The sequence below is a fragment of the Dactylosporangium sp. NPDC049742 genome (assembly GCF_040674675.1).
GTDB classification, from domain to species: domain Bacteria; phylum Actinomycetota; class Actinomycetes; order Mycobacteriales; family Micromonosporaceae; genus Dactylosporangium; species Dactylosporangium maewongense.
The window spans coordinates 55,625-157,352 of sequence record NZ_JBFANF010000014.1; the positions used below are offsets into that span (position 1 = coordinate 55,625).

At 70.4% G+C, this 101,728-nt stretch carries 99 protein-coding genes, 4 tRNA genes, 1 other RNA gene and 1 pseudogene (1 of these 105 only partly in view); 44 read left to right on the plus strand and 61 right to left on the minus strand.

All coding sequences use genetic code 11. The annotated features are described in order from the left end of the window. Together AB0J72_RS19530 and pdxH are read right to left on the minus strand one after the other, a co-directional pair. Positions 1-480 carry the beginning of an MFS transporter gene (locus AB0J72_RS19530; RefSeq protein ID WP_363400562.1) on the minus strand. The gene continues 756 nt to the left of window position 1, outside the view, so only the first 480 of its 1,236 coding nucleotides appear in the window; the start codon lies at positions 478-480; the stop codon falls past the left edge of the window. Continuing rightward, positions 477-1,076, minus strand: coding sequence for a pyridoxamine 5'-phosphate oxidase (gene pdxH, locus AB0J72_RS19535; RefSeq protein WP_363400564.1), 600 nt, complete (start codon positions 1,074-1,076; stop codon positions 477-479). The genes AB0J72_RS19530 and pdxH overlap by 4 nt, the downstream gene beginning before the upstream one ends. Before the next feature lie 204 nt (positions 1,077-1,280). Here pdxH and AB0J72_RS19540 point away from each other — a divergent pair, with 204 nt between their 5' ends. The 4 genes from AB0J72_RS19540 (at position 1,281) to AB0J72_RS19555 (ending at position 5,922) form a co-directional block, all read left to right on the plus strand. Next, positions 1,281-2,378 carry a citrate synthase 2 gene (locus AB0J72_RS19540; RefSeq protein WP_363400566.1) on the plus strand — a complete coding sequence of 366 codons (1,098 nt, stop codon included), beginning with the start codon at positions 1,281-1,283 and terminating at the stop codon, positions 2,376-2,378. Positions 2,379-2,507: 129 nt separating this feature from the next. Next, entirely contained in the window at positions 2,508-3,626 is a 1,119-nt protein-coding gene (gene serC, locus AB0J72_RS19545) for a phosphoserine transaminase (protein ID WP_363400568.1), read from the plus strand. 160 nt (positions 3,627-3,786) lie between these two features. After that, a complete protein-coding gene (gene sepH / locus AB0J72_RS19550) occupies positions 3,787-4,911 on the plus strand; it encodes a septation protein SepH (RefSeq protein ID WP_363400570.1) in 1,125 nt (374 codons plus the stop codon). A gap of 24 nt (positions 4,912-4,935) precedes the next feature. Next, positions 4,936-5,922 carry an aldo/keto reductase gene (locus AB0J72_RS19555; RefSeq protein ID WP_363400572.1) on the plus strand — a complete coding sequence of 329 codons (987 nt, stop codon included), beginning with the start codon at positions 4,936-4,938 and terminating at the stop codon, positions 5,920-5,922. Positions 5,923-5,926: 4 nt separating this feature from the next. Here the strand turns inward: AB0J72_RS19555 and thpR are convergent, their stop codons facing one another. From thpR to AB0J72_RS19580, 5 genes are all read right to left on the minus strand, one after another. Then, complete coding sequence (gene thpR / locus AB0J72_RS19560; RefSeq protein ID WP_363400574.1) at positions 5,927-6,484, minus strand: RNA 2',3'-cyclic phosphodiesterase; 558 nt, start codon at positions 6,482-6,484, stop codon at positions 5,927-5,929. After that, positions 6,481-7,017, minus strand: coding sequence for a hypothetical protein (locus AB0J72_RS19565; protein ID WP_363400576.1), 537 nt, complete (start codon positions 7,015-7,017; stop codon positions 6,481-6,483). The genes thpR and AB0J72_RS19565 overlap by 4 nt, the downstream gene beginning before the upstream one ends. A 1,063-nt stretch (positions 7,018-8,080) precedes the next feature. After that, positions 8,081-8,857, minus strand: a complete 777-nt coding sequence (locus AB0J72_RS19570) for a maleylpyruvate isomerase family mycothiol-dependent enzyme (RefSeq protein WP_363400578.1) — start codon at positions 8,855-8,857, stop codon at positions 8,081-8,083. A 34-nt stretch (positions 8,858-8,891) separates the two neighbouring features. Beyond that, entirely contained in the window at positions 8,892-10,220 is a 1,329-nt protein-coding gene (locus AB0J72_RS19575; RefSeq protein WP_363400807.1) for an MFS transporter, read from the minus strand. Further along, positions 10,202-10,642 carry a MarR family transcriptional regulator gene (locus tag AB0J72_RS19580; RefSeq protein ID WP_363400809.1) on the minus strand — a complete coding sequence of 147 codons (441 nt, stop codon included), beginning with the start codon at positions 10,640-10,642 and terminating at the stop codon, positions 10,202-10,204. The genes AB0J72_RS19575 and AB0J72_RS19580 overlap by 19 nt, the downstream gene beginning before the upstream one ends. A 105-nt stretch (positions 10,643-10,747) precedes the next feature. Here AB0J72_RS19580 and AB0J72_RS19585 point away from each other — a divergent pair, with 105 nt between their 5' ends. Beyond that, positions 10,748-10,981: a DUF2530 domain-containing protein gene (locus AB0J72_RS19585; RefSeq protein ID WP_363400811.1), complete on the plus strand. Its 234-nt coding sequence runs from the start codon at positions 10,748-10,750 to the stop codon at positions 10,979-10,981. 10 nt (positions 10,982-10,991) lie between these two features. Continuing rightward, positions 10,992-11,384: a VOC family protein gene (locus AB0J72_RS19590; protein WP_363400580.1), complete on the plus strand. Its 393-nt coding sequence runs from the start codon at positions 10,992-10,994 to the stop codon at positions 11,382-11,384. Here the strand turns inward: AB0J72_RS19590 and AB0J72_RS19595 are convergent. Next, positions 11,374-12,093: a DUF6597 domain-containing transcriptional factor gene (locus AB0J72_RS19595; protein ID WP_363400582.1), complete on the minus strand. Its 720-nt coding sequence runs from the start codon at positions 12,091-12,093 to the stop codon at positions 11,374-11,376. The genes AB0J72_RS19590 and AB0J72_RS19595 overlap by 11 nt on opposite strands. Beyond that, positions 12,080-12,931 (minus strand): DUF3027 domain-containing protein, encoded by an 852-nt coding sequence (locus tag AB0J72_RS19600; RefSeq protein ID WP_363400584.1) that lies wholly within the window; start codon positions 12,929-12,931, stop codon positions 12,080-12,082. The genes AB0J72_RS19595 and AB0J72_RS19600 overlap by 14 nt, the downstream gene beginning before the upstream one ends. Positions 12,932-13,002: 71 nt before the next feature. On the opposite strand from AB0J72_RS19600, the pseudogene AB0J72_RS19605 reads away from it, so the two are divergent. From AB0J72_RS19605 to AB0J72_RS19615, 3 genes and pseudogenes are all read left to right on the plus strand, one after another. Beyond that, positions 13,003-14,367, plus strand: a pseudogene (locus AB0J72_RS19605) (MFS transporter); the annotation flags it as partial. A gap of 620 nt (positions 14,368-14,987) precedes the next feature. Beyond that, complete coding sequence (locus AB0J72_RS19610; protein WP_363400586.1) at positions 14,988-15,680, plus strand: futalosine hydrolase; 693 nt, start codon at positions 14,988-14,990, stop codon at positions 15,678-15,680. A gap of 666 nt (positions 15,681-16,346) precedes the next feature. Beyond that, on the plus strand, positions 16,347-17,165 hold the full coding sequence (locus tag AB0J72_RS19615; protein WP_363400588.1) for a 1,4-dihydroxy-6-naphthoate synthase: 819 nt from the start codon (positions 16,347-16,349) through the stop codon (positions 17,163-17,165). A gap of 62 nt (positions 17,166-17,227) precedes the next feature. Here the strand turns inward: AB0J72_RS19615 and AB0J72_RS19620 are convergent, their stop codons facing one another. Next, complete coding sequence (locus AB0J72_RS19620) at positions 17,228-17,626, minus strand: cold-shock protein (protein WP_363400590.1); 399 nt, start codon at positions 17,624-17,626, stop codon at positions 17,228-17,230. Positions 17,627-17,676: 50 nt separating this feature from the next. Beyond that, positions 17,677-18,276, minus strand: coding sequence for a haloacid dehalogenase-like hydrolase (locus tag AB0J72_RS19625; protein ID WP_363400592.1), 600 nt, complete (start codon positions 18,274-18,276; stop codon positions 17,677-17,679). 174 nt (positions 18,277-18,450) lie between these two features. On the opposite strand from AB0J72_RS19625, the gene AB0J72_RS19630 reads away from it, so the two are divergent. Beyond that, entirely contained in the window at positions 18,451-20,082 is a 1,632-nt protein-coding gene (locus AB0J72_RS19630) for a glycosyl hydrolase family 18 protein (protein WP_363400594.1), read from the plus strand. A gap of 77 nt (positions 20,083-20,159) precedes the next feature. After that, on the plus strand, positions 20,160-22,529 hold the full coding sequence (locus AB0J72_RS19635; RefSeq protein ID WP_363400596.1) for a helicase-associated domain-containing protein: 2,370 nt from the start codon (positions 20,160-20,162) through the stop codon (positions 22,527-22,529). Positions 22,530-22,973: 444 nt separating this feature from the next. On the opposite strand, the gene AB0J72_RS19640 is transcribed toward AB0J72_RS19635, so the two are convergent. Both AB0J72_RS19640 and AB0J72_RS19645 read right to left on the minus strand, forming a co-directional pair. After that, positions 22,974-23,225 carry a hypothetical protein gene (locus AB0J72_RS19640; RefSeq protein ID WP_363400598.1) on the minus strand — a complete coding sequence of 84 codons (252 nt, stop codon included), beginning with the start codon at positions 23,223-23,225 and terminating at the stop codon, positions 22,974-22,976. A 43-nt stretch (positions 23,226-23,268) separates the two neighbouring features. Further along, positions 23,269-23,463, minus strand: a complete 195-nt coding sequence (locus AB0J72_RS19645; RefSeq protein WP_363400600.1) for a hypothetical protein — start codon at positions 23,461-23,463, stop codon at positions 23,269-23,271. Between the two features lie 292 nt (positions 23,464-23,755). On the opposite strand from AB0J72_RS19645, the gene AB0J72_RS19650 reads away from it, so the two are divergent. Next, positions 23,756-25,399 (plus strand): DNA repair helicase XPB, encoded by a 1,644-nt coding sequence (locus AB0J72_RS19650; RefSeq protein WP_344501316.1) that lies wholly within the window; start codon positions 23,756-23,758, stop codon positions 25,397-25,399. A 746-nt stretch (positions 25,400-26,145) separates the two neighbouring features. Here AB0J72_RS19650 and AB0J72_RS19655 read toward each other — a convergent pair. Further along, positions 26,146-27,207, minus strand: coding sequence for an aspartate-semialdehyde dehydrogenase (locus AB0J72_RS19655; protein WP_363400602.1), 1,062 nt, complete (start codon positions 27,205-27,207; stop codon positions 26,146-26,148). An 11-nt stretch (positions 27,208-27,218) separates the two neighbouring features. Beyond that, positions 27,219-28,484 (minus strand): aspartate kinase, encoded by a 1,266-nt coding sequence (locus tag AB0J72_RS19660; protein ID WP_354779709.1) that lies wholly within the window; start codon positions 28,482-28,484, stop codon positions 27,219-27,221. 120 nt (positions 28,485-28,604) lie between these two features. Between AB0J72_RS19660 and AB0J72_RS19665 the strand changes: the two genes are divergently transcribed. The 4 genes from AB0J72_RS19665 to AB0J72_RS19680 all read left to right on the plus strand — a co-directional run bounded on the left by AB0J72_RS19665 (position 28,605) and on the right by AB0J72_RS19680 (position 32,904). Continuing rightward, positions 28,605-29,408: a hypothetical protein gene (locus tag AB0J72_RS19665; protein WP_363400604.1), complete on the plus strand. Its 804-nt coding sequence runs from the start codon at positions 28,605-28,607 to the stop codon at positions 29,406-29,408. A 158-nt stretch (positions 29,409-29,566) separates the two neighbouring features. Further along, the gene (leuA, locus tag AB0J72_RS19670; protein ID WP_363400606.1) at positions 29,567-31,273 is read left to right on the plus strand and encodes a 2-isopropylmalate synthase; all 1,707 of its coding nucleotides are present in this window, start codon (positions 29,567-29,569) and stop codon (positions 31,271-31,273) included. Positions 31,274-31,557: 284 nt separating this feature from the next. Beyond that, positions 31,558-32,259, plus strand: coding sequence for an HNH endonuclease family protein (locus tag AB0J72_RS19675; protein ID WP_363400608.1), 702 nt, complete (start codon positions 31,558-31,560; stop codon positions 32,257-32,259). Between the two features lie 123 nt (positions 32,260-32,382). Further along, positions 32,383-32,904, plus strand: a complete 522-nt coding sequence (locus AB0J72_RS19680) for a hypothetical protein (protein WP_363400813.1) — start codon at positions 32,383-32,385, stop codon at positions 32,902-32,904. 6 nt (positions 32,905-32,910) lie between these two features. Here AB0J72_RS19680 and recR read toward each other — a convergent pair whose 3' ends face one another. From recR to ffs, 4 genes are all read right to left on the minus strand, one after another. Then, positions 32,911-33,504, minus strand: coding sequence for a recombination mediator RecR (recR, locus tag AB0J72_RS19685; RefSeq protein WP_033364926.1), 594 nt, complete (start codon positions 33,502-33,504; stop codon positions 32,911-32,913). Between the two features lie 9 nt (positions 33,505-33,513). Beyond that, positions 33,514-33,834 carry a YbaB/EbfC family nucleoid-associated protein gene (locus AB0J72_RS19690; RefSeq protein ID WP_344501458.1) on the minus strand — a complete coding sequence of 107 codons (321 nt, stop codon included), beginning with the start codon at positions 33,832-33,834 and terminating at the stop codon, positions 33,514-33,516. Positions 33,835-34,109: 275 nt separating this feature from the next. Further along, the gene (locus AB0J72_RS19695; protein WP_363400611.1) at positions 34,110-37,124 is read right to left on the minus strand and encodes a DNA polymerase III subunit gamma and tau; all 3,015 of its coding nucleotides are present in this window, start codon (positions 37,122-37,124) and stop codon (positions 34,110-34,112) included. Positions 37,125-37,222: 98 nt separating this feature from the next. After that, positions 37,223-37,316, minus strand: an RNA gene (ffs, locus tag AB0J72_RS19700) — signal recognition particle sRNA small type. Between the two features lie 55 nt (positions 37,317-37,371). Between ffs and AB0J72_RS19705 the strand changes: the two genes are divergently transcribed. The 3 genes from AB0J72_RS19705 (at position 37,372) to AB0J72_RS19715 (ending at position 39,657) form a co-directional block, all read left to right on the plus strand. Continuing rightward, positions 37,372-37,456: transfer RNA gene (locus AB0J72_RS19705), tRNA-Ser, on the plus strand. A gap of 1,024 nt (positions 37,457-38,480) precedes the next feature. Continuing rightward, positions 38,481-39,401: a helix-turn-helix transcriptional regulator gene (locus AB0J72_RS19710; protein WP_363400612.1), complete on the plus strand. Its 921-nt coding sequence runs from the start codon at positions 38,481-38,483 to the stop codon at positions 39,399-39,401. A gap of 64 nt (positions 39,402-39,465) precedes the next feature. Further along, on the plus strand, positions 39,466-39,657 hold the full coding sequence (locus tag AB0J72_RS19715; protein ID WP_363400614.1) for a DUF397 domain-containing protein: 192 nt from the start codon (positions 39,466-39,468) through the stop codon (positions 39,655-39,657). A gap of 65 nt (positions 39,658-39,722) precedes the next feature. On the opposite strand, the gene AB0J72_RS19720 is transcribed toward AB0J72_RS19715, so the two are convergent. The 3 genes from AB0J72_RS19720 to AB0J72_RS19730 all read right to left on the minus strand — a co-directional run bounded on the left by AB0J72_RS19720 (position 39,723) and on the right by AB0J72_RS19730 (position 41,896). Continuing rightward, on the minus strand, positions 39,723-39,917 hold the full coding sequence (locus AB0J72_RS19720; protein ID WP_344501306.1) for a DUF397 domain-containing protein: 195 nt from the start codon (positions 39,915-39,917) through the stop codon (positions 39,723-39,725). A gap of 187 nt (positions 39,918-40,104) precedes the next feature. Continuing rightward, complete coding sequence (locus AB0J72_RS19725) at positions 40,105-40,659, minus strand: DUF6232 family protein (protein WP_363400616.1); 555 nt, start codon at positions 40,657-40,659, stop codon at positions 40,105-40,107. Between the two features lie 229 nt (positions 40,660-40,888). Continuing rightward, on the minus strand, positions 40,889-41,896 hold the full coding sequence (locus tag AB0J72_RS19730; RefSeq protein WP_363400618.1) for a prephenate dehydrogenase/arogenate dehydrogenase family protein: 1,008 nt from the start codon (positions 41,894-41,896) through the stop codon (positions 40,889-40,891). A gap of 114 nt (positions 41,897-42,010) precedes the next feature. On the opposite strand from AB0J72_RS19730, the gene AB0J72_RS19735 reads away from it, so the two are divergent. The 5 genes from AB0J72_RS19735 (at position 42,011) to AB0J72_RS19755 (ending at position 45,270) form a co-directional block, all read left to right on the plus strand. Further along, positions 42,011-43,168 carry a hypothetical protein gene (locus tag AB0J72_RS19735; protein ID WP_363400620.1) on the plus strand — a complete coding sequence of 386 codons (1,158 nt, stop codon included), beginning with the start codon at positions 42,011-42,013 and terminating at the stop codon, positions 43,166-43,168. Positions 43,169-43,246: 78 nt separating this feature from the next. After that, on the plus strand, positions 43,247-43,954 hold the full coding sequence (locus tag AB0J72_RS19740) for a hypothetical protein (RefSeq protein WP_363400622.1): 708 nt from the start codon (positions 43,247-43,249) through the stop codon (positions 43,952-43,954). 65 nt (positions 43,955-44,019) lie between these two features. Further along, entirely contained in the window at positions 44,020-44,229 is a 210-nt protein-coding gene (locus AB0J72_RS19745) for a hypothetical protein (RefSeq protein ID WP_360571832.1), read from the plus strand. Between the two features lie 68 nt (positions 44,230-44,297). Next, a complete protein-coding gene (locus AB0J72_RS19750) occupies positions 44,298-44,816 on the plus strand; it encodes a tRNA adenosine deaminase-associated protein (protein WP_360571834.1) in 519 nt (172 codons plus the stop codon). Positions 44,817-44,844: 28 nt separating this feature from the next. Then, positions 44,845-45,270 carry a nucleoside deaminase gene (locus tag AB0J72_RS19755; protein WP_363400624.1) on the plus strand — a complete coding sequence of 142 codons (426 nt, stop codon included), beginning with the start codon at positions 44,845-44,847 and terminating at the stop codon, positions 45,268-45,270. Positions 45,271-45,420: 150 nt separating this feature from the next. Here AB0J72_RS19755 and AB0J72_RS19760 read toward each other — a convergent pair whose 3' ends face one another. From AB0J72_RS19760 to AB0J72_RS19780, 5 genes are all read right to left on the minus strand, one after another. Continuing rightward, positions 45,421-46,578 (minus strand): methyl-accepting chemotaxis protein, encoded by a 1,158-nt coding sequence (locus AB0J72_RS19760; protein WP_363400626.1) that lies wholly within the window; start codon positions 46,576-46,578, stop codon positions 45,421-45,423. A 303-nt stretch (positions 46,579-46,881) separates the two neighbouring features. Further along, a complete protein-coding gene (locus AB0J72_RS19765; RefSeq protein WP_363400628.1) occupies positions 46,882-47,316 on the minus strand; it encodes a thioesterase family protein in 435 nt (144 codons plus the stop codon). Continuing rightward, entirely contained in the window at positions 47,313-47,948 is a 636-nt protein-coding gene (locus tag AB0J72_RS19770) for a TetR family transcriptional regulator (RefSeq protein WP_363400630.1), read from the minus strand. The genes AB0J72_RS19765 and AB0J72_RS19770 overlap by 4 nt, the downstream gene beginning before the upstream one ends. Positions 47,949-47,965: 17 nt before the next feature. Then, complete coding sequence (locus tag AB0J72_RS19775; protein WP_363400632.1) at positions 47,966-49,096, minus strand: ATP-binding protein; 1,131 nt, start codon at positions 49,094-49,096, stop codon at positions 47,966-47,968. An 82-nt stretch (positions 49,097-49,178) separates the two neighbouring features. Next, complete coding sequence (locus AB0J72_RS19780; protein WP_363400634.1) at positions 49,179-49,835, minus strand: response regulator transcription factor; 657 nt, start codon at positions 49,833-49,835, stop codon at positions 49,179-49,181. Positions 49,836-49,923: 88 nt separating this feature from the next. Here AB0J72_RS19780 and AB0J72_RS19785 point away from each other — a divergent pair, with 88 nt between their 5' ends. From AB0J72_RS19785 to AB0J72_RS19800, 4 genes are read left to right on the plus strand one after another with little or no spacing between them, the layout of a single operon-like run. Then, the gene (locus AB0J72_RS19785) at positions 49,924-50,388 is read left to right on the plus strand and encodes a hypothetical protein (protein ID WP_363400636.1); all 465 of its coding nucleotides are present in this window, start codon (positions 49,924-49,926) and stop codon (positions 50,386-50,388) included. Beyond that, entirely contained in the window at positions 50,385-51,413 is a 1,029-nt protein-coding gene (locus tag AB0J72_RS19790) for a peptidoglycan-binding domain-containing protein (protein WP_363400638.1), read from the plus strand. Before AB0J72_RS19785 ends, AB0J72_RS19790 begins: the two co-directional genes overlap by 4 nt. After that, complete coding sequence (locus tag AB0J72_RS19795; RefSeq protein WP_363400640.1) at positions 51,410-52,060, plus strand: ABC transporter ATP-binding protein; 651 nt, start codon at positions 51,410-51,412, stop codon at positions 52,058-52,060. The genes AB0J72_RS19790 and AB0J72_RS19795 overlap by 4 nt, the downstream gene beginning before the upstream one ends. Beyond that, positions 52,057-53,226, plus strand: a complete 1,170-nt coding sequence (locus AB0J72_RS19800; RefSeq protein WP_363400642.1) for an FtsX-like permease family protein — start codon at positions 52,057-52,059, stop codon at positions 53,224-53,226. Before AB0J72_RS19795 ends, AB0J72_RS19800 begins: the two co-directional genes overlap by 4 nt. On the opposite strand, the gene deoD is transcribed toward AB0J72_RS19800, so the two are convergent. Next, the gene (deoD, locus tag AB0J72_RS19805; RefSeq protein ID WP_363400644.1) at positions 53,219-53,926 is read right to left on the minus strand and encodes a purine-nucleoside phosphorylase; all 708 of its coding nucleotides are present in this window, start codon (positions 53,924-53,926) and stop codon (positions 53,219-53,221) included. The two genes, AB0J72_RS19800 and deoD, sit on opposite strands and share 8 nt — an antisense overlap. Before the next feature lie 67 nt (positions 53,927-53,993). Here deoD and AB0J72_RS19810 point away from each other — a divergent pair. Continuing rightward, a tRNA-Ser gene (locus tag AB0J72_RS19810) sits at positions 53,994-54,080 on the plus strand. A 75-nt stretch (positions 54,081-54,155) separates the two neighbouring features. Here the strand turns inward: AB0J72_RS19810 and AB0J72_RS19815 are convergent. From AB0J72_RS19815 to AB0J72_RS19880, 14 genes are all read right to left on the minus strand, one after another. Further along, entirely contained in the window at positions 54,156-55,427 is a 1,272-nt protein-coding gene (locus tag AB0J72_RS19815; RefSeq protein ID WP_363400646.1) for a tyrosine-type recombinase/integrase, read from the minus strand. Positions 55,428-55,441: 14 nt separating this feature from the next. Continuing rightward, positions 55,442-55,654, minus strand: a complete 213-nt coding sequence (locus AB0J72_RS19820) for a helix-turn-helix domain-containing protein (RefSeq protein WP_363400815.1) — start codon at positions 55,652-55,654, stop codon at positions 55,442-55,444. 439 nt (positions 55,655-56,093) lie between these two features. Continuing rightward, positions 56,094-57,689 carry a YfjI family protein gene (locus tag AB0J72_RS19825; protein WP_363400648.1) on the minus strand — a complete coding sequence of 532 codons (1,596 nt, stop codon included), beginning with the start codon at positions 57,687-57,689 and terminating at the stop codon, positions 56,094-56,096. A 4-nt stretch (positions 57,690-57,693) separates the two neighbouring features. Continuing rightward, positions 57,694-58,437: a DNA cytosine methyltransferase gene (locus AB0J72_RS19830; RefSeq protein WP_363400650.1), complete on the minus strand. Its 744-nt coding sequence runs from the start codon at positions 58,435-58,437 to the stop codon at positions 57,694-57,696. Next, a complete protein-coding gene (locus AB0J72_RS19835; RefSeq protein ID WP_363400817.1) occupies positions 58,434-59,324 on the minus strand; it encodes a bifunctional DNA primase/polymerase in 891 nt (296 codons plus the stop codon). Before AB0J72_RS19835 ends, AB0J72_RS19830 begins: the two co-directional genes overlap by 4 nt. A 222-nt stretch (positions 59,325-59,546) precedes the next feature. Then, entirely contained in the window at positions 59,547-59,855 is a 309-nt protein-coding gene (locus AB0J72_RS19840) for a hypothetical protein (RefSeq protein ID WP_363400652.1), read from the minus strand. Beyond that, the gene (locus AB0J72_RS19845) at positions 59,852-60,085 is read right to left on the minus strand and encodes a hypothetical protein (protein ID WP_363400654.1); all 234 of its coding nucleotides are present in this window, start codon (positions 60,083-60,085) and stop codon (positions 59,852-59,854) included. The genes AB0J72_RS19840 and AB0J72_RS19845 overlap by 4 nt, the downstream gene beginning before the upstream one ends. A 149-nt stretch (positions 60,086-60,234) precedes the next feature. Beyond that, positions 60,235-62,367: an AAA family ATPase gene (locus tag AB0J72_RS19850; RefSeq protein WP_363400656.1), complete on the minus strand. Its 2,133-nt coding sequence runs from the start codon at positions 62,365-62,367 to the stop codon at positions 60,235-60,237. Next, positions 62,364-62,618: a hypothetical protein gene (locus tag AB0J72_RS19855; RefSeq protein ID WP_363400658.1), complete on the minus strand. Its 255-nt coding sequence runs from the start codon at positions 62,616-62,618 to the stop codon at positions 62,364-62,366. Before AB0J72_RS19855 ends, AB0J72_RS19850 begins: the two co-directional genes overlap by 4 nt. After that, positions 62,615-62,998: a hypothetical protein gene (locus tag AB0J72_RS19860; protein WP_363400660.1), complete on the minus strand. Its 384-nt coding sequence runs from the start codon at positions 62,996-62,998 to the stop codon at positions 62,615-62,617. The genes AB0J72_RS19855 and AB0J72_RS19860 overlap by 4 nt, the downstream gene beginning before the upstream one ends. 92 nt (positions 62,999-63,090) lie before the next feature. Further along, complete coding sequence (locus AB0J72_RS19865; RefSeq protein WP_363400662.1) at positions 63,091-63,213, minus strand: hypothetical protein; 123 nt, start codon at positions 63,211-63,213, stop codon at positions 63,091-63,093. Between the two features lie 233 nt (positions 63,214-63,446). Continuing rightward, a complete protein-coding gene (locus AB0J72_RS19870; protein ID WP_363400819.1) occupies positions 63,447-64,220 on the minus strand; it encodes an ABC transporter permease in 774 nt (257 codons plus the stop codon). Between the two features lie 47 nt (positions 64,221-64,267). Next, positions 64,268-64,639, minus strand: coding sequence for an RRQRL motif-containing zinc-binding protein (locus tag AB0J72_RS19875; RefSeq protein WP_363400664.1), 372 nt, complete (start codon positions 64,637-64,639; stop codon positions 64,268-64,270). Positions 64,640-64,649: 10 nt separating this feature from the next. Continuing rightward, complete coding sequence (locus AB0J72_RS19880) at positions 64,650-64,895, minus strand: DUF6284 family protein (protein WP_363400821.1); 246 nt, start codon at positions 64,893-64,895, stop codon at positions 64,650-64,652. A gap of 352 nt (positions 64,896-65,247) precedes the next feature. Here AB0J72_RS19880 and AB0J72_RS19885 point away from each other — a divergent pair, with 352 nt between their 5' ends. After that, positions 65,248-66,114, plus strand: coding sequence for a winged helix-turn-helix domain-containing protein (locus AB0J72_RS19885; protein WP_363400666.1), 867 nt, complete (start codon positions 65,248-65,250; stop codon positions 66,112-66,114). After that, the gene (locus AB0J72_RS19890) at positions 66,111-66,767 is read left to right on the plus strand and encodes an HAD family phosphatase (RefSeq protein ID WP_363400668.1); all 657 of its coding nucleotides are present in this window, start codon (positions 66,111-66,113) and stop codon (positions 66,765-66,767) included. Before AB0J72_RS19885 ends, AB0J72_RS19890 begins: the two co-directional genes overlap by 4 nt. A gap of 144 nt (positions 66,768-66,911) precedes the next feature. On the opposite strand, the gene AB0J72_RS19895 is transcribed toward AB0J72_RS19890, so the two are convergent. The 3 genes from AB0J72_RS19895 to AB0J72_RS19905 form a co-directional block, all read right to left on the minus strand. Next, the gene (locus AB0J72_RS19895) at positions 66,912-67,343 is read right to left on the minus strand and encodes a very short patch repair endonuclease (protein WP_363400670.1); all 432 of its coding nucleotides are present in this window, start codon (positions 67,341-67,343) and stop codon (positions 66,912-66,914) included. Positions 67,344-67,408: 65 nt separating this feature from the next. Continuing rightward, complete coding sequence (locus AB0J72_RS19900; protein ID WP_363400672.1) at positions 67,409-68,311, minus strand: O-methyltransferase; 903 nt, start codon at positions 68,309-68,311, stop codon at positions 67,409-67,411. Then, positions 68,311-69,717, minus strand: a complete 1,407-nt coding sequence (locus AB0J72_RS19905) for an ATP-binding protein (RefSeq protein ID WP_363400674.1) — start codon at positions 69,715-69,717, stop codon at positions 68,311-68,313. The genes AB0J72_RS19900 and AB0J72_RS19905 overlap by 1 nt, the downstream gene beginning before the upstream one ends. Before the next feature lie 12 nt (positions 69,718-69,729). On the opposite strand from AB0J72_RS19905, the gene AB0J72_RS19910 reads away from it, so the two are divergent. The 4 genes from AB0J72_RS19910 (at position 69,730) to AB0J72_RS19925 (ending at position 73,293) form a co-directional block, all read left to right on the plus strand. Next, positions 69,730-71,250, plus strand: coding sequence for a DNA cytosine methyltransferase (locus tag AB0J72_RS19910; RefSeq protein WP_363400676.1), 1,521 nt, complete (start codon positions 69,730-69,732; stop codon positions 71,248-71,250). A gap of 453 nt (positions 71,251-71,703) precedes the next feature. Beyond that, positions 71,704-71,792 (plus strand) — tRNA-Ser (locus AB0J72_RS19915). Between the two features lie 262 nt (positions 71,793-72,054). Continuing rightward, positions 72,055-72,150: transfer RNA gene (locus AB0J72_RS19920), tRNA-Phe, on the plus strand. 204 nt (positions 72,151-72,354) lie between these two features. Beyond that, entirely contained in the window at positions 72,355-73,293 is a 939-nt protein-coding gene (locus AB0J72_RS19925; RefSeq protein ID WP_363400678.1) for a hypothetical protein, read from the plus strand. Between the two features lie 157 nt (positions 73,294-73,450). Here AB0J72_RS19925 and AB0J72_RS19930 read toward each other — a convergent pair whose 3' ends face one another. The 5 genes from AB0J72_RS19930 to mtnA form a co-directional block, all read right to left on the minus strand. Beyond that, on the minus strand, positions 73,451-74,068 hold the full coding sequence (locus tag AB0J72_RS19930; RefSeq protein WP_363400680.1) for an MAE_28990/MAE_18760 family HEPN-like nuclease: 618 nt from the start codon (positions 74,066-74,068) through the stop codon (positions 73,451-73,453). A gap of 20 nt (positions 74,069-74,088) precedes the next feature. After that, positions 74,089-75,192 (minus strand): DUF262 domain-containing protein, encoded by a 1,104-nt coding sequence (locus tag AB0J72_RS19935; RefSeq protein WP_363400682.1) that lies wholly within the window; start codon positions 75,190-75,192, stop codon positions 74,089-74,091. 410 nt (positions 75,193-75,602) lie between these two features. Next, positions 75,603-75,725, minus strand: coding sequence for a hypothetical protein (locus AB0J72_RS19940; protein ID WP_363400684.1), 123 nt, complete (start codon positions 75,723-75,725; stop codon positions 75,603-75,605). Positions 75,726-75,788: 63 nt separating this feature from the next. Next, a complete protein-coding gene (locus AB0J72_RS19945; RefSeq protein ID WP_363400685.1) occupies positions 75,789-76,169 on the minus strand; it encodes a hypothetical protein in 381 nt (126 codons plus the stop codon). Between the two features lie 51 nt (positions 76,170-76,220). Continuing rightward, positions 76,221-77,267 (minus strand): S-methyl-5-thioribose-1-phosphate isomerase, encoded by a 1,047-nt coding sequence (gene mtnA, locus AB0J72_RS19950; protein WP_363400687.1) that lies wholly within the window; start codon positions 77,265-77,267, stop codon positions 76,221-76,223. A gap of 133 nt (positions 77,268-77,400) precedes the next feature. Here mtnA and AB0J72_RS19955 point away from each other — a divergent pair, with 133 nt between their 5' ends. Together AB0J72_RS19955 and AB0J72_RS19960 are read left to right on the plus strand one after the other, a co-directional pair. Next, positions 77,401-77,790, plus strand: a complete 390-nt coding sequence (locus AB0J72_RS19955; protein WP_344501285.1) for a hypothetical protein — start codon at positions 77,401-77,403, stop codon at positions 77,788-77,790. Positions 77,791-77,793: 3 nt separating this feature from the next. Then, on the plus strand, positions 77,794-78,828 hold the full coding sequence (locus AB0J72_RS19960; protein WP_363400689.1) for a PHP domain-containing protein: 1,035 nt from the start codon (positions 77,794-77,796) through the stop codon (positions 78,826-78,828). Here AB0J72_RS19960 and AB0J72_RS19965 read toward each other — a convergent pair. Then, positions 78,724-79,716, minus strand: a complete 993-nt coding sequence (locus tag AB0J72_RS19965) for a DMT family transporter (RefSeq protein WP_363400691.1) — start codon at positions 79,714-79,716, stop codon at positions 78,724-78,726. The two genes, AB0J72_RS19960 and AB0J72_RS19965, sit on opposite strands and share 105 nt — an antisense overlap. Before the next feature lie 133 nt (positions 79,717-79,849). On the opposite strand from AB0J72_RS19965, the gene AB0J72_RS19970 reads away from it, so the two are divergent. Together AB0J72_RS19970 and AB0J72_RS19975 are read left to right on the plus strand one after the other, a co-directional pair. Next, the gene (locus tag AB0J72_RS19970) at positions 79,850-81,523 is read left to right on the plus strand and encodes a DUF885 domain-containing protein (RefSeq protein ID WP_363400693.1); all 1,674 of its coding nucleotides are present in this window, start codon (positions 79,850-79,852) and stop codon (positions 81,521-81,523) included. A gap of 3 nt (positions 81,524-81,526) precedes the next feature. Continuing rightward, positions 81,527-82,618, plus strand: coding sequence for a CoA transferase (locus AB0J72_RS19975; RefSeq protein ID WP_363400695.1), 1,092 nt, complete (start codon positions 81,527-81,529; stop codon positions 82,616-82,618). Here AB0J72_RS19975 and AB0J72_RS19980 read toward each other — a convergent pair. Continuing rightward, positions 82,606-84,249 (minus strand): DUF6114 domain-containing protein, encoded by a 1,644-nt coding sequence (locus AB0J72_RS19980; RefSeq protein WP_363400697.1) that lies wholly within the window; start codon positions 84,247-84,249, stop codon positions 82,606-82,608. The genes AB0J72_RS19975 and AB0J72_RS19980 overlap by 13 nt on opposite strands. Further along, the gene (locus AB0J72_RS19985; protein ID WP_344501279.1) at positions 84,224-84,868 is read right to left on the minus strand and encodes a DUF6230 family protein; all 645 of its coding nucleotides are present in this window, start codon (positions 84,866-84,868) and stop codon (positions 84,224-84,226) included. Before AB0J72_RS19985 ends, AB0J72_RS19980 begins: the two co-directional genes overlap by 26 nt. A gap of 637 nt (positions 84,869-85,505) precedes the next feature. Here AB0J72_RS19985 and AB0J72_RS19990 point away from each other — a divergent pair. Both AB0J72_RS19990 and AB0J72_RS19995 read left to right on the plus strand, forming a co-directional pair. Continuing rightward, a complete protein-coding gene (locus AB0J72_RS19990; protein ID WP_363400699.1) occupies positions 85,506-88,346 on the plus strand; it encodes a PQQ-dependent sugar dehydrogenase in 2,841 nt (946 codons plus the stop codon). Between the two features lie 175 nt (positions 88,347-88,521). After that, on the plus strand, positions 88,522-90,837 hold the full coding sequence (locus AB0J72_RS19995; RefSeq protein WP_363400701.1) for an AbfB domain-containing protein: 2,316 nt from the start codon (positions 88,522-88,524) through the stop codon (positions 90,835-90,837). A 49-nt stretch (positions 90,838-90,886) separates the two neighbouring features. On the opposite strand, the gene AB0J72_RS20000 is transcribed toward AB0J72_RS19995, so the two are convergent. From AB0J72_RS20000 to AB0J72_RS20015, 4 genes are all read right to left on the minus strand, one after another. Next, complete coding sequence (locus tag AB0J72_RS20000) at positions 90,887-92,206, minus strand: FtsX-like permease family protein (protein ID WP_363400703.1); 1,320 nt, start codon at positions 92,204-92,206, stop codon at positions 90,887-90,889. Then, positions 92,203-92,943, minus strand: coding sequence for an ABC transporter ATP-binding protein (locus AB0J72_RS20005; RefSeq protein ID WP_363400705.1), 741 nt, complete (start codon positions 92,941-92,943; stop codon positions 92,203-92,205). The genes AB0J72_RS20000 and AB0J72_RS20005 overlap by 4 nt, the downstream gene beginning before the upstream one ends. Further along, entirely contained in the window at positions 92,940-93,920 is a 981-nt protein-coding gene (locus tag AB0J72_RS20010; protein WP_363400707.1) for an efflux RND transporter periplasmic adaptor subunit, read from the minus strand. Before AB0J72_RS20010 ends, AB0J72_RS20005 begins: the two co-directional genes overlap by 4 nt. Before the next feature lie 194 nt (positions 93,921-94,114). Beyond that, positions 94,115-96,028 (minus strand): IPT/TIG domain-containing protein, encoded by a 1,914-nt coding sequence (locus AB0J72_RS20015; protein ID WP_363400709.1) that lies wholly within the window; start codon positions 96,026-96,028, stop codon positions 94,115-94,117. A 106-nt stretch (positions 96,029-96,134) separates the two neighbouring features. Here AB0J72_RS20015 and AB0J72_RS20020 point away from each other — a divergent pair, with 106 nt between their 5' ends. After that, on the plus strand, positions 96,135-96,797 hold the full coding sequence (locus AB0J72_RS20020) for a hypothetical protein (RefSeq protein WP_363400711.1): 663 nt from the start codon (positions 96,135-96,137) through the stop codon (positions 96,795-96,797). Here AB0J72_RS20020 and AB0J72_RS20025 read toward each other — a convergent pair. The 3 genes from AB0J72_RS20025 to AB0J72_RS20035 are packed head-to-tail and all read right to left on the minus strand — an operon-like array spanning position 96,794 to position 99,265. Then, positions 96,794-97,882 carry a hypothetical protein gene (locus AB0J72_RS20025; protein ID WP_363400713.1) on the minus strand — a complete coding sequence of 363 codons (1,089 nt, stop codon included), beginning with the start codon at positions 97,880-97,882 and terminating at the stop codon, positions 96,794-96,796. The two genes, AB0J72_RS20020 and AB0J72_RS20025, sit on opposite strands and share 4 nt — an antisense overlap. Next, the gene (locus tag AB0J72_RS20030; RefSeq protein WP_363400715.1) at positions 97,879-98,373 is read right to left on the minus strand and encodes a SigE family RNA polymerase sigma factor; all 495 of its coding nucleotides are present in this window, start codon (positions 98,371-98,373) and stop codon (positions 97,879-97,881) included. The genes AB0J72_RS20025 and AB0J72_RS20030 overlap by 4 nt, the downstream gene beginning before the upstream one ends. Positions 98,374-98,422: 49 nt before the next feature. After that, positions 98,423-99,265, minus strand: coding sequence for an SDR family oxidoreductase (locus AB0J72_RS20035; protein ID WP_363400717.1), 843 nt, complete (start codon positions 99,263-99,265; stop codon positions 98,423-98,425). 80 nt (positions 99,266-99,345) lie between these two features. Between AB0J72_RS20035 and AB0J72_RS20040 the strand changes: the two genes are divergently transcribed. Continuing rightward, complete coding sequence (locus AB0J72_RS20040; protein ID WP_344501268.1) at positions 99,346-99,714, plus strand: helix-turn-helix domain-containing protein; 369 nt, start codon at positions 99,346-99,348, stop codon at positions 99,712-99,714. Here the strand turns inward: AB0J72_RS20040 and AB0J72_RS20045 are convergent. Continuing rightward, positions 99,711-100,400: a hypothetical protein gene (locus tag AB0J72_RS20045; protein ID WP_363400719.1), complete on the minus strand. Its 690-nt coding sequence runs from the start codon at positions 100,398-100,400 to the stop codon at positions 99,711-99,713. The genes AB0J72_RS20040 and AB0J72_RS20045 overlap by 4 nt on opposite strands. 92 nt (positions 100,401-100,492) lie before the next feature. Between AB0J72_RS20045 and AB0J72_RS20050 the strand changes: the two genes are divergently transcribed. After that, positions 100,493-101,512, plus strand: a complete 1,020-nt coding sequence (locus AB0J72_RS20050) for a DUF1963 domain-containing protein (RefSeq protein ID WP_363400721.1) — start codon at positions 100,493-100,495, stop codon at positions 101,510-101,512. Positions 101,513-101,728: the final 216 nt, after the last annotated feature.

Consider the following 101,728-nt stretch of genomic DNA (forward strand, 5'->3'; position numbering starts at 1 on the left):
GACGCTGGAGGCGGTGAAGCTCAGCGTGTTGGCCGAGGCGACCTCGCCCTCGTCGATCAGCGCCGGGATGATCGCCTGCCGGACGGGGCTGTTGACGCCGAACGCCGCGGACTGCGCCGCGATCAGCGCGAGCATCAGGTAGGCGTTGTCCACGTGCAGGACCGCCTGCGCGAGCAGGCCGAGCGTCGTCAGCCACATGAGAGTCGAGCTGGTCAGCAGCACCTTGCGCCGGTCGAACGCGTCCGCGATCGCGCCGCCCCAGATCGAGAACACGATCAGCGGCACCAGGCCGACGAAACTGGCGATGCCGACCCACAGGGCCGACTTGGTGATCTCGTACACCTGCACCGGCACGGCGACGGCGGTGAACTGGACGCCGAAGAAGGACACCGCGTTGCCCACGAACAACCGCCGGTAGGCCACGTGCCGCAGCGGCCGGACGTCGATCACGTGCTTGCGCAGGGCCTCCTGCACGCTCAAGGTGCGAGCCGTTCGACTTTGCCGCCGGTGTACCGGAGGCGGTCGTGCAACCGGCTGGGGCGGCCCTGCCAGAACTCGACCTCGTCGGGGCTGACCCGGTAGCCGCCCCAGTGCGGGGGTGCCGTCAGCGGGCCCTCGGCGGCCTCGACCGAGGCGACCAACGCCTCCAGCTCGTCGCGGGAGCCGATGACCCGCGATTGTGGACTTGCCCACGCCCCGACCTGGGCGCCGTGGGGGCGGATCGCGAAGTACTCCTCGGTCTCCTCGCGGGACACCTTCTCGACCGCGCCGTTGACGATGACCTGACGGTGCAGGGGGTACCACGGGAACACCAGCGAGGCCCGCGGGTTGGCCGCGATGTCGTGGCCCTTGCGCGACTCGTAGTTGGTGAAGAAGGTGAATCCGCGCTGGTCATAGCCCTTGAGGAGCACCGTCCGCGCGCTCGGCCGCCCGCTGCCGTCGGCGGTCGCCAGCAGCATCGCGTTGGGCTCGGGCAGGCCCGCCTCGACCGCGTCGGCGAACCAGGTGGCGAACTGCTCCAGCCACGTCCCGGCGAGTCCTTGCTCCGTCAGCTCGCCGCTGTACTCGTTCCTCATCCGCGACAAATCTTGCGGCGATGTGCTGGGTCTCACGCTCACATCCTTCCTCCGGCGGTCGCAAATGCGTGAAGATGTGTCACGGAAGACACATTGAGCCCCCGTTCAGTCGGCGCTGGCACCCCACCGGGGCGAAGATGGCAAAAGGGAACACCGGCGGGTAACAAACCTAGTCAGACACCCCAGAACCAGCAGGAGTGCGAGATGTCCGATTTCAAGCCGGGACTCGAGGGCGTGATCGCCTTCGAATCCGAGATCGCGGAGCCCGACAAGGAAGGCGGCGCGCTGCGTTACCGCGGCGTCGACATCGAGGATCTCATCGGCCAGGTGTCCTTCGGAAACGTTTGGGCACTCCTGGTCGACGGCAAGTTCGGCCCCGGCCTGCCGCCGGCCGAGCCGTTCCCGGTGCCCGTGCACTCCGGTGACATCCGGGTCGACGTGCAGTCCGCGGTGGCCATGCTCGCCCCCTACTGGGGCCTCGGCCAGCTGCTGGACATCGAGACCACGCAGGCGCGCGAGGACCTCGCCCGGGTCAGCGTCACCGCCCTGTCGTTCGTCGCGCAGGCCGCCCGCGGCCTGGGCCTGCCGGCCGTGCCGCAGAAGGAGATCGACAAGGCCGACACGGTCGTCGAGCGGTTCATGCGCCGCTGGCGGGGCGAGCCCGACCCGCGCCACGTCAAGGCCGTCGACGCCTACTTCATCTCCGCCGCCGAGCACGGCATGAACGCCTCCACGTTCACCACCCGGGTCGTCGCCTCCACCGGCGCCGACGCCGCGGCCTGCATCTCCTCCGGCATCGGCGCGCTCTCCGGCCCGCTGCACGGCGGCGCGCCGTCGCGCGTGCTGGGCATGATCGAGGCCGTGGAGCGCAGCGGCGACGCCGAGGGCTACGTCAAGGGCGTCCTCGACCGCGGCGAGCGGCTCATGGGCTTCGGCCACCGCGTCTACCGCGCCGAGGACCCGCGCGCCCGCGTGCTGCGCCGCACCGCCAAGGAGCTCGGCGCGCCGCGCTTCGAGATCGCCGAGGCGCTGGAGAAGGCGGCCCTCGCCGAGCTGCACGCCCGCCGCCCCGACCGGGTCCTCGCCACCAACGTCGAGTTCTGGTCCGCCGTCGTCCTCGACTTCGCCGAGGTCCCCGCGCACATGTTCACGTCGATGTTCACCTGCGCCCGGGTCGCCGGCTGGAGCGCGCACATCCTCGAGCAGAAGGAGCTGGGCCGCCTGGTCCGGCCGTCCGCGACGTACGTCGGCCCCGGCCCGCGCAAGCCGCAGGACGTCGAGGGCTGGTCCAACGTGGCGTGACGCGCCGCGCGTCTTGTGTGACGCGCGTCGCCCTCGACGCTGAATCGACCTGGATCGCGGCGGCGGAGGTGGCAGGATTCGCGGGGTACCCGTACCTGCCCGCCCGCCGCCGCATCCCGGAGTACCCACATGGTCGACATCCGCATTCCCGATGAGCTGAAGCCCGCCGACGGCCGCTTCGGTTCAGGCCCGAGCAAGGTCCGGCCCGAGGCCGTGCAGGCCCTCGCCGGTGTCGCGACCTCGTACCTCGGCACCAGCCACCGGCAGAAGACCGTCCGCGACGAGGTCGCCCGCCTCCGCCGTGGCTTCGCCGAGCTCTTCAGCATCCCCGACGGCTACGAGGTCGTCCTGGGCAACGGCGGCAGCACCGCGTTCTGGGAGATCGCGGTCTTCGGCCTGATCCGCGACCGCGCGCAGTTCGCGAGCTTCGGCGAGTTCGGCGCGAAGTTCGGCAGCGCCGCGAAGAAGGCGCCGTTCATCGGCGACCCGACGATCGTGAAGGCCGACCCGGGCACCGCCGCGTTCCTGCGCGCCGAGGCCGGCGTCGACACGTACTGCTCCCCGCAGAACGAGACCTCGACGGGCGTCTCCGTGCCGGTCCAGCGCGTCGACGGCGCCGACGAGGGCGCGCTGATGCTGACCGATGCCACCTCCGGCGCCGGTGGCCTCGAGGTCAACGTGTCGCAGACCGACGTCTACTACTTCGCCCCGCAGAAGTGCTTCGGCTCCGACGGCGGCCTGTGGATCGCGATCATGTCGCCGGCCGCGATCGCCCGGGTCGCGGAGATCAAGGAGTCCGGCCGGTACATCCCCGACTTCTTCGACCTGCAGACGGCGATCGACAATTCGCGCCTCGAGCAGACCTACAACACGCCGGCGCTGTCGACGATCTTCCTCACCGCCGAGCAGGTCGACTGGATGCTGGCCGGTGGCGGCCTGTCGTTCGCGACCAAGCGCAGCGCCGAGTCGGCGTCCATCCTGTACGGGTGGGCCGAGCGCTCGGCGGTCGCGACGCCGTTCGTCGCCGACGCCTCGGTCCGCTCCAACGTCGTCGGCACCATCGACTTCGACGCGTCCGTCGACGCGACCGCGCTGGCCAAGGTGTTGCGCGCCAACGGGATCGTGGACACCGACCCCTACCGCAAGCTCGGCCGCAACCAGCTCCGGATCGCGATGTTCCCGACCGTCGACCCCGCCGACGTCGAGGCGCTGACGGCGTCCATCGATTACGTCATCGAGCGACTTTAGTTTGTGTGTACGAATGCCCGCCGCCTGTTTGCTGAGGTGGCGGGCGTTCCTGTTTGCTTTCTGTCGGCGCGGCACACTTCGTTCCAGCTAGGGTTACGCGTACTGTGACCGAGTGGTGCCGGGAAAGTCGGCGCCGATGCGGGTGGGACGGAGGCACGCTATGCGGCCTGTGCGATTCGTCGCCCTCTCCGAGGACGGCCAAGCGTTCGTTCTCGCCGATGAGGTCGGCCGACTGCTCGCGCTCCCGATCGACGACCGGGTCCAGAGCGCGCTGCGCCCCGACCAGAGCCATGCGACCGCGACGATGGAGACCGCCGCCTCGCAGCTCGCGCCGCGTGACATCCAGGCCCGCATCCGCTCCGGCGAGTCCGCCGAGGAGGTCGCCCGGGTCGCCGGCGTCCCCGTCGACCGCGTCCTGCGCTACGCCGGCCCCGTCCTGCAGGAGCGGGCGATGCTCGCCCAGCATGCCCGCCGCACCCGGCTGAAGACGTCCGACAAGGGCTCCTCGCTCGCCGAGGTCGTCGACGCGCGCCTCGGCCAGCACGGCATCGACACCGAGAAGATCTCCTGGGACGCGTACCGGCGCGAGGACGGCACCTGGCGGATCACCGCCACGTGGCCGAGCGGCAAGGCGACCGCGCAGGCCGTGTGGGAGCTCGACAAGGCCCGCCAGCAGGTCGCCCCGCACGACGACATGGCGCAGTACCTGTGCACCGAGCGCGCCCCGCACGTGCTGGGCCAGGAGCCGCCGGCGCCGGACCGCGCCCTGCCGAGCCGCGGCGAGACCAGCCGCGGCGACCTCGGCGTGCGCCCCGACCCGCTGCGGCACGGCAGCGGCGGCCACGACCTGATCCGCCCGTCCAACGTCCAGCCGTCGACCGTCCAGCCGGAGCGCCGCGGCCGCGGCCTGGGCCCGCTCAACAACGACCCGATCCGGGCCGGGCGGGACGCGCTGCTCGCGTCGCTCGACCGTCCGCTGGGCGCCGCCCCCGGTTCCTCGTCGGAGGAGCCGGCCGCGCCCGCCCCGGTCGCGCAGGGTGAGAGCCGGGCCCGTGGCGCCGCCGCGCTGATCGGCCGCTCCCCGTTCGACGACGACAGCGACCAGAGCAAGGAGATCCCGGCGGTGCCGTCGCTCGCCGTGCTCCGCCCGCGTCGCAACACGCCCTCGGCGGCCTCCCCTTCCGCCGACCAGTCGCCCGCTTCCGAGAAGCCGCGCAAGCGCCTGCCCAGCTGGGACGACGTGCTGTTCGGCGGGGCACCTTCCGCCGCTCGGGAAACCAGCTGACGTTTGCGGGATAGGTTGGTGGTCATGGAGTACACCAACCTCGGGCGGACCGGCCTCTCGGTCAGCCGCCTGTGCCTGGGCACCATGAACTTCGGGCCACAGACCACCGAGCCTGACAGCTTCGCGATCATGGACCGGGCCCTGGACCACGGCATCAACTTCTTCGACACCGCCAACGTCTACGGGTGGAAGCTCGGCGAGGGTGTCACCGAGCAGATCATCGGCCGCTGGATCGCCCAGGGCGGCGGCCGGCGCGAGAAGGTCGTCCTCGCCACCAAGGTCTACGGCAAGATGCAGGAGTGGCCCAACGGCCAGGGCCTCTCCGCGCGCCACATCATCGCCGAGGCCGACGCGTCGCTCAAGCGTCTCCAGACCGACTACATCGACCTGTACCAGATGCACCACGTCTCGCGCAGCACGCCGTGGGAGGAGATCTGGCAGGCGATGGAGGTGCTCGTCGCCCAGGGCAAGGTCCTCTACGTCGGCTCGTCCAACTTCGCCGGCTGGCACATCGCCCAGGCCCAGGAGTCGGCGCAGCGCCGGCACTTCCTCGGTCTGGTCGCCGAGCAGTGCATCTACAACCTCATGGCCCGCACGGTAGAGCTGGAGGTGCTGCCGGCCGCCCGCCAGTACGGGCTGGGCGTCATCCCCTGGTCGCCGCTGCACGGCGGCCTGCTCAGCGGCGCCATCGCGAAGGCCGCCGCGGGCTCCGCCGGCCGGTCCTCAGAAGGCCGCGCCGCCGAGGGCCTGGAGAAGCACCGCGCCGCGATCGAGGCCTACGAGAAGCTCGCCGCCTCGCTCGGCGTGGACCCGTCCAACCTGGCCCTCGCGTGGCTCCTGGCCCAGGACGGCGTCACCGCCCCGATCATCGGCCCGCGCACCGCCGAGCAGCTCGACTCGACGCTCGGTGCCCTGTCGCTCTCGCTGGACGAGGCGACGCTGCAGCAGCTCGACGAGCTTTTCCCGCCCGTCGGCAACGGCGGCCCCGGCCCGGAAGCCTGGGCCTGGTAACGCTTCACGTGTCCCGGGCCGTGGCCAGCACCTCGTAGGTGGGCCGCGGCCCGAGTTCGCTCTTCATCAGCCGTACGTCGTCCGCGTGCCACTGCGGCCCCTGGTACCCGTGCAGCGTCTCCAGGTCGCTCTCCAGCTCCCCCGGCGGCAACCTGTCCCCGGGCCGGGCGATCGTGACGTGCGGCTGCAGCGGCCGCCGGTCGAACGGCAGCCTGCGCTTCTTCAGCTGCTTGCGCACCGCGTCGCCGAGCGGCTGCACGTCCCCGTCGACCTTCGCGACCAGCGTGGTGAACTTCCCCCGCCCGAACCTGCCACCCCCGGCGATCCGCACCACCGGCCCCGGCCCGTGCTCCCGCAGCCCGTGGACCAGCTCGACCGCGTCGTCCTTGCGCTCGTCCTCGACCTCACCGAGGAACGCGAGGGTCATGTGCCACTGCCCGGCCGGCACGAGCCGCACGGAGCGCCCCTCCGGCATCGGCCTGGCCACGTTGAGCCCGCCGACCATCCCCGCGAAGTGCCGCTCGACCTCCGCCGGCAGGTACGCCGCGATGAACAACCTCACCGCTGCCCGGTTTTCGTGTCACGCAACGCCAGCCCCGCCCGCTGCAGCTCACCCTCGACCCGCAACCGCTCGACCTCCAGATCGACCCCGCTCACCTCGCCAAGGTACTGGTCGACCCCCAACTGTCCGCACGCGACCCGCAACGCTTCGTCATATGCCCGCTGCACCGCGTTGAACCACACGGGCGACCTGGTCGCCACCCCCAACCGCAGCCTGTTGAGCCGGCGCAGGTCCCCGGCCAGCTGCTCGATCGGCGGCCCCGCCGGCGCCGGCGGACTCTCCGCGGCCACCGTGTGCAGCACCCGCCCGGCCCAGCTCAGGTGCCACCACCGCCGCACCCGCCCGTCCTGCCACTCGGGCCTGCCCGCCTTCCGGACGAGCACCTTCCTGATCCCCCGCCCGCCCCGCTTGACCGCCCGCACCCCGCGCTCCAGCATCTCGTCCGCGGAGATGAGCAGCAGACACACCAGACACGGCGCCACGGCGATCAGCCCGATGGCACCGACGACCAGCAGGCCGTGCAGCACGCCCACACTCCGAGGCTAAGCCCCCGCAGACAGCGACCGCCACCGATCAACCCAACTTCGGCACCGACTCGCAACCATCCGCGCCCCACCCGCCAAGCCCCCGACGGGACTGGGGCGGTCCGGTGGCACCCCTCGTCGCCACCGGACCGCCCCGCCGAAACCGTGCTGCCGTCCGACCCTCGATCATCCCCACCGCCGTCAACCTCACCCCGGTGGACCGCCCCGCCACCGCGCTGACTCCTCCAGCGCCGCAGTGCCCGGAGGCCGGCGGAGGGCACCAGCAGGTCGCCTTCATGCCGCTGCCGGCCTCCTCATGAGGCATCACTGACCAGCGAATCCGGGGCGCCGGGCTCGAACCCGTGGTCCTCGTGGTCCGGCTGGATCGAAGTGGTCGCTCCGGGCGCTGAGTTGACCGCATCCACCCGGACGCGATGCCGCACGACGGTGCCTTCGCTGCTCGATCGGCCGCCCCCGTCGGTCGGCCGACCTCGCCCTACCAGCACCGCAACCTGCTGCCGCCCGCACACTCCCTTCTGCATCAACCGTCCCGACCGCCACGCCCTGCCCCACGACACCAGCGCGCCGGGGTAGCCCAGAGCCCCCGCAGCCAGCCGTGGCACGGAAGCCCGCAGCCCGACCTCCGACACCCGACCACCGAACGCCCGACTTCCGACGCCCGACCGCCGAGTCAGGTGGCCAGACCCCCGTGATCCGACCCCCACGACTCGAGCCCGCGCGACCCGAACCCGTGAGGCCTGCCGCCCCCACGGACCGATCCCGCAGCCCGAACCCACAGCCCCGAGCTTTCGAGGACTTGCGACCCCATGACCCGAGCTCGTACGACACGACCCCCGGGGCCCTGCGACCCCACGGCTCTCGCCCCACTCGCCCGGCCTTGCCTGCTCGCCCTGGCTTGCCTGGCGACCGTCGCGCCCGTACAGCAGTCGTCAGGCGCCGCGCTCCCCCAGCCGCGCCGAACCCGACCCGGCGACCGACCTGACAACCAGGCACGGCAACCGGACTGGCGACCGCCCCGCCCGGACAGCGGCCGGCAGGTGTGGCGGAGTGCCTACTGCGTCGAGGCCACCAGCAGCCCGCGCAGCTCGGCCAGGGCGGTGTCGTCGCCCTCCGGCACGGCCTCCGAGACGCCCGGGGACTCGCGGGACCAGAGCCAGCGCAGCACGCCCGGCGCCGTCCCGCTCACCGTGGCGTCCAAGAGCATCGTGGCCGCGGCCGACGGGTCGGCGTCGGTGACGGTGGCGCCGGTCGAATCGGTGCGGAGGAGCCAGCCCGGCCCGCCGTTGACGCCGACGATCACCGTGCGGCCCTTGGCGTCGGCGAGCACCGACTCGAACTCCTCCCGCCACGCGTGCGACCCGTAGTCGACGAAGAGCTTCAGCACCTCGTCGATCCCGTCGATCGCCAGGTCGTCGGGGATCTCGGCGATCGGCACCCCGAGCGCCAGCTCGGCGTCGAGGCGGTGGATGACGGTCTCCTGCGCCATCCGCCGGACCCAGAAGCCGACGGTCTGGTCGGGCTCGTGCCAGGTGCGCGACGGCTCGTCGGACGCACGGGCCGCGAACTCGGCGACGAGGGCGGCATAGCCCCGGTCGAGCAGCGCGATCGGTCCCTCGGCGTCGAGGCCGGCCGGTGGCCAGGGGTCGGGGAAGGCGTTGAGCCGCATGCACTCGGCCTTGTGCAGGTAGACCTCGGCCACGTGCCTGACCAGGTCGGCGACGGTCCAGCCGGGACAGCTCGGCACCGCCGCGGTCAGGTCCGACACCGCCACCTCCCGAAGCCGCCCGTAGTCAGCGGCGAGACACTCCAGCAATCGCAATCGCTCCATGCCCGCGACCTAACCACATGGGTACGACAAAAAATCAGCGAACGGCCGGGACCCGCAGCTCAAAGGCGGGGGTGTCCTTGCGGGCCGGTTCGAAGACGTGCAGGTGCGGGCTCGGCCGCAGATGCACGCGCACCTTCCCGCCGACCCTGCGCAGCTGCATGGCGCCCATCACCAGCGTGGCGAGGACCGACACCAGCCCGCCGACCCAGATGCCGGAGCGCGGCCCGTACCGCTCGGAGCACCAGCCGATGACCAGCGCGCCCAGCGGCGTGGTGCCGAGGAAGACCAGGACGTACAGCGCCATCACCCGCCCTCGGAACTCCGGGTCCGTCCCGAGCTGGACGCGCTGGTTGGCGGCCTGCGCGAAGTAGATCATGAAGAAGCCGGTGGGCAGGAGGAGCAGCACGGCCGTGACGAACGTGGGCGCGAACCCGACCAGCGTCTCGAACCCCCCGAAGAGCACCGCGGCGGCGAGCACCACGTAGGCCGAGGGGCGGGCGCGGCGGCGGGAGCTGGCCAGGGCACCGCCGAGCGCGCCGACGGCGAGCGCGGTGGTGAGCAGGCCGAAGTACTCCGCGTCGACCTTGAACTCGACCTTGGCGAGGACCGCGAGGGTGAGCTGGAAGTTGAAGCCGAACAGGCCCACGACGAGCACCAGGAGGATGGCGAGGCTGAGGTCGGGGCGGCGCTTCACGTAGCGGAGTCCGTCGGCGGTACGGGCATCGCTGGCCGACACCGGCGGCCGGTCCACCCGGAACAGCTCGGCGGTGCGCATGCGGGAGAGCCCCACCAGCGGCGCGAGGCACAGCCCGGCCGTCAACAGGAAGATCGGGCCGGTGCGCTCGTGCAGCAGCCCGATGACCAGCCCCGCGACCGCCGGCCCGACGACCCGTGCGGCGTTGAACGTGGCGGCGGACAGCGACAGCGCGTTGGGCAGCAGCTCCGGGCCGACGAGCTCGGAGACGAACGCCTGCCGCACCGGCGTCTCGATCGCGCTGATCACGCCGAAGAGGCCGGCCGTCACGAAGACCCACCAGAGGGTCACGACGCCGGTCACGACCAGGACGCCCAGCAGGGTCGCGACCAGAGCCGATCCGGCATTGGCGAAGAGGAGCAGCCGGCGCTTGTCGAACCGGTCGGCGAGCTGCCCTCCGTACAGTGTGAGCAGCAGAACGGGAGTGAACTGCAGCGCGGTGACGACACCCAGCGCAGTCGGGGAGTTGTGCGAGAGCTGCAGGACGAGCCAGTCCTGCGCGACGAACATCATCCATGTACCGAGGAGCTTGACCAACTGTCCGGTGCTGAACAACCGGTAGTTGCGGACCCTCAGCGAACTGAAGACGCTCATTCGCTTCGACCTAATCGGCCGAGGATCTCGGCCGCCTTCGCGAGCGTCTCGCGCTCGTCCGGGGTGAGCGAGGCGAGCCGCCTGGCCAGCCACTCGTCGCGGGCGCGGCGGTGCTCGGCGACGACCGCCCGGCCGGACTCGGTCGCGGCGAGGATGACCTGCCTGCCGTCGGTCGGGTGCGGGGTCCGCTGGACGAGGCCGCGCTCCTCCAGCTTCGCGACGATCTTGGTGAGCGTCGGCGGCTGCACGCGCTCCGCGTCGGCCAGCTCGCGGGGAGTCAGCGCGCCGTTGAGTTCGAGGCTGGTCAATGCGGACAGCTGGGTGATCGTCAGGTCGCCGATCGGCCGGGCCTGCCGCAGCCTGCGGTTGAGCCGGGTGATGCTGTCCCGCAACGCCGCCGCCAGCTGCGCGCCAGTGATCTTCGGAGTTCGCACCATCACAATCGTTAGCTTACCTAATAAGCTTGGCTAACGACCTGTGTTCGCGATCACGGGAGTACCGTGTCGGGCGTGACCAGCCAGCCGAAGCCGCTCGACCCGCCGATGGTGCCGTTCGCCCTCGCCGGGATCGGCTTGTGGATCCTCGCGGTGCTCGTGATGCTGCCGTTCCGCGACGAGCTGGCCGATGCCGGGCACGGCGACTGGTTCGGCATCGCGGTGGCCGGCGCGCTGTGGGGCATTCCGGGCGGGCTGACCATGGTCGTCCACGACCGGAACCGCAAACGCCGGCGGGCCGCGTCCGATTCGTTCAAGACCGGGGAGACCGGCGGCGCCTAGCCTCTGGGGTATGGCACCCACACTGAACTACATCGGCATCGTCGTGACGGACATGGCCAGGTCACTGGCCTTCTACCGGCAGCTCGGGCTGGACATCCCGGCCGATCAGGACGCCGCCCCGCACGCCGAGTGCACCCTGGGCGGCGGCATGAGGATCGCGTGGGACACGGAGGAGACGATCCGCTCGTTCGACCCCGAATGGACGCCGCCGGTCGGCACCGGACGGTCCGCCATCGGCTTCGAGTGCGACACGCCCGCCGAGGTCGACAAGGTCTACGACTCGTTGGTCTCCGCAGGGTACGGCGGGCACAAGGCACCCTGGGACGCCTTCTGGGGCCAGCGGTACGCGATCCTGCACGACCCCGACGGCCACCCCGTCGACCTCTACAGCACTATCCGATGACCTCCCGCAGCGGCGCGCCGGCCAGCGCCTTCACCTCCCGCGAGAGGTGCGCCTGGTCGGCGTAGCCGCCGGCGGCGGCCACCAGGCCGAACGGCATGCCGCCGCGGGCCAGGTCCAGCGCCGCGTTGACGCGGAGGATCCGGGCGAGGGTCTTCAGCCCGTACCCGAAAAGGCCCAGGCCACGGCGGTGCAGCTGGCGCTCGCTGATGCCCATGTCCGCGGCGATCTCCGCGACCGGCCGCCGCGCCCTGAGCCGCTCGACCACCGCCGGCACCCAGAGCTCGTCCGGTTTGTCGTTCCTTTCGGATGCCGCCCCTTGGAACGCCTCCTCGAGCGCGCGAGCCGGGTCGGCGGCCTCGTCGAGCAGTTCGGTGAGGCGCCTGACGCGCGCCGAGGGCCACAGCGCCGCCAGGGGCACCCGCTGGTCGCGCAGCTCGTCCGCGGGGACTCCGAGCAGGCCCGGAGCGGTCCCCGGATCGAAGCGGATCCCCGTGTACGAGAGGCCGGCCGGACTCCTCCCGAGCTTGGCGACCGTGTCGGGGCCCGCCACCAGCAGCTCGCCGCCACGCTGGTGGATGACGTCCATGCAGCCGTCGGGCAGGATGCGGAACTCGCCGTCCTCGTTGCCCGGGTCCGGGCTCAGCCGCCAGACCGTCGCGGCCAACACCCGCGACGGTCGCTCCTGATAGCCGTACTCAGCCGTGCCCATAGGGCTCGGCGGGCTCGGACTCGTCGACCGAGCCGTGCGCCCGGCTGACCGACACCGACTCGACCTCGCTGTCGTCGAACACCGTGGGCAGCTCGTCGACCGCCTGGACCTGCTCGATCAGCACCTCGGAGTGCGCGCCGCAGCCGTGGTCGACGGAGACGACCTGGGCGTCGTCGGGCGCGTACTCGTTGCCGCACACGCCGAACGCCTGCCGCATCGAGCCGGCGAGCTGCAGGTAGAAGCCGCACGACCCGCACCGGGCGGAGCTCGGCGCGGCCACGGAGATGGGCGCGTTGGGGCCCCGGTCGCCGTCATACCACCGCTGCGCGGCGTCCAGCCGCCCCTCGCGCGACAGCACGCGGACCCGGCCGAGACCGAGCTCCCAGTTGACGTCCTCGACCGCCGAGTCGTCGGACTGCACATAGCCGGGCGCCAGTCGTACATCGTCCGGGGCCGTCGGCAGAAGGTCGCCGACCCCCAGGTCGCCGGGCTGCAGCCGCTCCTGCCAGGGCACCCACTCGGGGGCGCGCAGCGCCTCGGGCCCGGGCAGCAGCGTCGACTCGCAGATCGTCACCTGCTTGCTGCGCGGGATCCTGGTGACGCTCACCGCCCAGCGCCAGCCCCGGTATCCGGGCAGGCCACAGGCGAAGAAATGTGTGACGAGGCGCTCACCTTCGGCGACGACGCCGAGATGCTCACCGATGTGCTCGGGATCGACGACGTCCAGCCCGAGGCGGGCGATCTCCACGGCGTCCGCGCAGACCTGGTCGGGCTTCCCCGCGCGGCCGCTGGAACGGGTCTGGGAAGTCGAGGCTGTCACCCCACCATTGTTCCTCATCGCCACGCCCGGCGAGCACGGTGGCCCCGGCGTGGCCGGAAACTGTCGCACCCATGGTTCAGGATGGGGGCATGTCGGTGATTCGAGGTGTGGCGCAGACCGTGGTGACGACCGCGCGGGCAGCACGGGTCGCCACCGTCGGCGGCGCCAAGGCCGGCCGCTTCGTGGGGCGCAACCTGCTGCGCGTCCGCCAGAAGGGCGCCGGCGGCGAGACCGGCATGCTCCGCCTGCTCGACCTGCACGCGGCCTCCTGCGCCGGCGACACCCTCGTCGCGCTCGGGCTCGCCGGCACCATCTTCTTCTCCGTCCCGGCGGGCCAGGCCCGCGACCGGGTCGCGCTGTACCTGATCGTGACGATGCTGCCGTTCGCGCTGCTGGCGCCGATCGTCGGACCGGTGCTCGACCGGTTCCGGCACGGCCGCCGCTATGCGCTCGCCGTCACCATGCTCGGGCGGGCCTTCCTCGCGGTCCTGATCTCCGAGCACCTGACCGGCTGGGCGCTCTATCCGGCCGCGTTCGGCATGCTCGTGCTGTCCCGGGCCTATGGCGTGGCCCGCAGCGCCGCGGTCCCTCGCGTGCTGCCCAAGGGGCTCGGCCTGTCCGAGGCCGGCGCCCGCGCCTCCGTCTACGGCACGTTCGCAGGCGCTCTGGTGCTGCCCGTCGGCCTGATCGCGGCCCAGTTCGGTCCGCAGTGGCCGCTGCGGCTGTCGATCATCGTGTTCTTCTACGGGATGGTCACGTCCCTGCGACTGCCGCCGCGCGCCGACTCCGACCCGCCCGAGCAGGTCCCACGCGTCCTGCAGCGGCCGAGCCACCGCGGCGCGAAGGTGCTCGCCGGCCGGGTCGTCATCGGCGCCCTGATCGGCAGCGCGACCCTGCGCGCGCTCTACGGGTTCCTGACGCTGTTCCTGGCGTTCGCGATCAAGGAGCGCTCGCTGCCGGTCGGGCTCGGCCCGTGGCAGCTGTCCGAACAGGCGGCGGTCGTGGTCGTGGCCGGCGCGCTCGGCGTGGGCTCGTTCCTGGCCACCGCCGTGGGCACCCGGCTGCGCATCCATCGGCCCGCCCTGCTGCAGGCGGTCGGCATCGGCCTGACCGCGTTCGTGGCGCTGATCGCCGCCGATCGCGGCTCGCTCGGCGCGGTCGCCCTGCTGTGCCTGGTCACGGCCATCGCCAGCGGCCTGGCCAAGCTCGCCGTCGACGCCTCGATCCAGGAGCGCGCCGACGAGCAGGTGAGGGCCAGCGCCTTCGCCCATTCCGAGACGTTGCTCATGGTCGCCTGGGTCCTCGGCGGCGCCGTCGGGCTCATCCCGTTCACCGGCGGCTGGGGCATGATCGTGGCCGCCGGGTTCATCACGCTCGGCGCGGTCAAGGCCGTCTGGTCGGCGATCGCCCTGCGCAAGGAGCGCCTCCGCGGCGCCCCGCTCGACCACGACGAGCAGCCCACTGACCCTGTCGCCGCCGGCTCAGGCTCGGGCGGCCGGTCGGGCGGGCCGGGCAGTTCCGGCGGCGGGTCCGATGCCACCACCGTGCCCTGGCCTGCCGGCTCGGCGTCGGGCGGCGGGGTGGGCGCTGCGACAAGTGGCTCCGGCGGTTCCCGGGCAGGCACCGCCGCTGGTGCTGGGGTCGGTGGCGGGTCCGGCGGTGGGGCTGGTGCCGGTGCCGGGGCCGGTGCTGGGGCGACCCGGCGGATGCCGTTCCAGTCCCGCACGAGCGACGAGACCCCGACCGTCGATCAGGGTGCCGGGGGTGAGGGCTCGCGCCGCCGGTTCGGGTGGCGCCGCCGCTCCACCGACCCCGCGAACACACCGGCCGGCACCGGCCCAGCCGGCGGCTCCGGTTCTGGCGCAGGTGCGGGCTCGGGTGGCGGCTCCGGCTCGCCGCCGCGGGGTGATTCGCCGGCGGGTGGCCCGGTCGGGCCGCGCCGGCCCACCGACGCGACCCGGCGCATGCCGGCCGTCGACGTGGACGACGAGACGGCGCCGCTCGCACCTCCTGGATACTCGCTGTACCGCCCGTCCGGCATCGACTCGACCAGGTCCCTGGAGGATGACGACCGATGAGACCGTTCCTGGGACATGACCGCGCCCTGATCGTCACCGCTGTCGAGATCGAGCGGGCCAAGGTGCTCGCCGGCCTCGGCATCACCGACCCGCAGCCCGACGACCTCGAGTCCGGCGCCCCGATCGTCGTGGTCGCCGCCGGGGTCGGCCCCGCCGCCGCGGCGGCCGTGACCGCCCAGTTCGCGACGACCGCCGTGCACGACGGCCGGCCCTTCGGTGTGATCCTCTCGGCCGGGATCGCCGGCGGCTTCGCCGGGCGCGTCGAGATCGGCGGCCTCGTCGTCGCCACGGAGAGCATCGCCGCCGACCTGGGCGCCGCCGGGGCCGACGGCTTCGAGAGCGTCGACGACCTCGGCTTCGGCACCGCTCGCTACGACGCCGACCCGGCCCTGCTCCGCACCCTGCGCCAGGCCCTCCCCGAGGCGGTCGGCGGCCCCGTCCTCACCGTCTCCACGGTCACCGGCACGGCCGAGACCAAGGAGGCCATCCAGAAGCGCCATCCCGACGCCGTCGCCGAGGCCATGGAGGGCTTCGGGGTCGCCGCCGCCGCCCGCCTCTGGCCGGGCACCGCCTTCGGCGAGATCCGCACCATCTCCAACGCCGTCGGCCCTCGCGACCGAGCCGCCTGGCGCATCCCCCAAGCCCTCGAAACCCTCCGCGAAGCCTTCGCCACCCTCGCCGGCCGCTGACCCCCGCACCACCACCGACCCGCCGTCACCCACCACGCCACTTCGCACCACCGACCGGCCGAACCCGATCACGCCCACCACCACCGACCCGCCCGGACCGGATCACGCGTACCACCACCGACCCGGGCGGACCAGATCACGCCGCCAGCACCGGCCGCACCTTCTCGGGCCTGACGCGATGGCGGCCAGTCTCCGTCGTCACCAGCACAGCCAGAGCCCCTGCCGTCCGGGCCTGACACGACGGCGGCCAGCCTCCGGCGCCACCAGTACAGCCCGACCTCGCGGCCGCCGGAGGGATCGCCCCTGCTGCGGCGGCCTGCACACCCCTGCTGCCCGGATCCGCCATCTTCAGATCGCTGCGCACCACCAGTGGCTGCCACCGTCCGAGCGGATCGGCGACGCCGTGAGCGGCACAGGTTCGGTGGGGTGGTGATGTCGCCCACTCGCCCGGCCCGGGGGATCGAGGGCGTCGGGTCGTGTCCAGCTTCAGTGCGGCGCCGCCTGGCACGTCGTTGACCGGGTGGCCGGCGAGCAGCACGGCTCGGGCGCTGATCTCCACCCCCGACCCAGGGCGGGATTCACGGGTGTCGACTGCGTAGTAAGGGTCACACTGGGCGTTTCGCGACTCGTCGTGCGGTGGCGGCGAACGGCGTTAGATTCGGGGTTGTGACGCTCTCGCTCGCATTCTCGCCGTGCCCCAACGACACGTTCGTCTTCCATGCGCTCGCGCATGGGCTGGTGCCGGGGGCGCCCGCGTTCGACGTGACGTTCGCCGATGTCGACGTCACCAACACCGCTGCCGAGCGGGGTGAGTTCGACCTGGTCAAGGTCAGCTATGCGGCGCTGCCGTGGCTGCTCGACAAGTACACGCTGCTGCCGTGCGGCGGGGCGCTCGGCCGGGGGTGCGGGCCGCTGGTGCTGGTGAAGGACCAGGCGATCACCAGCCTGGAGGGCAGGACGGTGGCGGTGCCGGGTGACCGCACCACCGCATACCTGCTGATGCGCCTGTGGTCGGCGGGAGCGCCGCCGAAGAGTGTGGAGATCGTGCCGTTCGCGGAGATCATGCCGGCGGTGGCCAAGGGCCAGTTCGACGCGGGGCTGGTGATCCACGAGGCGCGGTTCACGTTCCAGCGGCACGGCCTGCACGCGCTCGCCGACCTCGGCGAGTGGTGGGAGGGCGACACGGGGCTGCCGATCCCGCTCGGGGCGATCATCGCGCACCGCGACCGTGTCGACCCGGAGCAGGCGACGGCGTGGATCAAGGAGTCGGTCCGGCAGGCGTGGGCCGACCCGTCCCGCAGCCGTGACTACGTGCTGGCGCACGCCCAGGAGATGGAGCAGCCGGTCGTCGACCAGCACATCAACCTGTACGTCAACGAGTTCACCTCGTCGCTCGGCCCGGACGGCCACGCAGCGGTCGACGCCCTGCTGACCAGGGCCGCCGCCGAGGGGCTGGTCCCAGCCACACCCCTCGTCGGCGCCTGAACACAAGCACTGAGCGAGCAACAGCAACCCGGGCGAGCAAGACCCAGGCGAGCAACAGAACCCTAGACTTCCAGCTCCCGTGCAACGAGATGGACCGCCTCGGCGACGGTCTTCGCGGTCTTGCGGTCGGGGTAGCGCCCCCGCCGCAGGTCAGGCTGGATCTTCGCCTCGAGGACCTTGATCATGTCCTCGATCAGGCCGTGCAACTCGTCCGGCTGGCGGCGGCTGGCGACAGCGCGGGCCTCGGTCACGGAGGGCGGCGCGTCGACGAACTTGACGTGCATCGCCTGAGCGCCCTTGCGGCTGTCAACCACCCCGAACTCGACCCGCTGGCCGGTCTTCAACTCACCCGCACCCGTCGGCAGTGCCGCCTTGTGCACGAAGACGTCGCCGCCGTCGTCGCTGGTGAGGAACCCGAAACCCTTCTCCTGGTCGTACCACTTCACTCGACCCGTCGGCACGCTGTCCTGCTCCCCGGTGATTGACCCGTCCCACCCACAACACCTCAAGGCTAGTCACCGCTTGCCGGACGGCCAACCGAGATCACGCCCCTGAGAAACGAGGGGAACGCGTGCAGGTCGGCGGCCACGACCGTCGCGCCCGCGGCCTGCAGCTCCGCGGCCGAGCAGGGACCGGTGGTGACACCCAGGACTGGCACGCCGGCCAGGACTCCGGCCTGCATGTCGGCGATGTGATCCCCGACGTACGCGGTCGCGCCCACCGCCTTCAGTACCGTCGACTTCTCCGCGGCGAAGACGTCGCCATGCACCTCGTCGACCGGAATGTCCAGATGTGCGAGATGCAGTGAAGCGAGCCTGCCGAGCTTCGATGTGATCACCACGATCCGGCCTCCGGCCTCGCGCACCGCCGCAAGGGCGGCCAGCGCACCCGGCAGTACCAACGCCGGAGCGATCGCGTGATGCTCGTACAAACTCCGATAAATACCGACAGCCTCCTCAACCGACTCAGGAGGGAACCATTCGGATAGTTCCGTCCTGAGCGGTGGTCCGAGACGGGACACCGCCAGATCGGCGTCGACATGGACGCCAGTACGCACTGTGAGGGCTCGATACGCAGCCGCGATACCTGGCCGAGTGTCGAGGAGCGTCATGTCAAGGTCAAAGCCAATGACAACCGGTTGTTGAGACACCCTTAAGGATGCCCAGGTCACGATAGGTAAGCCATCGAAATACCCACCGGTCACCAGTTGACGAGGTGAGACTTCGACCACTAACGTCTCCAATACTTTTAGGAAAGTTTCCTAAAGGATCATCCAGGAGACGCGATGAAACGATCCGTCCGCAACGGCCTCATCGTCGCCGCCGCGCTGGCAGTGGCCGGGGCCGTCGTCCCAATCGTCACCACCACCGCCAACGCCGCCGGCAACCTCAGCGCAACGTTCACGGTCGACCAGGACTGGGGCAGCGGCTGGGGCGCCACGTACAAGATCACCAACGGCACCTCAAGCGCCATCAACGGATGGACTCTCGAGTTCGACCTGCCCACGGGCGGTCAGATCACCAGCTTCTGGGACGCCGACGTCGTGCGCACCGGCCAGCACTACGTGGCGAAGAACAAGTCGTGGGCCTCGTCGCTCGCCGCCGGCGCCAGCTTCAGCTGGGGCATGAACGGCAGCGGCGCGAAGCCGCCGACCAACTGCAAGATCAACGGCGTGACCTGTAGCGGTGGCACCCCCACCACCAACCCGCCGACCACGACGCCGCCGACCTCCAAGCCGCCGACGTCGAACCCGCCCACCTCGAACCCCCCGACCTCCAACCCGCCGACCACGAACCCGCCGAGCGGCCAGAAGGTCGTCGGCTACTTCGCGGAGTGGGGCGTCTACGGCCGCAACTACCACGTGAAGAACATCGACACGAGCGGCTCGGCGGCGAAGCTGACGCACATCCTCTACGCGTTCGGCAACACCACCGGCGGCCAGTGCTCCATCGGTGACAGCTACGCCGACTACGACAAGGCGTACACGGCGGCCGACTCGGTCGACGGCGTCGCGGACACCTGGGACCAGCCGCTGCGCGGCAGCTTCAACCAGCTCAAGAAGCTCAAGGCGAAGTACCCGCACCTGAAGGTGATCTGGTCCTTCGGTGGTTGGACCTGGTCGGCCGGCTTCACCCAGGCCGCCGCCAACCCGACCGCGTTCGCGAACTCCTGCTACAACCTGGTCAACGACCCGCGCTGGGCCGGTGTCTTCGACGGCATCGACATCGACTGGGAGTACCCGAACGCCTGTGGCCTGCAGTGCGACGCGAGCGGCCCGGCTGCGTTCAAGAACGTGATCTCGGCGCTGCGCGCCAAGTTCGGCTCCAGCAAGCTGGTCACCGCGGCCATCACGGCTGACGGCAGCAACGGCGGCAAGATCGACGCGGCGGACTACGCCGGTGCGGTCGGCAACCTCGACTGGTTCATGCCGATGACCTACGACTACTTCGGTGCGTTCGCCGCGCAGGGCCCGACCGCCCCGCACTCGCCGCTGAGCTGCTACTCGGGCATCCCGCAGGCCGGCTTCTGCTCCGAGGCCGCGATCGCCAAGCTCAAGGCGAAGGGCGTGCCGTCCAACAAGCTGCTGCTCGGCATCGGCTTCTACGGCCGTGGCTGGACCGGCGTCACCCAGACCGCGCCCGGCGGCACCGCGACCGGCGGCGCGCCCGGCACGTACGAGACGGGCATCGAGGACTACAAGGTCCTCAAGAACACCTGCCCGGCCACCGGCACCGTCGGCGGCACCGCGTACGCCAAGTGCGGCAGCAACTGGTGGAGCTACGACACCCCGGCCACCATCGCCGGCAAGATGAGCTACGCCAAGCAGCAGGGCCTCGGCGGCTCCTTCTTCTGGGAGCTCTCGGGCGACACCACCAACGGTGAACTGATCACCGCGGTGAGCAACGGTCTGAAGTAACAACCCCCTTCGAAAGAGGGCGGGGCCGTCGGCCCCGCCCTCTTTTGTCATACGGGGCGGTTAGCGTATGAGGTGAGATGACTACCTCGCTCGCAGACCATTTCCGCGCCCTGCCCGACGACGGGCTGATGGCGCTCATCCGGTTGCGCCCGGACCTGGTCATCCCCCCGCCGTCGGACTTCTCGGCGCTGGCGCACCGCGCCCAGTCCCGGGTGGCGGTGGCCCGGGCGCTCGACGGGCTCGACACGTTCACGCTCGAGATCCTCGACGCACTGCGGTACACACGCGTCGGCCACACCACGTCCACCGAGACGGTGCTGGCGCTCACCGCGGCGTCCGGCGTCGAGGCGGCGAGGGTGCGGGGCGCGATCGACCTGCTCCTGCAGCACGGCATCGTCTTCGGGCACGACGGTGCACTGCGCATCGTCGGCGCCGTCGACGAGGTCTGTTCGCCCTATCCGGCGGGGCTCGGCCGGCCCGCCGCCGAGCTCGACCCGCTCGCCGGCGCCCTGGTCGCCGACGCCGCGAGGCTGCGCCGCACGCTGCTCGCCGCGCCACCTGCCGCCCGCGCGGTGCTCGACCGGCTCGCCGCCGGCCCGCCCGTCGGCACCGTCACCCCGGCCAGCCTGCGCTCCGACCCCGACTCCCCCGTCCGCTGGCTGGTCGACCAGCACCTGCTGGTCGCCGTCAGCCGCGACGCCGTCGAGCTGCCCGTCGAGGTGTCGCTCGTGCTGCGCCGCGACGGCGGCCCCCTCGGCCAGCTGCACCCCGACCCGCCACAGGTCGACACGCCCACCCGCGACGCCGCCCAGCTCGACCGCGCCGGCGCGGGCCAGGTCCTGGAGCTGGTGCGCAATCTCGAGACGCTGATCGAGGCGGTCAACGCCGACCCGCCGTCGGTGCTGCGCTCGGGCGGCATGGGCGTGCGCGAGCTGCGCCGCTTCGCCAAGCTCGTCGGCGTCGACGAGCAGGCCGCCGCCCTCATGATCGAGATCGCCGCCGCCGCCGGGCTGCTCGGCGAGGAGATCATCGACAACAAGCGGGTCGAGAGCGTCTTCCTGCCGACTGTCGCCTATGACGTGTGGCGGGCGTGCGGGATCGCCGCCCGCTGGCACCGCGTCGCCGTCACCTGGCTGACGATGACCCGCGCGCCGTCGCTGATCGGCCAGCGGGACGACCGCGACCGCCCGTTCAACGCGCTGGCGCCCGAGCTGTCCCGCCCCGGCGCACCCGCCCAGCGCCGCGCCGCGCTGCAGGTCCTGGCCGAGCTGCCGCCCGGCGCCACCATCGCCCCGTCCGACGTGGTCGAGCTGCTGTCGTGGCGCACCCCGCGGCGGGTCTCCCGCAGCGCCGCCGCGGTGGTGGAGGCCAATCTCGCCGAGGCCGCCCTCCTCGGCCTGATCGGCTATGACGGCCTCACCGGCTATGGCCGGCTCCTCCTCGACGAGGTCACCTCGGGCAGCATCGACACCGACGACCCGCTCGGCCTCAACGCCCCCGACGGCACCGCCCTCACCGGCTCAGCCGCCCTGCTCGACACGCTCCTGCCCGCCCCGGTCGACCACGTCCTGCTGCAGGCCGACCTGTCCGTCATCGTCCCCGGCCCACCCGAGCCGACCCTCGCCGGCGAGCTGGAGCTCCTCGGCGTGCAGGAGTCCGCCAGCGTCTTCCGCATCACCGCCGACTCGGTCCGCCGCAGCCTCGACGCCGGCTACAGCGCCGCCGACCTGCACGCCCTTCTCGCCCGCCGGTCCCGCACCCCCGTCCCGCAGACGCTCACCTACCTCATCGACGACATGGCCCGCCGCCACGGCGGCATGCGCATCGGCTCGGCCAACTCCTATGTCCGCAGCGACGACGAGTCCCTGATCGCCGAGGTCCTCGCCGACCGCCGCCTCCAGCCGCTGACGCTGCGCCGCCTCGCACCGACCGTCCTCGCCAGCCGCCACACCCCCGCGAGGCTGCTGGAGGCACTCCGCGACGCCGGCTACCCGCCCGTCCAGGAGGACTCGACCGGCGCCGCCGTCCTCACCCGCCCGAAGGCCCGCCGCGGCCCACCCCGCCCCAGCTGGGCACACCGCGGCATCGAGGACCCGGCCGCCGCGGCCCGCCTTTCCAGCCCCCGCCTCGCCGGCGTCATCGAGCAGATCCGCAGGGGCGACGCCGCCGCCAGGGTCGCCCGCCGCGCCCCCGTGACCGTCCGCGCCAACGGCGCCAGCACGTCCTCCCACACCGAGGCGCTGGAGATCCTCCAGCAGGCGCTCCGCGACAAGACCCGCGTCTGGGTCGGCTATGTCGACTCCCACGGCGCCACCGCGTCCCGCCTGGTCAGGCCCGTCTCCATGGGCGGCGGCTACCTGCGCGCCGAGGACGAACGGACCGAGATGCTGCACACGTTCGCCCTCCACCGGATCACCGCCGCCGCACCCGAAGAGGGCCCCGCATAGCTGGTCCTTCGTGGCTCCGGCCGTCGTGGGCACGGTCGTTGCTGCCGTCAGCGCCGGGTCTGGGCCGATGCGGCGAAGCGCCGGACCCTGGGCCCTCCCTGCCACCTCCGCGTGCAGTTGCGTCAACGCGGCCGTGACTGGCCGCGCCGCGACCCCGCGACCCCGCGGCCGCCCGGCCGGGCGGCATCCGCGACCCACCAGGCCAAGGCCACGACGCGACCTCCCAGCCGCCGGTCTGCCCGCTTAATGCCCCGTCCGGCCAGGGCCACGACACAACCTTGCGGTCACCGCAGGCACACCGCGGCCGACCGAGCCACCTCCACAACCCACCCGCCAGGCTTGCGACGCGACCGTCCCGACCGTGACGAGCACACCGCTATCAGCCACGGTCAGCGAAGTCCGTCATGGGTGCGCGGCGATCAGGCCACCGGTGGGCGTGGGGCGTCAGCTGCGGCCGGTGGGGTCCGATGCGCGGGCGGCGCCGATGATGGAGACGATCAGCAGGATCGCGGCCAGGCTGCCGACCGTCTCGCCGATCGCGTCGGTGAGCGGGCTGCCGAGCACGAGCCAGGAGACGAGGAACCACGTCAGGCCCAGCGCGCTGACCGTACCGACGCCGAGCAACGCCAACAAGGAGAAGCCGGACCGGGCGTCATCGTCGACGGACGATGCTTGCGTGCCCTCCAGGTCGGTCACCTTCCACAGCGTACCGACTCATCGCCCACTGTCACGGTCCGAATCAACCGCGACGGATGGAGCCGATCACCGAGACGACGAGCAGGAGGACGAGGATCGCGCCGAGTGACTCGCTGACAGCGGTCGCCACGTCGGTGTGCGCCACCTGGGAGGACAGCAGGAACCAGCCGACAGCCACCGCCGCCGCGGCGAACCCGCCGAACGTCAGGGCAGCCCTGTCACCCAACCGCCGGCCCACACCGACCAGTCTAGGAGGTGGAGCGGACGCCGCGCCCACCCCCGATCAATGATCGGAAGGCAGCGGTCGCCAGCCCCCGCGACCACACCGCCATCTTCCGATCCGAACGCGGACGTCCGGCTCCACCGACTTGCGGGCACTGCAGTGACAAGACAAGCGATGGAGGCGAATCTGATCGCATCCATCGCGTGGCCGTCACAAGCACAGACGCGATCCGACCCCCGGATGGTTGCAGCATTTCCAATCCTCCCACATATCGGGAACTGTCAGAGGTGCATGCGACACTGGTCCGGTGCCCGAAGGTCCACTGATCGTCCAGTCCGACAAGACCCTGCTGCTTGAGGTCGACCACCCCGACGCGCTCGCGTGCCGGATGGCGATCGCGCCGTTCGCCGAGCTGGAGCGCTCGCCGGAGCACGTGCACACCTATCGCCTGACGCCGCTCGGCCTGTGGAATGCGCGTGCCGCCGGGCACGACGCCGAGGGGGTCGTCGACGCGCTGCTGCGGTTCTCCCGCTATCCGGTGCCGCACGCGCTGCTCGTCGACATCGCCGAGACGATGGACCGCTATGGCCGGCTCCAGCTGCTCAACGACCCAGTGCACGGCCTCGTCCTGCACGGGCTGGACCGGGCGGTGCTGATCGAGGTCGCGAAGAGCAAGAAGCTCGCCGGCATGCTCGGCGCCAACATCGACGCCGACACGCTCATCGTGCACGCGTCCGAGCGTGGGCGGCTCAAGCAGGCGCTGCTGAAGCTGGGCTGGCCGGCGGAGGACCTCGCGGGCTATGTCGACGGCGAGGCCCACCAGATCGACCTCGCCGAGGATGGCTGGGTCCTGCGCTCCTACCAGCGCGAGGCGGTCGACTCGTTCTGGGCCGGCGGCTCCGGCGTCGTCGTCCTTCCCTGCGGCGCCGGCAAGACGCTCGTCGGCGCGGCCGCGATGGCCGAGGCCAAGGCCACCACCCTGATCCTGGTCACCAACACGGTCGCCGGCCGGCAGTGGAAGCGCGAGCTGATCGCCCGGACCAGCCTGACCGAGGAGGAGATCGGCGAATACTCCGGCGAGCGCAAGGAGATCCGCCCGGTCACGATCGCCACGTATCAGGTGCTGACCACCCGCCGGGGCGGCGTGTTCCCGCACCTGGACCTGTTCGGCGCCCGCGACTGGGGCCTCATCGTCTACGACGAGGTCCACCTGCTGCCCGCTCCGATCTTCCGGTTCACCGCCGACCTGCAGGCCAGGCGCCGCCTCGGCCTGACCGCGACCCTGGTCCGCGAGGACGGCCGGGAGGGCGACGTGTTCTCGCTGATCGGCCCGAAGCGTTATGACGCACCGTGGAAGGACATCGAGGCGCAGGGCTGGATCGCCCCGGCCGAATGTGTCGAGGTCCGCGTCACGCTGACCGACGCCGAGCGGATGGCCTATGCGGTCGCCGAGCCCGAGGAGCGCTACCGGGTCGCCGCCACCGCCCGCACCAAGCTGCCCGTGGTCCGCGCCCTCGTCGACCGCCACAAGGACGAGCAGATCCTGGTCATCGGCGGCTACATCGACCAGCTGCACCAGCTGGGCGAGTTCCTGGACGCACCGATCGTGCAGGGTTCGACCACCAACAAGGAGCGCGAGCGCCTCTTCGACGCGTTCCGCACCGGCGAGCTCAAGACCCTCGTCATCTCCCGGGTCGGCAACTTCTCGATCGACCTGCCCGAAGCCGCCGTGGCGATCCAGGTCTCGGGCAGCTTCGGCTCCCGCCAGGAAGAAGCCCAACGCCTCGGCCGGGTCCTGCGCCCCAAGGCCGACAAGCGCCAGGCCCATTTCTACACGGTCGTCGCCCGCGACACGATCGACACCGAGTATGCCGCCCACCGGCAGCGCTTCCTGGCCGAGCAGGGCTACGCGTACACCATCACCGACGCCGACGACGTCTTAGCCCCGTAGAGCGCGGCCGCAGCCGCCCCGGTTCCGACAACCAGCGACCCCGCCGCCTGACCACACGACCCGACCCCGCTCCGAATCCGCCTCCACCTCACCGGCCTCGTGGCGGCCTGGCCTGTGGGGTCTGGTCTGAGGTGCCCCGGCTCGAACTGGCCCGGCTGGTCCGAGCCGGGTCGGGCGGCTGTTTCAGGCTGCACCGCTGAACCAGGTCCGCACCGGCCTGGCGTCAGGCCCTCGAACTGAGGGCGATGCGATCGAGCTGGCACGCCAACCGGCTCGCCGCCGACGGCGAGGCCTTCGACAGCCAGCTCGATCCTCGGACCAGGCCGGTCTAGCGGACCAGGCCGGACCGGCCAGACCGAGCTGGACCGGCCAGACCGAGCCGGACCGGGCGGACCACATCGGACCAGCAAGACCGAGTCGGACCGGCCAGACCGAGTCAGACCAGCCAGACCAAATCGAACCGGGCGGACCGAATCGAACCGGGCGGACCAAGTCGAACCGGGCGGACCACGTCGGACCAGCAAGACCAGCCGGATCACGCCGGACCGGCCGAACCAAGTCGGACCGGGCATCAGAGCCACACGGAGTCATGAGGGAACACCCCATCCAGCCACCGCGGAGGGCGACCACCTGATGCGGCGCTTGTGCTGCCTCGCGTCTCGGCGCGGGCAGTGCGTCGCGGAGCGGCGCATTGGGGTGCGGGTGAGAATCCCCGCCGGGCCCCGCCGCGGCAGCGGTGGGGGGAATTACAGCGCCTGGAGTTCCTTGGAGAGGAGTTCGGCGATCTGGGCTGTGTTGAGGGCGGCGCCCTTGCGGAGGTTGTCGCCGGTGACGAACAGGTCCAGGGCGCGCGGGTCGTCGATCGAGCGGCGGATGCGGCCGACCCAGGACGGGTCGGTGCCCACGGCGTCGATCGGCATGGGGAACTCGCCGGCGGCGGGGTCGTCCACGAGGATCACGCCGGGGGCGTGGCGGAGGACCTCGCGGGCGCCTTCGGCGTCGACCTCGACGCCGAAGACGGCGTGGATGGCGACGGAGTGGCCGGTGACGACGGGGACGCGGACGCAGGTGGCGGAGACTTTGAGGTCGGGCAGGCCGAGGATCTTGCGGGACTCGTTGCGCATCTTGAGCTCTTCGGACGACCAGCCGGCGTCGCGGAGGGAGCCGGTCCACGGGACGACGTTGAGCGCGAGCGGGGCCGGGAAGGGGCCCAGGTCGTCGCCGACGGCCTGGCGGACGTTGCCGGAGCGGGAGCCGAGCGAAGCGTCGCCGGCAACCCGGGAAAGCTGGCTGAGCAGGGTGTCGACGCCGTCCTTGCCGGCGCCGGAGACCGCCTGGTACGACGCCAGGACCAGCTCCTTGAGCCCGTATTCGCGGTGCAGGGGGGCGAGCGCCACGATCATCGCGAGGGTGGTGCAGTTGGCGTTGGCGATGATGCCCTTGGGGCGGTTGCGGGACTGTTCGGGGTTGATCTCCGGTACGACCAGCGGGACGTCGGGATCCATGCGGAACGCGCCGGAGTTGTCGACCGCGATCGCGCCGTAGGAGACCGCGACCGGGGCCCATTCGGCGGAGACCTCGTCGGGGACGTCGAACATCGCCACGTCGACGCCGGCGAAGACGTCGCCGGACAGCTCCTGGACGACGACCTCCTCGCCCCGCACGACCAGGGTGCGGCCGGCGGAGCGTTTGGAGGCGACGAGGCGGATCTCCCCCCACATGTTCTTGCGGGAGGAGAGCAGCTCACACATGACGGTGCCGACGGCGCCGGTCGCACCGACGACGGCCAGCGTTGGTAGCGCGCCCATAAAGAGCGAACCTACCGTCCGGTCCCCGCATAAACCACGGCTTCCTCGGACCCGCCCAGCTCGAAGGCGTCGTGAATGGCACGGACGGCCACGTCGAGGTCGGTGTCACGGCAGACGACGGACACCCGGATCTCCGAGGTGGAGATCATCTCGATGTTGACGCCGGCCTCGGCGAGGGCGGCGAAGAGCTTGGCCGCGACGCCCGGGTTGGAGCGCATGCCGGCGCCGATGAGGGAGACCTTGCCGACGTGGTCGTCGAACAGGATCTCGCGGAAGTCGACGGTCGCCTTGACGCGCTCGAGCGCGGCCTTGGCGGTGGCGCCGTCGGTCTTCGGCAGCGTGAAGGAGATGTCGGTGCGGCCGGTGCCCTCGGTCGACACGTTCTGCACGATCATGTCGATGTTGGTCTCCGCGGCAGCGACCGTCTGGAAGATCCGCGCGGCGACGCCGGGCTGGTCGGGCACGCCGACGATGGTGATCTTCGCTTCGCTGCGGTCGTGCGCGACGCCGGTGATGAGTGCTTGCTCCACAGAAAGGTCCTCTATCGATCCGGTGACCATGGTGCCGTTGGCGGTCGAGTATGACGAGCGGACGTGGATCGGCAGGTTGAACCGCCGCGCGTATTCGACGCTGCGCAGGTGCAACACCTTCGCGCCGCAGGCGGCCAGCTCGAGCATCTCCTCGTACGTGATCTGCTTGATGTGCCGTGCGTTCTTCGCCACCCGCGGGTCGGCGGTGAAGATCCCGTCGACGTCGGTGTAGATCTCGCACACGTCGGAGTGCAGCGCCGCGGCGAGCGCGACCGCGGTGGTGTCCGAGCCGCCCCGGCCGAGCGTGGTGATGTCCTTGGTGTCCTGCGACACACCCTGGAACCCGGCGACGATGGCGATCGCACCCTCGTCGAGCGCGCCGCGGAGACGACCCGGCGTCACGTCGATGATCCGGGCCCGGCCGTGCGTCGACGTGGTGATCACGCCCGCCTGGCTGCCGGTGTACGACCTTGCCTCGTATCCGAGGTTGTTGATGGCCATCGCGAGCAGCGCCATGGAGATCCGCTCACCGGCGGTGAGCAGCATGTCCAGCTCCCGCCCGGCGGGGACCGGGCTGACCTGCGACGCGAGGTCGAGCAGCTCGTCGGTCGTGTCGCCCATGGCCGAAACGACCACGACGACCTCGTTGCCGGCTTTCCGCGTGTCGACGATCCGCTCGGCGACGCGCTTGATGCGCTCGGCGTTGGCGACGGACGACCCGCCATACTTCTGCACGATCAGCGCCACGCCGTCGAGCTCCTTTCCACCCGTACGGGCGATGTTGACGCAGCCGAGCGTACCGGCGCCGGGTATCCCCCGGGAGTGGCGTTCCCACGATCCGGCCGCACGACAGGCGAGAATACGCACGTGCGCGCACGTAGAGGCCGGGTATCCGCGATCACTGTGACCACCGGCACGGCGCTCGCCGCGGTCACCGGGCTGCTGCTGACCGCCTGCGGCGGCGGCGCGCCGGTCGATGCGCCGTCGGATCCGGCGACCGGGGTGCCCGCGCAGCCGGACCCCCGCGGCATGCTCGCCGCCCGGGTCGCGGTCGCCAAGGACCAGCGGTACGTCGCCGCGTACACCCTCGTCGTGCAGGGCAAGGCGCCCCGGTCGGTGCTGGTCACGGTCGCCAAGGACCGCACCTGGCGGGTCGACATCCAGGGTGGCGCGCTCGGCGGCACGGCGGACGTCGCGATCGCCAACCGGCCCGAGGGCGTCTACCAGTGCGCGATCAACCCCCCGACCGGCTGCGTGCGGGTCGCCGCAACCAACAAGAAGCTGCCCGTCTCGATCGACCCGCGGCTGCAGTACGTCTTCATCGCCTGGCTGGACGTGCTCCTGGACCGGCAGGTCCCGCTCGCGGTGTCGCCGGCCGAGCCGCTGGCCGGCACGTCGGCGCCGTGCTTCGCCGTCGAGCCGGGCGTCACCGCCGTACAGCCGCCGATCGATGCCGGGGTGTTCTGTTACAACGACAAGGGCATACTCGCGGCCGCCAGGATCCCGCTCGGCCAGCTCATGCTGACCGGGGAGCCCGCGCCGGCCCCCGACACGATCACCCTGCCCGGACCGGTCGTCACGGTCCCTCCGCTGGGCACGTCGGCACCTCCCCCGCCGAAGCCGTCGTCTTCGTCACCATCGCCCGCACCGTCGATCTCGCGCTCCCGTTGAGTGGTACGCTGACGCTCGACATGTGGCAGACGGTTCTCCTTCTTCGTCGCCGCGACGAGGCCCGACAGGCCGGCACCTCGTCGCGGGGTTGAGTCGCGTCTGCGCTCCTGCCGGTCGACCCTTCTTGGTCCCGACCACCTTTCCAGGAGCATTGAGCCATGTCCGAGATCGCCAATCAGACCACCAGCCGGATGCCCGTCGAGCGCTACCGGCCGTTCAGTGAACAGTTCCCGGTCCCGCTGACCGATCGTCAGTGGCCCGCCCGTGAGGTCACCGTGGCGCCCCGCTGGTGCGCGGTCGACCTGCGCGACGGCAACCAGGCCCTGATCGACCCGATGTCCGTGGAGCGCAAGCGCCGCATGTTCGCGCTGCTGGTCCGCATGGGCTACAAGGAGATCGAGGTAGGTTTCCCGGCGGCGTCGCAGACCGACTTCGACTTCGTGCGGACGCTGATCGAGCAGGACCTGATCCCCGAGGACGTCACGATCCAGGTCCTGACCCAGTGCCGCGACACGCTGATCGAGCGGACGTTCGAGTCGCTGCGCGGCGCGAAGCGGGCGATCGTGCACTTCTACAACTCGACCTCGACGCTGCAGCGGCGGGTCGTGTTCGGCCTGGACAAGGCCGGGATCACCGACATCGCGACGAGCGCGGCGCGGCTGTGCCAGAAGTACGCCGAGGCGATCACGCCCGACACCGAGATCTACTACGAGTACTCGCCGGAGTCGTACACCGGGACCGAGCTGGACTACGCGTTGGAGGTCTGCAGCGCCGTCATCGACGTGCTGCAGCCGACCCCCGACCGGCCGCTGATCGTCAACCTGCCGGCGACTGTGGAGATGGCGACCCCCAACGTCTACGCGGACTCCATCGAGTGGATGTCGCGCAACCTGCCGCGGCGCGAGTCGGTCGTGCTGTCGCTGCACCCGCACAACGACCGCGGCACCGCCGTCGCCGCCGCCGAGCTGGGCCTGCTGGCCGGCGCCGACCGGGTCGAGGGCTGCCTGTTCGGCAACGGTGAGCGCACCGGCAACGTCGACCTGGTCACCCTGGGGCTGAACCTGTTCTCCCAGGGCATCGACCCGCAGATCGACTTCTCGAACATCGACGAGATCAAGCGGACCGTCGAGTACTGCAACCAGCTGCCCGTGCACGAGCGCCACCCGTACGCCGGCGACCTGGTCTACACGGCCTTCTCCGGCTCCCACCAGGACGCGATCAAGAAGGGCTTCGACGCGCTGCACCGCGACGCCGCGGCCGCGGGCGTCGAGGTCGACCGCTTCACGTGGGGCGTGCCCTACCTGCCCATCGACCCGAAGGACGTCGGCCGCTCCTACGAGGCGGTCATCCGGGTCAACTCGCAGTCCGGCAAGGGCGGCGTCGCCTACGTCATGAAGACCGAGCACCACCTGGACCTGCCGCGCCGTCTGCAGATCGAGTTCTCCGGCGTCGTGCAGCGGCACACCGACGACGAGGGCGGCGAGGTCAGCCCGCAGGCGATGTGGGACTTCTTCTCCGGTGAGTACTTCTCCGACAAGAGGTTCACGCTGCAGGGGTACGAGGCGGCGACGGTCGACGGCAAGGTCACCCTCACCGCCGACGTCTCGGTCGACGGCGTCGCCCGGTCGGTCACGGCCACGGGTAACGGCCCGATCGACGCGTTCGTGCACGCGCTGGGCGACTTCGGCGTCGACGTGCGGGTCCTGGACTACGCCGAGCACGCCCTGACCGCGGGCGAGAGCGCGCAGGCCGCGGCGTACGTCGAGTGCTCCGTCGACGGGCAGACCTTCTGGGGTGTCGGGATCGACGCCAACATCGTGACCGCATCGTTGCGAGCCGTGCTGAGCGCCGCGAACCGCGGCTGATCCACCGCCGCAGCCCGGAGTTCCTCCGGGCTGCTCAGGCCGTCAGGGTTACTCAGGGTGAAAGGCCGGCCCCCGCAATGGGCCGGCCTTTCCGTTTATGTGGGTCCTGCCCAGGTCTTCGTCGTCATGCCACTGATCCTGCGGGACCCGGTGTCCCGGGCGACAGGGACACCGGTCCCGTTCTGCGGTCCCGCCCGTTTCCTGGGGATTTGCGCCTGTTCGTGTCGGGAATCGCACCGTGGCGCTGCGAGCGCGGCGTGCGCCGATGCCGCACAGTGGTGGGCGTGCGCCCCTCCAACGGCAAAGCCGTCCTCCTCGCCCTCGCGCTAGCAACGGTGCTCACCGGCGCCGCTAGCTGCGAGGTCTCCTCCACGCCGGGCGCGGCAGCGCCCAGCTCGACGTCAACGACCGGTAGCGGTGGCACCTCCGGTGCGACGAAGCCTCCGGCCGGCAACCCCGCCAACGCCACGGCCGCGCTCGAGCAGCTCACCGTCACGGCCGCGGGGTCGATGGCCGGGTACAGCCGCGAGAAGTTCACCCACTGGATCGGCCAGGGTGACGGCTGCGACACCCGCGACGTCGTGCTCAAGCGCGACGGCAAGGGCGTCAAGGCCGACGCCGAGTGCAAGATCACGGCGGGGACCTGGTACAGCCCGTACGACGACAAGACCCTCACCGACCCGAAGGCCCTCGACATCGACCACATGGTGCCGCTGGCCGCCGGCTGGCGCTCGGGTGCCAGCAAGTGGACCGATGAGCAGCGCAAGCAGTTCGCCAACGACCTGACGCGCCCGCAGCTGTTCGCCGTCAGCCTCCAGTCGAACCGCTCCAAGGGTGACCAGGACCCGTCGACGTGGAAGCCGCCGAACAAGGGCTACTGGTGCACATATGCGCAAGACTGGGTAACGGTGAAGAGCTTCTACAAGCTGACCGTCACCGCCGCCGAGAAGTCGGCGCTGACGGAGATGCTCGCGACCTGCAAGTAGGGTTCTTTTTCCGGGTTTTCGCGCGACTGAAGGGCGGCCGAGATGGCAGACGCAGCACCGGTGCCGGGAGCGGCACCGGGCACTCCGCAGGCACCGGCCGCCCCTGCCGCGACCCCGGCGGCGCTGGCCGGCGCTCCGACGACGGCCGCGGCTCCCGCGACGGCGGCGTCGGCACCCGCTTCGACTCCGGCTTCAACCCCGGCTCCGGCAAGCGCCGCTCCGGCCGCTCCCGCCGACGCCGCTGCTGCCGGGGCCGCTCCGGCAGGGGCAACCCCGGCCGCTCCGGCTGACGCGGCTGCTACTGGGGCCGCTCCGGCCGACGCCGCTGCGGCCGCTTCGGCTGGCGCTGAACCGGCCGCCGCGCCTGCTGCCGCTCAGGCGGGTGGCGGGGCGGCGGCGCCGCTGACGACCGACATCATGGCGGGCCCCGGCGGGGTCATGACCGACGAGGTCGGCGTGGTCACCGGCGAGCTGACCCTGCGCTCCGAGGTCGACGCCACCGGTGCCGCGCTCGTCCGCGTCCAGTACAAGGACGCCGAGGAGTGGTACGTGGTGACCGGCACCAAGACCCACCTCGCCGACCCCGCCGACCTCGCCGCCGTGCACGCCGTGGCCGTCGGCATCCTGAACCGCCCGGAAGGCTAGCCCGGGCTAGACCGCCCGCCGTCCCTCGAACGCGCGGCCGAGCGTGATCTCGTCCGCGTACTCGAGGTCGCCGCCGACCGGCAGGCCGCTGGCGAGCCGGGTCACGTTGAGACCCATCGGCTTCACCAGCAGCGCCAGGTACGTCGCGGTGGCCTCACCCTCGGTGTTGGGGTCGGTCGCCAGGATCAGCTCCTTGCAGGTGCCGTCCGCGAGCCGCATCATCAGCTCGCGGACCTTCAGGTTGTCCGGCCCGACGCCCTCGAGCGGGTTGATCGCCCCGCCGAGCACGTGATACCTGCCCCGGAACTCGCCGGTGCGCTCGATCGCCACGACGTCTTTCGGCTCTTCCACGACGCAGAACACCTCGTCGCTGCGGCGCGGGTCGCGGCAGATCCGGCACAGGTCCGACTCCGCGACGTTGAAGCAGCGCGTGCAGAAGCGCACGAGCTCCTTCACCCGTGTCAGCGCCTGGGCGAGCCGCTTCACGTCCGACGGGTCGGACGACAGCACGTGGAACGCGATCCGCTGCGCGCTCTTCGGACCGACGCCGGGCAGCCTGCCCAGCTCGTCGATCAGGTCCTGGATGGCACCTTCGTACATCTGCGGCGGTTAGAATCCGGGCAGCCCGAGGCCGCCACCCAACCCGCCGAGGCCCGCGGTCAGCGGTCCCATCTTCTGCTCCGTCAGATCCTTCGCGGCCTGCGCGGCGTTGTGCAGCGCGGCGACCACGAGGTCCTCGAGCGTCTCCACGTCCTCCGGGTCGACTGCCTTCGGGTCGATCTTGATGCTGACGACCTCCCCGGACCCGCGCACGACCGCCGTGACGAGACCGCCGCCGGCCGTGCCGGTCAGCTCGGCCTCGGCCAGCTCGGCCTGCGCGGCGACCATCTGCTGCTGCATCTTCTGCGCCTGCTTCATCATCTGCTGCAGGTTGGGCTGTCCACCGGGGCGCACGATCTGCTCCTCTTCGATATTCGGTCAATGCTCAGCTGGTCTTACCCTGGCACGCCCGGCCGGTATACCTCGGCCGCCGCGCCTGTCCTGCCGCCCGGCGGGTGACCCTCGGCCGCCGCACCGTCCTGCCGTGCCGCTCGGCCGGTGACCCTTAGGCCGCCGCGCCTGTCCTGCTGCCCGGCCGGTGACCCTCGGTCGCGGCGTCCTGCGGGCCGGCCGGTCTCACTCGAAGCCCTGCCCCGGCCGCCGGCTCAGCTCGTGGTCTCGCCGATCTTCTCCGCCCCGAGCGTCTCGCTGAGCAGCCGTAACGCGGCTTCTTCGCTCGACTCGCGGACGGAGCTCGCATCGTCGAGCAGCTCATCCCCCGGGTCCAGCCCTGGAAACCGTGGATCGGCGACCGGCCTGTCGTACTCCGGGTCGTACGGCGGCTCGTCCGCCCCCGCGCCCTCCCACGCCGACTCGGCCACCGGTGCCGCGGCCGCCCGCCGTGGTGCGTTCGCCGCCCTGCTCGCCGCCTCGCGCGCCTGCTCGATGGCACTCCGCGGCCGTGCGCCGTTCTGCTGGCGGGCGCCTCCTTGCGTGCGCGCGCCGTTGGACCCTTGACCGCTACCCGCCCCGGACGGGCCACCACCGTTCGGCGACGCACCCGCCGACTGCCCGGCGCCGGGCTGCCTGGTCGCCACCTGCGCCGAACCACCCGCCGCGGCACCCCCGGGCGTGGCCGTCGCGGGCCATTCGCTCGCCTGCCCCTGACTCCCCTGGGCCGCACCACCTGGCGTGGCGATCGCGGGCCAGCCACCGCCCTGGCCGCCACCGTTGACGTGCATCTGGTCGCCGCCCGCAGACCCTCCGGACAGGCCGCGCGGATCTGCCAGCGCCCCACCCGACGGTGTGCGAACCACCCCACCGGGCACGGCCGTCGCCGGCCAGCCGTCCGACTGCGCCGCCCCACCGGGAACCGCGGGCGTCGGCCAACCTGCCCGCCCACCGTCCTGAGGAGCAGAGGCACCACCGTGCGCCGCCCCACCGGCCTGCGCCGCCTGAGCACCCGCGTAGCCACCCTGAGCCGGGTGGCCGCCCCCATGACCTGCCTGGGGGGCCTGGACGGTCGCCGTGGCATGGGAGCTGCCGGTGCCGGGCACGGCCGCCGGAGTGGGCCAGCCGTCGCCCGCCTGGGACGGACCACTCGCAGGGGTGAAGCCGCCTGACGGGCCGCCCAGAGCGGAGGGGCCACTCGCTCGTGCGTCGACGGGGACCGGGTCGCCAGCGGGGCGGGCGGGCGTCGGCCATGCCTCGGCGGCCTGCTGCGGGACCGCCGCGCCGCCGGGACCGCCGCCGGACGGACCGCCGTGTCCAGGTGCGCCGCCGGGCGCTTGGCCACCCGGAGGGGCACCGGCGGGGCCGGACGGCGTCGGGCGGGGCGGGGTGGGACGGGTGCCGCCGCCACCGCCGCCGGGCTGGCCGCCGACCTCGCACCTGACCTGCCATCTGCCGCCGAGCAGCTCACTGAGCGCGGCGATGAGGACGTCGGGCGAGGCGTTGAGCATATTGGCGTGGGCGGTGTGCTTGAACCCGAGCACGAGCGTGGTGCCTTCGACGTCCTGCACCGTGGCCTCGCGGACGATCGCGGCGGCCTTCTTCGACTTCCCGCTCACCAGGGACAGCACGTCGGTCCACACCCGCCGGACCGCGCCGGCGTCGAGCGCCCCGACGCCCTGCGGGACCGACTGCGGCGGCACGGGAGACGCGGCGGGAGGTGGCGGGGGTGCGGCCGGCTCGTACGAGACCGGAGCCCCACCACCTGCCGACTGCTGCGACCCCCCGGCAGCGACCTGCTCGGAAGCGTGGGCAACCGGAGCCGATGCGTGACCGGCCGCCGCGGCAGCGGAACCAGCCGCCGGCGCCGAGCCGTAGTCGGCCGCAGAGGCGTGACCCTCCCCTTGAGCGGGGGCGTGACCGGCCGCGGAGGCAGGGCCGGACCCGGCGGCAGCACCCGCCGCTGGGGCGTAACCGGCCGCGGAGGCAGGACCAGGCCCGGCGGCAGCACCCGCCGCCGAGGCGGGACCGGGCCCCGGAGCGTAAGCGGGCGCCGGGGCGGCGCCGCCGGCGAGCAGGCGGCGCTCCATGCGCTCCAGCCGCTGGAGCAGCGCGCTGCTGGAGTCGTCGGCGCCGGGCAGCAGCATGCGGGCGGTGATCAGCTCCAGCAGCAGCCGGGGAGCGGTGGTGCCGCGCATCTCGGTCAGCCCGTCGTGGACGATGTCGGCGAACCGCGACAGCGTCGCCTGCCCCAGCTGGGTCGCCTGGGCGCCCATCCGCTCCAGCTGGTCGTGCGGCGCGTCGAGCAGACCCTTGGCCACGGCGTCGGGCACCTGCTGCAGGACGATGAGGTCGCGGAGCCGCTCGAGGAGGTCGGAGGCGAAGCGCCGCGGGTCGTGGCCGGCCTCGACGACCCGGTCGATGACGCCATAGGCGCCGCGGCCGTCGTCGGCGGCCAGCGAGTCGCACATCTCGTCGATGAGGGCGACGTCGGTGACGCCGAGCAGCGAGACGGCCCGCTGGTAGGTGACGCCGTCGGGGCCGGCGCCGGAGATCAGCTGGTCGAGGACCGACAGCGAGTCACGGGCGCTGCCCGCGCCGGCGCGGACCACCAGCGGGAAGACGGCGGGCTCGACCTTGACGCCCTCGGACGTGGTCAGCTGCTCCAGGTAGGGCCGGAGCACCCCCGGCGGGATCAGCCGGAAGGGGTAGTGGTGGGTGCGGGACTTGATCGTCCCCAGCACCTTCTCGGGCTCGGTGGTCGCGAAGACGAACTTCACATACTCCGGCGGCTCCTCGACGAGCTTGAGCAGCGCGTTGAAGCCGGCGGACGAGACCATGTGGGCCTCGTCGATGACATAGACCTTGAACCTGCTGGAGACCGGCGCGAAGAAGGCCCGCTCCCGCAGGTCGCGCGCGTCGTCGACACCACCGTGGCTGGCGGCGTCGATCTCGATGACGTCGATCGAGCCGGCACCGTCGGGCGCGAGCGCGCGGCACGAGTCGCACTCGCCGCACGGGTCGGGCGTCGGGCCCTTCTCACAGTTGAGCGAGCGGGCGAGGATGCGGGCGCTGCTGGTCTTGCCGCAGCCACGAGGGCCGGAGAACAGGTAGGCATGGTTGAGCCGCCCCGAACGCAGCGCCTGCGACAGCGGCTCGGTGACGTGCTCCTGCCCGATCACCTCGGCGAACGTGCGAGGCCGGTACTTGCGGTAGAGCGCGAGCGCCACCAGCGGTCCCTCCGTTCGCCTCGCTCAATCGGGCCGGCACCACGGTACCCCCAGGCACCGACAAAAAGCTGCGCCGCGACCGACCGGGGCCCGGACATGAAGGCGCCACCCGTGCACCCGTCAGAGCTCACTTATCCTTGCTGCCTTCCGGCCCTGGGGAGGTTCGTAAGATGACGCCGCACGAGTGGCTTGAGGAACACAATACCCCGTAGCGCGGAGCCCGTGAGGCATGGGTATCCTGGCGCACGGAGGATTCGCCTAGAGGCCTAGGGCGCACGCTTGGAAAGCGTGTTGGGATAAAACCCTCACGAGTTCGAATCTCGTATCCTCCGCCGGTCTGACCAGGCAAAACGCCGGGACGCCCCACCAGGGCGGCCCGGCGTTCGTCGTTCAGGACCCACCCGGAGGCGTTCAGGGCCCACCCCCGGAGGCGTTCAGGCCCCACCCCGGAGGCGTTCAGAACCCACCCGGGAGCTCACCCGAGGACCGCCGGGGACGGAAACAGGCCACCCGACCGGCGGACCACCCGGAGAGCGGACACCGCGCCGCCCCCCACGCGACAGGCAGTCTTCACGCTCAATCTGCTATATGGCTGGTTGGGACCTGGCGCCCTGTGACACCACATGCGACCATGAGTGCATGGCCAGCCGGCTAGGGGGCGAGAAAACACAACAGCACCCGGCGGCCACCGGGTGCTGTTTGTGATCGCTTCCACCTCTACGACTACGCGGAGGGTCAGCGGTGATACCCACAGCAATCCTTGCGCATCCTGCACCCCTCCGCAAGACCGAGAGGGAAAGGGAGATGCGCACCTTCTACCGGAGTCCGGACATCCTGGTCACAAGCGACCACTTTTCCGTGCTCCGCCCACGCCCGGTCCGGTTCCGGATCAGGGATCTCAGAGATGCCTACATCGTCCGGCACGGATCGCCCTCACTACGCCCGCAGCTGGAGATTCGCGCGAGTTACGGGGCAAACGACGTCCGGCTCTTCATCACCACCGACTCGCGGACCTTTGGTCAGGTCCGTCGCGCACTCATCCGCGCCCTGGAGCAGAGCAAAGCAGCACGTAGTTAGGCCCCAAATGACCGCGCGCGAGCCGACCGACTCGCGCGCGGCATCTTGGGTTCATCAAGATGATGCAGAAGTGCAACTTGCAATATCGCTACCTGGTGGATGGCCTGTCGTTACCATCCCCGGGGCGGCGGACGGTGCGACCCACCCGCAGGCGACCTCCCCGGAGGCCGGTGCGCGGTATAGCCTGTATTTTGGCATTCACCACATCCGCCCAACCGTCTGCGCGTAGCGTCACGAAGTGGCTCCCTACCTGCAATGTCGCTGGTAGGCATACGTCCCTTGGAGGGGCTGGACATGGCACCGGGTGACACTCCCGCCGTGGCCCGCCGCGCCGTCCGCTTGGCTATCAAGGACGCGCGGACGGCGAAGGGGCTCACCCAGTCGCAGGTCGCAGAGGCCATGGAATGGTCGCTGTCCAAGGTGATGCGCATCGAAAGCGGCGAGGTCACCATTTCGCAGAATGACCTGCGCCCCCTGCTGACCCATCTCGGAATTCGCGACAAAGCACGGGTCGACGAGCTCGTGCAGGCCGCCAAGGCGTCAAAGCAGCGGCAGCAGTGGTGGGATCACAAGCGCTACGCGGGAATGCTCACGCCGGCGATGAAGCAGTGGTTCAGCTACGAGGCCGAAGCCAGCTCCATGCGGCTCTTCTACTCCGCGTATTTTCCGGGGTTCCTGCAGACCCCGGAATTCGCGCGTGTTCTACTTGAGTTCTTCGTCGACGACCTCACACAAGACGAGATCGCGGCGCGCATCGAGACGCGGACCCAGCGTCGACAGGTTCTTGAGCAGCGAAGAGGTCGACCCGACGTCCATCTGCTGCTCGACGAGTCAGTGCTTCGCCGGACCCTCGGCCTTCCGGAAGTGCTGGGCCGCCAGTTGTCCGCCGTGCTCGACGTCATCAACGAGGGCTGGCTGACGATACGCGTCGCACCATTCACCGTCTTCAACATCGCTATCGGAAACTGGGATTTGTTCTATCTCGGCTCCGAGGATCTCGACCATGCGGTGCTTTACCGCGAGAACGCCACTCGGGACGAAATCATCGACGACGCCGTTAGTCTGCAGCGGCATCTTGTCCAATGGGACAAGATCTGGCACGCGTCGTATGACGAGATCCACAGCAAGGAAATGATCGAGAGTCGCGCCCACGAACTCCTCGCCATTCATAACTCCCCAGGACGCGAACCTGCGGGATAAGGGCACCTCAAGCCTGAGGTGTCGACTCCTTTTCCGAGAGGAAAGAAGTATAGTGCAGCCTACTGTGGCGCCACTTGTGTGGCGCAGGAGCCAGGCGTGTGCCAGCTCGGCATGCGTCGAGGTCGCAGAACACTCGAGCTCATTCTTCGTCCGCGATTCGAAGAATGCCGAAGGCTCGGTGCTGACCTTTGACCGGGCGGAGTGGGGCGCGTTCATCACCGGCATCAAGACCGGCGCGCTCACGACGTCCGTTTGACATAACGAATGGTGAGGTTGAGTGCGACGAACGTTCAATACGCCGCAGCGCCCAACCTCACCGGCTCATTCGATTCGCCCCTCACGCACCGCCCCGATGAACGATGCCCAATCGTCGGCGCCGAATCCCAGGCGGGGGCCTTCAGGATTCTTCGAATCGCGGACCAGAAAGCGGTCCTCGGCCCGCGCCACCTCGACGCAGGCGGCACTTGCGCAGGACCGGCTCTTCCGCCAGGTCAGCCCGTTTACACCGTCGGCCACAGGGTCCTCCTCCCTTTGGACCTGCCCTCCAGGATACGGACGGTCACGAGCGGCGCCACCGAGATTTCATCGATTTGCATGAGTTTGGCATGTGTGAATGCCTCATTCATGTGCAAACCGGGGCCAAAAGGCAACGATCGTGCCGCCTGCGTTTTGCAAATCGCAGGCGGCACGATCGTCCAGGCCGCTAGAGGGTCTGGTTGAGTCTCCGGAAGGCCTCGTCATAGCCGGCCAGATCGCGCCGGTCCATGCTGCGGGAACGGGTCTCGAACGCGCGCATCAAGGCTCGCTTGACCTGACCGAACACGAGCATGTCGGAGGAGCTGAACAACGTGACCCGCACGCCCAGGTGGTGACCCACCAGGTGCAGCGTCCGGGGGGTGAGCGCCCGTGACGTCGAGCCGACCATCGGCGGCGCGGCGATCGCGGCGAACGCGAACAGGAACTCGCCGGCCGAATCGATCAGCGGCCAGGCGACGAGCACCGCGAGGACGGCAAGACCGCCGAGCACCATGAGAACGATCCGGGCCGGGTGAATCGAACCGCGGACGACGTGCACCCCCTGCACCTCGTCCAGCACGTACACCTGCGGCTCCGGCGACCAGAGGGCGAAGATCTCCTCAGTGATCATCAGGTCGGTACTTCGGTAATACACCGTCGTTGACATTGCTCCCCCTCCCCTGTCGGGCAAGTCATCGCGGTCGTCCGTGCTGCGAGGTATTCGGCGGGTCCCCATCCGCATGTGAATCACCCCGCGTAGTCAGAGTCGGCTGTCGATCACAATTCCGGCCCCCACCGGAGACTCTGGCCGTCCATCCGCCCTACCAGTATGGATGAGGCGCCTCACAGATCGCCAGACTTCAACCAGCTATATCGCAGATTGACGTACCACGGGTGGCTGTCACGCAACCAGCCGTGTACAGACGGTTACAGCAAGACGTACCAGAGAACGACGGCGAATGAGAGCACAATCACATAGCTGGACGGACGGCACGCACCGTCTTGCCGTCGTCGGCGACGCCGGCGACCCAGCCGCCGACCCGCCCCAGCCGCAGCAGGACGTCGGCCCGGGCCGGAAGGTCGGCGGTCTCGCCCGGCGCGGGCGGCCACGCCTGCCGGGCCGCGTGGCCGGGCGTCAGCCACGGCACCAGGGTGGTGATCGGGTCCGCGCCGTCGAGGGCGGCCCGCGCGGCGGCCAGGTCGGCGAGCACCGCGTCGAGGGCGTCCAGGACCGCCTCCGCGTTGCCGCCGCACATGGCCGCGGTCAGCTCGGGGCGGGCGGCGGCGACCCGGGTGCCGTCGCGGAACGAGCCGGCGCCGAGCGTGCCCGCCAGGGGGTCGGTGGCGATCCGGGCGGCAACGGCGGCGGCGACCAGGTGCGGTACGTGGGAGATCGTCGCGACCGCGCGGTCGTGCTCCTCGGCGGTGGCCGGGACGACCCGGGCGCCGAGCCCGGTGACGAGCGCGGCGAGCTCGATCCAGTCCCGCAGGCCGGCGCCGTCCTCCTCCAGGCACAGCACCCAGGCGCAGCCGTCGAAGAGGCGCGGGTCCGCGGCGGTGAAGCCGGAGGTCTCGCGGCCGGCCATGGGGTGCCCGCCGATGAACGTGGCGAGGGCCTGACCGCCGGTGCGGAGCCGGTCGAGGGCGAGGTCGCGGACGGGACCCTTGACGGAGGTGACGTCGGTGACGACGCCGACGTACGCCAGCGACGCCAGCTCGTCGAAGACACCCCCGACGGCCGGCAGCGGCACGGCGACGACCGCGAGATCGGCGTCGCGGACGGCGTCGGCGACGGTGGCGGTGACGTGCCAGCGGGCGTCGGCGGGCGCCTGCGCCGCGGCGGTGCGGGCGGTCGCCCTGGTGGCGGGGTCGGCGTCGTAGCCGGTGGCATGGTGCCCACGCGCCGCGAGGGCACGCAGGACCGATCCGCCGATCAGTCCGAGCCCGATCACCGCCACGTTCAACGTCGCATCACGCACTGCGGAACTCTCGCACACCTGCCGATCACCCGTTCGGCTCGGGACGACCACCGAACAGCCTTAAGGAGTGGATTCGTTCCTATTTGGGCGGTTACAACCCGTTAGCGTGCTCGCATGCGACTTTTCCGGCAATTCGTGAGGACCGCCCTCGTGGCGGCGGCCGCCACGGCGGTCTACGGGCTCTCCGGCGGCGGCCAGGCGCACGCCGCGGTGGTCGAGAAGACACCGCTGCTGTCGCCGTCGTTCGACGGCACCGTCTGGGCCGTGGCCTACTCCTCCGACGGCGGGACCGTCTACGTCGGTGGCTCGTTCAGCAAGGCGATCGTCAATGGCAAGAGCATCACGCGGAGCCGGCTCGCGGCGATCAACACCCGCACCGGCGCGCTGCTGGACTGGGCCCCCGTCGCCGACAACACAGTCCGGGCGCTCGCGGTCGACGGTAACTCTGTGTATGCGGCCGGTGACTTTTCGAAGGTCGCGGGGGTCAAGCGGGACTCGCTCGCCGGGCTCGACGCGACCACCGGCGCGGTGACCACATTCAGCCACGAGGTGTCCGGCTCGCCGGTCACCCTCGGGGTGGGCAGCGGCCGCCTGTACGTCGGCGGCAAGTTCAGCACGATCGACACGGCGAAGCGGACCAACCTCGCCGCGTTCAGCCTCGCGACGGGCGCGCTCGACGCGGAGTGGGCGCCGACCACCGATGACAAGGTGGAGGCGCTCGCCGTGACGAGCAGCCGGGTGTACCTCGGCGGCTCCTTCCACAAAACCAACGGGGTCAGCAACGCCTTGCGGCTCACCGCGGTCGACTCGGTGGACGGCAAGCTGGACAAGACCTTCATGCCGCGCCCCTCGGCCATCGTGCTGGCGGTGGCGGTCGGCCCGGACGGCGTCTACGCGGGCATCGGTGGGCAGGGCGGACGTGCGGTCGCCTACACCACCGCCGGCAAGGCCCGGTGGACCAGGGTCTTCGACGGCGACGTCCAGGCGGTCACGGTGCTCGACGGCGTCGCGTACGTCGGCGGGCACTACGACAAGGCGTGCACCACGAACAGCAACGGCTCGCAGGGCGCGTGCACCGACGGGTCGGTGTCGCGGGTGAAACTCGCCGCGATCGACGACCGAGGCAAGCTGCTCGACTGGGCGCCGCAGGGCAACGGCGTCGCCGGGGTGCGGGCCATGGCCGCCAACCAGGCGCTCGGCCAGGTCGTCGCCGGCGGCGAGTTCACCACCATCGGCGGCGTGACGCAGAAGCGGATCGCACTGTTCGGCTAGGAACTCGGGACCAGAACATCGGTAGGTCGCTGCGCAGCCCGGTCGTCCCGCTGGGACGGCCGGGCTAAGCTCTTTTTCGTGGCAGTGAACGAGTCGCCGTGGAGTTCGCCGGACGCGTCGCGCCCCGCGAGCCCGGCACCGGCGTTGCCCAACAACCCCCACCCGGTCTCACCGGGGTCACCCGGCAGCCCCCAACCGGTCGCGCCGGGGCTGTCCGGCAGTCCCCAACCGGTCGCGCCGGGGTTGCCCAGCAGCTCTCATCCCGTCCCGCCGCCCCCGCACGGGGCGCCGAGCCTCACCGCCGGCCGGCCGTGGCCGGGCGCCAGCGGGCCACCCGTCGTCGGCCCCCCGCCGCGCCTGAGCGCCGGCGGTCCGCCGGTCGTCGGCCCGCCGCCACGCCTGAGCGCCACCCGCCCGCTCACCCCCGCCGCGTCCTATGGCGCCTGGCAGGGCGTGCTGCGGCCGCCGCCGTTCGTGGTCTCCCAGGGACCGCCCCGGCCCACGTACCGTGAGCCGCTGCCGGTCCGCAGCCCGATGGTCACCGCCGGCGCCGGCGCCGGGGCCGCCTGGATGCTGCTGTTCGGCCTGCTCGCCACGGGCGCCCGCGGCTACATCTGGCTGACGATCATCGCCGGGGTGCTCGCGTGGGCCGCGTCGTTCATCCTTGCGAGGTTCGGCGACCGGGGCGTCGCCGTGGGTGTGGCGGTCTCCAGCGGCATCGCCGTGGCGATCGCCGGCATCGTCGTGGCGTACCGGCTGGCCGGCGGCGACTGGGTCCTGTGGTGAGGCGTGAGCACCGCTGATAAGCGTCGGCCGAACACGTTCGGTAGCTGGCACAAGGACTTTCCCGCGTGGGCTTGACGTGGATTGCGGCGAGGATCACTCTCAGCAACATGGCTTTGAGGCTGCAGCGGCTCGATCCTGAGCGGCGTCGTCGGCGGCTCGCGCTGCTGGTCGAGCTCGCGGACGCGAAAGCGCTTCGCGAGCGGCTCCATCCACGCCGTCTCCGCGCCGACCGGATCCGCGAGCTCATCGCGACTCGCCGACGACTCGCCGACTAGCCCTGCGCCAACCGCCGATCTGCTCGAATAGTGTTCTCGGGTAACGACGAACACCGACCGGGGGGACCGTGTCGCACTTCGCTGCCGCTGTCACACGCGGCTCCAAGAGCTGGGCCGCGGCCGAGCTCGATCTCAGTGGCGTCGCCGACGTCGAGGAGGTCACCGAACGCCTACGCGACACCGACCCGGACGCGACGGTGTCACTGCTGTTCGTCGAGTCCGACGACGCGTATCTGGTGATCCTGCGCCTCGACGACGGCGAGGATCTGCGGATCTTCGGCTCCGACTCCGTCTTCGCCGCCGAGTCGCGCCTCGGCGCCATCCTCCTCGGCGACATCGAGGAGCAGCTGCCGGAGATCGTCGACGAGGAGGTCGACACCGACGAGGACGAGGACGAGGAGCGGCCGTCGGCCGAGCCCGACATCGAGCCGGTCGGCGATCCCGAGCTCCTCGCCGACCTGGGGCTGCCCGGCGGGCGGCTGCTGGAGCTGTGCGCCCAGGAGGGCATGCTCCCGGCCGACCTGACCGCGGAGATCTGCCAGGCGATCGGTGCCGGCGACGAGATCGAAGAGCTGCGCGAGGCCTGAGGCGTTGCGCCAGCGCTGGGAGCCGGCGATGCGGCGGGCCCTGGCGGTCGCCGCATCGGCCGGCGCCGATGTGCCGATCGGGGCCGTCGTCCTCGGCCCCGACGGCACGGAGCTCGGCGCCGCCCACAACGAGCGGGAGGCCACCGGCGACCCGACCGCGCACGCCGAGCTCCTGGCGCTGCGCCGCGCGGCCGTGCGCCTCGGCGCCTGGCGGCTGGAGGACTGCGCCCTGGTGGTCACCGTCGAGCCGTGCACGATGTGCGCCGGCGCCCTCGTGCTCGCCAGGGTCGGCACCGTGGTCTTCGGCGCGTGGGAGCCCAAGACCGGCGCCGTGGGCTCCCTGTGGGACGTCCTCCGCGACCGCCGGCAGACCCACCGTCCTGAGGTGTTGGCAGGTGTACTGGCGGCAGAGTCCGCGACCCTGCTCAAGACGTTCTTCCACCAGCAGCGCTGACGCCAAGGCAACGCCGACGCACCGGCGGCCCTGACACCCGGGGCCCCACGATGCACCAACGGCCCTGACGCACAGGCTGCATCGATGCACAGGCGGCGTCGATGCACCGGCGGCACCGGCGCCCCTGAGGCAGCGCCGCGCGCCGCCCCGTCAGGTGCGGAAGCGGCCGGCCAGTTGCTGGAGCTCGTCGCTGAGGCGGGTCAGGTCGGCGACGGCCGCGTCGGCCTCGGCGAGGTTGGTCGTGGTCTGCTGGGTCGCGTCGGCCACGCCGGTGATGTTGGTGGCGATGTCGGTCGAGGAGTCGGCGGTGCCGGCGACGCTGCGGCTCATCTCCTTCGTGGTGGCGCTCTGCTGCTCGACGGCCGCGGCGATCGTCAGCTGATACTCGTTGATCCGCGCGATGATCTCGCTGATGCGGCTGATCGCCTCGACGGCCTCGGCGGTGTCGACCTGGATGGCGCTGACCTGCTCGGAGATCTGGCCGGTCGCGCGGGCGGTCTCCTGCGCCAGGTCCTTCACCTCGCTGGCCACCACGGCGAAGCCCTTGCCGGCCGCGCCCGCGCGGGCCGCCTCGATCGTCGCGTTGAGGGCGAGCAGGTTGGTCTGCGTCGCGATCGCGGTGATCGTCGCGACGATGTTGCCGATCTCCGCCGACGACGCGCCGAGCTGCGAGACGGTGTTGGTCGTGGTGGCCGCGACGCCGACCGCCTCGGCGGCGACGGTGACGGCCTCGTTGGCGTTGCGGGCGATCTCGCGGATCGAGGCGTCCATCTCGTCGGCGCCGGCCGCGGCGGCCTGGGTGTTGGTGGAGACGCTGCCCGCGGACGACGCGACCAGCCCCGCCTGCCGGGCCGCCTCCGACGCGCTGCCGGCGAGGAGCCTGGTGACGGACGTCAGCCGGGAGGTGTTCTGGCCGAGCGTCCGGGAGCCGGCGGTCAGCGAGGAGACGGTGTCGCGCAGCCCGGTGCGGGCCGCGTTGACCGCGGCGGCCATCTGGCCCAGCTCGTCCCGCCCGCGCACCTCCGCGGACGTCGTCAGGTCACCCGCGGCGACGGTACCGAGGGCCGCCGACACGCTCGACAGCTGGCGTCTCGTCAGCCGTGCGGCCCAGACGGCCAGGATCAGCGCGAGCAGGATGCCCACGGCGTAGGCCACGATCATCGTGGTGCGGGCATCCGAGAACCGGGCCTCGACCTGCGCCGACCGCGCCTCCGCCTCGGACAGTTCGAGGTCCTGCACCTTCTGTACCGCCGCAAGCAACGCCGACTCGATCTGCTCCGCCTGCTGTTGCTGCCGCGCGGCCGGCACGGGCGAGCCGGCGGCGGCCGCGCCCTCGCCCAGGAACGCGGCATTGCGCAGCTGCCGGTAGGCGAGGATGGTCTTCTCCAGCTCGTCGGCCGCGGCGAGGCGGGCCGGCGACGCCTCGGCGGCCTTCCGGTACTCGGCCAGGTTCTGGTCCGACGACGAGGGCGTTGCGCGCGTTGAGGCCGAGGTCCGCCAGCAGGCCGGTGAGCCGCCCCCGCGGCACGGTCACGTGGATGTCGGACCGACGCTGCATGGTGAGGCACCTTCCGTCCCGGCGATCGATACCGGACGCATCGGCGACAACCTTCAGGAACTGAGCAGAGTGCTCGCGTGCGTGCGGGCGTCCTCGCTCCACGGCGCGGGGCGCAGCGTGCGCGGGTCGAGCTTCACGTTGACGCGCCGGCCCTCCGCGTGGACGGTCAGGCCGTCGGCGGACAGGATGCGGAAGCGGTAGACGGCGCTCGTCTCGCCGAGCGTCTCGATCCAGAAGTGGACGCCGATCTCGCCGGTGCCGCGGACGGGCGCCCTGTAGGAGATCGAGTACTCCGCGACGGCGTGCATCACGTCCGGCGTGGTCGGCCGGCCGCCGGCGTAGGAGTGGCCGCGCTCGGCCCACCACTGCGACAGCGCCCGCTCCAGGAACACCGCGTAGCGGGCGTTGTGCACGATGCCCATCGCGTCGAGGTCGTCGAAGTGCACGACGAACGGGGCGACGTGGCCGGGCAGGACGGTGGTGGTCATGTCAGCGCCTCCAGATACGGGACCAGGGCCAGGGCGCGCAGCCGGTCCAGGGCGGCCGTCCGCGCGTACGTGTAGATCTCCTCCGCCCGCAGCAGCCGCGACTCGTAGACCGCCGCGGTGCCCAGCGCGTTGAGCTCGAACGCGAGCCGCGGAGGGTGGACGCCGGCGGGCAGCTCGCCGAGCTCGACCGCCTCGGTGATCAGCCGCTCCAACAGGGTGTGCCAGTCGGCGAGGGCGGCGCTCAGCGCGTCGCGGACGCTGCCGGGCCGGACCGTGAACTCGAACTGCGCGTTGGTGAAGAAGCAGCCGCCGGGCAGGGCGCCGCTGGCCATGTCGGCGAGCCGGCTCTCCTGGAGCGCCCACAGCCGGCGGATGCCGCGCGGCGCCCGCAGCGCGGGGCGCACGACCACCTCGGTGAAGCGCTGCGAGGCGTGGGCGACGGCGGCGAGCTGCAGCTCCTCCTTCGTCGACCAGTGCGCGAACAGGCCCGACTTGCTGACCCCGGCCCGCTCCGCGAGCTGGCTGAACGACAGCCCGTCGAGGCCGGACTCGGTCGCGAGCGCCACCGCGACGTCGAGGGTGGCGGTGCGGGCACGTTCGCCGCGCGCCAGGCGGCCGTCGACGGTGGGCACGCCCCCGACGGTACCAACTAAACGACCGACCGATCGGTTAGTTTGTGTGTGGGCAGGGTCACCGTGACGATGAGCCCGCCGCCGTCGCGGGGCCGCGCGTCGACCCGCCCGCCGTGCGCGACCGCGACCGAGCGCACGATCGACAGGCCCAGCCCCGTGCCCCGCGCCGACCCGGTGCGCCCGCGCAGCCGGCGGAACGGCTCGAACAGCCGCGGCACCTCGTAGGCCGGGATCACCGGGCCGGTGTTCTCCACGACGAGCTCCGCCGAGGCGCCGGTCGTGCGGGTGCGCACCCACACGTCGCCGCCCTCCACGTTGTACGCGAGCGCGTTGTCGACGAGGTTCTGCACCACCCGCTCCAGCAGCACGGGGTCGCCGACGGTCGGCGCCGCGCCCGGCGACACGTCGGCGGCGGCACCGGCCGTGACGTGCCGCGCGATCTCCGCGAGGTCCACCGTCTCGTGCACGGTCAGCGCCTGCTCCGAGGCCACCAGGGTGAGCAGCCCGTCGATCAGCCGCTCGTGCCGCGCGTTGACCGCGAGCAGCGTCTCCCCGAGGTGCACGAGCTCCGGCGGCGGCGACGGGCGGCCCAGCGCGACCTCGATCAGCGTGCGGTTGATGGTCAGCGGCGTGCGCAGCTCGTGCGAGGCGCTGGCCACGAAGCGGCGCTGCCCGTCGAACGCGCCGTCGAGGCGCTCCAGCATCGAGTCGAACGTGTCCGCCAGCTCCTTGATCTCGTCGGCCGGCCCCTGCAGCGCGATCCGCTCGTGCAGGCTGCCGCCCGCGACCCGGCGCGCCGTCTCGGTGATCCGCCCGACCGGCCGCAGCGCCCGCTCCGCCATCAGCCAGCCGAACCCGACGCCGATCACCGTCACCGCGCCGAGCGCGATCGCGCCCTGGGTGATCAGCGCGTCGAGGGTGTCCTGCTCGATCCGCGCCTGGCGCGCCGCCAGCTGCTGGACGAACTCGTTGACCGCCACGTTGCCGATCCTGATCTCGGCCGGCAGGTCCGCGGTCGTGCCGGCGCCGCGCTGGTGGATGTTCTCCCGCACCAGGAAGTAGGTGACGCCGAGCAGGATGGTCCCGCCGAGGAGGAAGAGCACGCCGTACAGGACGGTCAGCCGCGTCCGGATTCCGAGCCGGCTCATGCCGTCACCTCCGCTGCGCTCCGGCGCCGGCCTGAGCCAACCCACGCCCATGATGAGCGGCCCGAGACGCTCCGCTGGCCGCTCATCGGATCTGGTACCCGACGCCGGCCACGGTCTCGATCACCGGCGGGTCGCCGAGCTTGCGGCGCAGCGTCATCACCGTCACCCGCAGCACGTTGGTGAACGGGTCGATGTGCTCGTCCCAGGCGCGTTCGAGGAGCTGCTCGGCGCTGAGCACGGCGCCGCCGGCCCGCAGCAGCTCCTCCAGGACCGCGAACTCCTTGCGGGTCAGCGTCACGTAACGCCCGGCGCGGAACACCTCCCGCCGGTTGGGGTCCAGGCGCAGGTCGCCGCGCTCCAGCACCGGCGGGGTCGCCGCCCTGGCCCGCCGGCCGAGCGCCCGGACCCGCGCGACCAGCTCGGCGAACGCGAACGGCTTGCCGAGGTAGTCGTCGGCGCCGAGCGACAGCCCCTCGACCCGGTCGAGGACCGCGGAGGCGGCTGTCAGCATCAGGATCCGGGTCTCCGGCAGCTCGGCGCTCACCCACCGGCAGACGTCGTCGCCGCCGACCGACGGCAGATCCCGGTCGAGGACCAGCACGTCGTACTCGTTGACCCCGAGCCGCTCCAGCGCGCCGTCGCCGTCGTAGGCGACGTCGACCGCGAACGACTCCCGGCGCAGCCCTTCGGCGACCGCGTCGGCCAGCAGCTGCTCGTCCTCGACCACCAGTACCCGCACGCGATCCATGGTGCCCGCCCGCCGCGTAAGCCCGGGATAAGCCCGCAGGCTCACGGCCCGTTTATCGGCGGAGGCGTCTGCTGCCCGCATGAGACGAATCCTGCTGACGACGGTGCTGCTGCTGGCCGCCTGCTCGTCCACGACCGGCCCGTCCGTGGCCACGGCGGGTGGCGGCGCCGCCGCGTCCGCGTCGCCGTCCATCAGCCAGGCCGAGGCCAACCGGCAGTTCGCGCAGTGCATGCGCGAGCACGGCGTCGAGGTGCCCGACCCGGGCCCCGACGGCAAGCTGGAGTTCGGCCCCGGCGTGGACCGGGACAAGGTCGCCGAGGCGATGCCGGCCTGCCAGCGGCTGCTGCCCAACGGCGGCACCCTGAGCAACCTCACCCCCGAGCAGCTCGAGCAGGCCCGCCAGTTCGCCAGGTGCATGCGCGAGCACGGCATCGACATGCCGGACCCCGACCCCGCGACGGGCGTCGGCGACATGGTCAAGCTCGTCGGCAAGCCCGGCTTCCAGGAGGCGGCGAACGCGTGCAAGGGGGTCGTGGGCCGGTGAGGCGCACCCTGCTGATCGCCCTGCCGGTCCTCGCGCTCGCCGGCGCCGGCGGGTGGGTGCTGCTCGACCGCGACCCGGCGCCGGCCGCGGACCGGCCCCCGGTGGCCACGACGAAGATCACCCGCGGGACGCTCACCGAGACCGAGGACGTCGACGGGACCCTCGACTTCGGCCCCGCGACCACCGTGACCGGCCGGCTGCCCGGGATGGTCACCAGCCTGCCCGCCGAGGGGGCCACCGTCGAGCGCGGCCAGCCGCTGCTGCACGTCGACGGCCTGCCGGTGCTGCTCATGTACGACGCGGCGCCGCTGCACCGGTCGCTCCGCGCGGGCGACTCGGGCGCGGACGTCGCGGCGTTCGAGCGCAACCTCTCGGCGCTCGGCTTCACGGGGTTCACGGCCGACGACTCGTTCACGTCCTCGACGGCGTCGGCGGTGCGGGACTGGCAGGAGCGGCTCGGCCTGCCGGAGACCGGCGTCGTCGAGCTGGGCCGGGTCGTCATGGCGCCCGGGCCGGTCCGGGTCGGCGCCGTCAAGGCCCACCTCGGCGACAACGCCACCGGCCCCCTGCTGGAGTGGACCGGGCGGACCCGGCAGGTCACGGTCAGGCTCGACGTCACCAAGCAACGGCTCGCCTCGGTCGGCGACCAGGCCACCGTGAAGCTGCCCGACGGCGCCACCGTGCCGGGGACCATCACCGCGGTCGGCGCCGTCGCCACGGTACAGCCGGGGCCGCCGTCGACCGTGACCGTCGACGTGACCGTGACGCTGCCGACCCAGGACGCCCTCGGCGCCTACTCGTCGGCGCCCGTCGACGTCACGCTGGTCTCGCAGCGGCGCGACGGCGTGCTCATCGTGCCGGTCGGGGCGCTGGTCGCGCTCGCCGAGGGCGGCTACGGGCTGCAGCTCGTCGACGGCCCCGCGATGCGCACGGTCGCCGTCACCACCGGGCTGTTCGCCGCGGGCCGGGTCGAGGTCTCGGGCCCCGACGTCCGCGAGGGGCTCACCGTCGGGACCGCCGGATGATCCGCCTGGAGGACGTGCGGAAGTCGTACACCGGCGGCATCACGGCACTGGACGGCGTGTCGCTGTCGGTCGAGGCCGGCGAGATGCTCGCGATCGTGGGCCCCTCCGGCTCCGGGAAGTCGACGATGCTCAACCTCATCGGGACGCTGGACCGGCCCACCAGCGGCTCGGTCGCGATCGACGGCCTCGACGTCGGGACGCTCCCCGACGACCGGCTGTCCCGGCTGCGGGCGACGACGATCGGCTTCGTCTTCCAGCAGTTCCACCTGGCGGCCGGCGTGCGCGCGGTCGACAACGTCGCCGACGGGCTGCTCTACGCGGGGGTGCGGCTCGCCGACCGGCGGCGGCTCGCCCTGGCGGCGCTGGACCGGGTCGGGCTCGGGCACCGGGCCACGCACCGGCCGCACGAGCTGTCCGGGGGCGAGCGGCAGCGGGTGGCGGTCGCCCGGGCCGTCGTGGGCTCGCCGGCGCTGCTGCTCGCCGACGAGCCGACCGGCAACCTCGACACCGCGGCGGGTGCCGGCGTGCTGTCGGTGCTGCGCGACCTGCACGCCACCGGGACGACCGTCGTGGTGATCACGCACGACCTGGACATCGCGGCCGCCCTGCCCCGCCGGGTGCGGATGCGCGACGGGAGGATCCTGTGAGGCTCTCGTTTCTGGACGTCGTGCGCGTGGGCACGGCCGGGCTGCGGACGCGGCCGCTGCGGGTGGTGCTGTCGGCGCTGGGCGTCGCGATCGGGATCGCGGCGATGGTGGCCGTCGTGGGGATCTCCACATCGAGCCGGGCGTCGCTCGACCGGTCGCTGGACGCCCTGGGCACCAACCTCCTGACCGTCGGCCCCGGGAAGTCGTTCTTCGGCGAGGACTCGCACCTGCCGTCGGCGGCGCCGGCGATGGTGTCCCGGATCGGGCCGGTGACCTCGGTGTCCTCGACCGGCCGGGTCGCGTCCGCGCGGGTGTACCGCACGGACCGCATCCCCGCCTCGTCGACGGGCGGCATCGCCGTCCTGGCGGCGTCACCGTCGCTGCTGCCCACCGTGGGCGCCACGGTTTCGTCGGGCTCGTGGCTCGGCTCCGGCGCCGCGCCCGTGGTGGTGCTGGGCTCGCGGGCGGCGTTCCTGCTCGGCGTCACCTCCCCTGGGCTGCGCGTGTGGCTGGGAGATCGGTGGTTCACCGTCGTTGGGGTGTTGTCGCCGGTACCGCTGGCGCCCGCACTGGACACGGCGGCGCTCATCAGCTGGGCGGCCGCCGACCAGCTCGACTTCGACGGCTACCCGACGACGATCTACGCCCGCACCCGCCCGGACGCCGTGACCGCGGTGGCGTCGGTCCTCGCCGCCGCCGCGAACCCTTCGGCCCCTAACGAGGTGCAGGTCTCCCGCCCGTCGGACGCCCTGGCCGCCCGCTCCGCCGTGGACCGGGCGTTCACCGGGCTGCTGCTCGGCCTCGGCGCGGTGGCGCTGCTGGTCGGCGGGGTCGGCGTCGCCAACACGATGGTCATCTCCGTGCTGGAGCGCCGCGCCGAGATCGGCCTGCGCCGGGCCCTGGGCGCCCGGCGGGCCCAGATCCGGCTGCAGTTCCTCACCGAGTCGCTGCTGCTGTCGCTGCTCGGCGGCCTCGGCGGCGCGCTGCTCGGCGCCGCCGTGACCGTCGTCTACGCGCTGCTGCGGTCCTGGCCTCCGGTGGTCCCGCTGTGGGCGGTGGGCTCTTCGCTGGTCGCCACGCTGGTCGTCGGCGTGCTGGCCGGGCTGGCGCCCGCGGTGCGGGCCGCCCGGCTCTCGCCCACGCTCGCTCTGGTGTCGGCTACTTGACGATCGCCTCGAGGGCGATCTCGACCATCTGGCTGAACGTCTGCTCCCGCTCCTGCGCGGAGGTCCGCTCGCCCGTCTTGATGTGGTCGCTGACCGTCAGCAGCGTCAGCGCCTTCGCCTGGAACCGCGCGGCGATCGTGTACAGCGCCGCCGACTCCATCTCGACGGCGAGCACACCGTAGTCGGCGAGCTTGTCGTACAGGTCGGGCCGGTCCGTGTAGAACGCGTCCGCGGCCAGGATCGGCCCGACCCGCATGGTGATGCCCTTGGCATCGGCCACGTCGACCGCCGCGCGCAGCAGCCCGAAGTCCGCGACCGGCGCGTAGTCGATCAGCCCGTCGAACCTGGCCCGGTTCATGTTCGAGTCGGTGCTCGACCCGATCGCCGCCACCACGTCCCGCAACTGCAGCGACTCGACCAGCGCCCCGCAGCTCCCGACCCTGACCAGCGACTTCACCCCGTAGTCGTTGATCAGCTCATGCGCGTAGATGCTGGCCGACGGCATCCCCATCCCGGACCCCTGAACGCTGACCCGCGTCCCCCGGAACGTCCCCGTGTACCCGAACATGTTCCGCACCGTCGAGTAACACGACGCCCCCTCCAGGAACGTCTCGGCGATCCACTTGGCCCGCAGGGGGTCCCCCGGCATCAGGACAAGTTCGGCGATCTCGCCCGGCTCAGCGCCAATGTGCGTGCTCATGCCCCCGATCCTGCCAAACGGCCATCCCCCGCGCGGACGCGGATGGGCATCCGGTAGCCTTCTCGGCGGTGGCGTGTCCGAGTGGCCTAAGGAGCACGCCTCGAAAGCGTGTGTGGGTTTACGCCCACCCGGGGTTCGAATCCCCGCGCCACCGCCCTTGGCCAGCACGAACGCCCGGCGACTCTGAGTGAGTCGCCGGGCGATTTTGCGTGTGGTCTCAGTTTTGGTCTCAGTTGGCCGAAACCGGCACTCCGGCGGCACCCTCGTCGGGCGGGTTGTCGTCCTCCGTGGGGGGCCGCCAGAGGAGCCCGCCGACGCGCTTCGCCACGTCTCGCCGCACCTGCCCCGTGATGTGCTGGTAGCGCTTCGCCATGGCGGAGTTGGACCAGCCCATGATGCCCATCACCGCCCGCTCGGCGACTTCGAGGATCAGCAGCACGGTAGCCGCCGTGTGCCGGGCGTCGTGCAACCGGCCGTCCCGCAGCCCTGCGGCCTTGAGGAGCCGCTTCCATTCGTCGTAGTCCGTGCGGGGGTTCAGCGGTCCGCCGGTCGGGGTGGCGAACACCCACCCGTCATCGGTCCACAACTGCGCGGCCTTGCGCCGGTCGGCGGCCTGGTCGATCTCATGCTGCCGCAACAGCGAGACGAGCTGATCCGGCAGGCCGATGCGGCGGCGGCCGGCACGCGATTTGGTGTCGGCCGCCTCGGCGCGGACCGGTTGGCGTTGCGGGCAATAGCCGCCGAACTTCCGGCCGCATGGCTCGATGCATCCGTGTCGCCAGCGCGGCCTGAGTCGAGAGCGACGAACAATCAGCGTTCCGGTCGTCAGGTCGACATCGGCCCATTTCAAGCCGAGCGCTTCCCCCTGGCGCAAGCCCAGGGCGAGCGCGATTGCCCACCGAACACCGTTGCGTGGCAATTCGGCCGCCGCCATGAGGAGCCGTTGCACTTCCTCAACCGAATACGGCTCGATCTCCTCATCATCGAGTCTCGGCGCCTTGGCAAGGCTTGCCGGATTGCGGCCGATATGGCCACGGCGCATCGCCTCGTTGAGCGCCGCGCGTAGGGTGCGGAACGCCTGGTGCGCGGTTGCGGGCTTGCTGCCGTTCTTCTGCATATTGCGGGTCATTTTCTCGATGTGCTCGGGCGTGAGCTTCTCCAGCCGGTGAGCACCGAGGCCCGGAATCAGGTGTACTCGAACGGCGACCCGGTAGCCGGAAGCCGTGTTTTCGCGGACGTTCGGCGGCGTGGCGATGTTCTCCAGCCAATGGGTAAGCCACTTCGCCACAGTCCAGCTCTCACCCGCCTTCCGCAGTGTGCCGTTATCGCGCTCTTTTTCCAGACGCTTGACCTTCGTCTTAACGAGGGCCTCGGTTTTCCCCCTCACGTGACGGCGGTCTGGTGTCCCGTCGTCCTTGATGCCGACCGTCACCCGGCCGTGCCAATACCCGTCGGCGCCTTGATAGATCGATGATTCGCCGTTGGCCCTACGTTTCGCCATTCTCTACCTCTCTCCTAAGCGGCGGCCGGTAGTTGGGTGCGCTGCTGACGCAGACGGTTGATGTATTCGGTGAGACATTCAGCGGGAATCCGTCGAAGGCGGCCGATGGTGACGGACTCGATTTCGCCGCTAGATACCAACGCGTATGCGAGTGTTCGACCGATACCGAGCCGCTGCGCGGCCTGCTCAACGGTCAACACCAGCGGCATGGCGTCCTGGTGTTGCATGGGCGTCTCCTCGTGCGGCGTTGCGTTCGGAATCGAGGTCGTCATCGGTCACGTCCGGCGGACGAGATGGCCCGCGCGCCGGGCCGTGGGGTCGCAGGGCAGCCGCGCGAGCGCAGGGGGTTGGGCAAGTACCGGCGGGAGCGCATCGCCGGGAGAACGGCGCACAGGGGCCGCTGTGCGGGCCATGGGGCCAAGATCTTACTCATGTCGATGTCTTCCTAAGCGTCAGTCGGTCTGAGGGGCTCTGAGGGGCTCGCTGGACACGCCCGGCGGGGGCGCCTTGTCGGAAGAGGGGCCGGGGGCGGTGACACGGTGACAGTGGCGCCCCGGCAGGCGCGTTTGAGCTGGTCACGACCGTTTTGGTGCTGTCACCGCCCGCTGGTGACAGGTGGTGACAGCGGTGACAGAACGGGTGGCCTGTCACCGCTGTCACCGGTTGTCACCGCGACCCGGTGACAGCCTCGGACGTGTCTTCACCTGCGGAAACGTCGTCGCCGAGGGCGTCTGTCACCGTGTCACCGCTTCCCGCCCCGTCTGGCGGGGCGGCGGCGTACTCGGCGGCGCGCGGGTGCAGTTCGTAGCCCGCGTCCGTGGCGCGGACCCAGCCGTGTGCGGCGAGGGTGTCGAGGACGGCGCCGACGTGCGCGGCCGTGGGAACGTGCCGTTGCACGCGGCGGTGGAGCTCGCGCCGGGTGAAGGTGAACATCTCCCGGTCGATGAGCGTTGCGAGCACCGACCGGGCCTTATCGATCGCCGGGTCTCCACCGATGACGTGCTGCGCGGCCTGGTAGTGCGCGATGAAGAACGCCGTCAGTCGGACCGCGTCGGCCATCCGGTCGGCGTCGATCGGCTGGCGCCACCCGTCGGTGGGGTGGTGCGCGACGTGTAGCAGCCCGGCCAGGCGGAGCATGGCGCCGGACAGCTTGTTGGCCCACTCCCGGATGTCGCGCAGCGACCCGCCGGGCCGTAGCTGCCGCTCGATGCGGTTGGTTGCCTCGGATCGGACCTTCTTGGCGTCGTCGGTGAGGGTGACCACGGCCGGGTCTTCCCACTCGGCGAACGTGGCGGCCAGGTCGTGCACCTGGCGGGCGTAGTGCTCGCCGGTGTGCTCGGGCAGCGGGGCGGCGTCGTCGTTGCGGTACCCGGCGAGGCTGCGCGGCAGCGCGAACAGGAACCGGGCGACGACGCCCCGCCCGGCCAGGTCACCGTTGGCGCCGAACTTGCGCAGTACGGAGGGCTGCGCCATGACGCCCACGGTGAGTGCCGGCCGCAGGATGTACTCCCCTTCCCGACCCATGCGGTCCACGAGCATCGGTGTGCCAGCGTGGCCCTTGAGGAACGGGTCGAGGTTGGGGTTGCCGGAGTAGCGCCCGGCGAGGGTGTCGAAGATGCCGCCCTCGTCGGAGATGAGCGCCATCCGGCCGCCGTTGGCCGCCATCAGCCCGGTGAGCTTCTCCGGCAGCACGTCATCGGCGATGAGCCGAGGCAGCGACGGCACGGTGATGGCCTCGGCGGCCAGGGCGGCGGCGACCGCCTCGGCCTTGGCGTCGTCGCGCTTGGCGGCGTCAGCCTTCGCGGCAGTGGCCTTGGCCTGCTCTGCCGCGCGGCTGGCCACGTCCTTGAGGGTCGCGGCTTCCTCGATGCGCGGCCGGGCACGCTCGGCGAGGGTCTGTTGCGCGGCGAACAGCGGCCGGGTCAGCGCTCCATGCACGGGGCTCTTCCGCTCGCCGGGTTCGGCGATGACCGCGACGAACACGTTGACCGGCTCCCGCCAGCCGGGTTTGGCCTCCACGTCGAGGCGCCCGCCCGCGCACGCGGAGAGCACGGCCAGGGCGACGGTTCCCGCCATCGCGGTGTCGGTCTGGGTGAACTCCGCGACGCCGGACACCATGTCGGCCAGCCATCCGGGGTAGACGTCGACCGGGAACGGCGGCGGCGCGGCCCGCCCGCCGAGGGGGACGGGCACGTCCCACAGCGCGGTCGGGGTGGCCGGTGGCCGGTCGTCGGTGATGAGGTGCAGGTGCGGCGCGTGCACGGGGTCACCTCCCTTCGGTGATGAGTCGGCCGACGTGTTCGGCGACGGCGGGGACGACGGCGTTGCCGAGGGCTGCAAGTCGGTCCACCCGGGCGGGAACCCCATCAGCCACTCGACCCACGCGGGGTTCGGCCGGCCACCGATCACGTCGGGGAGGTTGAGGCCGTTCTTGCGGTACTGGCGTCGGCGGGCGATCGTCTCGGGTTTCAAGGCACCGCGGCGGGCGTCCGCGTTCTTGGGCGTGGGCCAGGACGAACAGTCGGGTTCGTGTGTGTGGGGCGCCCATTGCGCAAGCTCGGACAACGCCGGCGCGGGCGGTGTAGTTGAGCCGTTGCAGGTCGGCGAGGACGGCGGCGAGGCCGCGGGTTCGGTGGCCGAGGACGTTCTCCCCGATGACGTACCGAGGGCGTAGGTCGGCGATGACGTCGGCCATGGCCGGCCAGAGCCAGCGCGGGTCGTCGGCGCCGCGCCGCTCGCCGAGCAGGGACTCTCCCTGGCAGGGGTAGCCGCCGGCGACGACGTCCACGCGGGGGCGGGGCTGGGAGCGCCACCAGGCGATGGCGGTGCGGACGTCGTCATGGCTGGGAACCTCCGGCCAGTGCTTGTGCAGGACGGCGCGGCAGTACGGGTTGATCTCGACGTGGCCGACGATGCGCATCCCGGCGCGTTGCAGGCCGAGGGACAGCCCGCCGATCCCGGCGAACAGTTCAAGGACGTTGAGCGGCTCGACCACCGCTGGCGCGGTCACGCGGCGCTCCGCTGGAGCGTCACGGGCACCCGCTCGGCGCGGAAGCCGCCCTTGATGGCCTCGCGGATCTCCCGGTCGGTCTGGCCGTGCTCGCGGCCGGTCGCGGTGAGCGCGGCGACCGCGTCGGCCTGGTCGATGGCGCTGGCGGCGACCATGCGGGCGACGCCTCGGGCGGCGCCATACATGGCGCGCCGGTGACCGCCTTTCGATGCGCGGCCGACGGCGCCGAGGATCGACGCCAGCAGCGCGTCAGGGGATGAGATGGCCCCCGCGCGGCGCATCGGGGTCGGGCCGGTGGGAGCGGCTACGGGGAGCGTCTCAGCGGGCCTGCACGCCTCGATCAGCGCGGGGGCCATCTCAACCACCGGGTGACCGCCAGCCCAGCGGTACGGCCGCCCCGTGCCGGGGTGGACCGATGGTGGGGCGACGACGTAGCCGCCATCGGCTTTGATGTCCACGCCGGGGTGACCGGCCAGCTCGGCGGCGAGGCGCCCGCCGGGGTGGCGGTAGTACAGGTGCCATCCCCCACCACCGGTCACCACGCACGCGGTGCGGAGCATCAGGTCGTAGTCGATGGCGCCGCCGTTGCGCGGGTCGATGTCGACCACGGCCAGGTCGGCGACGACGCCGGTGCGGATGGCGAGCATGCCGCGCGGGTGCGCGGCGACCATCGCGGCGACACGCTCGGCGTCGGTGGTCGCGGCGTAGAACCCATGGCAGGTCAGGCATTCGCACGCGGCCGGGTCGTGCTCGGCGTCGGCATCTTTGCAGGCGTCGCAGTTGGCCAGGGGGCGCTTGGTACGGCCGAGCAGGAAGACCGGCCAGCCGCGCTCCGCGTAGCGGATCGCGTTGCGCAGCAACGCTTGTGAGTCAGGACGAAGTGCCATTGTCGGCTTCTCCTCCGGCTTGGTTCGAGGTGGAGGGGCGTTGCGGGCCTTGCAGGCGTCGCAGTCGCGTTGGTCGAGGCGGATCGCGTCGCCGCTGAGGGTGTCCTCGGCGGCGACGCGTCGGCCGCAGATGTGCGGATACGGCTCAGTCATCAGCACGTCACGGCCGAGGGCCTTACTCGCGGCGATCCACCGGCCATGTGCAGCGGTGGTCATCGGTCATCACGCGGCCGGGTGCGCGCTGGCGCGGGTGGCGCGGTTGATGACCACGTCCAGGTCGCGGGCGAGGCCGAGCAGTTGCGCACGGGCGACCGGCTCGGCGTCGGCCAGAGCGACGGTCAGCGTCACCTCGGCGTGTTCTCGGCCGTCCCGGCCGCGCACGCGGGTGAGCAGTGCGCGGCCGAGGCCGGGGACGTCGACGGTGAGGGGGTCGGCGCGGTGCTCGCCGAGGTTGCAGCGGTGCCCGCCCGCGCACCAGTCGGGGTGCCGTCGCGCGGCGCGGGCGGCGCGGCGGTGGGCGAGGATGCTCACCGGTTCGCGCCGCCGCGCTGGACGGCGGCGAGGTAGTTGTACACGCGGCGGCCGATGCGCAGCCGCAGCCCGGCGCCTCGGCATGACCGGCACGGCTGGTAACGGTGGGTGATGAACGTCTGGTGGATGCCGGCGCCCTTGCAGCGGCTGCAGCGGCCGAACGGCCGCACCCAGCAGGCGATGGCGTAGAAGCTGACGGCGGCGAAGGTAACGAGCATGACCGGTGTCACGGAAGGCTCCCTGAGGGGTTCTCGGGCCTGTTTTTGGGTGTGCGGTTACCGCCCACCTGCGGAATGTCTGCGCAGGCAGGTGGCGGGATTGGGAGGTAACGGCAGCGGTAACGGGGGCGTTACCGCTGCCGGTGCCGTTACCTTCGGCGTTACCCCTCGGTCGGGGCGGCGGCGCGGGCCGTGAGAAGGTCTCGGAGGGCGTCGAGGCGGTAGCCCTTCAACGCGGTGCCGGAGATCTTCACGGTGACGCTCTGTACACCGGCAGCGCGGGCCAGTTCGGACAGCGCGTCGGCGGTCAGCCCCGGGTAGGCGTTCGGCCACCGCTCGACCAGCGCCGCCGCTGCCGGCGCCCAGTGCTGCCCGTTGGGGGCGGAGACGTCGGCCAGGTCGGCGAGCAGGTCCCGCGCGGTGGGCAGGTCTTCGCTGCCACCGACCGGCGCGCCGCCTCGGATGGCGACCGCGCGGGCCACGATCTCCGCCGCGACCTCTGGCGTCGGGTACTGCGACCGGACGGCGGTCGGGGCGGCGAGGCCGGTCATGCAGCCCCATCCGGCGTCAATCACCGGGCGGTACACGGTGCCGGTGATCCCGCGCTTGTAGGCGCCGGTCCCGAGGACCATGTCGTTCTCCACCTGCCCAGCCACCGACAGGCACCACCGGTTCGTGACGCACCGGACGATGTTCGGCGGCAGGCTCGTGCGGTCGGGGATCTGGGTTGCGAGGATGACGATGATGTTCAGCGCCCGTGCCCGCTTGATCAGCCGTTCGGCGGCGTCGGCGGCCTCGGCGGAAGCGCCGAACAGCTCGTGCGCCTCGTCGATGACGATGACGACCGGGTGCAGGCCAGAGCCCTTCTTGCGCGCCAACTCGGGGGTGACCTTGCCCTCGGGCGCCTCGCCGCGCTGCTTCGCGGCCAGGACGCGCTTGCCGCGCCGTTCGGCCTCGGCGAGCGCCCACATGATGATCGCGGCGCCCTCGGTGTAGGCCTTGTCATCGACGCCGACGACGTAGGTCGAGCAGATCGGGGCGAGGTCGATGAAGTCGCCGGTGCCCTTGAACTCTGCGATCTTGAACTCCACGGTGGGGTCCTGCGACGCCATCAGCACCAGCGACCGCGCCGCGTAGGACTTGCCGGAGCCCGGCTGACCGGCGATGACGAACGACCGAGCGAACAGGCTGGTCTTGACCGGCTGCTGACGCTCGTTGCTGCCGAACTCGTGCTCCTCGAACACGCTCGTGCGGGCGTTCGGCGCGGCGATCGACCACTTCGGCTGCCCCATCTTGGACGCGGGCTGGTAGCCCACCCACAGGTCGAGCTGCCCGGCGTGCTCCGGCCCGGCGGACGGCCACACCTGGTCGACCGGCAGCCGCAACGCGGAAGACAAGCCGCCGCGCCGCTCCAGCACCTTGACCACCTCCAGGCCCTGGGGCAGGTTCACCCGCGCCAGCCACCCCGGGCCGTCACGGTGCACGCCCGGGTGGACGAACTCCACGCTGCCGACGTCGTTCATGCCCTTCAGCGCGAGCGACACCAGGGCGTTGCGGACCATGTCGGCGGTCAGCTTGGTGAACCGCGGGGCGTTGGACACCCGGTCAGTGATCGGCTTGTCCGCCGGGCGGCCGACCCGCGCCAGCAGCACCACGGCGCCCGCCATGGTGGCGTACCAGCCGAGGGTGGGCACGGTGCCGCTGGCGTGCACGACGGCCAGGGACACCGTGAGGCCGATCGTGGAGGGGATGACCAGCCACCAGCGGGCGCGGGACTGCTTGCTGCGGGTGCGGTCGAGCGCCTGCCAGGTGTGCGGGTCGTTGCTGTTCGCGGCCTGCTGGCGTAGATGCCAGTTGCCCTCTTCCGCGCTGGCCCAGTGGATCACCTTGCCGACCAGGCGCCCGGCGCCGATCGGCGCGTACCAGGCGGTCTTGGCGGCGTACTTCGGGGACCGGACGAGGTGGAACAGCGCCCAGTAGCGCAGGTTCTCGCGGAGCGCGGCGAACGTCGCGCGGCGGGTGTCGGCGCTCTGTAGCCATTGGGGGACGATCGGCGCCCGCCCGCGCGAGTTCGTGGCGGTGAGGTCGCCCCAGGACAGGCCCGGGGCGACGTCGACCGCGTCGACCGGGTCGCCGACGTCGGCGGCCTGCTCGGTATAGGTCTCGGCGTCACCCTCGGGCGCGCCGTCCTGGTCGGTGTCGGGCTTGCGGGGCTTGACGACGTACAGGCGCGGCGGCTGCTCCTCGGCGGGGCCACCGAAACGCGGGTCGGCGTCGAACGTGTCGCTGCTCATCGGTTCCGTCCTTCGAGGTCTTCGGCGGTGGCGACCAGGCGCTGAGCAACGGCCGGCAGAAGCCGCGCACGCGGCATCGTCGGCTCGGTCAGCTCCCGGTCGATGAACTCAGCGCAGCCACGCACCGCGCCGAGGGCGTTGCTGAGCAGCGCGCGCAGGACCGCGATGCGCTGCTCCAGCACGGCGACGACGCCGCGCAGCCGGGCGATCTCCGCGTGCAGCGCCGGGCACTGCCCGCACTGGCCGCTCACCACGCCAGCTCGGGGTAGGCGCCGCCGTCGAAGTCGGTGATGAACGCGACCACCGGGCCGGGCAGGTCGACATAGATGCCGTAGTTGTGCGGCGCGTTCCAGAGCCCGGCGTCGTCGGTGCCGATCTCCACGTCGTTGGCGTCGAGGTCGGGAACCGTGTTGATGAGGTAGCGGGCGATCGGGCAGCACGCCGGGGACGCGGTGCGGCCGGTGTAGTCGTTGGCGAGCAGGACGGCGGCGATCGCGTCGGCGGTGTCGCCGAGGGCGGTCAGCGCCTCCATGACGCCGTCGTGCGTCGCGGGGTACACCGGGGGGTCCGGGGGTAGCCCGAGGGCGGCACGGGCGTCGGCGGGGGTGCCAACGCTGGTCGGGGTTGTCATGCTGGAGGTCTCCTGACTCCTTGTGGAGGGATGGGGACCGGTGCGCGGCCGAGGTTCCTAGGCCTGTGTGGGCCGCGCACCGGGCGGGGGATCTAACCGGCCAGGGCGGCGAGGAACGCCATCACGCCCCGCGCGACGGTCGTCACCGCGTGGGCGGAACCGGTCGGGTTGGTGATGACGAAGTAGCCGGCCACCAGGGCCAGACCGACGCTCATTGCTTTGTTCTTGAACGATCCGGGCACGTTGTCTCTCCTTAGTGGACGGTGCTGGTCGAGGGGTCGGAGGGGTGGGGACCGGTGCGCCGCCGAGGTTCCTAGGCCTGTGTGGGCCGCGCACCGGGCGGAGCTACTTCTTCGGCCTGGCGGCCTGGCAGGGTGTGCCGTGGGGGTTGCGGGCGCCGCAGGTCGGACAGCGGGGCGTGGTGTCGGCGGGCATGTCGTGGCTCCGTTCAGGCGTCGCGGTTGGCGTGGATGAGGTGGGCGAGCGCGGCGCCCATGCCGAGGACGGCGACGGGCAGGCAGGCGACGGCGGTGGTGATCCACCACGGGGCGGCGGTGACGCCGGCGGCGCTGAGCAGGTGGTACGCGACCTGTCCGGCGCACCCGAAGATGAGCGACCCGATGGCGGACCAGCGGGCGAACCGGCGCACCGACGCGCCGTAGGCGTCGGACAGCCACACGGCCAGGGCGTACGCCGCGTAGGCCTCCACGCCGATCGGGAGGGTGATCGCCGTGTTGATCGAGAACGAGTCGGCGATGCCGGGGAGCGGGTGGATGACGCCGAACCCGGTGAGTTCGCCGAGGCCGACCCAGCCGGACCAGATGGCCACGAACGCGGGCAGGGCCAGGACCCAGACGGGCCAGGAGCGCGGCTTGCGCTGGGCGGGCGCCTCGGTGGGCGGGGCGGGCGGCGCGGTGATGTTGGTGCCCGGGTGTCCGTCACCCGTGGCCTGCGGCGGCGCCTCGATCGCCTCGGCGACCGGCTCGACGTCGACCGGCGCGGCAGGCGCGGGGTTGTCGGTGTCCGGCTCCAGGTCCGGCACCACGTGCAGGGCACGCGGCGCGGGCACCTCGGCGGCCGGGGCGGGGACGTCGGCGCGCTCGTCGGTGAGGGCGTCGCGGACGGCGTTGGCCTTCGGGGCGCCGATGCGGAACTCCTTCATCAGCGCGTTGCGGGAGGGGACCTCGCCGAGCCGGTCGGCGAGGTCGCGGGCCTGCGGCATGAGCGCCTCGATCGGGGCGGGGTAGGCGCTGGAGGCGGTTGCGGTGGTCACGGGTTCTCCTCGGGGTAGGCGCAGGTGAGGCACTCGCCGAGCGAGCGCGGGATGTAGTACGGCCGCACCGTGCGGCAGGTCGAGCAGGTCCGGCGCGCCAGCAGCGCCCGGCCGACCGCGCGTCGCTGCGCGGGGGTCGCGGGACGGTGCGGTTTGGCCAGGTCGAGCCGGTAGAGGTATGCGACGCGTTCGCCGCCGACGCCCCGCCAGAGGATTTGGCCGGCCACCGGCTGACCGCCGGGGCGTAGGCCGCTGGCGCGGAGTTGGCGGCGGGTGGCGTAGGTGTCCGGCGCGCCCTTCCACCACCAGGTCGGCAGGCCGTACCGGTCGCCGGTCGGATCGTGGTATCGAGCGCGGATGCGGGTCACGGCCAGGCCCTCACGCTGCCCGGTGGGCGGCGTTGACGCGGCGCGTGTAGTAGCGCAGCGCCTCACTGACCACCGCGTCACGCGCCCGGTGCAGCCGCCGGGCGGTCACCTCATCGATCGGCCGCCGCGCGTCGAGGATGACGAGCTGCACGTCCAGCAGCTCAATCTCCGCCTCGATCAGCGGCCACTCGTCTTCGATCGCGGCCAGGTCGGCGGCGGTCGGCTCGTCCGTCGAATCACGGTCGTAGATCACGATTTCTCCTGTGAGATCAGGATGGCCACCCGTCCGAGGTGACCCGGCGGGCGGAAAGCGTTGTGTGGAGCCCGTTTCAGCACAGGCTGGCGTTCATGCAAGGGCCAGAAGCCTTGCGCGGCAACCTTTTCCGGTATCCCGAGGGAGGCGCGGCCCAATTCAGTTCTCAATAAACCCGCACATACGGCGATTCGCAGGCGCGCAGCGACAAGCCGCCATTCCCACGAACTCCGTCTTGCCTGTCGTTCCTGGCTAGCCAGGTTCGATGAACTGACGATAGGGCAGCCTGGCTAGTCAGGTCAAGACTCCTGCTCGAAACTTCCCGCGCTTGGCTAGTCAGCGGTATCGTGCAGTCGTGACCGCGAATCTTGACTTCCTCGGCGACCTTGACCCCGACGACCCTCGACAGGCATCGCAGCAGATCGCGAACATGCTCCGGGCCGCGATCCTGACCAGGAAGCTCGCCCCAGGCGACAAGCTGCCATCGCAACCGGAGTTGGCCAGCAGGTACGGCGTTGCGCGAGAGACCGTCAAGCGTGCGCTGGAAACGCTGCGCAGCGAACGCCTCATCGTCAGCCGTCAAGGCAGCGGCGCGTTCGTCCGCGCTCAGACTCAGCGACCGGTGGAACTCCGTCCACTGATTGAGGCGGCTTTCGAGCATGCACACGTCGCGATCGACTTTGCGGGGTTTTCCGGCGAGACGCTGCGGGACGCGTTAGCCGAGGCGCTCGACATGGTGCGTGCAGGTCGCAGCGCTCCCGAAACCATCGCCATCCGCGTCATGCTCTCGGACATGTCGGTACCGATGGCTCTGCCGGCACTGGCCGAGACCGGCGCGGATGACGCAGCGGTGCGACGGCGTGCCGATCGCATCACCCGCCGATCAGCCGACGGCATCATCGACCAGGTCCACGAACTGGCGGACCTCGGCCTCGTGAAGTCGGCAACCGTTCAGGTACGCGTGCATGGCCTCGCGCCGACGTTCAAGCTCTACATGCTCAACAACCGTGAGGCGTTCTTCGGCTTCTACCCGGCAGTGCGCCGTGACGTCACCATCGGTGGCGAGCAGGTCGAGATCTTCGACCTTATGGGCCGTGACGCCACCCTGTTCCACTACGCGGTGGACGACGATGAAGCGTCTCACGGAACGCAGTTTGTCGAGTCGTCGCGCCTGTGGTTTGACTCGGTGTGGAACAGCGTCGCTCGTGAGTACCAGCAGTGAGCGCGGCAGGCCTGATCGGGCCTGGCCCGCTCTTGCTTGATTTCGACGGGCCGATTTGCAGCATCTTCGCTGGCTACCCGGCTTCTCGCGTTGCGCAGGAGTTGGTGCAAGTGGTGCGTTCACTCGGCATCACGGTGCCGGACTCGGTGGCCAGCGAGCGCGATCCGCTGGAGGTCCTGCGCTGGTCGGGGTCACACGCTCCGACCGCCGTCAAGCAGGTCGATGATGCGTTGTGTGCCGCCGAGCTGCGGGCGGTCGAATTGGCCGCTCCGACGCCGTACGGCCATGAAGTCATCGTGGCGGCGCACCGTACTGGCGTTCAGGTCGCAGTGGTGAGCAACAACTCGGCTGCTGCGGTCGCGGCATACCTGGCGATGCAGCAACTCTCGGAGTGCGTGACGCCGATCGTTGGTCGACCGTACGCGGACCCTGCGGCGATGAAACCGCATCCTGGGCCGATTCTGGTTGCAGCCCGGTCCCTCGGCGTCACGCCGAGGGAATGTGTGCTGGTCGGTGACTCCCTGACCGACATCGAGAGTGCCCGTGCGGCGGGCGCCCGGGTGATCGGATACGCGAATCGGCCTTGGAAGGTGACCGCGTTTGTGGCTGCCGATGCTGTCATCACCTCGATGCAGGATGTGCTACTTACGTAGCGACAAGCACGGCTAGAACGTGTGTGTGCCTTAGTGCAGTGTGTTTAGCCCTCGATTCAAGGGGCAGCACCTCCGGGCGGGCCGGCGTAATTCGGTCACGGCCCTTCGCCTTCGCGGGGCCTTTGTGGCTCAACTCCGGGTTCTTCAATCTCGCCGGCTCCGCACTACGTCGGCTACGCGGAGTGCTGCCGAACTGACATCCTCGTGCTCCCATATTCGGACTACCGCCCATCCCGCGGCGGTCAGGCGCAGGTCGGTCTCTCGGTCTCGCTCCCGATTGCGGGTCACCTTGTCTGCCCAGTACGAGGCGTTGCTGACCGACGTCGTGTGATGGGCAGGGCAGCCGTGCCAGAAGCAGCCATCGACGAACACCGCCACTTTGGCGCGCGTGAAGACCAAATCGGCCGTTCGGCGGAACTCTGGCAACGGACGCGTGCAGACGCGGAAGCGCAGTCCGAACGCGTGTACGGCGGACCTGACGGCAAGCTCAGGCCGTGTATCGCGCGATCGGTTGCCTCGCATGCTTGCTCGCGTGCGCGATGACGACGCCCATGAGCGTGGGGTCTTGGGAGGCACCCCACAACGTTAGTGAAGTCGAGCGTAGGCCGCTAGGTGGAGGCGCCGCGGCCAAGATCGGTTGGTCAGGATGCTAGGCGTTCGTATCGGTAAACGGCCAGAAAAGCGTCTTTGTCTTCCTGAGAGAGGCCGGGTAGATCAAGTGAGGCGCCCGATTCGAGCGGAACTTGGCGTTCAAGGTGAAGCCGTTCCCGCTGCGTCAGCATTGGCACTCGAATTACTAGCGCATCCTTTCCGGTTCGAACGAAATCCAACTCGCCGAATCCGCACTGCTCTACCGACTTCTGCATTCCAGGGCCGACCACCACTCCGCCGAGAGTCTGCATTTTGCCGCCATCTGCGTAGCGTATGTTCAGAACTTGATGCCACTTGGCGGGCACGGGTCGATTGCGTAGGCCCTCCTCAATGGCGTCCGTCAGTATTGTCCGCTGGACGTCCGCAAGTCCCCAGATTGCAAGATTTTCGCCTGTTACGCCGCTAGGAATCCTGTCCTCTCCAACATTCTTCGCAAGCTTCTCCTTGCGCTTCGCTTCCACCGCCTCGGGATGCGCATTCAAAGTCACAAAGAGTGCACTTCCGGGCTGGAGCCTAGCGCACAACAGAGCTATATCCGTCTCTAATACGCTGCGTTCGAGTTCACACACGTAGTCGAGCCAGACTATGCTCAACGGAGCCCAGTCGACATAGATCAGTTGTTCAGAGGAAGACCCGGCGAGCACCTTCACTGTCTTAAAGGGGGCGTTAAACTCGTAGCGTTCGATTGCCCGGAAGTCCTTCTCAAGGGACGTCATATTGGTGATTCCGAGAGCGCGATGCATCAAGTCAAAGTCGATGAACTCAAGGCCGCCGAATCCGACGTATTGGTACTCGGGTAGCGGCGCGAAAACTGAGAGGCGTCGACATACATCGACAATCATGCCTCGCTGGACCGTCTTCGAAGGTCGGAACTTGTACTCTAGCTTCGCCATCAGTCGTCCTCGTCGATCTGGTGACGGTAGTAGTAGTCGAAGGTCCCCCTACCGACCTCAGCAGTGTTGGCTGCCCCTAGCGCGTTGGCTACCCGCTCGTATTTATCCCGGTCGACAGTGTATTGGACCTTTCGGACTGTCGCCGGCTGGCGAGCTCTCACCTGAGGAGGGGGAGTGGGGAATCGGAGTACAGGGGTTTGAGTTGTAATGCTTCTTAGCGGTACCGGTCGAGCCCCTTCCAGCGCTACCGTGATGGGCCGCTCCTGATCGGTCTCGGCATTCTGTCGTTCGTTCTTCACGCGATTGAGCACCGCGACCACGTTGGTCAAAGCGATTCTCATTTCGGGGGCGACCTTGCGCCAGACCCGACTGTCTTGGTCCACTCCGGTTTTAGTGGTGTTCCATGGCAGTAGCTCCGGGGCGGCCGACTCAAGGAACAGGTACCCCCGGAACCGCCTGTACTGCGGGTGGTAGGCGGGCGCGGCGGTTCCCCATCCGGTCAACGACGTGCGGTCTGCTGCGATGAGCAGGCGTTGATTGCAGAACACGTACCACCCGGCGTCGCTGTCAGAGCGGAACTGTTCGGCGTCGCCTTCGTCGACGTCGTTATCCCCTGCCCTCTCGCCGGGCACGATCCCGGCGTACAGCTTCACATTTACGGTCCCTTGCACGCCTTCTACCGTCTCATCGAAGGAAAACGCTCGGTAGATGGGCGCGATAGTGTCACTGGACTGAAGAGCTGGAAGGAAGGAAGTCAAGGGATCGCCATTGAGGACCATCAGTACGCCTCGGTCGAGAGCCGATCGGTGCCGCAACCGCAGTTGAGCTCGGAGCGCGCCGATTACGCTGCTGTTTCCGAAGTCCTCGGCGACGCTCGGATGCAACGGAGACACCGTTATCTCTGTTCCGGCTTGCTCACCGTCCGGAAGTGAGTAATCGGGATTTGTGTCCTGGAAGCGGAAGGTCCAATCGTGCCCGGGTTCAGCGGCCCAACCGTCGACATCGACACTCAGGGAGAAAGATGTATTGGATGTCCTCGACTCGACCGCGAAGGCGCTTCCGAGTTTGAAAAGAGCGCGCTTCATGCCAACGCCGAACTGGCCGATGGATCCAACAATCCCCTGGAATTCGGCCGGACGCCCGAACCGGAAAGCATAACTCCGAGCGACATCGAGATCGATGCCGCCGCAGTTATCGGAGATCTTGAACCCTTCGGGGCTGACGTCCAGCCTGACCCACAGGTCCTTGAACGACTCTTCACCACGCAGGGCCAGAGCGCCGTCGACACTGTTGTCCACAAGATCTAGGACCGCAGGGATGAGCTCGATGTCCTTGACGAGCATCCGGATGAAGAAACGCTTCTCCGGACTAGCGTCCACGCGCAGCGGGTCCGACGCCTCGCTCATCGCTCTCCCTCCGTGATCGACGACACACATCTTGTCATGGCCGAACGTGCTTGGGGAGGGGGACGTTCGGTTGATCAACGGCGCGCCGAGTGGCCAGATCGCATCCGTGTGTGCGATCGTCTTCACCACACACTGAAGACGAACCCCCAGGAGGCCCCGGTGGATACGGCCGCACCCCCCGTGACGCGCCGCAGACTCACCGCGATCGATCTCTTCGGGGGTGTCGGCGGGCTCAGTCTCGGCTTTGAGCAGGCAGGATTCGACGTACTGGCGGCACTGGAATATGACCCGGTGCACGCCGCCACGCACGCCTTCAACTTCCCCCTCACCAAGGTTCTCTGCCGGGACGCTCGACGGGTCACGGGCGAGGAACTTCTCGCCGGAGCCCGACAGGGCTGGCGGCGCCACCGGCCCACCGGACCTGCCTGGGACGGTGTGGTCGATGCGGTGATAGGAGGCCCATCCTGTCAAGGCTTCAGCGTGATGGGCCGAAAGCAGCGCGACGACGAGCGCAACGACCTACTACTGGAGTTCGCCCGCCTGGTCGTCGAGATCAGACCCCGCACAGTCTGCTTGGAGAACGTGCCCGGTCTGCTTCTACCTCAGTTCGACGATGTACGAGACCGTGCATTTGGTCTACTGCGCGATGCCGGTTACAACCTCTCCCCGACGGACGCCATCTTGAATGCCGCCCACTACGGCGTGCCGCAGAACCGCAAGCGCGTCGTCGTGTTCGGAGTCCTCGACGGCACGGCGCCTAGCCTTCCCGCACCTGTCGGCCTGCAGGTAACGGTCGGGGAGGCTCTCGACGGCCTTCCGAACCCGTTGAGCTATCCAGGTCTCTTGGATAAGGACACGGCTCAGCTGAGGCACGCCGACCTTGCCCGACGCGAAAAGACGGAGTCGACTTACGCTCGGGTGCTCGCGGGCCTTGATCACGACCCGCAGGACCGCTCCCGGCGGCGGGATTGGGATCCAGCGGTCTTGACATGCAGCCTGGTCACGGTGCACAGCCAGGAGTCCCGCGAACGGTTCGCCGCCACTCTGCCGGGAACGGAGGAGTCCATCAGCCGAAGTTTCCGCCTCCGGTCTGATGGATTGGCGCGCACCCTGCGTGCAGGAACCGGTAGTGAGCGCGGCTCGTTCAGCTCACCTCGCCCGCTTCATCCCACGCAACCGCGCGTGATCACTGCGAGAGAGGCTGCCAGGCTCCACTCCTATCCCGACTGGTTTAGGTTCAACGGCACTAACTGGCATTCGCACCGTCAAATCGGGAACTCAGTTCCGCCGCTCCTGGCAAGGGCGCTGGGCCAAGCGCTCGCTACGGCGCTCAATGCTCGCCCGCAGCGAGCAACCGCGACCGTCGCGCTAGGAGACGAAGGCCTCTTGTATCTACCTCGCGCAGAGGCGGTGACAGCGCTGGGAGGCGTCGCTGAGGAGTTGCCGCCGATGCGGCAGCGACAAGAGAAGCGCCGTCCACGCAAGCAGCCAGCCGGCGAGCGACTCGATGGGCGGCTGGCACAAGCGAGCTGAAACACCCAATGTCCCAGCCATACCGCGCACGCGTCGTCCCAGCGGTCAGCGTCGTTCCTGCCGTGCCACATCCGCGCCAGATGGTGTGGTCGGTCAGGGGCGCTGGCGGGGAATCACGGGAAGTCGTGTGGGTCGTACGCCTCTGACCTGCACGCAGGTGGGGGGCGTTGGTGAGTCCGGTCCTGGCAGTGTGGGGGTCAGGGGTTCGAGTCCCCGCGCGGCGCACCGGTGTCGGGCCGGTCGGCGCGCGCTGACGGTGGGTGCCTCGGTCGGCCGGCACGCCTCAACCAGCGCGGGGCTGACTACCCTGGCGGACCTGCTCGGTCTGATCGCCACGACTAGAACAGGATGGCGCGTGGGGGGTTCGGTAGCGGTCTCATTTCTGGTCTCATTCGCCACCGTTCGCGGGGGTCCGCCGGTGAGTGCGGAGCACCGCCGACACTGGTCACGGACGGTGGTGTACCACCTCGGACAATGCCTCTCAGACCTCGAAAGCGTGTGAAGGTGCAAGCCTTCCCGGGGTTCGAATCCCCGCGCCACCGCACCAAGGCCAGGTCAAACGCCCGGTCGTCCTCACGGACGAGCCGGGCGTTCGCCGTCTCAAGATCGCTAGTCTCAGTTGTCGTCTCAATCGATACGCCAGACCTCCGACGCCACGCAGCGAGGGCGCGGTCATCGGCGTCCGGCAAGAAGTCGCCGAGGCACGCAGAAGCCTCAACCGTCGGAGGCGCGGGCGCCGACAAGCCCCCCTATATGCTTGACAGGGTGGGCCTAACGCCCTAATGTTCAAGTAGGCGGCCTCAGGGAGGTTTGCCAGAGCGGTCTATTGGGACGGCCTGAAAAGCTGTTGAGCCCCCTAGCTACGGGTGGGCTCCATGGGTTCGAATCCCATTGCCTCCGCGCCGCAGGCGGGAGGGGTGCTGACGACACCCCTCCCGCTACCCGAGACTGCCATCAGTGCGGATGCCTCAGCGGTCGACTCCCATACACAAAGGGGGAGCGCTGACGACGCTCCCCCTTTGGACCGGACCTTCGCCCAGTGAGTCCCCTAGCTACGGGTGCATCTAGTCTTGCAGGTTGACCGCACGGTCGGCAAGGAGAACCATGATCAATTCTGAGGACTTGTTCACAGTTGAAGACCCGCTAGAACTGTTCAACTTGACGACCGCCGCCCTAGCCGAGCATCAAGAAGAGATTGATCGGCTGGCGGTCATAAGGGCGCGAGCTATTGCCGCCCTCTATGCGCAAGGTCGCTCATACAAGGAACTTTCACAAGATCTCGGTATTAGTGCACCGCGAATCGGTCAGCTCGTGAACGCCAATGATGTAGCGGAAATTCAGCTATTGAAGGGCTGGCACTCAATTGAACGCCGGCTTGCCCAACTCTCGGAGCGAGCTAGCGGAAAGCTGTCTAGCAGGTTCCTTGACGATGCCCTAAAGTTGATTTACGCATCACATCGCTTCGACCGGGCAGCAGTCGAAGACCTAGCAACTTTGCGTATGGCGCGAAATGAACTAGTTCATGGGATGCGGAAGTTCACCCCTGTCGAGGTCGAGGTGTTTCTCGACAAAATCATATATCTAAGCGCTCTAATCGATCTACTAATTCGCGACATGTCCGTAGATGCCGACGGCAATGACGGATCGAATGAACGACTAGAAACGATGGCGAAGATCGAGGTCGAGCGTCGTCATGATGAACTCGCGCCTGCTGTACGGGTTTCATACCGGGAGGTGGTTAATCCCCGCACGGGTGATCACGGTCTTGTTGCTGAGGTCGAAAACCGAGCTAATCGACCTTACCGATTCACTTGCCAGGGGTCTTGGAGTAGCGGCGGCACGACTGAGTTCGGGAGTGGAGAGCTGGAGGCGTTGGGCATCACTCAAATCCACCTCGGCTCACTTCGAATGAGGATGGTGGACAAGATTCAAATCAACTACAGGGCAGATGAGTGGGATGTACCTTGTCCGTGCACCAGGCCGGACGAATATGGACATTGGGTCGACCGACGGAAAGTAAAATTTTCGTCCGGCGAGAGCTAGACTACTCAGCTTTCCAGATCAGTCCGCCAATTCTATTGGCAATATCTCGCCTAACGTGGGACGTAACGTGCTGGTAGCGAGTTGTCGTGGCGGAATTGGCCCCCCTGTGATCCCAACTACGGCGCGCTCTGCTACCCCGAGTATGAATTTCTGCCACTTAGGCGCGATATGATTTAAGAGCGGCGCTATTGAGAATTTGGCGGGCGATATCGTCCATTACGCTCAGGATTTCTTGACGTAAATCAACCCAGTCGGTGAGCGCTATAAAATCGTTCTCGCCGTGAGCTATGCGATTACGCGACGCAAGTAATTGCTCGTCAATAAGGTCGCGGAGCGGTTCGTATCTGGTGCAATCACAACCTATTGATACCAGAATGTCTTCAAGTCGATCGAAATTCAAGTTCGAGAGAGTTCGCACAGCGTCTCGCGTATCGGGAATACGCGCCGGTTCACCAGCAAGCTCTCGCAATTGTCGAACTACTGCGGTGTGAATACTTGAGCGTCCAGCCGTCCCAAGCTTCGTCACCTCACTCCGGAGGGAAAGTCCGACGAGCTCAGGCCGGAGCTGATCCCATGTGAGATTTAGTTTCGACAGGTAGCAAAGGTAGGCATGGGCGGCATTTTTTACAAAACCTTCCCAATGCGCATAAAGCAAAGCTACCGCACCCCTGAGAAGCGCACGTTGGATATGCCGGTCGGCGCGTTGTACCTGGTTTCTGAAGACAGACATCTCCTTCTTTCGCCAGGCAAGGTCGGTTGAAATGACCTCGTCCAACGCGTCGAGCGTCCTTACTCTCACGGTTTGAAGTGATTCTTCGCGGCGGGAACAATGGCTGGAATCCTGGTCGTACCGCGGACACCGCCTCTTGCTTGAGTCTTAAAAGCAGGCAGCGACCAGAGCAATGCAACCTTGTTCCGCAGTTTCTCATCACGATTGCCCGTTGTCAGCCAGGCGTCTATGTTGTGTCCAACACCTGCTGTTATGGCCTCATATGCCGAAACCGAGAATCCGCCCATGAACCGCTTCTTCGAAGCGTCATACCGACGAAACGATTCGGATCCCAGGGCAGCGCTAAGCATGGAGAAGATGCTGCTGAACTTGCTGGCGACATCGTCGCGATCCAGCGTTGAGTCGACGGCGAAGGCTAGCATCTTGTCCGTTAGGAAACTGTCCACGTCTGGCATTGCGCGAAGTTCAAAGTCCGTGCTACGCGAGAGTGCAAGGTATCGACATACGAGCTCAACATCGTACTGCTGCTCAGCTTGACGTGTTGACATAAGGGTGCACTCTTGAAAGCCGTCGACGGCACGAAGGCCCATAATCCATTTAAAGAATGATCGGTCGGCCATGATGAGCTGAACATTTCTTACTTCCTGCGCTGACGCGCTCTCACCTCCGGAATTCAGCCTGTCGAAAAGCTCATACTTGGCCTTTTCGTCACTTTCGGGCAACAAGATTTTGACGTCTATTTTGCTTCGTTTAAAGCCAATTCGCTGTCCTGCACTGAGCGTCGGACCTTCGTCGGACTCGAACGTCATGCCATGCAAAGACGGCAGATATTTTGTTGCCGTAAGAGTGCTCGGGGGGCGCGGCTCGCCGTTATCCTCATCTAGAAGTTCACCCGTGAACTCCAGGATCGTCGAAATCCTCTGAAGGCCGTCGATCAGTTCCCAAACTCCATCGTGGCGTTGCATCACAAAAACTGATGGCAGGGGAATTCCGAGCAGGATACTTTCAATGAGACGCGACTTCTTCTCCTGCGACCAACGGAAAAGTCGCTGAAACTCGGGTCGAATGACCAGCTCACGACTGCGGTATAGGTTGATCAGCTCGCCGATCGACATGGAGTATGCATCCGCCTTGACGGTTGACCGTCCGGCATCGATCTCGCCCTGCAAGGTCATTATGTACCACTCCAAAGACGTCCCACCCGCCGCTACGACTCTAAACTACCGAGTGCGCCCGGTCTGCCTCCGAGCGGCTGGCACCAGCTTGGGCCGGGATCTCGTCGTCTCAGTTGTCGTCTCATTCGCCAACGTCCGTCAGCACCATGAGCGTCCGGCGTGCCTCCCCAGGCGCAGGTCACGGACGGTCCGGGCCGCTACCGGACGCTGGTGGGCAGACCTCGAAAGCGTGTGAAGGTGCAAGCCTTCCCGGGGTTCGAATCCCCGCGCCACCGCACCAAGGCCAGCGCGAACGCCCGGGTCGTCGTCCCAGACGACGCCGGGCGTTCGGCGTTTTGGTCTCAGTCCGTCGCAGTTGTGATCACCCGGTGGTGTGCGGCAGTTCGCACGCGCTGGACCTGCCGTCAGAAGAAGCTCAGGTGTGGCAGAAGCTTGGTGGCAGCTTCGACGATCGACTGGGCCTCGGCGTGTGCCTCCGTCACCTCGGCCGCAGTGGTGCCGGTTTCCTGGGCGGACAGGTACTCCAATTCGTTGCGACGCCTCCGCAGGGCGCCGAACCCGCGGAAGTGGCTTTCGTGCGCCGCCGTGGGCTAGTCGGTGGCGTCACGGTCGATGATTGTTACCAAGGGCGACGCCTTGATCTGTTGGACGAGGGCGTCCGAAGCATCCTGCCACTGCTGCGGCGACCGCATCGTCGGGTTCACAGGCAGGCCGAGGCGGTCCTGTGCGGCGTCCGCCGCTTCGTAGACGGCGGCACGCGCGGGGGTACCCACCACCAGCACATCCACGTCGTTGGGCAGGGCTCCCGGTTGGCCGTCGTGCCGCGCCGCCCAGGAACCGTAGATGTACACGCGTCGCACGTCGCGCACGTCGGCGAACGCTTCGCCGACGACCGTCTGCGGTCCGAACGTGAGCAACAGCAGCTGGCTGAGGACGTGCGCGACGCGGTGCTCGGTGGCAGCCCGCAGCAACTCACGGCACTGCGACGTCGCCGTATGACGACGCGGGCACGTGGCTTGTGGTCATTGCTCGAGGGCGGGGTGGGTTGCGGGGTGGGGCAGGCGCGAGGGGGCGGTGCGTGGGGCGTCGGTGGCGTGGTGGGGCGGGCGGGGTGGGGTGGGGTACCAGATGCGGGTGTCGGTGACGATGGCGGTGACCAGGGAGGCGGGGGTTACGTCGAAGGCGGGGTTCACCGCGGGGGTGGTTGGAGGGGCGGTGGTGCCGACGACTTCGGCGGGGCCGCGGTCCTCGATCTCCACGTCGGCGCCGGTGGGGGTGGAGAGGTCGACGGTGGATTCGGGGGCGACGCAGATGAAGGGGATGCCGGCGGCGCGGGCGCCCAGGGCGTGGGCGTAGCTGCCGACCTTGTTGACCACGTCGCCGTTGGCGCAGATGCGGTCGGCGCCGAGGATGACGGCGTCGATCTCGCCGCGGGCCATGAGGAAGGGGCCGGCGGAGTCGACGGAGAGGCGGTGGGGGATGCCGGCCTGGGCGAGCTCCCAGGTGGTCAGGCGGGCGCCCTGCAGGAGGGGGCGGGTCTCGCTGGCGGTGACGCTCGCGAGGGTGCCGCGGCGGTGCAGCTCGAAGGCGACGGCGAGGGCGGTGCCGCCGACGACGGTGGCCAGGGCGCCGGTGTTGCAGTGGGTCAGGAGGCGGGCGGACGGGCCGCAGAGGGAGGTGACCAGGTCGGCGCCGCGGCGGGCCATCTCGGTGGAGGAGTGGATCTCCTCGTCGCGCACGCGCAGCGCCTCGGCCAGCACGGCGGGGAAGGACGGCAGGTGGGCGGCGGCGCGGTCGACGCCGCGGGCGAGATTGACGGCGGTCGGGCGGGCGGTGGCCAGGCGGTGCACCAGATCGCGGACGACCGCGGGGTCGGAGGACGAGGCGGCCGCCAGGGCGACGCCCATCGCGCCGGCGACGCCGAGGGCCGGCGCGCCGCGCACGGCCAGGCGTTTGATGGCGTCGACCAGTTCATCCACAGTGGACAGGCGGAGGTGGACCAGCTCAGATGGCAGCAGGGTCTGGTCGATAAGGACTACGGCGTCGTCGATCCAGTCGATCGTTCGCATGTCAACTCCCAACGGTCATGATTTTCGGAAACGGCCAACACGAAACGTTGACGCGCGTACATTCGCGGTTATGAGCACCGGATTGGCGCTCGCGACGGTCTTGGGTCTGTTGACGGCCGGGCCGGTCGCGTTGATGAGAATTCCGACAAACCTGCAGCTGACGGTCACCGACACGGCCCTGGTCATCGAGCCGCAGGGGCTGGACAGCTGGTGGACCGGGACAGGAAGGGTCGAGGTGCCGGTCGAGGAGATCGCCTCGATCAGGATCGTGCCGCGGTCCGAGGCGCCGGCGGTGGCCAAGCGGCTGCGGCCGGGGGCGCTGCACATCGACGGCGTGATCACGGCGGGCGTGCACGACGGCACGTTCTGGGACGTGCGCGGCGGCGACCAGCTGCTGATGATCACCTGCCGGCCGGAGTCCCGGCACAAGGCGCTGGTGCTGCAGTTCGCCAACCCGTTCGCGACACTGACGAGGACACGGACGGTGGTCGCGCACCGGCCGTCGAGGAGCACTACCTTCTAGGGCATGAGGGATCCGCTCGCCGATCTGCGGCGCATCGCGTTCCTGCTGGAGCGAGCCGGCGAGAAGACCTACCGGGTGCGCGCGTTCCGCGGCGCGGCGGCGACCCTGGCGAAGCTGCCGGAGGGCGAGCTGGCCGCGCGGGCGGGCAACGGCACGCTGAAGGACCTGCAGGGCGTCGGCGAGGTGACCGCCCGGTGCGTGGTCGAGTCGCTCGCCGGCGAGGAGCCGGTCTACCTGCGCCGCCTGGAGTCGACCGCGGGGCAGGACCTCGACGAGGCGACCGCCGCGATGCTGGCGGCGCTGCGCGGCGACTGCCACGCGCACTCGGACTGGTCCGACGGCGGGTCGCCGATCGACGAGATGGCCCTGGCGGCGGCCGCCATCGGGCACGAGTACCTGGTGCTCACCGACCACTCGCCGCGGCTGACGGTGGCCCGGGGGCTGTCGGCGGAGCGGCTCGCCGAGCAGCTCGACGTGGTCGCCGACCTCAACGCGGGCTTCGCGGAACTGGGCATGCAGTTCCGGATCCTGACGGGCATCGAGGTCGACATCCTCGCCGACGGCTCGCTCGACCAGACCGACGAGCTGCTGGAGCGGCTCGACGTGGTGGTCGGGTCGGTGCACAGCAACCTGAAGGACGAGCCGGACGTGATGACCCGCCGCATGGTCACCGCTCTGGCCAACCCGCACCTGGACATTCTGGGCCACTGCACGGGTCGCCTTATCACGGGCGGTCGTGGCACCAGGCCAGAAAGCCGGTTCCATCCGGAGCAGGTGTTCGCAGCAGCGGCTGAGCACGACAAGGCGATCGAGATCAACTCGCGGCCGGAGCGGCTCGACCCTCCGAAGCGGCTGCTGCGACTCGCCCTTGAACAAAACTGCAAGTTCTCGATCGACACCGACGCGCACGCGCCCGGGCAGCTCGACTGGCTGTCAAACGGCTGCGCGCGCGCCGTCGCCTGCGGGGTGCCGCTCGACCGGATCGTCAACACGCTTCCGGCCGCCGAGCTTAAGAGCTGGACCCAGTCGCACAAATAGCCCCTGCGAGATGCCGACGCCGCACAGGACGATGATGCCGCCGACCGGCTGGTTCCAGGTCAGGTGCTCGTGCAGGACGACGACGCCAGCCACGGCGCCGACGAAGGGCGGCAGGTAGGTCACCATCGAGCCGGTGGTGATCCCGGCGGTCCGCACGACGTGGTTGTTCAGGGCGAAGGCGATCCCGGTGCCGAACACGCCGAGCGCGACGACCGCCAGGTAGACCCGCGGCGAGTGCGACAGCGGCGACGGCGGCGCCCCGGCGATCAGCGGCGCCGCGACCAGCAGCTGCAGCGTCGACATGGTGAGCTGGCCGACCGACAGCTGCAGGGCCGACAGCTCGAAGTTCTTCATGAGCCAGCGGGTGTAGTTGAACGCGATGCCGTAGCAGGTGACCGCGCCGAGGAGCATCAGCTGGCCGGCCAGCGACGAGCCGCCGACCCCGTTCCAGACGCCGAGGACCACCAGTACACCGGCGAAACCGGCGAGAAGTCCGAGGATCTGCCGCCGGGAGGGGCGCTCGGACCGCATCGCGACCAGGGTCACGACGAGCGTGGTGAGCGGGGCGGTGCCGTTCCAGATGCCGGCGAGGACCGACGGGACCCGCTGCTCCGCGTAGCCGAAGAGCGTGAAGGGCACCGTGGTGGCGACGGTCGCGTAGACGAACAGGTGGACCCAGAGGCGGAGCCCTCGCGGCGGGCGCAGGCCGCGGGCGAACAGGAAGATCAGCAGGGTGAGCGCACCGAGGAGGATCCGGTAGCCGGCGACGTACACCGGCTCGAGCTCGACCAGCGCGTCCTTGATGAACATGAAGCTGGTGCCCCAGATCAGGGCGACGGCCAGGAAGGCCGGGAGCCAGCGGGACGCGTCAGGAGCGGGAGACGTCATGGGCCTTACTTTGCTCCCGCCGAAAACAAAAAGTCGCGCGGATTTCGGACGTCTGGGCGCAGGTCAGTCCACCAGTTGCGAATTGGCCTCGACAAGGGCGACAGCGCAGGACGCAGTCCCGTAGGGTCGGCGCGTGGGATCTATCGATGACATCGCCAACAGCTATGTCGAGCAGTGGGCGCCCCTCGACCCGACCGGGGCGACCTTCGTCGGAGTGGCCGGGTATGACGACAGGTTGACCGACCTGTCGCCCGACGGTTTCGCAGCCCTCGCCGACCTGGATCGGCGCACCCTGGCCGCCCTCGCGGCGCAGACGCCCACCAGCGAGAGCGAGCGGGTGGCCAGGGAGGCCATGCAGGAGCGCCTGGGGCTCGCCCTGGAGCGGTTCGAGGCCGGCGACATGACCAGCGACATCAACGTCATCTCCAGCCCGCTGCACGGGGTGCGGAGCTCGTTCGACCTCATGGCGACCGAGGGCGAGGAGGCCGCGACCAACGTCCGCGACCGCCTGGCCGAGGTGCCGGTCGCGCTGGATCAGTGGCAGCGCTCGCTGCTGCACGCCGCGCAGCAGGGGCACGTGGCGCCGGCCCGGCAGATCATCGAGGTCGCCAAGCAGTGCGAGGTCTGGGCCGATCCCGAGGGTGACAACTTCTACCCGGACCTGGCCGCGAAGGTCGGCGCCGGCCACAAGACCGCACTCGCCGAGGAGCTGGCGCGCAACGCGGTGGCGGCCCGCGCCGCGACCGTCGCGCACGCGGAGTTCCTGCGCCGCGAGCTGGCGCCGCTGGGCCGGGAGAAGGAGGCCGCCGGGCGCGAGCGCTACCAGCTTGCCTCCCGCTACTTCCTCGGCGCCACCGTCGACCTCGACGAGGCGTACGCGTGGGGCTTCGAGGAGCTCGCCCGCCTCGAGAGCGAGATGCGCACCGTCGCCGACAAGATCGTGCCCGGCGGCTCGGTCGACGACGCGGTCGCCGCGCTCGACGCCGACCCGGCCCGCACGATCCGCGGCAAGGAGGCGTTCCGCGACTGGATGCAGTCGCTCGCCGACGCGACCGTGAGCGAGCTGCACGGGCGGCACTTCGACATCCCCGAGCAGGTCCGGCAGATCGAGTGCATGCTGGCCCCGACGTCCGACGGCGGCATCTACTACACCGGGCCGAGCGAGGACTTCTCCCGCCCGGGCCGCATGTGGTGGGCGGTGCCGCAGGGCATCGAGGAGTTCTCCACCTGGCGCGAGGTCACCACCGTCTACCACGAGGGCGTCCCCGGCCATCACCTGCAGATCGGGCAGACGTACGTGCGGGCCGAGCTGCTCAACCGGTGGCGCCGCATCCTGGCGTGGTCGTCCGGCCACGGCGAGGGCTGGGCGCTCTACGCGGAGCGGCTCATGGACGAGCTGGGCTACCTCGCCGACCCGGGCGACAAGCTCGGCATGCTCGACGGCCAGGCGTTCCGCGCCGTCCGGGTGATCATCGACATCGGCATGCACCTGGAGCTTCCGATCCCCCGCGACAACCCGTTCGGCTTCGCGCCGGGCGAGCGGTGGACCCCGGAGCTGGGCTGGGAGTTCCTGCGCGCGCACTGCCGGGTCGAGGAGAAGAGCCTGCGCTTCGAGCTCAACCGCTACCTGGGCTGGCCCGGCCAGGCGCCGGCGTACAAGCTCGGCGAGCGCGCCTGGCTCGCCGCCCGCGACGACGCCCGGGCCCGCAAGGGCGCCGACTTCGACCTGAAGGCCTTCCACCGCGACGCGCTCAACCTCGGCTCGCTGGGCCTGGACCCGCTGCGGGCCGCGCTGCAGAGAATCTAGAGCGTGGGCCCCCTCGACGGCATCCTCGTCGCGGACTTCTCCAGAGTCCTCGCCGGGCCGATCGCCACCATGACGCTCGGCGACCTCGGCGCCGACGTCGTCAAGGTGGAGCGGCCCGGCGCGGGCGACGACACCAGGTCGTGGGGGCCGCCGTTCGCCGCCGACGGGCGCTCGACCTACTTCCTGTCCGTCAACCGCAACAAACGCGGGCTGGCGCTGGATCTGGGCACCGACGACGGCCGGCGACAGGCGCTCGAGTTGGCGTCGGCGGCGGATGTACTGGTGGAGAACTTCGCGCCCGGCACGATGGAGCGCTTCGGCCTGGGCTACGAGCAGATCGGCAATCCCAGGCTCGTCTACGCCAGCGTCACCGGCTTCGGGCGGCGGCACCACGCCCCGGGGTACGACTTCCTCGTGCAGGCGGTCGGCGGCCTGATGTCGATCACGGGCGACCCGGCGGGCGCGCCGACGAAGGTGGGCGTCGCGCTGGTGGACGTGCTCGCCGGCCAGCAGCTGACCGCGGGCGTCCTGGCGGCGCTCTACGCCCGGGAGCGGACCGGCCGGGGGCAGCGGGTCGAGGTCGACCTGCTGTCCAGCCTGCTCGCCGGGCTGGTCAACCAGGCCTCCGCCCACCTGAACGCCGGCGTTGTGCCGCGGCGGATGGGCAACCGGCACCCCAGCATCGCGCCCTACGAGACGCTGCGGGCGAGCGACGGCGAGTTCGCGGTGGCGGTGGGCAACGACCGGCAGTTCGAGCGGCTCTCAGCGGCGCTGGGGCTGCCGCCGGATGACCGTTTCGCCACCAACGCCGGGCGGGTCGCCGGCCGTGCGGCGCTCGTCGCCCAGATCGAGGCGGTGACGGTACACCGGCCGACAACGCACTGGATCGAGCTGCTGGGATCGGCGGGCGTGCCCTGCGGGCCGGTGAACACGGTGGCGGAGGGGATCGCGCTCGCGGAGCGGCTGGGCCTGGCGCCGGTGGTGGACATCGATGGTGCCAGGTCGGTGGCGTCGCCGATCAGACTGTCGGAGACGCCGGTGACCTATCGACTTCCACCACCGGCGCTGGCCGATGAGTCCGTTCAGGACGCGTAGGCGATGCTCAGCCCGGGGGCCCGAAGGACGTTGGACTGCACGTACACCAGCTCGATGTTGCAGTTGGTGTAGTACCCCGGCAGCGGGATCGGCGGCGGCGGGAACGACGGGGTGAAGGTCAGCGGCAGGATGCCCAGCACGTTCGCGGAGAACTTCGACGTGTAGAACTTCACGTTGCCCTCGACGGTCAGCTTGCTGCTCTTCGTCAGCAGCAGCCTCGGCGCTCCGGGGGTCCGCAGCTCGAACGGGGTCGACACCGACTTCTTCATGCTGAACGCCAGCACCTTGACCTTGCTGCCGTCCTTCTTCGTCAGCTCCGCCACCCCGTCGTAGACGAGGCTGTCCATCGTCATCTGGTCGGCGATGAGGATGGACGGCGCCGACGCCACGAAGGGCTGACCGGCCGCGACCTGGGCCTTCTTGTCGTTCGGGGTGGCCGACGCGCTCGGGCACGGTGCCTTCGCGGGAGACTTCGTCGCCGTCGAGGTCGTGGCCGGCGCGACCGGGGACGCGGTCGTCTCCGCCTGCGCCGCGGGCGGGGCCGCGGTCGCCGACGCGGTGGTCTCGGCCTTCTTGTCGTCACCGCCGCCGAAGAGGTCGCCGAGCCAGTCGAACAGGCCCGGCTTCTCCTCCGCGGTCTTGGTCGGCGACGGGCTCGGGCTCGGCGATGCCGGCGCGGGCGCCGACGTCGCGCCGCCGCTGGGCGCCGGCTGGGTGCCGGTGCTCGGCTTCACCGACGGGGAGGCGCAGGTGGCCGGCGCCGCGAACGCCGGCGTGCCGCCGTGGGCCGCGCCGAACAGGGCCGATCCCGCGACGGTGCCGGTGAGCAGCAGCGCGAACAGCGGGATGCCGAGCCCGCGCCGCCTCGGCAGGTCCTCGTTGCCCGACGGCGGCCGCTCGTCGTCGGCGCTGCCGGCCCCGCCGTAGGACGGCGCGTCGTGCAGCGGGCTGCGCTGGGAGATCGGCAGCGAGTCGGTCAACACCCCCGACGAGTGCCGGGGGACGGGCTGCTCCCGGGTCGGCTCGTCGGTCTCCTTGCGCAGCGACGGCCGCTCGTAGCCGGTCGGCTCGTCCGGTTCGTCGCTGAGCAGGTCGTCGAGCTGCGCCGGCTCGTACGTCGCCGTGTCGTCATCTTCGGCGGTGGTGGGCTCCGCGGGGGTCCCGGGCGACCAGGAGGCGGCCAGGCCGCCGCCGATGACGCCGAAGATCATGCCGAGGAAGAAGCCGCCCAGGTTGAGCCCGATGATCGAGTACAGCGCGGTGAGGGTGCCCAGGATGCCGTAGAACAGCCGCTGCGCCGGCGACAGCCAGGTCAGCAGACCGCACAGCAGCAGCATCGCGGGGATGACGTAGGACAGGAAGCCCGTCGGACCGAAATGGACCTCCAGGGCGAGCTGCAGGTTTGCGCTGAGGAACAGTTCCAGCCCTGACAAGAGCAGGAACAACCCACCCCAGAAAGGACGCGAGTCGCGCCACTTGCTGAAGCCACCAGCACGACGCTTGACGTGCGAAGGGTGGGGAGTGGTCACGGAGTCCTCCAGCTGAAAAGACTGACTGCAAACAACTGGGCCCGCGGGTGTGACGCCGCGGGCCCAGGCGGTGGAGCTAGAAGCACTCGAAGGGGGTGCCACCGGTGGAGAGGCTCAGGTCGAGACCGGTCAGCTTGAACGTGCCGGCCGTGGTCGACCAGGCGACCTGCTTCAGGTTGGTGATGACCACGCTGTCCGCCTGCTGGGCGAAGCTGCCCTGCAGGCCCTTGGCGTTCGGGCCGCCCTTGCTCAGGTCCGACGCGTCGATGCCGATCTGGATGTTCTCGAACGTGGCGTCACCCTTGAGCGACGTCAGGTCGATCAGCAGGTCGGTCGCCTCGGCCGGGGCGCCAGCGGCCTGACCGGCGTGGATCACCATGCTGACGGGCAGGCCGGGGACCTTCACCGACTGGCACAGGTTGTAGAGCTTGGCGGACTTGATGCCCGAGACCGCGACGAAGTGGTTCTTCGGGTCGGCCGGGTTGGCGGGGTTGCCGCCCTTCTCCGTGGCGAGGCCGCCGTACTGGACGAAGCCGGTGCCCTCGAGCTTGTCGGCGGAGACCTTGAACTGCTGGCCGGAGACGCTGAACGACGCGGCGATCGCGCCGGTCGCCTGGCCGAAGACGATGGCGCCGGCGATGAAGGCGGAAGGCACGACGACGGTTGCGAAACGCTTCCATCGCGTGCGGCCCTTCACCGCGCTGCCCTGAGCTACGGACACGAGAAGCTCCTCTTGGGTCGCGGGGGTGCGTGCGGTGCTGCGCTCCTGTCACTGCGGGCGCTCGCACCGGTCTGGGTGTCTCGACGCCCCGGCCGGCCCTGCGCGCGCAGGGGGTGGAACCGGGGATTGGGGCGTGCGGACGATGTTGCCGCCTGCGTCGTGCGCGGACAAGGCCCGTAGTTACTCGCCGGTAACGGCTCAAGTCCAGAATTCTTACGCTCCGTAATTGGTTACCGGAGCGTTTCCAGCGCGTGACCACCCTTCAAAGCGCGTAAAGACGGACAAAAATCGCGTGTGACGGTTACCACATGTGAGCAATCTGGCACGAGGTCACGGTTTTATAACGACAAACCTCAGAGGTTCTCAATGTGCACATCGACTGCCATGAGTTTTCCGTAGAACGGCCGAAATGCCGCATCTCGAAAAACTCGGCATTGCCGTTTGCGGGCCACGGTGGTTAGTTAGCTCTGATAACTAACACGGTGGCCGCCATCCACCGCCACGGTTGTCCCTGCCCATATCTCTGCCCGCGCGCGCGAAGGGTCGGCGCCCCGGTCGCGAGCGGTCCTCAGGTAGCGCGATCGGCGCGCGTCTTGCCTGGCTGGCACCCCCATCAGCCCAGGAAGGACACCCCGCAATGGCACCATCCCAGCGCCGGTGGAGAAGGCTGCTCACCGCGGCCACGCTCGCCGCCGGCAGCTCCGCGACGGCCGCGTTCGTCCACGCGCCCGCCGCCTCGGCCATCCCCCTCCCCGCCTCCGACTATCAGCACGTCCAGCTGGCCCTCGGCAGCGCCGAGCTCGGCGAGCCGATGTCCCTGGCGGTGATGCCCGACCGCACGGTGATCCACACGGCCCGCGACGGCACAGTCCGGGTCACCGACGCCGCCGGCAACACCAAGCAGGCCGCCAAGCTGTCGGTCTACACCCACGACGAGGAAGGCCTGCAGGGCGTCGCCGTCGACCCCGGCTTCGCCACCAACCGCTGGGTGTGGCTGTACTACTCGCCGACGCTGTCCACCCCGGCCGGCGACGCGCCGAAGACGGGCACCGCGGCGGACTTCGCGCCGTGGCAGGGGCACCTCAACCTGTCCCGCTTCACCATGAAGGCCGACAACACGCTGGACCTCGCCAGCGAGAAGATCGTCATGACCGTCAACAACGACCGTGGCCAGTGCTGCCACGTCGGCGGTGACATCGACTTCGACGCGGCCGGCAACCTGTACCTGACCACGGGTGACGACACCAACCCGTTCGAGTCCGGCTCCTACGCGCCGATCGACGAGGTGACCAACCGCAACCCGCAGTTCGACGCGCAGCGGTCCTCGGCCAACACCAACGACCTGCGGGGCAAGGTCCTGCGGATCAAGCCGAACACGGACGGCACGTACGCCATCCCGTCGGGCAATCTGTTCGCCCCCGGCACCGCGAAAACCCGTCCCGAGATCTACGCGATGGGCCTGCGCAACCCGTTCCGGATGAGCGTGGACAAGCCGACCGGCATCGTCTACCTGGGCGACTACGGCCCTGACGCGGGCGCCGCCGACCCCAACCGCGGCCCCGGCGGCCAGGTCGAGTTCAACCGGATCACCGGCCCCGGCAACTACGGCTGGCCGTACTGCACCGGCACGAACACGACGGCCGAGACCTACAACGAGTGGAACTTCGCCACCAACACCACCGGGCCCAAGTACAACTGCACCGGCGGCCCGACGAACAACTCGTTCCGCAACACCGGTCTGACCACGCTGCCCGCGGCCAAGCCGAGCTGGATCCGTTACGGGTTCGACTCGACCCCGCCGGAGTTCGGCGGCGGCTCGGAGTCGCCGATGGGCGGCCCGGTGTACCGCTACAACGCCGGCCTCAACTCGGCCGTGAAGTTCCCGCAGACCCTCGACGGCCAGTTCTTCGCCGGCGAGTACGGCCGCCGCTGGATCAAGCCGATCAAGGTCAACGCCGACGGCTCCCCCGGTGAGATCTCCACGTTCCCGTGGGCCGGCACCCAGGTCATGGACATGGCGTTCGGCCCCGACGGCGCGCTGTACGTGCTGGACTACGGCACCGGCAGCAACAACCAGGCGCTGTACCGGGTGGAGTACATCGGCGGCGGCAACCGCGCCCCGACGGCGAAGATCACGGCGTCGGTGACGTCCGGCCCCGCCCCGCTGACGGTGAGCTTCTCCTCGTCCGGCAGCTCGGACCCGGAGGGCGGCGCGCTCACCTACGCCTGGGACTTCGACGGCAACGGCACCACCGACTCGACGGCCGCGAACCCCACGTACACCTACACCACCAACGGCACGAAGACCCCGACGCTGACCGTCAAGGACCCCACGAACCTCACCGGGTCGGCGAGCACGGTCGTCACCGTCGGCAACACCGCGCCCAAGGTGACGCTGACGACCCCGGCGGACGGCCAGCTGTTCAACTTCGGCGACACGGTGCCCTTCACGATCAGCGTCACCGATCCCGAGGACGGCACGATCAACTGCGCCAAGGTCAGCATGACCTACTCGCTGGGGCACGACAGCCACGCTCACCAGATCACCTCGAAGACCGGCTGCACCGGCTCGATCGCGGTGCCGGTGGACGGCGAGCACGACGCGTCGGCGAACATCTACGGCGTCTTCGACGCGGCGTACACCGACAACGGCGGCCTGACCACGCACGTCATCCGCACCCTGCAGCCGAAGCACCGGCAGGGTGAGCACTACAGCAGCCAGTCGGGCGTGCAGGTCGCCCCGCACGCCGCGGCCGAGGGTGGCAACACCGCCGGCTTCATCGAGAACGGCGACTGGATCGCCTACACGCCGTACCTGCTGAACAACGTCACCCAGTTCACCGCGCGGGTGTCCTCGGCCGGCGCCGGCGGCACGATCGAGGTCCGGGCCGGTTCACCGACCGGCACGCTGCTCGGCACCGCCACGGTCGCCCCGACCGGGGGCTGGGAGACGTTCGCGAACGTGACGGCGAACCTGGCCGCCGGCCCGGCCGCGGCCACCACGCTGTACCTGGTGTTCAAGGGCGGCACGGGCTACCTGTTCGACGTCGACGCGTTCACGTTCACGACCGGCACCGTCAGCGCCGGGCCGACGGTCAGCCTCCGGTCGCTGACGAACAACCAGTACGTGACGGCGGCGAACGCGACCACCGCGCTGATCGCCAACTCGGCGACGATCGGCACCGCCCAGCAGTTCGAGCTGGTCGACCTCGGCGGCGGCAAGGTCGCCCTGAAGTCGAAGGCGAACGGCCAGTTCGTCTGCGCGGAGAACGGCGGCGCGAACCCGCTCCTGGCCAACCGCCCCACCGCCGGGTCGTGGGAGACGTTCAACCTGATCCGCAACGCCGACGGCAGCGAGAGCCTGCAGGCGACCGTGAACAGCATGTACGTCGTCGCGGAGAACAACGGCGCCGGCTCGCTCATCGCGAACCGGGCGGCGATCGGGCCCTGGGAGAAGTTCGAACTCGTCGGGGCCTGACGATGTTGGAAAATGTTCGGTCCAGCGCCGCGCTTGTGCGGGATATTGATGTGTGACTCTTGACACTTCTCGTTGGATCGTGAGGTTATGTGTTGGTCCGTGGGGACGTCTGACGCCCCCACGGATCAGCCTCGGCCGCCACCGGGGCTGACGCATACCTCGAGGAGCCACTCGTATGAAGCTCTCCAGATGGTTCGCGCTCGCGCTGGCACCGTTGCTGGCCACGGCGGGCACCGTGATCGCCACGGCCGCCCCCGCGAGCGCATGGACTCCGAAGACGCCGCCGATGACCACCCCGTGGACCAACTCGGTGCCCACGGCGAACCCGCTGCCGGAGTACCCACGCCCGCAGCTGACCCGCACCGACTGGCAGAACCTCAACGGCATCTGGGACTTCGCGGTCACCGGCAGCGGCCAGACCAGCCCGCCCGGCACGTTCGGCGAGCAGATCCGCGTCCCGTTCCCGGTCGAGTCCGCGCTGTCCGGCATCCAGCGCAAGGTCACGGAGAACGACCGGCTCTGGTACCGCCGGACCTTCACGGTCCCGTCCGGCTGGGCCGGGCGCCGGGTCCAGCTCAACTTCGGCGCGGTCGACTTCCAGACCACCGTGTGGGTCAACGGCACGCAGGCCGGCGCCGTGCACAGCGGCGGCTACGACGCCTTCACCTACGACATCACGAGCCTGCTCAACGGCGGCACCAACACGATCGTCGTCGGCGTCTACGACCCGACCGACGCGGGCACCCAGGCGGTCGGCAAGCAGCGCCGCAACGACGTGCTCCCGCACGCGGGCGGCGGCATCTTCTACACCGGCGCCTCCGGCATCTGGCAGACGGTCTGGCTGGAGCCGACCCCGACGGCCCGGATCACCCGTGTGGACCTGGTGCCGAACCTGTCCAACAACACGCTGTCGGTCAACGTGCAGGGCGCCGGCCTGTCCGGGCACACCGTGACCGCCACCGTCCTGAACGGTACCACCCAGGTCGGCACCGCCAACGGCGGGACGGGCACCGCGTTCAGCGTCCCGGTGCCGAACGCGCACCGCTGGTCGCCCAGCGACCCCTTCCTGTACAACGTCCGCGTCGACCTCAAGAGCGGCTCCACGGTCGTGGACTCGGTCGGCAGCTACGCCGGCATGCGCTCGATCTCGATCGGTAACGTCAACGGCAAGCTGCGCATCCTGCTCAACGGCCAGTTCGTCTTCCAGTCCGGCACGCTGGACCAGGGCTACTGGCCCGACGGCATCTACACCGCGCCCACCGACGCCGCGCTGCGCTCCGACCTGCAGGCGCACAAGGACCTCGGCTTCAACATGGTGCGCAAGCACATCAAGGTCGAGCCGCAGCGCTGGTTCTACCACGCCGACCAGCTCGGCCTCCTGGTGTGGCAGGACATGCCCGCCATGCCGACCGGCAAGAACCCGACGACGGCCGCGCGGACCCAGTGGGAGGCCGAGTACCACCGCATCATCGACCAGCACCGCAGCTCGCCGGCGCTGGTCATGTGGGTCGACCAGAACGAGGGCTGGGGGCAGTACGACCAGGCCCGCATCGCCAGCGACGTCAAGGCCTACGACCCGTCGCGCCTGGTCAACAACATGAGCGGGGTCAACTGCTGCGGCTCCGTCGACGGCGGCAACGGCGACGTGGTCGACAACCACATCTACGTCGGTCCCGGCTCCACGCTGCCGACCGCGACCCGCGCCGCGGTGCTCGGCGAGTTCGGCGGCCTGGGCCTTCGCGTCTCCGGTCACGAGTGGTCGCCCGGCAACGGCTTCAGCTACGAGGACCAGGGCAACGCCACGAACCTCAACAACCGCATCGTCGGCCTGTACGACCAGCTCCGCACCGGCGGCATGCCGGCGGGCCTGTCCGCGTCGGTCTACACCGAGATCACCGACGTCGAGAACGAGAGCAACGGCTTCCTCACCTACGACCGCCAGGTGATGAAGGTCGACGTGGCCCGGTTCCGCGCGGCGAACCAGGCGCTCATCAACGCCTCGACCAACCCGCCGCCGCCGGCCACGCTGCCGACGAACGTGTACCGGTCGTTCCGGGTCGTGACGCCGTGCTGCACCACCCGGTACATCAGGCACCAGAACAGCCTGGGCTACACCGAGGTCGTCGACGCCAACAGCAGCACGCTGCTCAAGCAGGACGCGACCTGGAGGATCGTGCCCGGCCTGGCCGACGCGTCGTGCTACTCCTTCGAGTCGCGCAACTTCCCGGGTCAGTACCTGCGGCACCAGGCCTACCGGGTGCGCAAGGACCCGAACGACAACTCGGCGCTCTTCAAGGCCGACGCCACCTGGTGCGCCCAGCAGGGCACGGGCGGGGTGCGGCTGACCGCCTGGAACTTCCCCGGCCAGTTCCTGCGCCACCGGGCGTCGGAGCTGTGGCTGGCGACGCCGGGCGGGCCGAACGCGTGGGACAACCCCACCAGCTTCACCGAGGACACCACGTGGTCCGTGGAGAACCCCTGGGCTCCGTAGTGGTCCTGCTGTAGGGAGGGGGCGCTCTTTCGAAGGGCGCCCCCTTCTTTCATGCCCGCATGACCGTGGCGATCGGGATCCGCGCGGCGCGGATGGCCGGGATCAGGCCGCCGAGCAGGCCCGCCACCAGGCCCGCGATGACGCCGGCGACCCCCGCCTGCCACGGGAACGTCATCTCCTGCAGCTGCGGCACCCGCGAGCCGAGCAGCCCGGCGCCCACGTCGAGCGCCACCACCGCCAGGCCGATCGCGGCGGCCGCGGTCAGCAGGCCGGTCAGCAGCGTCTCCGCCAGGACGATGCCGGCCAGCAGCGAGCGGGGCGTGCCGACCGCCCGGCGCAGCGCGAACTCCTCGACCCGTTCCCCCACGGTCGCCAGGCCGACGTTGAGGATGCCGGCGACGCCGATGAGCAGTACCAGGGCGGCCATGCCGAGGAAGATCCAGCGGATGATCGCCAGTTCGCCCGCGATGTCCTTCCGGGCGTTGATGGTCTCCACGTGCAGCATCTCCTGCGGTACGCCGAGGCCGGTGAGCTTGCGGGTCACCAGCGCCTCGGTCTCCCCGGCGCCGGGGGCGAACAGCAGCTGCAGGCCGGGGCCGTACATCTGGTTCGCCGACGGCTTCGGCATCCAGTTGCGCATCTCGTCGGCCCGCACGTACGCGGTCGGCTGGGGGTTGCCGTCGTCGACGACGCCGATGATGCGGGGCGTCGGGTTGGCGGTCGCGCCCTCGACCCGCATCTCCGCCGGGATCTGGTAGCGGGTGAAGCCCTTCGCCGCCTCCTTGTTGATCACCAGGCGGGGCGAGTAGGAGGGGTCGCCGCCGAAGTCGAGCCAGTCGCCGCTGACCGGGCGGAACGGGCGGAACTGCCGGACGTCGCCGGTCAGGCCCTGCAGGACGACCTCGATCGCCTGCCCGCGGGGCGGCTGCGCGACCGGCTCCATCGGGCGGCACATGCCGGTCATCGGGTCGCAGTTCATCGGCATGGCCGGGCCGTAGTAGCCGCCCTCGTTGTTGTCGAACGGCGCGGCGCCCTGGTTGATCGGCAGCACGTCCGGCTCGCCGATGATCGCCTGGTAGCCCAGCATGCCGACGGCGCCCGGCTTGCCCATGACGGTGGTGAGGGCGGCGTCCATCGCGTCGGGCATCGGCGGGATGTACATCTGCCGGGTGCCGTCCTTGCCGACGTGCAGCTCCAGGTCGGCGAGGCGCAGGGTCTTCGCCGTCTCAGCGCCGGCCTGGACGGTGACGACGGCGAGGACGCCCAGGAACAGGCTGATCATGGACAGGAAGGTGCGCAGTTTGCGCGACCTGATGCCCTGCCCGCCGATGATGAGCGCCGACCGGAGCCGCCCCGACAACCGGATCATGCCGGCACCTCCGTCGCGCCCCAGCCCGGTGCCGTCAGCACTTCCGTCGGGCTCTGGTCCGCCGCCGTCAGCACGCCGCCGGTGAGGGTCAGCACGCGCTGCATCTTGGCCGCGTGGGCGTGGTCGTGGGTGACGAGGATCAGCCCGCAGCCGCGGTCGGTGGCGGCGCGCATGACCTCGATGACGAGGTTGCCGGTCTCGGTGTCCAGCGCGCCGGTCGGCTCGTCCGCCAGCAGCAGCCTCGGCTGCCGGACCAGGGCCCGGGCGACCGCGACCCGCTGCTGCTCACCGCCGGAGAGCTTCGCCGGCCGCTGCTTCGCCAGGTGCGCGATGCCGACCAGGTCCAGCGCCTCCAGCACGCGGGCGCGGCGGTGCCGGCGCGGCAGCCAGCCCTGCCCGTTGACCAGCGCCATCGCCACGTTCTGGGCGGCGGTCAGGTGCTTGAGCAGGAAGAAGCGCTGGAAGACGAAGCCGAACTGGGCGCTGCGCAGGGCGGCGGCCTTCCGCTCGGGGATGCGGGCCAGGTCGCGGCCGTCCATGAAGTAGTGCCCGTCGTCCGGCCGGTCGAAGAGGCCGATGAGGCTCAGCAGGGTGCTCTTGCCCGACCCGGACCGGCCGAGGATCGCGACGCTCTCGCCGGGGTCGACGGTCAGGTCGACGCCGTCGAGGATCACCCGGGGCTCCTGCTGGCCCTTCAGCGTCTTGGTGATGCCCACCATCTCGATGAGCGGGCTCATTTGCTGAACCCGGGCATCGGCTCCCCGCCGTTGTTCTTGGCGGCCGGCAGGTTCGGCCCGGGCACGGCGACCGTCTCGTCGCCGGTGAGGCCGCTCTTGATCTCGATGACCTTGCCGTCGCTGAGGCCGAGCGTCACCTCGCGGGTCTCCCGGGTCTGGTCGGCCTTGACGACGTCGACCTTCCCCTTGCCCTGCGAGCCGGCGACCGCCTCGACCGGCAGGACCAGCGCGTTCGCGGCGCGGGCGGTGATCACCTCGACCGTGGCGGCGGCGCCGTTGATCGCCTTGACCTCGGTCGGCGGCACGCAGACCAGGCGCATGCCCGTGGGCTCGGAAGGCTGCTGCTGCTGGCCGGTGACCCTCGGCTGCGGCACCGGCGCGGCCGACGGGTTGGGCGTCGGCGTGACGGGCTCCGGGATCGTGCCCGCGGGCAGGGCGGCGAGCGTGCCGAGGACCGTGCAGGGGAACGGCCCCGGGCCGCTCTTGATCTGCGCCTGCACCGACTCGAGCTGGTCGGAGATCTGGTACGCCTGGGCGCCCTCGATGTCCGCGACCACGCCGTAGCCGACCTGTTTCGCCGAGACCACCGGCATCCCGGCGGTCACCTTGGACCGGTCGTCGACGAGGCGGCCGCTGAAGACGGCGCCGGCCGGCACCTCGATGGGGGTGGCCTTGCCGCCGGCCCAGATGTTGGCGACCTTGGTGGGCTTCGTCGGCGTGCTCGTCGACGCCTTCACGTCGAGGTAGCGGATCTCGCCGTCGATCGGGGCGACCAGGCCGAACGTCGGGCTCAGCTGCACCTTGCCGGTCAGGCTCACCTTGTTGGTCAGGTCCTGCCGGGTCGGCTTCACCGTGGTCATCGTGAGGCCCCGGTCGGCGAGTCCGGGAGTGCGCACCTCCTCCGGGCCAGATGCCGTGCAGGCGCCCAGTGCACTGATCGCACCGGCGGCGGCCACCGCGAAAAGGATTCGTCGCACCCGGGTTCACCCCCAGCAAGGATCGAAGTCCGGCAAAGGGTAGCGGTCGATCGGGTGAGGCGACGCCCCATCAGACGATTCATCCGGGTGAGGAAATGTACTCATCTCGACAGCACCGGGATGCAACCTTCGGGACGGGCAAAGCCGTCCCGCCCCGGTTGCCCGGGTGCGGGACGGCCTTTCCTGCGGGTACGTCAGACCTTGTAGGTGAAGGTCGACGTCGTGGCAGCAGCGCTGGTGCCACCCTTCGTGATGACCTGGAGCTGGACCGGGCCCGCGGGGCGCGGCGGCAGGTACACCTTGAGCCTGGTCTCGGAGAGCCGGACGAACGAGACCGCGACGCCGTTGGAGGTGACCTTGTCGACGGCCACGAAGTTGCTGCCGGAGACCTCGACGGTCGTCCACGTCCTGGTGCCGCCGGTCGCCGGGGCCACCGCGGACACGACCGGCGCGGGCGGCGCGACGTAGGTGAACGGCGCCGAGACGCCCTCGACGCTGCCGCCGACGGTGGTCACCCGCACGGTCGCCTGGCCCGCCGCGTGGACCGGCATCGTGACCTTCAGCTGGGTGTCGGAGACCCGCTGGTACAGGGCGGCCACCCCGCCGACGCTGACCCCGGTGACGCCGCCGAGGTTGGTGCCGGTGACGACCACCGGGGTGGGCAGGTAGGTCGGGCCGCTGGTCACGCTCAGCGAGACGATGGTCGGCGCGGGCGGGTTGACGATCGCGAGCTTGTCGGCGGCGACCGTGGCGCTGATGCCGGACGGGGTCACGACCGTCACGTCGTAGATGCCGGGGACGAGCTTCGCGGGCACGGTGAAGGTGATCGTCGTCGGCGACAGCACCTTCACCTTGGCGGCGGGGTTGGCGCCGATGCGCACCGCGGTCGCGCCGTCGAAGTTGGCGCCGGTGACCGTGAGGACGTCACCGCCGACGACGGACGCGCTCGCGGCGCTGAGGCTCGTCACGACGGGCAGCGGCGGCTGGTACAGGAAGCGCGCCTGCGAGTTCAGCGTGCTGGCCCCGGCGGCGTTGACGACGGTCACGTCGACGGTCCCCTTGGCGTGTGCGGGCGACGTGGCGACCAGGCTGGTGACGCCGTTCGTCTCGACCTTGCGGAACTGGGCAATGGTCTCGCCGAACTTCACCGTCGTGGCGGTGGCCAGGTTGCCGCCGGTGATGGTGACCTCGGTGCCGCCGGTGATCGGCCCGCGGACCTGCGACAGCGTCGACACCGACGGCCGGGGCACGGTGACCTTCGACGGGGTGGTCACGCCGGAGACGGTGTACGCGGCCTGCACGTTGGTGTTGACGAACGCCCAGGCGAGGTGCGCGTCGCCGGCGGCACCCCACGCGGTGCCCCACTGGTTGCGGATCCACACGCCCTCGGCGTCGTACGCGTACGCGGTGACCATGTGCCCGCCGAGGTTGGCGCCGCTGGTCGTCTTGTAGAGCGCGCCGCCGGTCAGGTACATGAAGTCCTTGAAGACCGGCATGCCGATCGCGACCGGCGAGCCGGCGGCGATCGCGGTCTCGACCGCGACCTGCCCGGCGGTGCCCTGGCCCGAGCCGGTCCACAGGGTCTTCCAGCCGGAGACCTTGTAGTTCTTGGCGTTCGCGATCTCCGCGGCGGTCGGCGGGATCGTGTAGTTGGTGGTGCCCTGCAGGTAGTCGTCCTGGGTGTCGACGCCGTTGACGGTGGCCTCGGTCAGCGCCTTCTCCGGCGACAGGCCCGCGTTCGGCGCGCCGCCCTTCTGCACCGACCGCATGTAGAGGTACAGCGGCGCGTACGGGGCGCCGGTCCCGCCGTCGCGCTTCGCGTAGTAGCCCATGATCGAGTGGGCGATGGTCCAGGCGACGCACGAGCCGATCTGGCCCTGGTCGCCGACGGCCGGCAGGTCGGCCTTCACGCTCGCGCTGTCCGGCAGCGTCCCGTACACGCCGGGCTGCGACTTCGCGTTGACCCGGGTGGTCGGCTCGGTGAACCCGCCGACCTTGTGCGGCAGCGCGGCCGGGGTGACCGCCGCGGCCGCCGCCGGGTTCACCGCCACGAGGGTGCCGCCTGCCGCCATCAGCAGGCCGAAGATGGTGCGTGCTCCAGGGTGCATCCGTGCTCCTCGAGGGTCGGTGACCGCGACGTGCGTGCCATCGGCCCCGCCCTCGGCGGCATGAGACGTAATCGGAAAGCCCACCCGGCCGGTGTCCACCGGCCGGATGACACGCGCGCTAGGCTCCGGGGTCGTGCCGGTGATCGTGCTGCTCGCGGCGATGGGGGCCTTCCACGGCCTCAACCCCGGCATGGGCTGGCTGCTGGCGGTCGCCAACGGGGTGCAGGAGCGCAGCCGGGCCGCGGTGCTCCGGGCCCTCGCGCCGATCGCGGCCGGGCACGCCGCCTCGATCTTCGTGGTCGCCGGCCTGGTCAGCGCCCTGCAGTCGGTGGTCGCGACCCGGGTCGTGGCGATCGGCGGCGGCATCGTGCTCGTCGGCTTCGGGCTGTGGCGGGCGGTGTCGCGCCGGCACGTCGGCCCGCCGGGCCTGCACCTGTCCGCCGCGCAGCTGGCCGGGTGGTCGTTTCTGATGTCGAGCGTGCACGGCGCCGGCCTGATGCTCGTGCCCGTGCTGGTCGCCGACCCGCCGCCGGGTCTCGACCACACGCACACCCACGCCGCCTCGGCTCTCGGCGATCCGCTGTGGGCGGGCTTCCTGGCCACCGGCGTGCACACCGCCGCCATGGTCACCGTCGCCGGCGCGATCGCACTCGTGGTCTACCAGACGGTGGGGCTGCGGATCTCCCGGCTGGCCCGCGTCGACCTGGACACCGTCTGGGCGGTGGCACTGGTCGGCGCGGGCCTCGCGACGCTCGCCGCCTCCTACTAGAGGTCCGTGATCCGGAGCTCCTCGCTCAGCGGGTGCGCGCCGGTCGAGGGTAGGCGCAGCCACGCCACCCGGACGGTGCCGCCGGCCCAGCCCACGCCGAGCACGCCGGACCTCTCTCCCCGCGTGACGGGCGTCGTGCCGACCTTCCCGGTCGCGACGTCGATCCTGAACAGGGTCACGACCCCTGCGGGGTCGCTCAGCGCCACCGCGAGGGTGCGGCCGTCGGGCGAGAGCCGCATGACCCGCGTCGCCGCGCAGGGCAGGTATGTGGCGAACAGCTGCTTTCCGGTGTCCAGCGCGACGGCCCTCAGCCCGCATGACGCATGCGGGGCCGCGAGGAGCAGGCCACCCTGGACCGTCAGGCTGTGCGTCTCCCAGGAGGGCACCGGTTCGAGGCCCGTGAGCCGGTGCTCGGCACCCGTCGCGAGGTCGTGGGCCATGATCCGGCCGGGGGTGCGGTACAGGTAGGCGGTCGTCGCGGTGGCGCCGAGGAGCTCGACGTCCTGGCCCTGGACGCGCACCTCCCGCTGCAGGCCGACCTGCCCGCCGGCGTCCAGCACCAGCAGGCGGATCGCGAAGTCGCTGACGTCGGGGCCGTCCTCGCGGCTGACGCCGGGCTTGAGGTTCTTGCCGCCGAGGACCACGGAGCGGCCGTCGTCGAGCGGGACCCAGGCCCGGACGTCGTCGATGATCTCGGGGACGGGGGTGCCGTCCAGCTGCCTGTCGGCACCGAGCTCGTACAGCGCGCGCACCTGCGGGACCGTGACCTGGCCGCCGTTCTTGTCCGGCCCCAGCGCCCAGCCGGCGTTGAGCGGTAGGCGCTGCTTCGGTCCTAGGGTTTCCGGGGCGCTGTCGGCCTGCGTCGTCCTCTGCACCGCGAGCTCGACGGCCGGTCCGCCCGGATTGATCGCGACGACTGCGGTGATGGCCGCCGCGGCCGTCACGGCGACCGCCCCGAGCGCGGCGGTCGTCCTGCGCCTGCGGTTGCGGCGGTGCCTCCGCAGTACAGCATCCAGATCCGAACCCGCGGCGGGCACCGCATCGGCGGCGCGGCGGATCACCTCGGCGATGTCTCCGGTCGTCATCCCTGCTCCTCACCCAGCGACTGGCGCAGCTCGGCGAGGCCGCGCGCCATCCGGCTCTTGACCGTGCCCTCGGCGACGCCGAGCACGGTGGCGGTCTCCACGGTGGACAGGTCCAGCAGGACCCGGCAGACGATCACGGCCCGCTGCGGCAGCGGCAGCCGCCGCAGCGCGGCGAGGGCGCCGGCATGCGTGTCGGGCCCTTCCTTCACGCCGGCGACGGCGCCCGCGTCCGGGTCCGGATACGGCAGCGGGCGCTCCCGCCGGACCTTGCGCCACCAGGAGGTGGCCCAGTTGAGTCCGACGCGGAACGCCCATCCACCCGGGTTGTCGTGGTCACGGACCCGGCCCCAGTGGGCGTAGGCGCGTGCCATCGCCTCGTCCGCGGCCTCGCGGGCCAGCTGCGGATCGCCGAGGGTGACGGCGAGCGCGCGGTAGAGCCGATCGGCTTCGAACCGGTAGAACGACTCGAAGTCGTTGCTTGTCGCGGTCATGACTGGCGTCCCCACAGCACACACACGCCTGGGGGCGCCGATGCGTTCCCTAGCTCTTCAGACTTTTCAGCGCGGCCGCCACGGCGTCGGCGAGGGTCGTGGTGGGGCGGCCGATGAGCGTCGACAGGTCGGCGCCGGGCACGTCGAGGCTACCCGCGGCGATCGACGTGTCGGCCGCGGCCAGCAGCCGCGCGAACTGCTCCGGCAGCCCGAACCCGATCAGCGCCTGCGCGTAGTCGTCGGCCGGCAGGTCCCGGTACTCCACCTTGGTGCCGGACTGCGCGGTGACCTCGGCGGCGAGGTCGGCGAGCGACATGGTGGCGTCACCGCCGACCTCGTAGATCTTCCCCTCGTGCCCCTCGCCGGTGAGCACCGCGACGGCACCCTCGGCGAAGTCCTCGCGGGTCGCGGCGGCGACGCGGCCCTCGCCCGCGGCGCCGAGGATCACGCCGTGCTGCAGCGCGGTGGCCAGGCCGGCCGTGTAGTTCTCGAAGTACCAGTTGTTGCGCAGGAAGGTGTACGGCAGCCCCGACGCGACGATGAGCTCCTCGGTCGCCTTGTGCTCGGGCGCGAGCGGGTTCGCCGACGTGTCGGCCCTGGTGATGCTCGTGTAGACGATGTGGCCCACACCCGCCTTCACCGCGGCGTCGACGACGGCCCGGTGCTGGTCGAGCCGCCGGCCGGCGTCGCTGCTGGAGATGAACAGCAGCCGGTCGGTGCCCTCGAACGCCGGCACGAGCGTCTCCGGCTTGTCGTAGTCGGCCTTCCTGGCGTTACCGCCGGCCTTGGTCGTGTCGCGAACCGCGGCGATCGGGTCGACGCCCCGCTGCCTGAGCTGGTCGACGACCAGGCGGCCGAGCTGTCCGGTGGCGCCGGTGACGGTGATGGTCATGAGAACTCCCTCGTCCTGGTTACTCTCCCACAGTAAGCACTAACTTCTGGAAAGTGCAAACCTTGAGTTACCGTTGTCTCATGTCGTACGAGGAGCTGGTCTTCGACGTCTTCGCCAGGAACTGCACGTCGCGGCCCGTCATGGACACGGTCGCCGGCCGCTGGGGCATCCTGTCGATGGCGGCGCTGCTGGGCGGCACGCACCGGTTCAACGAGCTGCGTCGCCGCGTCGACGGCGTGAGCGAGAAGATGCTGTCGCAGACCCTCCACGCCCTCGAGCGCGACGGCCTGGTCCTGCGCACGGTGCAGAGCACGATCCCGCCCCGGGTCGAGTACAGCCTCACCGACACCGGCCGCCGGATCGCGACGAAGCTCATGGAGCTGATCGACCTCGTGGAGTCCGAGATGCCGGGGATCTCCGCCGCGCAGGCCCGCTACGACGCCCTCTAGCTCCCGGCGTGGGTCTCGATCAGGTCCGCGACCCTCAGCAGCGGCGCGACCTGCCCGGGGATGTTGTCCGGCGCGCCGATCCGCCCCTGGAAGAACGTCAGCAGCTCGTTGCCCTCGACGCTCCAGTCCGGCAGCCACCCGGCGACGTGCTCCGCCACGAGCTGGCCGCCGATCACCGCCCTGACCAGGCTCGGGTCGCTCGCGTTCACCCGGTACGCGCTGTCGAACGCCTCATACCCGATTGCCGTCGCCTTGTCCCCGAACAGCGACCGCCACAGCTTCGACCCGCCGCCCCGCTTGTGCACGGCCACCGTCGGCCGCGGCATCCGCAGCCGCACCACCACCGCGACATGATGGTGCGTGGTCGTCGTGGTGTGCGTCGTCCCGTTGGCATCCGTCGAGGTCGACGAGGTCGTGTGCGAATAGTCGGCAATGCTCACCGGGCGCCCGCCCACCGTCCCGAACAGCGCGAGCGACACACCCCGCCGGTTCCGCCCCGGCATCCGCCGCCCCCAGTCGACCTGCGGCCGCGCCACGACCTGCCAACCGTGCCGCTTCGCCCACACCCGCAGCGCCTCGAGCCGCTCCCGCTCGCGCCGCGCCGACACCACCGCCGTGACGACGATGAGCACGACCGCCACCCCGAAACAGGCGACACCGCCGATGACGATGGCCGAGGAGTCCATACATCCACGCTAAAGTCCCGGTGCCAGTTCCGCTTCCCGGCGCGACGCCACCTGTCGCGCCGCTTGTCCGCTCCGCCCGCGAGGTTCCCCGCATGCACCTGTTCGAGTCCCTGATCGAGCCGGCGGCTGCCCTCACGGTGATCCCGGAAGCCGCCGCGACCCGATCCCACCGCTACGGCGGCCTGCCCGGCCTGCCCCGCGGGACCGACTGGCCCACCCACCACGGCACCCCCATGGTGCTGCTCGCCCGCCTCGACTGCGCCGACCTCGCCGCCGTGCTCCCGGACACCTGGACCCTCCCCCGCACCGGCGAGCTGCTCTTCTTCCACGCCGAGCCCCCGGCTGCCGCCCGGTCCGGGCACTCCTCCACCGCCGACCAGTTCTCCGTAACGGGCCGGTTCAGGGACGGGCAGCCGTTCCCCCGCAACGATTCCGCCACCGGCCCGCAGCAGTTCTTCCGAGACGAGTCCTCCGCCGCGGGCCGGTCCGGGGACGCGCAGCCCTCCACCGCCGACCGGTTCAGGAACCCGCCGCCGTCCTCCCGCTCCCGCTCCCGCTCCCGCGACGAGTCCGCCGCCGGCCGGTTCGTCGGCGCACAGCCGTTCCCCGGCGAGGAGCGCTCCACCGCCGACCGGTTCGAGGACCTGCGGCCGCTCCTCCGCGACGGGTCGTCCACCGCCGCGGAGGGCCGGTTCGGCGACGCCCTCGACGACGGCTGCCGGGTCCTGCACGTCCCCGCCGGGCTGCCCCCGCGCCCCGCACCGCCGGGCACCTGGGTCGTCCCGCCGCTGTGCCTGGCGGCGGACCGGGTGGGGTCCGTCCCGCCGTACGACGCGCCCGCCCTCGCCCACGTCTTCGCCCTCGACCCGGTCGCCGCGATGACCGCCCGCGAACACGCCGAGGACACCGCCGGCCGGCCGCCCCGCCACCAGGTGCTCGGCTGGCAGCGGGACGCGTTCCTGCACCTGCCGGGCCTGTGCCCGCTCCTCCAGCTGGAGGCCGAGCCGGGCACCGCCTGGGGCGAGGTCGTCAACGTCTCCTTCTGGCTCCCCGAAGCCGACCTCGCCGCCGGCCGCCTCACCGCCGCCCGCCGCTACCTCGAGATCGCGTAACCCGACCGCACTGCCTCGCCACCGGTCCGCCTCACCGCCACGACCTCAAGGCCGCACCGCCGCCCGCCGCCACCTCGAGATCGCGCGGCCCGACCGGCACGCCCACGCCACCGGCCACCTCACCGCCACGACCTCAAGGCCGCACCGCCGCCCGCCGCCACCTCGAGATCGCGCGGCCCGACCGGCACGCCCACGCCACCGGCCACCTCACCACGT

Excerpts from the sequence above, each read along its gene's own strand:
- pdxH (WP_363400564.1), bottom strand. The coding sequence starts at position 1,076 with ATGAGGAACGAGTACAGCGGCGAGCTGACGGAGCAAGGACTCGCCGGG.
- AB0J72_RS19540 (WP_363400566.1), top strand. The coding sequence starts at position 1,281 with ATGTCCGATTTCAAGCCGGGACTCGAGGGCGTGATCGCCTTCGAATCC.
- serC (WP_363400568.1), top strand. The coding sequence starts at position 2,508 with ATGGTCGACATCCGCATTCCCGATGAGCTGAAGCCCGCCGACGGCCGC.
- sepH (WP_363400570.1), top strand. The coding sequence starts at position 3,787 with ATGCGGCCTGTGCGATTCGTCGCCCTCTCCGAGGACGGCCAAGCGTTC.
- AB0J72_RS19555 (WP_363400572.1), top strand. The coding sequence starts at position 4,936 with ATGGAGTACACCAACCTCGGGCGGACCGGCCTCTCGGTCAGCCGCCTG.
- AB0J72_RS19570 (WP_363400578.1), bottom strand. The coding sequence starts at position 8,857 with ATGGAGCGATTGCGATTGCTGGAGTGTCTCGCCGCTGACTACGGGCGG.
- AB0J72_RS19580 (WP_363400809.1), bottom strand. The coding sequence starts at position 10,642 with ATGGTGCGAACTCCGAAGATCACTGGCGCGCAGCTGGCGGCGGCGTTG.
- AB0J72_RS19585 (WP_363400811.1), top strand. The coding sequence starts at position 10,748 with ATGGTGCCGTTCGCCCTCGCCGGGATCGGCTTGTGGATCCTCGCGGTG.
- AB0J72_RS19590 (WP_363400580.1), top strand. The coding sequence starts at position 10,992 with ATGGCACCCACACTGAACTACATCGGCATCGTCGTGACGGACATGGCC.
- AB0J72_RS19595 (WP_363400582.1), bottom strand. The coding sequence starts at position 12,093 with ATGGGCACGGCTGAGTACGGCTATCAGGAGCGACCGTCGCGGGTGTTG.
- AB0J72_RS19600 (WP_363400584.1), bottom strand. The coding sequence starts at position 12,931 with ATGAGGAACAATGGTGGGGTGACAGCCTCGACTTCCCAGACCCGTTCC.
- AB0J72_RS19610 (WP_363400586.1), top strand. The coding sequence starts at position 14,988 with ATGAGACCGTTCCTGGGACATGACCGCGCCCTGATCGTCACCGCTGTC.
- AB0J72_RS19625 (WP_363400592.1), bottom strand. The coding sequence starts at position 18,276 with ATGACGCTCCTCGACACTCGGCCAGGTATCGCGGCTGCGTATCGAGCC.
- AB0J72_RS19630 (WP_363400594.1), top strand. The coding sequence starts at position 18,451 with ATGAAACGATCCGTCCGCAACGGCCTCATCGTCGCCGCCGCGCTGGCA.
- AB0J72_RS19635 (WP_363400596.1), top strand. The coding sequence starts at position 20,160 with ATGACTACCTCGCTCGCAGACCATTTCCGCGCCCTGCCCGACGACGGG.
- AB0J72_RS19655 (WP_363400602.1), bottom strand. The coding sequence starts at position 27,207 with ATGGGCGCGCTACCAACGCTGGCCGTCGTCGGTGCGACCGGCGCCGTC.
- leuA (WP_363400606.1), top strand. The coding sequence starts at position 29,567 with ATGTCCGAGATCGCCAATCAGACCACCAGCCGGATGCCCGTCGAGCGC.
- recR (WP_033364926.1), bottom strand. The coding sequence starts at position 33,504 with ATGTACGAAGGTGCCATCCAGGACCTGATCGACGAGCTGGGCAGGCTG.
- AB0J72_RS19725 (WP_363400616.1), bottom strand. The coding sequence starts at position 40,659 with ATGCGGATGGGGACCCGCCGAATACCTCGCAGCACGGACGACCGCGAT.
- AB0J72_RS19735 (WP_363400620.1), top strand. The coding sequence starts at position 42,011 with ATGCGACTTTTCCGGCAATTCGTGAGGACCGCCCTCGTGGCGGCGGCC.
- AB0J72_RS19755 (WP_363400624.1), top strand. The coding sequence starts at position 44,845 with ATGCGGCGGGCCCTGGCGGTCGCCGCATCGGCCGGCGCCGATGTGCCG.
- AB0J72_RS19765 (WP_363400628.1), bottom strand. The coding sequence starts at position 47,316 with ATGACCACCACCGTCCTGCCCGGCCACGTCGCCCCGTTCGTCGTGCAC.
- AB0J72_RS19775 (WP_363400632.1), bottom strand. The coding sequence starts at position 49,096 with ATGAGCCGGCTCGGAATCCGGACGCGGCTGACCGTCCTGTACGGCGTG.
- AB0J72_RS19785 (WP_363400636.1), top strand. The coding sequence starts at position 49,924 with ATGAGACGAATCCTGCTGACGACGGTGCTGCTGCTGGCCGCCTGCTCG.
- AB0J72_RS19795 (WP_363400640.1), top strand. The coding sequence starts at position 51,410 with ATGATCCGCCTGGAGGACGTGCGGAAGTCGTACACCGGCGGCATCACG.
- deoD (WP_363400644.1), bottom strand. The coding sequence starts at position 53,926 with ATGAGCACGCACATTGGCGCTGAGCCGGGCGAGATCGCCGAACTTGTC.
- AB0J72_RS19815 (WP_363400646.1), bottom strand. The coding sequence starts at position 55,427 with ATGGCGAAACGTAGGGCCAACGGCGAATCATCGATCTATCAAGGCGCC.
- AB0J72_RS19820 (WP_363400815.1), bottom strand. The coding sequence starts at position 55,654 with ATGCAACACCAGGACGCCATGCCGCTGGTGTTGACCGTTGAGCAGGCC.
- AB0J72_RS19835 (WP_363400817.1), bottom strand. The coding sequence starts at position 59,324 with ATGGCACTTCGTCCTGACTCACAAGCGTTGCTGCGCAACGCGATCCGC.
- AB0J72_RS19850 (WP_363400656.1), bottom strand. The coding sequence starts at position 62,367 with ATGAGCAGCGACACGTTCGACGCCGACCCGCGTTTCGGTGGCCCCGCC.
- AB0J72_RS19860 (WP_363400660.1), bottom strand. The coding sequence starts at position 62,998 with ATGACAACCCCGACCAGCGTTGGCACCCCCGCCGACGCCCGTGCCGCC.
- AB0J72_RS19865 (WP_363400662.1), bottom strand. The coding sequence starts at position 63,213 with ATGAGCGTCGGTCTGGCCCTGGTGGCCGGCTACTTCGTCATCACCAAC.
- AB0J72_RS19870 (WP_363400819.1), bottom strand. The coding sequence starts at position 64,220 with ATGCCGCAGGCCCGCGACCTCGCCGACCGGCTCGGCGAGGTCCCCTCC.
- AB0J72_RS19900 (WP_363400672.1), bottom strand. The coding sequence starts at position 68,311 with ATGGCGAAGCTAGAGTACAAGTTCCGACCTTCGAAGACGGTCCAGCGA.
- AB0J72_RS19905 (WP_363400674.1), bottom strand. The coding sequence starts at position 69,717 with ATGAGCGAGGCGTCGGACCCGCTGCGCGTGGACGCTAGTCCGGAGAAG.
- AB0J72_RS19925 (WP_363400678.1), top strand. The coding sequence starts at position 72,355 with ATGATCAATTCTGAGGACTTGTTCACAGTTGAAGACCCGCTAGAACTG.
- mtnA (WP_363400687.1), bottom strand. The coding sequence starts at position 77,267 with ATGCGAACGATCGACTGGATCGACGACGCCGTAGTCCTTATCGACCAG.
- AB0J72_RS19955 (WP_344501285.1), top strand. The coding sequence starts at position 77,401 with ATGAGAATTCCGACAAACCTGCAGCTGACGGTCACCGACACGGCCCTG.
- AB0J72_RS19960 (WP_363400689.1), top strand. The coding sequence starts at position 77,794 with ATGAGGGATCCGCTCGCCGATCTGCGGCGCATCGCGTTCCTGCTGGAG.
- AB0J72_RS19965 (WP_363400691.1), bottom strand. The coding sequence starts at position 79,716 with ATGACGTCTCCCGCTCCTGACGCGTCCCGCTGGCTCCCGGCCTTCCTG.
- AB0J72_RS19990 (WP_363400699.1), top strand. The coding sequence starts at position 85,506 with ATGGCACCATCCCAGCGCCGGTGGAGAAGGCTGCTCACCGCGGCCACG.
- AB0J72_RS19995 (WP_363400701.1), top strand. The coding sequence starts at position 88,522 with ATGAAGCTCTCCAGATGGTTCGCGCTCGCGCTGGCACCGTTGCTGGCC.
- AB0J72_RS20000 (WP_363400703.1), bottom strand. The coding sequence starts at position 92,206 with ATGATCCGGTTGTCGGGGCGGCTCCGGTCGGCGCTCATCATCGGCGGG.
- AB0J72_RS20005 (WP_363400705.1), bottom strand. The coding sequence starts at position 92,943 with ATGAGCCCGCTCATCGAGATGGTGGGCATCACCAAGACGCTGAAGGGC.
- AB0J72_RS20015 (WP_363400709.1), bottom strand. The coding sequence starts at position 96,028 with ATGCACCCTGGAGCACGCACCATCTTCGGCCTGCTGATGGCGGCAGGC.
- AB0J72_RS20020 (WP_363400711.1), top strand. The coding sequence starts at position 96,135 with ATGACACGCGCGCTAGGCTCCGGGGTCGTGCCGGTGATCGTGCTGCTC.
- AB0J72_RS20025 (WP_363400713.1), bottom strand. The coding sequence starts at position 97,882 with ATGACGACCGGAGACATCGCCGAGGTGATCCGCCGCGCCGCCGATGCG.
- AB0J72_RS20030 (WP_363400715.1), bottom strand. The coding sequence starts at position 98,373 with ATGACCGCGACAAGCAACGACTTCGAGTCGTTCTACCGGTTCGAAGCC.
- AB0J72_RS20035 (WP_363400717.1), bottom strand. The coding sequence starts at position 99,265 with ATGACCATCACCGTCACCGGCGCCACCGGACAGCTCGGCCGCCTGGTC.
- AB0J72_RS20040 (WP_344501268.1), top strand. The coding sequence starts at position 99,346 with ATGTCGTACGAGGAGCTGGTCTTCGACGTCTTCGCCAGGAACTGCACG.
- AB0J72_RS20045 (WP_363400719.1), bottom strand. The coding sequence starts at position 100,400 with ATGGACTCCTCGGCCATCGTCATCGGCGGTGTCGCCTGTTTCGGGGTG.
- AB0J72_RS20050 (WP_363400721.1), top strand. The coding sequence starts at position 100,493 with ATGCACCTGTTCGAGTCCCTGATCGAGCCGGCGGCTGCCCTCACGGTG.